The sequence below is a fragment of the Streptomyces sp. cg40 genome, from assembly GCF_050320165.1.
Lineage (GTDB): Bacteria > Actinomycetota > Actinomycetes > Streptomycetales > Streptomycetaceae > Streptomyces > Streptomyces hokutonensis.
Genome location: NZ_CP190128.1, coordinates 10,519,023 through 10,616,185 on the forward strand (window position 1 = coordinate 10,519,023; position 97,163 = coordinate 10,616,185).

Below are 97,163 nucleotides of genomic sequence, written 5' to 3' on the forward strand. Positions count from 1 at the left end.
AGATGGACACCGAGTAGAAGTTGCGGACCTTGTGCGCGATGAACCATTCCTGGATGTCGGCCATCATCCGCAGGCTGAACTCGGTCGAGAACAGACAGGTGTTCTGGCCCTGGTCCTCCTTGAGGATGTCGGCCTGGACGGTGCCGCGCACGTTCGCCAGCGCGTGCGCGCCCAGCTCCGCGGCCTCGTCGGCCGACGGGTCACGCCCCTCGGTGGCACGGAACTTGTCGATCTGCTGGTCGACGACGGTGTTGAGGAAGAACGCCAGGACGGTCGGGGCGGGTCCGTTGATCGTCATGGAGACCGAAGTGGTCGGAGCCACCAGGTCGAAGCCGTCGTACAGGGCCTTCATGTCGTCCAGCGTGGCCACCGAGACGCCGGAGGTGCCCACCTTGCCGTAGATGTCCGGGCGTTCGTCCGGGTCACGGCCGTAGAGGGTGACGGAGTCGAAGGCGGTGGACAGGCGGGTCGCCGGCTGGTCCTCGGAGAGCAGCTTGAAGCGCCGGTTGGTGCGGAACGGGTCGCCCTCGCCGGCGAACATCCGGGCCGGGTCCTCGCCGTCCCGTTTGAAGGGGAACACCCCTGCGGTGAAGGGGAATTGGCCGGGCAGGTTCTCCCGTCGCCAGAAACTCACGAGCTCCCCGTGGTCGGTGAAGCGCGGCAGCGCGACGCGCGGGATCCTGTTGCCGGAGAGGGACTCGCGGGTCAGCTCGGTGCGGATCTCCTTGTCCCGGACCTTCACGACCTGCTCGTCGCCGGAGTACGACGCCACCACCGCAGGCCAGTTGGCGATCTGGGCGACGATGTCGTGGGGGAGCAGCGTCCGTGCGTCGTCGAGCAACGACCGCACGTTCTCGGCGTCGGTGCCGGCGTCGACGAGTTCGGTCCTTACCGCCTCCAGTCGCTGCACCCGCCGTGCGGCATCGGCCAGTTGGGAGGTCTGCCCGTGGTAGGCGCGCACCGCGTTGGTGATCTCGGCGAGATAGCGCACCCGGTCGGCCGGCACGACTTGGCGGATGCCGGAGGAGTGGCGCACGTCGACCGGCACGAGTGTGCTTTCCGACAGCGGCAGGCCCTTCTCGGCCAGGATCGGCTTGAGATGCTGGTGGAGCGCGGTGACGCCGTCGTCGTTGAAGGTCGCGGCCGAGGTGCCGTAGACCGGCATGTCATCGGGGCGCATGGTGAACGCCTCGCGGTTGCGGACCAGTTGGCGGCCGACGTCGCGCAGTGCGTCCTTGGCGCCGCGCCGTTCGAACTTGTTGATCGCCACCACGTCGGCGAAGTCGAGCATGTCGATCTTCTCCAGCTGCGAGGCGGCACCGAACTCCGGTGTCATCACGTAGAGCGAGGTGTCGACGACCGGGACGATCGCCGCGTCGCCCTGACCGATGCCCGGTGTCTCCACGATCACCAGGTCGAAGCCCGCGGCCTTCACGACGTCGATGACCTCCGCCAGGTGCTCGGGCAGTTCGCGGCTGCCCCTGGTGGCCAGACTGCGGAAGAACACCCGGTTGCCGTCGAGGGAGTTCATCCGTATCCGGTCGCCGAGCAGTGCGCCGCCGCCACGACGCCGGGTCGGGTCGACCGCGATCACCGCGATCCGCAGCTTGTCCTGCTGGTCCACCCGGAACCGGCGTACCAACTCGTCGGTCAGCGACGACTTTCCCGAACCACCAGTGCCCGTGATGCCCAGCACCGGAACGGTCCGTGCCCGCGCCGCGGTGCGCACCTGAGCAATGAACTCCTCCGGCAGTTTGCCGAGTTCGGCCCCGGTGAGGGCGCGGGCCACCGCGAACCGGTCGCCGGCGAGCACGGCGGAGACATCGGACGGCCGGCTCTCCCACAGGTCGAAGTCGCAGTCCCGCACAACCGAGTTGACCATCCCGGCGAGCCCCATACGCTGCCCGTCCTCGGGAGAGAAGATGGTCACTCCGCTCCCGCGCAGCCGGGTGATCTCCTGGGGCACGATGACGCCGCCGCCCCCGCCCACCACGCGGACGTGCTCGGCACCCTGGGCGCGCAGGGACTCGACCAGGTACTCGAAGTACTCGACGTGTCCGCCCTGGTAGGAGGAGACGGCCACGCCCTGCACGTCTTCCTCCAGCGCGGCTTCCACCACTTCCCGCACCGACCGGTTGTGTCCCAGATGGATCACCTCGGCGCCCTGGGACTGGAAGATCCTCCGCATGATGTTGATCGATGCGTCGTGCCCGTCGAACAGGGCCGAAGCCGTGACCAGACGGACGGGGTGCACGGGGCGGTGCAGATCGCTCATGAAGTCTTCCCTACAACGGTCAGGAGAACTGACGAGCTAGATAGTAGGACGTCCTAGTAAATGACAGAAGGTGATAACCGTGTGACCAGAAGCACAGGTCGGGTGAGGTGGGCCGGCCCTTGAGGGGTCTGTCGACGCCTTCGTGCCCGGGCGCGACTTCTTGCGACCGGCGCCGGCGGGGGAACTACCGAGGCCGGGCCTGTCCTTCGGCCATCCGTTCCACGAAGTGCTCCAGGTCCTCGGGGCGGGGTCTGAGCACACCGTCGCGTACGGCGAGGGCCGTGGCCTCGGCGCGTGAGGCGCAGCCGGTCTTGCGGAGCACGTGCTCGACGTGGCTGTGCACCGTCCGCGGGGACAGGAACAGTGCCTGGGCGATGGCCTGGTTGGTCTGGCCCCTGGCGGCCCGGGTGAGTACTTCCAGTTCGCGGGGGCTCAGACCGTACGGCAGTCGTGCGGGTGTCTCGGACACCAGGACGGCCCTTCGGGTGAGGGGTGATCCCGTCGTGCACCGGCGCAGCACCACGCGGTTCCAGCGTTGGCCGACCGGCCACAGGAGTCGCAGTCGCAGGCCCTCCGAGGCGGCGAACGCCTCCACCAGGTGTCGGAACGCGTCGTCGTCCAGGACGTGCGCCGGGCCGTGGCCGGGGAGGTCGATGACACCGTCGGCCGTGACGAGGTTCGCCCGCGCGTCCGCCGGAAGGTCGTGCGGGTCGCCGGTGTGGGCCGTCGGGTCGGCCAGGGCGCCCAGCGCCGGCAGGATCGAGGCGAGCAGGCGCCGGGCCTCCGTGTCGTAGGTGTCCGGTCCCTCGACGGACACGTTGACCAGGCCGACCAGGCGGCCGTCGTGGCGCAGGGCGCCGGTGAGCGCGTCGCGGAACCCGGCGGGCCGGACCCGCTCGGCGTAGAACCAGCCGTTGCGGAAGCGCTGCGCGCCGGACGCCGCGTCCTCGGCGTCCTCGGTGATGGACGGCGGGAGTGGCTGCCGTACGACGTTCGCGTACCACGGGGTCGAGACGAACTCGGCGGCCAGCGCCTCGGACGTTGCGGCGGGGTAGCCGATACCCGCGACTTGGAGGTGTGTTCCGGTGATCGGATCGATCGTGAGGAGGGTGGCGGCGTCGAGGGGCAGGGCGCGGCGGAGTTCGTGCAGTGCCTGGACGCAGGCCGAAGCGGTGTCGCGTTCGCGGGTGAGCATGCCGATGCGGGTCGCTGCCGCGAGCTGCTGGTGGCTGACCATGCGGGCCTCCGGGAACCCCACGACCAAGATGTCGTTTGACTCCTAACGATATGGGCTTCCGGGCGGGCCGGACAAGCCGTTCACTGTTTCGTGACCGGGCACCGGCCCTCGCGGGCGGACACCCACCGCGCGCCGCCGGGTCGCTCGGAGAGTCGGTATTTCTACGGATGGCGGGGGCGGGGCGCCCGGGTCTTTTCTGTTCGGCACAGCCGGACGCCCGGTGCCAGCGCCATCGGGCCGTATCCCTCGGAGAGCCCCGCCATGCCCAGATCCTCCCGTCCCTCCTCGGCCTCGCGCCGCCAGTTCCTGACGCTCTCCGGAGGCGTTGCCGCCGCCACCGCGCTCGCCGTCTCGGGCTGTTCCGCGCCGGACGACGGCACGAGCACGGCAGCCGCCGCCGACCCGTCGGCGCGGTCGAAGTCCCTCACCAGGATCGGCCTGGACTATCCCTTCACCCAACTCCCGCTCTACGCGACCCTCGTGAAACTCTCCACGGCCGCGGCCAAGAAGCACGGCGTCTCCCTGCTGACCACGAGCGACGCGAGCAGCGCCGACACCCAGGCCACCAATCTCACGACGTGGGTGGCCCAGAAGACGCCGGCCATCGTGTCGTTCCCGATGGTCTTCGAGGCCACCGAGGCGATCGCCGAGAGGGCGCTGGACGCGGGCCTGATCTGGGTGACGTACGGCGGATCCCTGCACCACCAGAGCGCGGACATCCAGTTCAGCTTCCTCAAGGGCGGCACACTGCTCGGGGAGGCCGCCGCGAAGTGGGCCAACGAGAGGCTCGGCGGCAAGGGCAAGATCGCGTTCCTCACCGACAGCACGATCGAGCTCGGCCGTGAGCGGACCAAGGGCATGATCGACGCCTTCACCCAGCAGGCGCCCGGCGTCGACGTGGTCGCCCAGGAGCAGGCCATCGACCCCGACAGCGGGCTGTCCAAGTCCCGTGCCGTCCTGGCCAAGCACCCCGACCTCAACCTCATTCTCGGTGTCACGGACGCCGCCGCGTACGGCGGCTTCAAGGCACTCCAGCAGACGGGCCGCAAGTCGACCGACGCCAAGACCTTCGTCGGCGGCCAGGACGGCGCCGCCCCCTCCCTGCTCGCCATCAAGCAGGGCACCTTCTACCGGGCCTCGGCCGCCCTGGCGCCCAAGGACATCGCGAACGCGGTCGTCGACGTACCCCTGGCCGTCGCCGCCGGGAAGGCCGACCCCAGCGTCCAGGTGCCGATCACCCTCGTCGGGCACAGCGACATCGCACGGATCGACGACCTTCTCGCGCAGAACTCCTAGGCGCCCGCCATGACGGAACCGAACCTCCGCATCCGCGGGCTGAGCAAGTCCTTCGGCGGCGTCAGGGCCCTGGACGGTGTCGACCTCACCGTCCCGGCGGGCCAGGTCCACGCCCTGCTGGGGCACAACGGCGCCGGTAAATCCACCTTGATCAAGTGCCTCGGCGGTGCCTTTCCGCCGGACGCGGGCACGATCGAGATAGGCGGGACCGCCCACGCGCGCCTGACCCCACGCGAGTCGATCGCCGAGGGCGTGGCGATCATCTTCCAGACCCTCAGCGTCGTCGACTCCCTGACCGTGGCCGAGAACATCTTCCTCGGCCAGGAGTGGACGCGGTACGGCACCGTCCACCGCCGGGTCCAGGAGGACGTGGCGGCGGGGCTGCTGGAGCGGGTCGCGGCGAGCTGCTCGCCGCGCGACCGGGTGGGTGAACTGCCCATGGGGCAGCAGCAGTTGGTGGAGATCGCCAAGGCCCTGAGCCGCAGCGCCTCGGTGCTGGTCCTGGACGAACCGACCGCCGCGCTGTCCGGGGCCGAGAGCGACGCCCTGGCCGAACGCGTCGAGGACCTGCGCACCCAGGGCCTGGCCATCGTGTACGTCACTCACCTGCTGGCCGAGGTGGAGCGGCTGGCGGACGCGGTGACAGTGTTGCGCGACGGCCGGGTCGCCCACCACTCGACGGTCGCGGGTCACACCCGACGCGAGCTGGTCGAAGCCGTCGTCGGACGACCCGAACCCGGCCCGGACGACACCGCACCCACCGCCGGTCCCACCGTCGTCGCGCGGGGCGGCGCCTCCGCCCTTCCGCGTGCCCCCGGGCTCGTGGTCGACGGGCTCCGGGGCCCCGGGTTCGGTCCCGTGGAGTTCGGCGTCGGCGAGGGGGAGATCGTCGGACTGTACGGGCTCATGGGCTCGGGCCGTACCCGCATCCTGGAGACCCTCTTCGGCGGGCGCCGCGCCTGGGGCGGAACGGTGCGGGTGGGGGAGCGGGTCGTCGCGCCCGACCGTCCCGCGGACGCGCTGGCCGCGGCGATCGCCCTGGTGCCGGCGGACCGGCGCAGGCAGGGCCTGTTCCCTGCGCTGGGCGCGCAGGACAACGTGCTGCTGCCGTCGATCGGTCCGCTCGCCCGGCACGGGGTACGGGACCTGGCCGCCGAGCGGCGCGTCTTCCGCGCCCTGACCGAGGCGGTCGGGCTGCGGCCCGTCCGGCCGCGACTGCCGGCCGTCGCCTTCTCCGGCGGCAACCAGCAGAAACTCGTGCTGGGCCGGTGGATCAACGACGCGCGCAGCGTCGACGTCCTGCTCCTCGACGAGCCCACCCAGGGCGTCGACGTCGGCGCTCGGCAGGAGATCTACCAGGTCGTCTCCGCACTCGCCGCCCAGCGCGGAACGGCCGTGCTGTTCGCCTCCAGCGACCCGGAGGAGGTCGTCGCACTCGCCGACCGCTGCCTGATCGTCTCGGGCGGCCGGATCACCGGCGAGCTGAGTGGCGCCGAACTCACCGAAGCCGCCCTGCTGTCGGCCGTCCACGACGCCGACGACACCGCCCCCAAGACCTCCGAAGGAGCGGCATGACGACCGCGACCACCGCCCCCGTGAACCGCATGACCCCGGGCCCGCGCGCCCTGGCCGGAGGCGGGCTCAACGCCCTCCGGCGTCAACCCCTGCTGCTCGTCCTCGCCCTCATGGTGCTGGTCTTCCAGCTGACCACCGGCAGTTTCCTCGACCCCGGCAACCTGCGTGGGATCGCCACCGACGCGGCCACCCTCGCCATCGTGGCGGTGCCGCTGGCCCTGCTCGTCATCAGCGGCTACCTCGACCTCTCGGTCGGCTCCACGCTGGCGCTGGGCGGACTGGTGGCCGGCTGGCTCGCCGGGCAGCAACACCAGCAGCCCTTCGTCGCCGTGCTCGGCGCGCTCGTCGTCGGCGCGGCGGTGGGCGCCGTGAACGGCATCCTGTGCTGCTACCTCGGGCTGTCCGCGTTCATCGTGACCCTGGGCATGCTGACGGCGGTCCGCGGACTGGCACAGCAGCTCTTTCCCCTGCCGCTGAGCAGCTTCGGTTCCGGGTTCGCCTGGCTCGGCGGATCCCGCATCGCCGGGATCGACGCGCCGGTCGTCATCGCCGTACTCGTCCTCGTGGCGGGCGCGCTGTTCCTGGCGCTCACCCCGGCCGGACGCCACGTCTTCGCCATCGGCGTCAACCGGGAGGCCGCCTATCTCTCCGGCATCAACATCCGCCGGACGCCCTTCGCGCTGTTCGTCGTCACGGGTGTGGCCGCGGCCCTGGCCGGCGCGATCAAGGCGTCGGTCCTGGACAGCGTCGTGTCGGGGACCTCGGGGGCCGGGTTCGAACTGACCGTGCTTACCGCCGTACTGCTCGGTGGGGTCGCGCTTACAGGCGGTTCCGGTTCCGTCCTCGGCGTCCTGCTCGGCGTGCTCTTCCTCGGCTGTCTACAGAACGGGCTGACGCTGTTGAACGTGCCCACGTTCTGGCAGCAGATGGCGCAGGGGAGTGCCCTGGTGGCCGGCGCCGCGCTCGCCCGCTTCGGCCCACGGCTCACGCGATGACCGGCCTCCTGCCCCGAACCTCCCCTACAGAAGGGCCTCACGTGCGCGACAGCGCCCCCTCCCTCATTCTGACCGGCGGCCAGGTCCTGACTCTCGACCGCGACTTCACGGCCGCCGAAGGCGTGGCCGTGCATGGCCGGGACATCGTCGCCGTCGGCAGCGACGCCGACCTGCGCGCCCTGGCCGGCCCCGGCACCCGGATCGTGGAACTCGACGGCAGGACCGTCCTGCCAGGCATCAACGACTCGCACCTGCACGGGGCGGCGTACGGCATGACGAAGCCGCCGTTCGCCCTCGACGTCGGTCACCCGGCGGTCGGGTCGATCGCCGACATCGCCACCGCCGTGGAACGGGCGGCCGGCACGGCCCGGCCCGGCGAGTGGATCGTCGGGCTCGGCTGGGACACCGGTTACCTGGCGGAGTGCCTGGCCGACGCGCGACGGTTCCCGCACCGACGGGACCTGGACGCGATCGCACCGGACAACCCGGTCTGTCTGACCCACTTTTCCTCGCACCTTGTGTGGGTCAACAGCGCGGCGCTGCGCCGCTGCGGCATCGACACCACGAGCGTGCCGCCGTCCGGCGGAGTCGTCGACACCGACTCCGGCGGGGAGCCCACGGGCATCCTGCGCGAGGCCGCACAGCAGCTCGTCCTGGCCCACCTGCCCTCGCCCACCGTCGGCCGGCGCCGAGAGGCCATCCAGGGCATGGTGCGTGAACTGCACTCCCGCGGCATCACCAGCTACACCGAACCCGGCCTCGGCCCGGGCGGCGCCACGTCCCTCTTCGGCGGCCTGAGCACCGACAACTGGACGGCCTACGCCGACCTCGCTGCGAGCGGCGAACTCCAGGCCCGGGTCAGCGTCCTGCTGCTGCCCGCCCCCATGGGCGGCTCGGCCGACGACGTCCGCAAGGGCCTGGCCGAACTGCGGCGCCCCGAGTCCGCCGACCCACGCCTCCTGAACGCCATCGGCGTCAAGATCTTCGCCGACGGGGTGCCGCCCAACGGGACAGCCTGGATGCGGGAGCCGTACGCCGACGGCGGCCACGGCGCGCTGTGCGTGCACGGCGACACCCCCGCACTCCGCAGCGGCGAACTGGCCGAGATGATCCGCGTCGCCCACGAGGCGGGCTTCCAGCTCGGTGTGCACGTCACCGGCGACCTGGCCATCGACACGGTGGTCGACGCCTTCCTAGCGGCGAACGACGCCGTACCGCGCCCCGACGCCCGGCACTACGTCATCCACGGTGACTTCGTTGGCGCCGACAGTCTCGCCAAGCTGGCCGCGCACGGCTACGGCGTCAACATGAACCCCGCCATCAAGTGGACCATCTCCGACCTGATGGACGAGGTCGTCGGCCCCGGCCGCTCCGCGTACCAGTGGCCCGTACGGTCCGCCGTCGAGGCCGGGGTCACCGTCTGCGCCAGCTCCGACGCGCCGATCACCGAGCCCGACTGGCGTCAGGGGGTGTCCGCGATGATGCTGCGGGAGTCGAAGGCCAGCGGCCGCCAAAGCGGTCCCGAGCAGTGCGTGCCACTCGCCGAGGCCCTGCGCGCCTACACGATCAATCCCGCCCGGCAGGACTTCGCCGAGAGCTGGAAAGGGTCCGTCGAGGTCGGCAAGGTCGCAGATCTGTGCGTGCTGGACCGCCGGCTGCTGGACCTGGACCCGCACTCCATCACGGACGTCGAGGTGGACCTGACGGTGTTCGACGGGCGCATCGTCCACGAACGCTGACCGCGCCGACCCCCACTGCGAGACGATCTCCTCAATACGTTTGAGGCCAAATGAGCAACCGGCCCGCCACGGCCGCCGCAAGCGAAGGACGTCCCCGATGACCGACACACCCCGCATGCTGCTCGTCCTCAGCGAGAACTGGACCCTGACCGGCGGCCGGGCCGACCTGCCCGCCGCCATACGCTGGGCCCGCGAGGCCGAGGACGCCGGCTTCGACTCCGTCATGGTCAGCGAGCACATCGTCCTCGGCCCGGACGCGGCGGCCGACGGCATCATGGGCAACCCCCGCGACTACGCCCTCCCGGGCAACCAGGACCCCTACACCCCTTGGCCGAACTCGCTCCTCCTGCTGTCGGCCATCGCCTCCGTCACCGAACGCCTGCGCCTGGCCGCCGCCGCGGTCCTGGCGCCCCTGCGCCATCCGCTGCTCATGGCCCGGGAGTTGGGCACCCTTGACCTGATCAGCGAGGGCCGGCTGCTGGTGCAGCCGACGGTCAGCTGGAGCAAGGACGAGTACGACGCCCTCGGCGTCCCCTTCGGCCGGCGCGGGCGGCTGCTCGACGAACACCTCGCCGTCTGGGCCAAGGCCTGGGGACCGTCCCCGATCTCCCACGAGAGCGAGCACTACCCGTTCCGGGACGTGTACTTCGAACCCAAGGCACACCGCCCCGAAGGACCGAGGCTCTGGTTCGGCGGGCAGCGCCTGGGCGGCCCCGTCCTGCGCCGACTCGTGCGGTACGGCCACGGCTTTCATCCGCTGGGGCGGCCGACACCGCAGGAGATCCAGGTGCTCAAGGAGGCCATGACGGCGGCCGGCCGGGACATCGCCGAACTGGAGATGATCGGCGGCACCCGGGCGGTGTTCCCCGACGAGCACTCCCCGGCGGACCTCGGCGCGGCGCTCGCGGTCATCCCGGAACAACTGGAGCAGGGCTTCACCACGTTCTGCGTCAAGCCGAACCAGTTCATCGACGACCCGCACGCGATCGGCCGGTTCTGCCGTGACGTGATGCGTCGCGTGGAGGCGCTGTGTGCTTGACGGTCCGGTCGGCCCGCTCCTTCGTGCAATGTGGATCCGAACGGCATTCGCTCTCCATACAACTGTTGTTGAGGGAGTGCGCCCATGCTGGGGCGGGTCGGTGGCCGCACACGCCCCGGCGACGGCTGCTGACGGGGCTCGCGTTCGGCGGGCCACCCGGCCCCCCCCCCAGGGTCTCGGGTCTTCGAGGCGGGCCGGTGATGTGGGCTGCCTGTCGGTGCAGGCGATTACACCTGTCCGGTGGCCCCCGAGCGGTTGCTCACGGGCGACGTGTCCGAGGCGGTACGACGTGTGAGCCGAGCGGAACGACCTGGTTGAGGGTGAGCGTCTGGAGATCGACGGTGTCCTCCGTGACGCCGGGTCCGACCTGGGCGACGAGGCCGCCGCGTCGGACGGTCTCCACGGCGCCCGCGGTGGTGGTGCCGTACCCGGCGAATTCGACGACGACATCGAGTTCCTGGTCCGAGAATGCCTTGATGTCCGTTGCCAGGTCCTTCGCGCCGAGCTCACGGGCGTAGTCGTGCACTCGCTCGTTCTTCTCGGCCACGTAGATCACCGCACCGAGCGCGAGCGGCACCTGCGCGCTGATCGAGCCGAGCCTGCCGGTCCCGATGATGCCTGCCTTGCTGCCCGCGGCGAACTGCCCCTGGACGACGACGGCGTGGTACGAGGTCAGGCCCGCGTCGGTCGGATCACGCGACCGAGGGGGATGGGACGGTAGGGCAGCAGGGGCGTCGGTGCGCCATCGAGGAAACCGAAGTCGCGGTCAGTCGATCTTGCCCATCGGCTGGGCGTTCTCTCGGTTGCCGGCACAGTCACTCACGAAGCGGATGCCTTCGCCGTAAATGCGTCACCGGATCGCTCATCGGTGTCTGCCGTGCGATGGCTTGACTGCGTCTTTCACGATGTGCGCGGATGCGGCGAGCCGCCGCCACGGGCCGGGTGTCTCACAGTGAGACACCGCTCGACGAAGCTCTCGGGCACGCTCGCCGCAGAGCGGGGACGCGACGAGTGAGAGGTCGACATGGTGACATGGTCGTGGGGGCACCGCGAACGGCTTCTGTTCCTTGGCTGGTTGGGTGTCCTGCTGGCGGTGTGCGGCACGGTCGCCATGGCGGCGGGTGTTCCGTCCGGCTCCGGAGTCGCTCTCGCCGGGGCGGTTCTCGGCGGCTGGGAGGCGCTCGGCCTGTGGCTGTGGAAGCGCACCCGGACCGGGTGAACGAGAGGCCTCCGATGGTGACGGCGTCACCGTGACGATCGGGTGAACCTGCTGGACCGAGACCTGCGGGGTTTGGACAGTTGGGCCGCGACTCGCCCCTCCGGTGCGGCCGGCACCGCCCTTCCTCTCGGTGTCACCCCTTGGCTTCCTCCCGGCGTCACCCTTTGTCCGGCCCCATCCGGATCCCGTACGCCGTGATCTTGCGATAGATCGTTGCCCGGGAGATGCCCAGCGCCTTCGCGGCCTTCGCCTTGTCGCCGCCGTGGTCCAGCAGGGACTGGACGATCAGATCGCGTTCCGTGGACTCCCAGGCGGACAGCGGGTGTTGGGCCTGGGAGAGCAGGGACGGCGGGAGATCGGACTCCTCGATCAGGGGACCCGAGCGGTGTGCCTCGGCGTAGCGGAGTGAGCCTTCGAGCTGGCGGACGTTGCCCGGCCACTGCGCCCGGGAGAGGGCCCGCAGCGCGCCGTCCGTGCAGCGGACGCCGTCGTGGTCGCCGCCGTGTCCGCCCGTCAGACAGGCCACGAGGGAGGGGATGTCCGTGGTGCGGTGCCGCAGGGGAGGGACGGTGACCTCGGCCCCGAACCGCGCCCGCAGCGTGGTGGCGGGATCCGGATGACGGGGCGGGACGGTTTCGTCGGCGGCCGTCAACGCGGGCCGGTCACGGGTGAGCAGCGCGGCCACCCAGCCGGAGCGCCCTGCCGTGGTGCGCAGTATCCCGTCGAGTTGGCCGAGCACCTGGGCCGGCAGCAGATCGAGATGCCGTAGGACCACGGTGCCGCCGTCCTCGGCGAGGTCCCGGAAGACGGCCTGGAGCCAGGACGCCGCGCCGCCCCGTGCGTCCGCCGCGTCGTGCACGCCGATCGGCGCCCTGTGCGCCACATGCCGGTGCACGGCTCGGACCAGCGCGTGCTTGCCGGTGCCCGCTTCTCCGTCCACCAGCGTCCAGCGCCCCTGCTCGCAGTGCCGGATCAGCTGGTTGACCGCACTGCGGAACACGGGGCTCGACCCGCTGATGCCGGCCAGTCGCGGCATCCGGACAGCGGGCCGAGGCGGCGCGGAGTCGTCCCGCTCCGCGATCAGGCGCAGCTCGATCAGATACGCGGCCGGGGTCCCGCCGGGTTCGTCACCCTCCACGCGGCGGCCCCGCACCTGCACGGTGCGACCGTCGCTCAGCAGCATCCGCTGCTCACGCAGGCCGGTCGGATCGGCGGCCAGTTCCCGCAGCCGTCGGTGGTCGGCCGGCCCGAGCATCTCCGTCGCGGCCGCGTCGGCGAGCAGCAGACCGTCGGTGAGCGTGACGAGTGCCCGTCGCGAACTCTGACGGGACGTCAAGAAGGCGCGGAGCGCGGCGCGTTCACGCTCCGAGCCGATGTCGAGGAGACGCTCCTCGATGTCGGCGGCGGCTTCCTGGACCAGTGCCACCATCAAGGGAGAGGCGGTGTGCTGCCAGGACGTCAGATCGATCAGACCGAGCACCCGCCCGCTGACGGGATTGCGGATGGGCGCCGCGGCGCACGACACCCGCTGGAGTCGTTCGGAGAAGTGCTCCGAGCCGAAGACCTGCGCGGTACGGCCGTCCTCGGCCGCGGTGCCGATGCCGTTCGTGCCGACGTACTCCTCGGCGTAACTGAAGCCGGGCGCCAGGCAGATGTCGTCGAGGTGCCGGTGCAGGGCCCGGTCGCCGGTCCTGCGTTCCCGCACGCGCCCCTTGGAGTCGGTCAGGATCAGGCACATCGGGGTGCCCTGGAGCACGTCGGCGAGTCGGTCGAGGACCGGGCGGGCGGCCGTGGTGAGCCGGGAGTGGGGGTCGAAGTCGGAGTTGTAGGGGGCCTGGATGCGGTCGGCGTCCACCCCGAAGAAGCGTGAGCGCTGCCAGGAGTCGAGGATGGGCGGGCGCACCTCGGCGGGGGAGACGTTCTCGCCCTCCAGGAAGTGGGCCCGCGCACGGACGGGGTTGAGATGCGGGACGGCGCGGTCCAGGCGGAGCGGGGCGACGGCGGGCGACGGCCTCGTCGTCTCCAGGGGTTGCACGGATTCCACAGGTTCCATCGGCTCGGTGCCTTCTGCCGTGCGGGGACTCTCCGGGTTCGGGTGTGTCCTGCACGGTAGGACCCGGCGCCCGGTGTGGCCAGACCCGTGGTGTGCGCCCTGTCTCATCTTGAGACACGCGGCCGCCGCGGGCGCCCCGACGATGGGCAACGCCCCGGACGGAGACGGCAGTGCGCCGCCGCGAGCGCCGGGCCGATCGAGATTCCCGCCCCTGCCGCGTCTGTTCGGCGGTCGGGGCGGTCCCCTCGCCGCCGAGTCAGCCGGAGGAGCATCACCCGTGAGCCGACAGAGCCTGAGCAAGGCGCACAAGAAGATCACCGAGTTGTCGTGGGACCCGACGTTCGCGACGCCGGCCAACCGCTTCGCCACCGACTACCGCTTCGACAAAGCCCCCAAGAAGGACCCGCTCAAGCAGGTCCTGCGCTCCTACTTCCCGATGGAGGAGGAGAAGGACAACCGGGTCTACGGCGCGATGGACGGCGCGATCCGCGGCAACATGTTCCGTCAGGTCCAGGAGCGCTGGATGGAGTGGCAGAAGCTGTTCCTGTCCATCATCCCGTTCCCCGAGATCAGCGCGGCCCGCGCGATGCCGATGGCGATCGGCGCGGTGCCCAACCCGCAGCTGCACAACGGGCTCGCGGTCCAGATGATCGACGAGGTGCGCCACTCGACGATCCAGATGAACCTCAAGCGCCTCTACATGAACCACTACATCGACCCCGCCGGGTTCGACATCTCCGAGAAGGCGTTCGCCAACTGCTATGCCGGAACCATCGGCCGGCAGTTCGGCGAGGGGTTCATCACCGGTGACGCGATCACCGCCGCCAACGTCTACCTCACGCTGGTCGCGGAGACCGCCTTCACCAACACCCTGTTCGTCGCGATGCCCGCCGAGGCCGCCGCCAACGGCGACTACCTCCTGCCCACCGTCTTCCACTCGGTGCAGTCGGACGAGTCACGGCACATCTCCAACGGCTACTCGATCCTCCTCATGGCGCTGGCCGACGAGGACAACCGTCAGCTCCTGGAGCGTGACCTGCGCTATGCCTGGTGGAACAACCACTGCGTGGTGGACGCGGCCATCGGCACGTTCATCGAGTACGGCAGCAAGGACCGCCGCAAGGACCGCGACAGCTACGCCGAGATGTGGCGCCGCTGGATCTACGACGACTACTACCGGTCGTACCTGATCCCGCTGGAGAAGTACGGCCTGAAGATCCCGCACGACCTCGTCGAGGCGGCGTGGAAGCGGATCTGGAACGACGGCTACGTCCACAAGACCGCCCAGTTCTTCGCGACCGGCTGGCCGGTGAACTTCTGGCGCATCGACGGCATGAGCGACGACGACTTCGAGTGGTTCGAGTCCAAGTACCCCGGCTGGTACGCGGAGTACGGCGCGTGGTGGGAGGCGTACAACCGGCTCCGCCACCCGGGCGCGAACAAGCCGATCACCTTCGAGGACGTCGGCTACCAGTACCCGCACCGCTGCTGGAGCTGCATGGTGCCCTGCCTGGTCCGCAAGGACATGGTGGTCGACAAGGTGGACGGCCAGTGGCGCACCTACTGCTCCGAGACCTGCGCGTGGACCGACACCACCGCCTTCCGGCCCGAGTACGAGGGCCGCGCCACCCCGTCGATGGGGCGGCTGACCGGCAAGCGCGAGTGGGAGAGCTGCTACCACGGGCAGGACCTCGCCGACATCGTCACCGACCTCGGCTACGTACGGGACGACGGTAAGACGCTCGTTCCGCAGCCGCACCTGGACCTCGACGACCCGAAGAAGCTGTGGACGCTCGACGACATCCGCGGCAACACCCTCATCAGCCCCAACATCGCGCTCAACGAGATGTCGGACGAGGAGCGCGAGGCGCACGTCGCGGACTACCGCGGCCGTACCAACATCACGCCGTCGATGCTCTGACGGTCCCGTGCGTGGGGCGGCGACAACTCCGTCGCGGGGTCGCCGCCCCGGAAAGGCCTGGTCCCCGTGGGCGACAAGCACCGCATCCGATTCGAACCGGTCGGCATCGAGATCGAGGCCGACGAGGACGAGACCGTCCTGGACGCCGCGTTCCGTCAGGGCGTCATGCTCATGCACGGCTGCAAGGAGGGACAGTGCTCCTCCTGCAAATCCTTCCTGCTCGACGGCGACCAGCAGATGGAGCGCTACTCCACCTTCGCGCTCGCCGACTACGAGAGCGAGGAGGGCTACGTCCTGCTGTGCCGGGTGCACGCCTACGGCGACCTCAGCGTCGAACTCATCAACTACGACGAGGAGATGCTCCTCTCCGGCATCCCGCCGCGCGAGGCCCCTACGACGGTCGTCGCCGTCGAACCGGTCACCCACGACATCGTCCGGCTGGCACTGGAGGTCGATCCGGCCGCCGAACTTCCCTACCGCACCGGGCAGTACGTCGACATCAACGTCCCCGGCACCGAGCACTGGCGCTCCTTCTCGATGGCCGGTCTGCCCGGTGGCCGACTGGAGTTCCTCATCCGCCGCTACTCGGGCGGTCTGTTCTCCGGACTGCTCGACGGCACCGCCCTGACCCCCGGCGATCCACTCACGGTCAGAGGTCCCTACGGCACCTGCGTGATGCGGGACGCCCCCGACCGCGACCTGATCCTGCTCGCGGGCGGCGCCGGGATGGCGCCGATCCTGGCGCAGCTGCGCGGTCTGGCCGCCACCGGAAGCGCCCGGCGCACCCGCTTCTACTACGGGGCGCGGACCGAGCGGGACCTGTTCGCGCTCGACGAGATCGCCGAACTCGGGCGCGGGCTGGGCGACTTCGCCTTTGTGGCCGCGCTGTCCGAGGACGGAGCGAGCACGTACGAGCAGGGGCTGATCACGGAGGTCGTCGACCGGCACGAGGGCGACCTGTCGGGCGCCGACGCCTATCTGTGCGGGCCGCCGCCGATGTGCGACGCCGCGCTGGAACTGCTCACCGGCAAGGGCATGCCCGAGGAGCGGATCTTCCTGGACAAGTTCACCACCTCCACCGACACCTGACCCGCAGACCCTCAGTGTGAGGAGCCGTACGCATGACCACCCAAGCCGACAAGCCGGCCAAGGCCGAACGTAGCTTCCCCAAGCCGCAGTTCACCGACGCCGAGGCGGGAGCACTCGTCTTCCCGAGCTCCACCAGCCGCGCCTTCTCCTACTACAAGCCGCAGAAGATGCGGGCCACCATGTACGAGGACGTCACCTTCGACGTCCAGCCCGACCCCGAACGCCACCTGTTGCAGGGATGGATCTACGGCTTCGCCGACGGCTCCTCGGGCTACCCGCAGGAGTGGACCGCTCTCAAGTCCGCCGACTGGCACCGCTTCCTCGACCCCAACGAGGAGTGGGAGCAGACGATCTACCGCAACAACGCCAACGTCGTACGGCAGGTCCAGCAGAACCTCGCCAACGCCCGCAAGGCGGAGGCCTGTCAGCAGTGGTCCCGCTCCTGGACCACGTTCGTGGAGCGGCACGTCGGCGCGTGGATGCACGCCGAACAGGGCCTGGGCATGCATGTGTTCGTCGCCGTCCAGCGCTCCGCGCCCACCAACATGATCAACAACGCGCTCGCGGTGAACAGCGTCCACAAACTCCGTTTCGCGCAGGACCTCGCGCTGTACAACCTCGACATCGAGGAGCAGCTCGACGGCTTCGACGGCTCGGCGCACAAGGAGGTGTGGCAGTCCGACCCGGTCTGGCAGGGCGTGCGCGAGAACGTGGAGCGGCTCACCGCCGTCCAGGACTGGGCCGAGGCCCTGCTGGCCACGAACCTAGTCTTCGAGCCCCTGGTCGGGGAACTGTTCCGCAGCCACCTCGTCCTCCAGATCGCCGCCCGCAACGGCGACTACACCACGCCCGCCGTGATGGGCGCCGGCGAGAACGACTGCGACCGCGACCTGCGCTACACCCGCGCCCTGTTCACCCTCCTGCTCGGCGACGCCACCCACGGCGCCGGCAACAGGGCCGTCGTCCAGGAATGGCTGGAGCGCTGGGTGCCGGTGAGCCTCGACGCCGCCCGCCGGTTGCAGCCGCTGTGGTCGCAGCCCGCCGAGAAGACCGTCCGCTTCGAGGACAGCCTCGACCGCGCCAAGGAGCGCTTCGCCCGCATCGTCGAGGACCTCGGCCTTGAGCTGCCCGCCGACCGCACGAGCGAGAGGACCGCCAAGTGACCACCGTCCCGCAGTCGTTCAGCGCCGACCGCACCTCGTCGAACAAGTGTGGCGTGACGCTGATGAACAACCAGAACGGCCACGTCGTCGCCGATGTGATGCGCACCAAGGAGCACGTCGTCGTCACCGACTTCCCCTCGATGATCCGCGTCGACGGCGAGCGGGTCCTCACCTTCGACTTCGACGAGATCTCCAGGGCCCTCGGCTTCGACTTCGACCAGTCCGACTTCGAGGAGATCATGTCCACCCACTACGGGCGCATGGTCCACCTCGACGACCGCACGGTGCTCTTCGCCAACCCCGAGGACGCCGCCGAACACATCGACTTCGACCTCACTCCGGTCGACTGACGCCCGGAAGGAGCGCCCATGTACCGCAAGGACGGCATCGACTACTTCATCGTCGACGGACACATCCACTTCTGGGACGCGAGCGAGGCCAACACCGCCAACAAGTACGGTGAGGGCTTCATCCGCTGCTTCTACGACTACCAGCGCAACCTCAGCCCCCAGGAGTGGGTGTGGCCGCTGGAGAAGTTCCGCAAGTACAGCGAACAGGACCTGGTCCACGACCTGTTCGAGACCGGGTACGTCGACTGGGGCATCTTCCAGCCCACGTACCTCACCGAGTTCTACCGCAACGGCTTCAACACCACGGAGCGCAACGGGCAGTTGGCCCGCAAGCACCCCGACCGGCTCATCGTCAACGGAGCCTTCGACCCCCGCGAGGGCGAGACCGGCCTGGAACGCTTGCGCGCGCTGCACGCCGAGTGGAACCTGCGCGGCGTCAAGCTCTACACCGCCGAATGGCGCGGCTCCTCCAAGGGCTGGAAGCTGAGCGACCCCGAGGCGCAGGACTACCTGGCGCTCTGCCAGGAACTCGGCATCCGCAACATCCACGTCCACAAGGGCCCCACCATCTGGCCGCTGAACCGGGACGCCTTCGACGTCGCCGACGTCGACCACGCGGCCAGCGCCTTCCCCGCCCTGAACTTCGTCGTCGAGCACGCCGGGCTGCCCCGCCTCGAGGACTTCTGCTGGATCGCCACCCAGGAACCCAACGTGTACGCGGGCCTGTCCGTGGTCATGCCCTTCATCCACACCCGCCCCCGCTACTTCGCCAAGATCATCGGCGAGTTGCTGTACTGGCTGGACGAGGACCGGATCGTGTTCGGCAGCGACTACGCGATCTGGAGCCCGAAGTGGCTGATCGAGAAGTTCGTCGACTTCCAGATCCCCGAGGACCTCCAGTCCGAGTACGGCACCCTCACCACCGACGCCAAGCGCAAGATCCTCGGCCTCAACCACGCGCGCCTGTACGACCTGAAGGTCCCCGGGAGCGCCCAACTGCCCGCCTCCGCAGCGGTGGTGGAATGACCGCCGTCACCGAGGCGGTCGACCGGGCCACCGCCGTCAACGCGGCCCTGACGGCGGTGCTCGACCCCGAACTCGACCGCCCCATCACCGAGTTGGGCTTCGTGCGCTCCGTCAGCGTCGGCACCGACGATTCGGTCGAGGTCCGACTCCGGCTGCCCACCTACTTCTGCGCCCCTAACTTCGCCTGGCTGATGGTGGAGGACGCCCGCCGTGAACTGGCCCGCCTGCCGTGGGCGGGGGAATGCACGGTCGTCCTGGAGGACCACTTCGCCTCCGAGGAGATCAACCGGGGCGTGGACTGCGGGAGTTCGTTCGCCGACGCGTTCCCGGGGCTCGCCGACCCCGACCGCATGCAGGAGCTGCGCGCCGTCTTCCTGCGCAAAGGACACCTCGCGGCCCAGTCCCGCCTCGGCAGAAGGCTGCTGGAACGCGGCTGGACCCACCGCCAGCTGGCCGAGGCCGCCCTGGGCGACCTGCCCGAACGCCTGACGGTGACGCTACGGCGCCGGCGCGCCCTGCTCGGCCTCCCCGCGGACGCGTCGGCGCCCCTGTTCACCGACGACCAGGGACGCGCCGTATCCGCCCTCGGCCTGGAGCGGCACCTGCTCAAGGGCCGTACGGCCGGCGTCGGCATCGACAGCAACACCGAGTACTGCGAAGGCCTGCTGGCCACCCGCTACGGGACAGCGGCGGGGCACGGAAAGGAGGAGGCGTCGTGAAAGCCGTACGACTGCACCAGTACGACCACCAGCCCCAACTGGACGAGATCCCCGACCCGGTGATCTCCACACCGCTGGACGTGATCGTGCGGATCGGCGGGGCCGGCGTGTGCCGCACCGACCTGCACATCATCGAGGGCCAGTGGGAGGCCAAGAGCGGGGTAGGACTGCCGTACGTCCAGGGGCACGAGAACGCGGGCTGGGTCACGGAGGTCGGATCCGCCGTCACGGGGTTCGCGCCCGGCGACCCGGTGATCCTGCACCCGCTCGCCACCTGCGGACTGTGTGCCGCCTGCCGGCGCGGCGACGACGTGCACTGCGCGGCGAGCACGTTTCCCGGGATCGACGCGGACGGCGGGTTCGCCGAGTACCTGCGCACCAACGCCCGCGCGGTCGTCCCGCTCGACCCGGGCCTCGCCCCGGCCGACGTGGCCGCGCTCGCGGATGCCGGCCTGACTGCGTACCACGCCGCGAAGAAGGCGGCCCGCAGGCTCGCTCCGGGTGACAGGGCCGTGGTGATCGGCGCGGGCGGGCTCGGGCACATCGGCATCCAGGTGCTGCGGGCCCTGACGCCGGCCGAGCTGATCGTCGTGGACCGGTCGGGGGAGGCGCTGAAGCTCGCCGAGACACTCGGCGCGCACCACACCGTCGTCGCCGACGGGAGCCAGGTCGACCAGGTCGCGGCGCTCACCGGGGGACAGGGCGCCGAAGCCGTGCTCGACTTCGTCGGCGAGGGAGGCGCGCTGGAGGACGGCGTGCGGATGCTGCGGCGGGCCGGCGACTACTACGTCATCGGCTACGGCGGCCTCCTCTCCGTGCCGACCATCGACATCATCTCCACCGAGATCAACTTCATCGGGAACCTGGTCGGCTCCTACACCGACCTGGTGGAGCTGATGGACCTGGCCGCCCGCGACCTGGTCACCCTGCACACGGTCACCTATCCGCTGGACGACTTCGGACGGGCCCTGGACGACCTGAACCAGGGCCGGGTCCGCGGGCGCGCGGTGCTCGTGCCCTGAACCGCTCGCAGAACCGCGCCCTCCCCGCGCAGGTGGCGGCGGCTGTTCCGTGGACCCCCGAGCGTGGGGGTCGGCGCACCGCGGAAACCGCACACACGGCCGCCGCCACCGTTTCTCCCCCCGAACAGTCCTGCTGGAGCCGTACTCGAAGGGACGACACCGCCATGGCGAAGGACCTGCGCTTCAACTCCGAAGCGCGCGCACTGCTGGAGAGCGGGGTGAACGCACTGGCCGACGCCGTGCGCGTCACTCTCGGACCCAAGGGCCGCAACGCGGTCCTGGAGAAGCTGACCGGGCCGCCCACCATCACCAACGACGGCGTCACCATCGCCCGGGAGATACAGCTCAAGGACCCTTTCGCCAACATGGGCGCCCAGCTCGTGAAGGAGGTCGCCACGCGCACGAACGGCGACGTCGGCGACGGCACCACCACCGCCACCGTGCTCGCCCAGGCGATCGTCCGAGAGGGCCTGCGCGCGGTCAACGACGGCGCCAACCCCGTGTTGTTGAAGAACGGCATCGAGGCCGCGGTGGCGGCGGCCGTCACGTCGCTGACCGCTCAGTCGCGTCCGGTCCGCACCGACAGCGAACTCGTCCGGGTGGCCGCCCTGTCCGCCAACAACGACCCCGCCATCGGCGAGGCCATCGCCCAGGCCGTGGCCCGGGTCGGCCGCACCGGCGTCGTCACCGTCGAGGAGTCCACGGCCTTCGGCATCACCGTCGAGTACGCCGAAGGGCTGGAACTCGACAACGGCTGGCTCTCGCCGTACATGGTCACCGACCAGGGACGCATGGAAGCCGTCCTGGAGAACCCGTATCTCCTGTACTGCGACACCAAGATCACCAAGGTGCAGGAGCTGATGCCGGTCCTGGAGCAGGTGATGCGCACCGGCTCCCCGCTCGTCGTCATCGCCGAAAACGTCGACGGGCCCGCGCTCGGCATGCTCGTCACCAACGCGGCACACGGCACCTTCAGTTCGCTCGCGGTACGCGCCCCCGGGTTCGGCTTCCGGCGCATCGCCGAACTGGAGGACATGGCCGCGCTCACCGGCGGCCGGGTCATCACCGGCACCGCCGGCCGCACCCTGGAGGGCGTCACCCTCGACGACCTGGGACGTGCCGAGAAGGTCATCGCGACCGAGCGCTCCACCGCGGTCCTCGGCGGGGCCGGCGGCGAGGACCGGGTGGCCGAGCGCATCGAGAACCTCAAGACCGAACTGGAGCGGGCGACCAACGAGCACGACCGGGACAAGCTCGGCGAACGCATCGCGAAGCTCTCCGGAGGCGTCGCCGTCATACGGGTCGGCGCGGCGAGCGGTGTCGAACTCAAGGAGAAGCAGATGCGGTTGGAGGACTCGCTCGCGGCGACCCGGGCCGCGGCGGAAGAGGGGGTCGTGGCCGGAGGCGGAGCAGCACTGCTGCACGCGCGCGGTGACATCGCCGCCCTCCAACTCCCGCCAGGCGAGGTCGCGTTGGGAGCCGCCATCGTGGCCAAGGCGCTCGCCGAACCGCTGCGCTGGATCGCCATCAACGCCGGGCTCGACCCGGACGAGGCGGAGGCCCGGGTCACCGAACTGCCCGTCGGCAGTGGGCTGGACGCCCTGCGCGGCGACTACCCCGACCTGCACGAGCGCGGTGTCATCGACCCGGTCAAGGTCACCCGCAGCGCGCTGCTGAGCGCGGCGTCCATCGCCGCATTGCTGCTGACGACCGAGACGCTGATCGTCGAGGAGATCGTCGGGAATCCCGGGGCCATCCATTCCCCGGAGATCGGAGATCTGGCGGAGGGGTTGGCGAGGCCTTCCAACATTCCGTAGGAGCCGGTTTCCGCGCGGGACCGGCCGTGATGGTCGTGCGGTCCGTCCCGCAGTTCCCCGCGCGCCGCCCGACGAGGCGCTCATCGTTCCCGGTGACCGAAGGAGAACACGGCGTCATGGCGACCGAATCCACCCCTGCGCGGCCCGCGCGGCTCGATCCTCCCCTCGCAGTGCCTCCTGGTGGGCGCACCCCTGCCGAGCGGCGCCCCCGGCTGCGCTCCGGCCTCTCCTACTCCCTCCTCGGCCCGGCGTTCGTCGCCGCCATCGCCTATGTCGACCCCGGCAACTTCGCCACCAACGTCCAGGCGGGCGCCACCTACGGGCCGCTGCTGCTGTGGGTGCTGCTGACCGCGAACGTGGTGGCGATGCTGTTGCAGTACCTCTCGGCCAAGCTCGGGGTCGCCACCGGCAGGAGTCTGCCGGAGCTGTGCCGGGCCCGCTACCGCAGACCGGTGGTGTGGGGGCTGTGGGCGCAGGCGGAGGCGGTCGTCGTGATGACCGACCTCGCGGAGATCGTCGGCGGGGCCATCGCGCTGCACCTGCTGTTCGGGCTGCCGTTGTGGCTCGGCGGGGTGGTCGTCGGCGCGGTCTCGCTGCTGCTGATGCCGATGCGAGGGCGCGGCCGACGCCGGTTCGAAGTGCTGATGGGGGTGGGGCTGACCTGCCTGCTGGGACTGTTCCTCGGGCAGGTCCTCGGCGCGGGCGCCCCGTTGGCGACCGCCGCGGACGGACTGGTGCCGGGGCTGTCCGGCACCGGGAGCCTGGTGCTGGCCGGCGGGATCGTCGGCGCCACGGTCATGCCGCACGTGATCTATCTGCACTCGGCGCTCACCAGTGACCGCTACAGCCTGTCCCTCGACCCCGGGCCGGCCGACCCCGGGAAGGGGCCCGCGCACGACCCCGACCGGCCGCTGCGGCACCGGCTGCTGCGGCACATCCGCGCCGACGTGCTGATCGCGATGGTGCTCGCGGGCGCCGTGAACGTGGCTCTGCTGGTGTCGGCGGCAACCCTGTTCCACCCCGGTGCTCCTGAGGCCGCCGACTCGCTCGGCGCGGCACACGACGCGTACGGCAGGCTCGTCGGTCCCGCCGCCGCCCTCGGCTTCGCGCTGGCCCTGCTGGTGTCGGGCCTGGCGGGAACCAGTGTCGGGATGTACGCGGGCGAGGTGGTGATGGGCGGTTTCCTCGGACGTCGGATTCCGGTGCTGCTGCGCAGGCTGCTCACCATGACGCCCGCGATCGTGGTCCTCGCGGCCGGGGCCGGTCCGACGCAGAGCCTGGTCCTCAGCCAGATCATCCTCTCCTTCGGCATCCCCTTCGCCCTCGTCCCCCTCGTCCTGCTCACCCGCGACCCAGCCGTCATGGGCCGCTGGGTCAACCGGCGCGCGACCACGTCCTGCGCCTGGGCGGTCAGCATCGTCGTCGTCGCGCTCAATGTGGCTCTGCTGGCGAGCGTGTTCGCGGGCTGAGCGGTCAAGGAACAGGCAGTGTCCGAAACGGAGTTGGGAGCACCGAATGATCTTCATCGCGGTACGCTTCACCATCCGCCCGGAGTACGGGGACGAGTGGCTCGACCGAGTCGCCGACTTCACGGCCGCCACCCGGGCCGAACCCGGCAACCTCTTCTTCGAGTGGTCCGTCGACACCACGGACCCGCACCGCTTCGTCCTCCTGGAGGCCTTCGCGTCCCCCGAGGCGGGCGCCGACCACGTGGGCTCCGGCCACTTCAAGGCGGCGATGGCCTGGATGCCGGACGTGGTGGCCCGGACGCCCGACATCATCAACGTCGAGGCGAAGGGGCAGGGGTGGTCGCGGATGGCGGAGGTGACACCGAGAGGGTGACGGGCGGAATCGGAGCGGAACGGGCGGCCCTGCAATTCTTTCCCGTGGGACCCGGGGCAGCTCGTTCGCAGCGGGGCGCAGCTCATGAGGTGAAGCGGTCCACGGCCGCCCTGGCGGGCGGTTTCGTGATCGCCTCCGCGATCACCCGGGCCTCGTCCCCGCCGGTCTGCGCCCGTGAGGTCTGCCAGGAGGAACGCAGGAGGCGCTTGGCCTGGCCGAGTGCGAACGCGGGCCCTGCGGCGAGCTGTTCGCCGAGCTTGAGCGCTCGCTCGCCGCACAGGTCGTCGTCCACGACCTCGGCCACCAGGCCCCAGGCGCGGGCCTCGTCCGCGGTGAGCCGGCGATCCGTCAGGGCCAGTTCCAGAGCCCGTTGTTGGCCGACGGCGCGGGGCAGGAGGTAGGAGACACCGCAGTCCGGTGTCAGGCCCACCGAGGCGTAGGCCAGCAGGAACTTGGTCGAGGCCGCCGCCACGATCAGGTCGCAGCTCAGCATCAGGGCGATCCCGGCGCCCGCCACGGCTCCCTGGACGGCGGCGACGACCGGTTTGTCCAGGCGGGCGAGGCTGCGCAGCGCGCCGTCGAGGGTGCCGGCCAGCTCTTCGAGATACGCCTCCCGGTCCGGGGCCGCGGCCATCGCCGCCACGTCTCCACCCGCGCAGAACCGCTTGCCCTCGCCGCTGACGAGTACCGCCCGGGCGTCCGGATCGGCCGCCGCCCGGCCGAAGGCCGTGCCGAGGGCCCGCGCCGTCGGCAGGTCCACGGCGTTCGCCACCGCCGGCCTGGCCAGCACGATCCGGGCGACACCCGCCAGGCACGTGTAGTGGACGAGATCGTCTGTCATCTGATGCTCCCTCAGGGAGGGGGCGGTTCGGCGGACGGCCCGTCCGCCGAACCCGCCCTCAGCCCGCGGTGACGGTGGCGCGGACGTTGGGTACGACCTCCTTGGCGATCCGGTGCATGGATTCGATCCAGGGCTTGGGGTCCTCGATGTAGTCATGGGTGTTCATGACGATCTCGCCGAACCCGCCGGTGTCCTCGTGCATCTTCTCGATCTTGGCGATCACGGTCTCCGGGGAGCCGCAGATCCAGACGTGCTCGGCGATGAAGTCCATGTCGATGTCGGACGGGTCGAGGCCCGTGCCCGAGTCGTCGACGTAGCCGTTGAGGATGTTGAACGTCTTGTAGACGGGCACGAGGTACTTCTGCCAGCAGTGGCCCAGACCGCCGTTGAGCGCGATCTTCTTGGCCTCGGCGTCCGTGTCGGCCACGACGATGTCCCGGCAGATGCGGAATCGCCGGCGATCGCTCGGCAGCCCGCGGGACGCGGCGCCCGCCGCGTAGGTGTCCCAGTGCGAGCGCGCCACGTCGAGACCGCCGAAGAACGAGATGGGCGAGAAGCCCCGTTCACCGGCGTAGCGCATCGAGGAGGAGCTGTGCGAGAGGGCGGTCATCGCGATTTCGAGGTTCTCCGGCCCGTTCCACGGCGAGAAGTCGGGCATCACGTGGAACTCGGCGCCGTCCGCCGACGCCGGCTCCTCCTCGGGGAACCCGCCGTTGAAGAAGGTGCCCTCGTAGTGGAAGGGCTCCCGCTCCCAGATCCTGCGCATGATCTCCAGGGCCTCGTCGCGCCGGGGGCGGGCCTCGGACAGGTCGGCGGGCTGGCCGCGGAGGATCGCGTCCCGGGGGTAGGCGCCGGGTCCGACGCCGAGGAAGTAGCGGCCCTCCAGTACCTGCGACAGCCAGCCGACCTGAATGGCCAGCGACCCGGGCTGGTGCAGGCCGAGGAGATGGGCCATGGGCGCGAACCGCATGCGCTCGGTCTCCCGGGCGCAGGCGCCGATGACGATCTCGGGGTTGGGGACGCTCTCCCACCCCTGGGTGGCGTGCTCGCCGATCATGAAGTCGGCGAAGCCCGCCTGATCGGCCTCGCGGGCGATCAGCACGGAGTAGTCGAACACTTCGCGGGGTGTGCGCTCGGGGCGCATGTAGGGAACGTGGAAGATGCCGCTCTTCACAGTCTTGTTCTCCTTTGAACTCGGACGTGAGAAAACGAGGTGTTGTACGAACGCGGACAGGCTTCCGCCGCAGGCCGTCCGCGCGGGTTCACCGCACCGAGACGAGTCCTCCGTCGACGGGAATCAACTGTCCGGTGATGAACCGGGAGGCATCGCCGACGAGGAACACCACCACCGGTGCGACGTCCTCGGCGGGATCACCGAACTTGCCGCCCAGTGGAATCTGCTCTCTGGTGTCACGGTCGTGCGCTGCGAGCGCCTCGGGCGAGAGCTCCTCACGCCACTTCTCGTACATCGGGGTGACGACGTAGGGCAGCACCGCGTTGACCCGTACGTTGTCCGGTCCCCACTGCCGGGCGACGCTGCGGGTCCAGGTGTGAACGGCACCTTTGGTTGCGCCGTAGACCGCGTTGTCCGGTTCGGCGGTCAGGCCGGACTCGGAACCGAAGTTGACGATCACGCCTCCGCCCCCGTTCCGCATGACACCGTAGGCCGCGGAATTCGTGTAGACGGTGCCGAAGGTGTTGACCGTGAACAACTTCTCCAGCACGTCTTGAGGTACGTCGTCCGGCGCGGCGTGCCCAGCGATTCCGGCGACGTTGACCAGCACGTCGAGACCGTCCATCGCGGACGCGGCATGGGCGAACACGCGATGGACGTCATCGCGTACGCCCACGTCACATGGGTGGAAGGTGACCGTGCCGGGTCCTGCGGCCGTAGCTTCCGTGGCTACCGCACGGCCGCGCTCCTCATTGAGGTCGACGGAGGTGACGGTTGCACCCTCTGCCGCGAACGCGCGGACGATGGATTCTCCGATGCCCTGGGCGCCGCCGGTCACGATGCAGCGTTTTCCGGTGAGTGACTCTGTCACGGATACCTTCCTCGTCAGTGAGGGACTCAGCCGGCGGTGGACGAGGAGAACGGCAGCCGGATCTTCGGCGCGACTTCCTGAGCGATGAGCCGCAGGGACTGGAACCAGGGGGACGGGTCGTCCAGATAGTCGTGGGACTCGACCTGCAGGGTGCCCCACCCACCGGTGAACTCGTAGAGCGTGTTCAGCTTTTCGAGCACGGTCTGTGGAGAGCCGACGATCCAGACGTTGTCGCAGATCCACTCGAGATCGACGTCGGACTCATCCGCACCGGTGTCCTTGAGGTAGCCCTCAAGCATCCCGAAGCGTTTCCAGATCGGCCACAGATAGCGCTCGAAGCAGTAACCGATGCCCCCCTCCAGGGCCAGTTTCTTGGCCTCCTTGTCCGTCTCGGCCACGAACACGGTCTGGGACACGTGGTACTTCGACCGGTCAGGGGTGTGCCCGTTCTCCAGCGCCGCCTTCTCGTAGGTGTCCCAGTGCGTCTTGAGGATCGAGGAGCCGGAGTAGATCGACACCGGCATGAAGCCGTGCTCACCGGCGAACCGGATCGACGGCGAGTTGACGCTCAGACCGGTCACGGCGATGTCGAGCTTGCCGCCCCACGGGCTGAAATCGGCAAGCTTGTGGTCGTCGTTGCCCTGCCCGTCGTCGACCTCCTCCGGGTAGCCCGCGTTCCAGAACTCCCCCTCGTAGAAGAACGGTTCGCGTTTCCAGATCCGCTCCATGATGTGGAGCGACTCGCGCACCCGGGCCGGATTCGCCGACAGGTCCCTGATGCCGTGCAGGTACGAGGCCTGGGGGTAGGCGCCGGCCCCGACGCCGAGGAAGTAGCGGCCCTCCAGGATCTGCGAGAGCCAGCCGACCTGGATGGCCAGGTCCGCGGGGTGGTGGTGGGGGAGCAGGTGTGCCATCGGGGCGAACTTGATCCGCTCGGTCTGGGTAGCAGCAGCCGCGATGACCAACTCGGGGGTGGGGATGCACTCCCACTTCTGGGTCGCGTGCTCGGCCACCATGAACTCGGTGAACCCGGCTTTGTCTGCCTGACGCGCGTTCTCCAGCGCCCATTCGAAGGTCTGGCGACTGGTTCGCCCGGGGCGCATGTACGGAATGTGGATGAGTCCGGAATCCATGGTGTCGGCGCTCTCCTGACTGGGGTGGTTTCCGCCGTTCGGTACTCACGACGCGAAGAAGATGTCCTTCGCGTGCTGGGTGTCGAGGTACTCGTGGACGACGGCGATGCGGCCGTCCGGAGCCACCTGGAACAGGAAGTGGCAGCGCGGTTCGTACACGCGGCCGTCCTTGAGAGGGGCGTGGGACTGGGCCTCGACGGTGACCTTGTCGCCCTCGGCGACCATCGAGAGGGGGGCTATGCGCAGCGGCGCGGTGTAGACGTCGGCCACTCCCGCTATCAACGCGCCGAATGCCGGCTTGTCGTACGACCCGGACATGCCGTCGAGGCGGCCCGACACCCACCAGGTCACATCGTCGGTCAGGGCGTCGAGGATCTTCCCGATGTTCCCGGACGAGAAGATCTCAAGGAATTGCGTGACAGCTGCCTTGTTCGCTTCTGTGCTCGACATCGGCGTACTCCTTCTCGGGGTGGCGACCCATGAGCGATCACGTGAGCGTGCCCGACGCGTCCTTGACGGCGAACCGGGGTGCGACCTTCTCGGCGAAGCGGGCGAGTTCGTCGTTGTTCCGCCCGGGGTCGAGGTGTCCCTGGCCGAACATCAGGAAGCACTCGTTGAACCCGAGCCGCTCGTGGGCCTGTTCGATCTGGCGTGAGATGTCGTCGGCGCTGCCGATGAGCACGTTCGGGAACTGCTGGCCGTGCGGGATGAACCACTTGTCCCAGAACCAGCGGTGCTCGGCCCGCAGTCGCTCGGCCTCGTCCTTGTCGTCGGTGAGGATCAGGAACCCGCCCCAGGCGCCGATGTCCTCGCGCGGTACATCCCGCCCCGCCTTCTTCGCGGACTCGGCGTAGCGCTTCCACAGGGCTTCGCAGAAGTCGAGGTCGGTGGCGAAGACGATCTGCTTGCCGCCCTCGCGAGCCCACATGTCGACGGTGCGCATGCTGTAGGCGAAGGCGCCGTACACCTTCGGATACGGATTCTGGAACGGTCGCGGCGCGATGCCGATCTGGCGGACGATTCCGTTCTCGTCCATGCCCTTGCCGAACTCGGCGTAGCCGGGGTGTCCGGCCGAGCCGCCCTCCGGCGGGAACTCCCAGTACTTGCCCTTGTGGCTGAACACCGGGTTCTGCCATGCCTTCTTCACGATCTGGACCGACTCCTCGAAGATCTCGCGGTTGATCGCGTCCTGCCCGTCCTTGGCCTTGGCGTGGGCGACGTTGGTGGCGCCGACTCCGCGGACCGCCGCGTAGGAGTCGACCCAGCGGGCGTGGTACCCGCGGGTGAAGCCGACGATCAGCCGGCCCCGCAGCATGTGGTCGAGGGTGGCGATCTCCTCGGCGACCCGGACCGGGTTGTGGGTGGGCAGGACGTAGCCGAGGATCCCCGCGCTCATCCGCTTGGCGTGCGCGCCGACGAACAGCGCCCACATCCCCGGGTGGTTGGTGATCTCGAAGCCCTCGATCTGGAGGTGGTGTTCGGGCGAGCAGTAGCTGGCGTACCCGAGCTCGTCGGCGAGTTGGACATAGCCCTTCACCTCCTCCAGGTAGCGCTGGTAGAGGTCGGGACGCTGGCCTGCCATGCCCTGTTCGAGTTCGTGGCGTCGGCCGATCACGCCGGTCTGCATGAGATGGAACTTCACCGGGGTCGTCTCCTTGTTCGTGTCTGGGTCCCCTGACGCGGCGCTCGGGCGACCTGGCGTGGCGGGTTCCGGTCGGCTCAGACGGCGGCGAGCTGCCGGAAGCGGCTGGCGTGGAAGACGAGCGGTGCCCGCTCCGGCTCCGCCCGCAGGGCGTGCACGGCCAGCAGGACGATCGCGTGGTCGCCGGCCGCGACCTCGCTGTGAATGGAGCAGTCCAGCCAGGCGACCGCCCCCTGGACGAACACCGCGCCGTCGCCGCTGGCGCTCCAGTCGACGCCGGCGAAGCGGTCGCCGGCCTTCAACGCGAGCTGCCGGCAGGCCCGGTCCTGCTCCTCGGCCAGCACGCTGATCCCGAGGCGGCGCCTGCCGCGCAGCCGGGGCCAGGTCGTCGAGGAGTTCTGTACGCAGACCGACACCAGCCCGGGTTCCATCGACACCGAGGTGAACGAGCTGGCCGCGATGCCGACCGGTTCGTCACCCTCCAGCGCGCAGACCGCGGTCACACCGCTGGGGAAGCATCCGTAGACCTGCCGCAGCCGCCCCGCGTCCGCGGTGACGGGTTCGAGATCAACCATGTGCCCTCTCCTTCGACGTAGCGCTCGTGCTCTTGGCCGCTGCGGTCCGGAAGGGCGGTACGCACCCTCTTCCACCGTGCGGCAACGCATGCGCTCTGGGGGCTGTACCGGGAAGTTATCTACACCGACGTAAACTGTCAACGGTTCCGCAGGGAGGGCGATGGTTGATGATCTATGCAGTTCAGAGCTCTGCAAATCGAAAGTGCGAGAGGCATTGACTGTTTATGTCAGCGTAGATAGCTTCGCCGCCAGAGCCACCTCGTCATCCATGCGGAGGGACGCCGTGACGACCGTAGAGACCCCCATCGACATCCACGTCGCCGAGCTGGTGGAGACCGGGCGGATCCATCGCCTGCTGTTCGACTACGCCCATCACCTCGACATGAACCACCCCGAGGAGATCGCCGCACTGTTCACCGAGGACTGCTACGTGGCGTACGGTCCGGACTTCGGCGCCGAGGGCCGCGCGGCCTACCGGGAGACGCTCGGCGGAATCGGCAGCTTCTTCGCCGCCACCAGCCACCATGTGTCCAACATCGTGGTCGACTTCGGCCCGGACCTGGCCACGGCCCGGGTGCGGTCGGTGCTCTACGCGTGGCACCGGTACGTCAAGGACCGCCCGGACGGACACTTCTTCGGGCAATACCACGACGAACTGGTGCGCACCGACGAGGGGTGGCGCTTCGCCCGGCGCGAGCTGCGCGCGTCCGGCGTCGTGGACTTCCACGTGAAGAAGCAGATCCCGATCGGCCGCGCCGCGTCATGACCGTCGTCCCGGCGGACCAGGACCGGCGGGCCGGAGCGCCGCTGCCGGAGTACCAGGACATACGGATCGAGCACCGGGGACCGATCACCTGGATCGTGCTGAACCGACCGGACAAGGCCAACGCCCTGTCCAACGCGATGCTCGACGAGTTCTCCGACGCCCTGGCGCGCCTCGCGCACACCGGTGGGCCGGTGATCGGGATCCGCGGCGCGGGCAGGGGATTCAGCGCCGGATACGACATCGACCAGGTGGGCAGACCGGTCGCCGCACCCGACCCGGTGGCCGACCGGGACCGCCTGGCCCGCAATGTCGACCGCTGGCTGGCGATCTGGGACCACCCCAAGCCCGTGATCGCCGCCGTGCACGGTTACTGCATCGCGGGGGCCACCCAGATGTGCGTGTTCGCCGACCTCACGTTCGTCGCCGAGGACGCCCGCATCGGGGAGCCGGCGCTCCCGCTGGGCGGCGGCTACATCGCGCCGCTGTGGGCTCCGCTCGTCGGCCCCAAGCGTGCCAAGGAGCTGGCGTTCGTCCCGGCGGGCGCGATCGACGGGGCCACGGCAGTGCGGTGGGGGTGGGCCAACCACTCCGTTCCCGAGGCCGAACTCGTCGACAGGGTCGAGGAGTTGGCCGCCCGGATCGCCCGTATCCCGTCGGACGTCCTGCGGATCAAGAAGCTGTCCGTCAATCGCGCGATGGACGCCATGGGCGTACGGACGGCCGCCGCCGGCGTCCCGGAGATGGACGCCCTCCTGCATCTGTCCCCGTCGGTCGCCGAGATCCGCTCCTGGATCGGCGATGTCGGCCTCAAGGCAGCCATCGCCGACTTCAGGCGACCACCCGAACCCCGCCCGGACCGCGAGGAAGGAGACACGCCGTGAGTCTTGACGTCGAGTTCACCAAGGACGGCCACGTCGCCCGTGTGACGCTCAACCGCCACCAGTCCCTCAACGCCATCACCCCGCAGATGGACGACGCACTGTTCGCCGCCTGGAACGACATCAACGACGACCCCGACATCCGGGTCGCGATCCTGTCCGCGACCGGCGAGAAGGCGTTCTGCGCGGGTGCGGACGTGTCCGGCGCTACCGAGAACGCGGACCGCCGGATGGCGCTCGGCGGTGGCCTCACCGGGGTCGGCGGCCCGCTGCTCACCCTGCGCAAACCGCTCGTCGCGGCGGTCCAGGGGTATGTGATCGGCGGCGGCTGCGAACTCGCGATGTGCGCGGACATCGTCGTCGCGGCGGACACCGCCCAGTTCGGCATCCCCGAGACCAAGGTCGGGATCATCGGCGAGGCCGGCATCATGCACCGCGCCATGCGCCAGCTTCCCCACCACATCGCGCTGGCCATGATCCTCACCGGAGAGCGTGTTCCCGCCGCCAAGGCCGAGTTGTACGGTCTGGTCAACGAGGTCGTCCCGTACGCCGACCTGTCCGCGGCGGCGGAGCGGTGGGCGCAGAAGGTCGCCGCCGGTTCACCGCTGGCGGTCCAGGCCGCGAAGGACGCCGCGCTCTCCCGTCTGGGCTGGCCGCTCGACGTCGCCCTGGCCACTCGCTACGAGCCCATCGAGGCGTACGCGTCCAGCAAGGACCGCCTCGAAGGACGTGCCGCGTTCGCCGAGAAGCGCGCGCCGCAGTGGCAGGGGCGCTGAGCGCCCGCCATACCCCCTGGACGTTGCCCACATGAAGACCCGCCAGCTGCTCGCTGACGCTGAGAAAGGGTGTTTCGATGTCTGACCTGGAAGCGCGCATCCGCCGGCTCGAAGACCGTGCCGAGCTGGAGGACCTCGTCATCCGCTACTTCGTCGCCGCGGACGACGACGACATGGACACACTCGGTGCGGCCTTCGCCGAGGACGCCGAGTTCGTCATCGGCGGTGGGTTCTCGGGTGGTTCGAGCCGTGCGGCGATCGTGGAGTTCATCCGGGACGACCGCAAGAACATGGGTGTCACGGTGCACACACAGAACTTCACGCTGCTCACCTTCGGCGACGACGGCCATGCGAGCGGTGTGATCGGCGCCCATCTGGAGCTGGCCCGTGGTGGCACCACGGTCTACGGCGCCGTGCGCTACCTCGACGACTACGTGCGTACCGCCGAGGGCTGGAAGATCAAGCGGCGCGAGATGGCCACCGTCCATGTCGGCCCGTGGGACGACGTGGCGACGTCGTTGACCAGCGAACTCCGCTCGCGCTGGCCGGGCCAGGACCCCGCGCCGGCCGACCTTCCACGCTAGGGCGCCGCTCCTATGCCAAGGGGCGGTGCAAGCCGTCGAAGAGAATCGCCGAAAACGTTGCGATGGTCTGCTCGGCGGTGAACTTGCGGTCACTCGGGTTGAACCACCGGTGGGTCCAGTTCACCATTCCGAACAATGCTTTCATGACCAGCGGGACCGAAAGGTCGTCCCGGAATTCGCCGTCCCGGATTCCGCCGGTGATGACATCCGAGACGATCCCTTCGAAGCGACGGGTCTTGCGCACCATTTCTTTGGCCCAAGGGGTGTTCTGGAAGGCGACCTTCCCCATGTCTTCCTGAATGTAGACGAACACATAGGGATAGTTCGCCACATATGACTGAATCTGCAATTCGATGAGGAGGCGGAGTTTCTGATGGGCATCGGCGTCCAGCTTGGAGATCCGCGTGGCCTCGGCGAGGTTGTCTTCCAGGACCCGCTTGGCGGTGGCCTGGAAGACTTCCTGGAAGAGCTCCTGCTTGTTGGCGAAATAGTAGTAGATGGCGGCACGGTCCGTGCCGAATCGGGTGGCGATATCGTTGAGAGTCGCCGCCTCGAAACCCTTTTCCTTGAACACGTCGGCAGCGATCTGGAGCAATTCGTTGCGCTTCGCCCAATAGGCTTCACCGCCCTCCACCTGTGCGCTTTGCCTGCGCCGACTGAGACCGCTCCGCGAGGCTTCCGGAGGGCGATTCGCACGAGTTGCCATGCGGCAGAGTCTACCAGTCGAACCCGACGGTATTTCAGGTCGGTGGAGATTCGAGAAGTGCTGAGCACGCCTGTGTGGAATGTGCACCCGGATTGACCGCGACCGGTGGTGACGGAGGGACGGCATGAGGGAATACGGGCAATGGGCCGAGGTGTCGAGCATCGGTGATCTTCTGGTGCGTTCGGCCCACGAGCACCCCGAACGTGACGCGCTGGTCCTCCCCGAGGCGCGCTACACCTACAACGAACTTCACCGGCGGGCACGCCAGGTGGCGCGGAGCCTGATCGCGCTCGGCGTGGCACCCGGTGACCACGTCGGACTGCTGGCGACGAACAGCGTCGAGTACGTCGAGGCGTTCTTCGGTATCAGCCTGATCGGCGGCGTGGTGGTTCCGCTCAACGCCCGCCACCGGGCGGAGGAGTTGGGCTACATCATCGCCAACGGCGACCTGGTGGCCGTCCTCACGACATCCGGGCCGAACCAGTACGTCGACTTCGCGGAGGTCCTGCACACCGGGCTGCCCGGCCTCGGTACGGCGGCAGACCCGACGCGACTCTCCCTGCCCGAGGCGGGCGCACTGCGGGCCGCGGTCCTGCTCAGCGGTACGGCGCCGGGCTTCCTCGGCCGGGACCGGTTCGACGAGCTGGCCGACCGGGTCGATCCCGCAGCCGTGGACGAGCTGCGCCGGCGGGTCCGGGTCCGGGACGTCGCGACGATCCTCTACACCTCGGGCACGACGGCCGACCCGAAGGGCTGCATGCTCTCGCACGAGGCGATGACGCGTGGGCCCGTGGAGCGCGCCCGGTTCCGGCTCGGCACCGGTGAGCACGACGTCACCTGGTCGCCCGGCCCGCTGTTCCACATCGCCACACTCGCCCCCTTCCTCGGCTCGATCGGCAGCGGCGGCACCTTCGTGACCGACGCCCACTTCGAGCCGGGCAGGGCGCTCTCCCTGCTGGCCCAGGAGCGGGCCACGGTCGCCTTCCCCTGGTTCCCCGCCCTCACCCAGCCGCTTCTCGACCATCCCTCCTTCGATCCGGACCGGCTCGCCTCGCTCCGTTCCATGTTTCTCATCGGCCCCAGTGTGCTGCTGGAGCGCGTGCAGGACGCCCTGCCCAAGTGCGAGCTGGTCGCAGCCTGCGGGATGACCGAGACGGTCGGCATCTACGCGATGAGCGGGCGCACGGATCCGGTCGAGGTGCGCGCCACCGCCCAGGGCGTGCCCTGCCCCGGAGTCGAGGTGAGGATCGTCGACATCGAGACCGGAGAGGACGTCGGCCCGGGCGTCGTCGGGGAGATCCTCGTCCGCGGCTACTGCGTCATGGAGGGCTACTACAAGGATCCGGAGAAGACCGCGGAGAGCCTCGACGCCCACGGCTGGCTGCACACCGGTGACCTCTACCGCTGGACGCCGGAGGGGCAGGTCGCCTTCCACGGCCGACTCAAGGACATGCTCAAGGTCGGCGGCGAGAACGTGGCCGCGATCGAGATCGAGTCCTTCCTCGCCCGCCATCCCGCCGTCGCCTGTGCCGAGGTGGTCGGCGCACCCGATCCGCGCCTGGACGAAGTGCCCGTCGCCTTCGTCGAGGTCAAGGCCGGACACACGCTCGGCGAAGCTGAACTCATCGCGTTCTGCCGGGGGAGGATCGCCCGCTACAAGATCCCGCGCGCCGTGCGGTTCGTCGACGCCGGTGCCTGGCCGATGTCCACGACGAAGATCAACAAGCGGGCGTTGCGCGCGATGCTCGCCGACGGCTCCGGCGAGGACACGGCCGACAGCTCAGCCGAAAGCCCAGCCAACAGCCCAGCCGAAACCTCGGCCCACAGCCCTGCCCACAGCTCAGAGGAGCCGACCGCCCGATGACCGACCCGACCTCACCCCCCACCGCCGGCACCGGCACCTGTGTCTCCGACGGGACGGCCCCCGACCCCGTGGTCACGGTGGACGACGTCCGCGCGGAAGCACTCGCCCTGCTGGCGGGCGTCGCCGACGGCGACGGCCTCGACGCCCCGACATCCGCGCTGATCACACTCGCCGTCAACGCGTCGGTCTGCTCCCTGGGCGGCCCCCGGATCACACGGGAGATCCGGCACGCGCTGGACGCCGGTGCCACGGCGGCCCAGGTGCACGAGACCCTGGTCGTCGTCTCCGGCCTCGGCGTGCACACCCTGATGGAGGGGTCCGGGCGGCTCGCCGAGGTACTGCGCGAACGAGGCGACACCAGCCTCGACGTTCCGCTGGACGCGGACCGGGCGACGCTGCGTGGGACGAGGCAGGGCGACGACCCGTACTGGCGGGACTTCGAACGCGAGGTCCCCGGGTTCCTCGACGCGCTGCTGCGGCTCTCTCCCGAGTCGTACGAGGCGTTCTTCGACTACTGCGCGGTCCCCTGGCGCACGGGGGCGCTGCGCGGCCGGGTCAAGGAGCTGATCTCGATGGCCAGTGACGCCACTCCCGCTCATCGCTATCTGCCGGGCCTGCGGCTGCACCTCGCCAACGCCGTCCGGCTCGGCTGCGGGCGTACGGCAGTGCTGCACGCGCTCGACATCGCCGCCGCCGCACCACCGCACCACGGCGTACCCGCCGCCCCGTACGACCGGCCCTGACCCGCGCGACCGGTACCGAGCCGAACGACCAGCCCCTCAGGCGCCGCCGAATGCGCCTGCTCGTCATCGAAAACAATGAGGTGAACGGACATGGCAAACGAACTCGCCGACAAGGTAGCCGTCGTCACGGGCGGTGTCAGTGGCATCGGCCTGGGCATCGTCGAGCTCTTCGTGGAGGAGGGGGCCAGGGTCGTCGTCGGGGACATCGACGACGACGCCGGGCACACACTCCAGAAGACGTTCGGGACCGACGTCGTCTTCCAGCACACGGACGTCACGGTCGAGGCCGACATGGAAGCACTCGTCGCACACGCGGTGAGCGAGTACGGCGCGCTGGACGTCATGGTGAACAACGCCGGGGCACTCGGCGATCAGACCGGACTCCTCGACCTGGACGCCGCGGGGTTCACCCGCACCGTCGACCTTCTCCTGCGCTCCGTGGCCCTGGGCCACAAGTACGCGGCGCGCCGGATGAAGGCACAGGGCACCGGCGGCAGCATCGTGTCCATGTCCAGCATCGCGGGCATCCAGGCGGGGCTGTCCTCGGCCTCGTACGACTCCGCCAAGGCCGGAGTGATCCAGCTGGCCCGCACCGCGGCGTACGAACTGTCGCCGTACCGGATCCGCTCCAACGTGATCCTGCCCGGCCTGATCCTCACCCCGATCATGGCCAAGGGCACCGGTCTGGACCCCTCGCAGTACGGGAAGTTCGTCGACGCACTCGCGGAACCGCTCGGGCGGCTGCACCCGATCGGCCGCGCCGGTCTGCCCCGGGACCTGGCCGGCATGGCGCTGTTCTTCGCCAGCGACCGCTCGGAGTTCGTCACGGGCCAGAACATCGCGGTCGACGGCGGCATCACCGCGGTGTCCAACCGCGACATGGGAGCGGTGGTCGGCCAGGCGTTCGCGGCCATGGGGATCACCGACGTCGATCCCGAGTTCTCGGCGGCGGCCAAACACAAGGACTCCTGAACGGGATCGTCGAAATCCGGTGCGGTACCGCGTCCCCGCAAACGGGGCGCGGGGAACCGCGCACCCAGCCACCGCCTGCCCGCGGATTCCCGACCGGCCTTCCGGCGGAGCGTCCTCGGCGGGAGGGGGCGGGTGTCATCGTCCGATCCAAGGTAAGAGCACTTTCGGGACGGAATGCCATTAATGCGGTGGTGGCTGATGACACGCCACTCCGCCCACCCCAGCAGACCGGTTACCCGCCGGGAGACGTACGCACGAGGAGCCAACGATGCGCGCATGGCAGTTCACCGAAGTCGGAGCACCCCTCACCCTCAACGAGGTGCCCACACCCACGCCGGCCGCGGACGAGCTCGTCGTGCACATCCGCGCTGCCGGGCTCTGCCACAGCGACGTCGGGTTCCTCGACGGCACGCTGACGTCGCTCCTGCCGTTCCGGCCGATCACCCTGGGCCATGAAATCGCGGGGGTCGTCGCCGCCGTGGGAGCGGACGTCACCCAGTTCGCCGTCGGTCAGAGGGTCGTGATCCCCGCGGCCATCGAAGGGCCGGGCACGTCGAAGAACGGCGGTTTCGCGGACGAGGTCGTGGTCCTGGAACGGCTCGTCGTACCGCTGCCCGACGGGGTGCCGTTCGACCAGGCGGCAGCCGCCACGGACGCGGGCCTCACCTCCTACCACGCGGTCTCGGTGCAGGGCAGGGTCACCGCCGGCACCCGGGTCGGGATCATCGGCCTCGGCGGGCTCGGTTCGCTCGGCGCCCAGGTCGCGCTGGCACTCGGGGCGAGCCTGTTCGTCGCGGAGAAGAACGCGCTCGTGCACGACTTCGCACGCTCGCTCGGCGCCGCCAAGGTCGCGAGCGACATCACCGACTTCGCCGGGGAGGACCTCGACGTGGTCATCGACTTCGCCGGCTTCGGCACGACCACCGACGGCGCGATCCACTCCGTCCGCCGGGGCGGCCGCATCGTCCAGGTCGGCCTCGGCCGCGCCCGCGCCGAGATCGACCTGCAAGCACTCACTCTCAACGAGGTCGAACTCGTCGGCTCGCAGGCCGGCACGAAGGAGGACTGCGCGGCGGTGCTGGACCTCGTCGCCGAGCGCCGGCTCACCTCGCGCATCACCCCGATCACGTTCGAGGAGATCGGCGACGGCATCGGCCGGCTCGAACGCGGCGAGGTCATCGGGCGACTGGTCGCCGTGTTCGGCTGACCTCGGCTCGTTTGGAGCAGGGCAGAGAAAGCCAGTTCGCCGTCAGGGCGGACCGGTGTCCACCGTGTACCGGGCGGCACTTGCTCGTCTACAACAAGGTGCTCGAAGAGCGCAGACGGGCCCGGTACGGAGGGGAGAGCCGCGTTTACCTACGTCCAATCGTCGGCCGCGCTGACGGAGTGGAAGAAGCCCGAGGAACTCGCCTTCCTGGCCGAGGTGTTCTCCGTCCCGCACCAGCAGGCGCTGCGCCACCTCCAGGCGGCGTTCGGGTACTTCTTCGCCAAGCGCACGAAGTACCGGCGCTTCAAGTCCCCGCAGAAACCTGACACTTGGCGGGCAGCCTGCGTTGAAGCAGGAACCCCTATGGCGCGAGCCGTGGGAATCCCCTCCTCAAGGAGGGGGAGGAAGCCAAGTGGAGCGTCTTGGCGAGATCGTCACCGAGGCGGATACATGGGTGCTGTGTCCGCCTCGGTGACGTCGGGAGGACCGTCAGGAGGTGAACTGGTGTGTACCGGAGCCGACTTGGTAGACGGCGGCGCCGTCCTCCTGGCGCAGGTATGTCCCGTGAGTGTGTCTGACGGCCTCAGGACCGGTCGCGGGCACCCACACCTCCGCGGTGGTGTTGGGCGGTACCACGCAGGTCAGGGCGAAGCGGCCGGCCTGCAGGCGCCACCGCGTGGAGATCGGGCCGTAGACGGACGTGAAGTCGGCGCGGGCGGAAGTGAGGGCCCCGCCGGGGCGGGGGCGGATGACGATCTCGCGGTAACCGGGCCGGCCCGCCGAGATGCCGGCGATGTTCGTGTACATCCATTCCCCCACCGAGCCGTAGGCGTAGTGGTTGAAGGAGTTCATGCCGGCGTCCTGGAAGCTGCCGTCGGGCCGGATGGAGTCCCAGCGTTCCCACATCGTGGTGGAGCCCCGGTCGATCTGGTAACCCCAGCTGGGGAAGGAGCGCTGCTGGAGCAGGCGGTAGGCGACGTCGGTGTGGCCGGTGTCGGTCAGGACGGGCAGCAGGCGGGGTGTGCCGAGGAATCCGGTCGACAGGTGCCAGTCCCTGGCCTCGATCAGAGCGACGAGACGGTCGGCCGCGGCCTTTCGTGACGCGTCCGGCAGCAGGTTCATCGACAACGCCAGGACGTAGGCCGTCTGCGTGTCGCCCCTGACCCTTCCGTCGGAGGCGACGTAGGCCTGCTGGAAGGCCGTCCGTATCCGTTCGAAGAGGTCGAGGTAGGGCGCGGCGTCCTTGCCCAGTTCCGCGGCCATCCGGGCCGCGAGGTTGGTGCTGTGTGCGAAGTACGCGGTCGCGATGACGTCCTTGGGTGTCTCGTCCCCGACGTTCAGCCAGTCGCCGTATCCCTGGGCCGGGCGCAGCAGTCGGTCGCTGTTCTTCTCCAGGTACGCCAGCCAGGCCTGGACGGACGGCCAGGCGTCGTCCAGGACTTGGCGGTCACCGTATGCCTGGTAGAGGGACCAGGGGACCGTGACCCCCGCGTCGCCCCAGCCGGCCGTGCCGTTGCCGACCGTGCCGACCATCGGTGCCACGTCGGTGAACGCGCCCTCGGCGGTCCGGGAGTCCCGAAGGTCGACGAGCCACTTGGACAGGAAGCGGGCCGACTCCATCGTGTAGGCGGCGGTGGGTGCGAAGACGTTGATGTCGCCCGTCCATCCGAGGCGCTCGTCGCGCGCCGGTGTGTCGGTCGGAACGGAGAGGAAGTTGCCGCGCTGGCCCCAAGTGATGTTGTGGTGAAGCTGGTTGAGCATCGGTACGTCGGTCTCGAAGTCGAGGGTGAAGGGGGCGGAGGTATGCATGACGCGCCCGGTGACGGCCTTGGCGGTGGGAGTGCCCGGGAAACCGGTCACCTCGACATAGCGGAACCCGTGGAAGGTGAATCGAGGTTCGTAGATCTCCTCTCTCCCGCCGCCCTTGAGGGTGTACGTGTCGGTCGCCGCCGCGGTCCTCAGGTTCGCGGTGTAGACGGTGCCGTCGGGGTTGAGTACCTCGGCGTGTCTGAACCGGACGGTCGTCCCCGCGTCGCCCGACACGCGCAGCCGCACCGAGCCGACCATGTTCTGGCCCAGGTCGAACACGTAGACGCCGGGCCTGGGTTGGGTGATCGCCTTCGGTGTCAGCTCCCGTTCCACCCGCACCGGACCGTCCACCTGCGCGACGATCAGGCCGGGACCGATGTCGCCGACGCCGCCCAGGCCGCGTACGCCGAGCCAGCCGGTGTCGTCGAAGCCGGGGGAGGTCCAGCCGGGGGTCTCCTCGCGTGCGTCGTACGTCTCACCGTTCAGCAGGTCGGCGGCGAGGATCGGCCCCAGGGCGGCCCGCCAGTCGGTGGCCGAGGTGATGCGCTCGCTTGTGCCGTCCGCGTACTCGACGTCCAACTGGGCCAGGAGCGCCGGATGTTGGCCGTACTGGCCGGGCCCGAACATCCCGACGTTGCCGGCGTACCAGCCCGGTGCCAGGTAGACCCCGATGGCGTTGGCGCCGGGCCGTAGAAGCGTGGTGACGTCGTACGTCTGGTACTGGACGCGCGTTCTGTAGTCCGTCCACCCGGGAGCCAGGTGGTCTCGGCCCACCCGGCTGCCGTTGAGGTGGGCTTCGTACAGGCCGAGCGCCGTGGTGTACAGGCGCGCCCGTGACACCTTCCTGCGCGGGAGCCGGAATTCGCGCCGGACCTGGGTGACGGCGTACGACACCGGGACGACCCGTCCCCACGGTCCGCTGCCCCATGGGGCAGCCACCCTGGCATCCCGCCAGTCGGCGTCGTCGAAGCCCAACTCCCGCCAGCCGTCGGCCGGTTCCTGGTCCGTGGTCTTCCAGGAGGCGTCGGTGAACACCTTCCGCTCACCGGAGGCCGTGGCGACCACGAGGACAGCGACGAGTCCGGCCGGGCCCTCCGTCGCGTTGGTGGCAGACACGGCGATAACGTTGTCACCGGTCCGTACGCGGTCCAGCACGTTGATCACCGCCGGGCGCCGCCAGTCCTCGTTGTCCGTGTCGAGGTCGGTGTGGCCCACCTCGACTCCGTTCACGGAGACGGCGTACACGTTGTCCGCGGTGATGGCGAGCGTCGCCGCCGTGATCCCGGCGGGCAGTTGGGCGCCACCGCGGAACCAACGGGTGGCCGCCGGAACGCTGCTCGTCGCATCGCCCTCGGGGAACCAGATCCAGGAACCGCCCTCGAAGGACGGCGCGTCCGCGAGGCCCGCCGGTGCGGAGATCCAGTCGGCGCTCCACTGGCCGGCATCCATCAGTCCGGTCTCCCACCACGAGGGCGCGCTCCAGCCGGAGACCTGCCCGTCCCCGTCCCAGACGCGCACGGAGAAGTGGTAGCGCGTCCGGGGCTCGATTGCGGGACCTCCGTACGACACGAGGACGGACTCGCCGGACATGACCTTCCCGCTGTCCCAGACGTCCGGCCGGGACAGGCCCGACGCGGTGGTGGCAACGCGGATCTGGTACGCGCTCTGGCGCACAGCGATCCCGCCCGAGACCAACGGCCAGCTCAGCCGGGGGCGTTGCACATCGATGCCCAGCGGGTTCTGGACGTACTCCACGGTCGGCGTCGTGACGCGCAGGCCGTCGCGCCGGGTCTCCGCCCGCGCCTGTCCGGATGCCGGCGCGGCCGTCGCCGGTACGCCGTCGACCGTTGCCGCCGCGACCGTGACGACCGCGCCCGCGAGAATGTTCCTCCTGCTGATCACTACGACTCCTCACTCGTACGATGAATTGAATCGATTCAAATCGGAGGGGCGTGGGTAACGTAGAGCTCAGTGGGGCGGGGGTCAATCGTTCTGCGGGCGGTGGTCTTCGCCGTCCTGGAGAATGCGGCGTACTGGGTGTCAGATCTGGATGCCGCGTTACTGATCTCTTCGGGTTGTTGTCGGGTGCTGATCCCTGCGGTAGGCCGGTGGTACGCGGTACACGCAGGGCGGCGGATTGACCGCTTTGTCCCCTTCGGGGACGAGGCAGGGTTCTCGATGACGGTGCCACGAGCCCGTACCCGGGGCCGTCGTGGGTATCGCCTGTGGTGCGGGTGCGGGGCCGGTCCGGTCCGGGTGCCGCTGGTCGATCGCCGCCCTGCGCTGTTACCGGCCGGGCGAGGCATCCCGGCTGGTCTACCGGTCGCACCGCCACCGCAAGCACAGGGGCACAGGGCGAACAGAGCGGGCATCAGCGCGGTGCGCGTGGCGCGGCGAGTCGCCACCAGTCCCGGGTCATGGTCGCGCAATCAGGTGGGGATCCGCCCGGGCGGGACGCGCCAAGGAATCGCCATGCGCCGCGCACCTCCTGTCGGCGCAACACCCACGTACCCCATCGCTCACGAGTGTCCGGCATTCACGGTGCCCGCACGCCGCGCCGTCGCACCCGGCAGGGATGAAACCGAACCCGGTCGACAGATCTTGAGCTGCGACGGGTCGGTCACGGGTCGATAACGAAGGCCCGTGGAGTGTGCGCCGCGTGGGGGGCCCGGGCGTGGGGGTGGTGGAACGGCGGTCGGGCTCGCCCGGCGAGTGAGGCCCTCGGACCTTCTCTCCCCTACGAACGTGAGGATGGACCATGCAGCACCGCAAGTTGGGATTCGCCGCTGTCGGCGTCGCCGCCGCGGGCCTGTGCGCCGCGTTGGCCACGACGGCGCTCGCTTCGTCCGACCACGGAACCACAGCGCAGAACGTCAAGCACGCGCAGACCGTGGTCAAGGAGGCCGCGAACCCGAAGGCGGCCTCCGACGTAAAGATCAAGGGCCAGCCGTCCGCGTCCGAGCTCAACCGGCAACTCGTGAAGATCCAGTGGGAGATCAAGGTGACGACCGGCCGCCCGACCAGGGCCCAGGTCGCCGAAGCCGACAAGTTGGTCGGGCAGTTGAAGGCGCAGGGTAAGGCCACCGCCGCGCAACTGGCGTGGCTGGCGCTGACTCCCGCTGAGAAGCGCGTGGAGGCGGCACCGGTGAACGTGAACTGAGTGGAGCATGACAGTGACGGTGACGGAGGACAGCAGGGCGGTGTGAGGGACTTCGAGGAGTTCTACCAGTCGGCGTACGCGCGGCTGGTCGGTCAGCTGTTCTCGGTCACCGGCAGTCTCGAACAGGCCGAGGACGTCGTACAGGAGGCGTTCATCCGGGCCCTGGACCGCTGGCCCCGGATCCAGACCTACGACGTGCCCGAGCTGTGGGTGCGCCGGGTGGCGATCAACCTCGCGGTCAGCGAGATCCGCCGGTTGCGCCGGCGTGCCGCGGCTCTGCTGCGCCTGGGTGCCCAGCGCCCGCTGCCCCACCTCACGCCGCAGACCCTCGAGGTCGCCGAGATGCTGCGCCATGTTCCGATGAACCAGCGCCCGGTGCTGTTGCTGCACGACGTACTGGATCTGCCGATCGAGCAGGTCGCCGAGCAACTGGGCCTGCCGGTGAGCACCGTGCGCGGCAGACTCGCCCGAGCCCGCGCGAACCTGGCCCGCCGTTTCGCCGCCGATCCGGAAGGAGCTCTGTCCCACCATGGCCGACCCTGAGCACGGACTTCGCCGACTCGTCGAGGAGGGCACGCGGGCTGCCAGGCAGCCGCCCCTCGCGGACCTACGGCGCAGGGCCCGGCGCCGCCGCACATTCCGCGAGGTCGCGATGGTCACAGCCGTGGCCGCCGCGGTGCTTGCAGCCTTCCCCCTGGCCGCCCGGGAACGTTCCGGAACCAGCACACCCGGTCCGACGGCGCCCCACACCCCCCAGCCCACGGTGACCGGCCCCGCCACACCTCTGCTCGCCTCGCCGTCCGAGACCGTGCCGGGCGGCACGATCACGCTGACCGGTACGGACTGCGCCCCCGGGAAGCCGGTGACCGTCGGGATCCGCTGGGACCGCGGCGCCAAGCTGAACCTCTCCATGGAAGAACAGAAAACGTCACCGGGACAACCGCACCCAACCGCCACGGCCGCCGGGACATACGAGCTGTCCTCGGTCAGAGCACTCGCGACCGGGTCCTTCGAGGCCAGAGTCAAGATCCCGACCACCCTCGCGGTCAACAAGCCCATACTGTGGGCCCGTTGCCAGACTGCAGCCCCGTCCCACCAACTCACCCAGAACGTCTCGATCGTCGTCCGCAGCCGCTACCAGTAGGACTCCGTTACTGAGCCGCACTTCGAGCACTACGCCGAACTGCCGGTCGTCACGGCGCCGGGTCTGCGCGCCACGATCGTCCTCGGCGACGTCGACGGCGCGGCGTTACCCGGTACGACGTACACCCCGATCGTCGGCGCGGACCTGGCCCTCGCGGCCGGCGCGGACGTACGCCTCCCGCTGGAACCCGACTTCGAGTATGCCGTCCTCGCCATGTCCGGCGAGGCCCACGTCGACGGCGTCCCGGTCCTTCCCGGCTCGATGCTCTACCTCGGCTGCGGCCGCACCGAACTCCCGCTGCGCGCCGCGTCGGACGCGGGCCTGATGCTGCTGGGGGGCGAGCCGTTCGAGTCTCCTGTACCGAACGGCTCGACCGCAGCCTGACCGGGGCGCCCTGGCGCTCGCAGATGCGGACGATCGCGCCTACCAGGGAGGCGGCCCGTGGCTGACCACCGGCATCAACGCAGGCCCCTGCAGGAACTCACCCTACCGAGACGACCCTCAACCGGGCCCTGGCCGCGGCACGAGGGCCAGTCGAACGCGGCGTCGCGCGCTTGAAGTCCTAGCAGATCTTCCGCAGGTCCCGCTGCTGCCCCAACCGCATGACGTCATCCATGAAGGGGCGGGGCCGGTCAAGCGCGGTGTTTGTTCGGGTCTGGTTGCGTCCAGGGAAGTGGTGTACGGGTTCGACCTGATGCGGGGGTTTGCTCCGGCATCGGGACGGTGCCCGCATAGATGAACGGCCACCGGCTGATCTTCGAAGTGTCGAAGCCTCAAAGAAGAGATCACCGAGTGGCCGTCGATACACCACTCCCGCGGACGTGACCGAGGGAACCCTTCGTCGCCATGTACCGAGCCGCGGCCCGAACGTCTGGTCGCGAATCTCCTGTGTCGTCGCAGGCCCGACAGGCATAGGCCACGGCTACGGCCGGGGCCGCCCACAGACCTTGACCGAACAGATAGAAGCCCCCCCGCAAGACACAACCTGCGAAACAGCGGACGAAGAAGTCAACTACCCCGCGACCACGCCGCACTGGTTAAAGATCAAGCTAGGCCCGGGCAGTGTCTCCTGGCTCAGTGGCGCCGCAGGGCGTAGGTGTTCCAGAGTTCGCCAGCGAGGTAGCGGCCGAAGCGAGTGAGTGCTGCGGTGCCGTGGGGGCCCGTCGTGCGGAACGTGGTGAGCAGGCGGGCGAGATCGGTCACGCCGAGATTCGCTGTCCCCCTGCCCAGGAGTTTGGCGTCGGTCCTGCCCGATTCGTGGACGTGCTCGTTCAGGACGCGGAATGTCAGCCTGGTCGTGTCGGTCCACACGCGGGCCGGGGCGCCGGACGCCAGGTCCTTGCGGCCGGCGAAGGTGCGGGGGTGACCGTCGGCGTCGGTGAAGTAGAGCTGGTAGAGCATCGTGCGGCGGCCGTCCGCGAACAGGCGGACGCTTCCGCGCAGGACGGGGCGGCGCCCTCCGAACGAGGGGCTGTCGATCCAGCCGTCCGCGCGTGCCTCGTGGTCCGGTTCGTCCAGGAAGGCGTCCACGTCGTCTGCTGTGACAGTGAGCCGGAACGTGAACGGCTCGGTCCGGGCCCCATCGGCGCCCGGTGTGTAGCGTCCGCGCAGTTCCTCCGTGAACTGGAGAGAGGTGCGGCGCGGGTACGTGCGGTGCCCGACCGCCCGTGGGGTGGCGGGCCGGTGCTCCAGGAGACGGGTGCACATGCGGTCGGCCAGGGCCGCGATGGTGAGGGCCGGATTGGGGCCCACCGGGCCGGGCATCGCCGCTCCGTCCGCGACGTAAAGACCCGGGTGGCCGAAGACCTCGCCGTAGGGATCGCAGACCCCGGTGCCGGGGTGCCGGCCGATGGGGGCGCCGCCCAGCGGGTGCACCGTGAGGACGCGACCTCGGTGCCAGAGCGGATGGTCTGCGTACCCGCCGCCGAGCGCGTCGGCGATCTGCCGCATGCGTGTGCGCGTCCGTTCGAAATGGGCCGCGCTGCCGCCCCGTACTGTCCAAGTGCTCTCCAACCGGCCGCCACGCATGCGCAGTTCGCCGTCCGGCACATCTCGGCCCATCGCGAGCAACGGTAGGGACGTACCGGTGAACGCGCCGTCGCCGAGGAGCTCGGCGAACGCGCCCGAGAGGCTGGGGTCAGGGGCGCGGGAGATCCGGTCGAGCAGTCTTCCAGCGAGGAAGCGGGCCGCCCGGGAGGCTCCCTGCGGCACGTGAGCACCTTCGACGAGCCACTCGACGAAACCTGGGTATCCCGCGTCCTGGATGTAGCCTCCGCGCCCCGCGCCCGGTACACCGTCCAGTTCGTCGGGCAGCCGGATGGAACTGGTGATGACCGGACCGCGGCTGGGCCGCATCGGCCGGGGCCCGTCGCCCTGCGTGGCCCGGAGCACGAACGCGAGGTGGTCGCCGTTCGTCGAGAACCGGCTGCCGATCGCAGGGCTCAGGCCGGGCAGGTTCCGGCGGGAGCGGAGCAGCAGCGAGACCGTGTTGTAGGTGCCGGCGGCGAGGACCAGGCGGTCGCAGCTGATGGTGTGGAGCGTTGGGGAGGTACGGGGGGATCCGGAGGGGTGGAGTGATCCGGACACGCCTCCTGCGTCCGCGCGGTCGTCCCGATCACCCCCTTCACCTCCTTCTTCGCCATCCGGTCCGTGTCTGACGTAGTCCACCGCGTATCCGCCTTGCGTGAGTGCTCGCACCGCGCGCACTTCGTGTCCGGTGCGCAGTTCGGCTCCGTGCCGCCGGGCCGCCGACAGGTAGGTGTGGTCGAGGGTGTTCTTGGCGCCGTCGTTGCAGCCGAGGTTGCACTCACCGCACAGTCGGCAGGTACGGCGGCCGACGCCGTGGAGGTTGTCCCCGTCCGTGTCGGCCATCGGCAGTCCGGGCTCGGGGTCGGCGCCCGGTTCCGGGGCGAAGCTGATCGCGAGCGGCGTCCGTTCCACCGTCAGGCCCAGCCGTTCGGCTGCGTCGCGCATCGCGTGCGCCCGGGGGGTGTCCGTGTAGCCGGGGCGGTCGAGCGGGTACGGGACCGGGCGGAGCATCCGCTCGACCTCGTCGTAGTGTGGGTCGAGTTCGGCCCGGCCGACGGGCCAGGCCTCGTGTCCGCCGCCGGGCAGCGGCTGTTCGTCGACGAACCAGCGTTCGTCCTTGCGCAGCAGCACGTTTGCGTAGATGAGGGATCCGCCGCCCAGTCCGCTGGCGACGACGGAGTCGAAGGCGCGGAAGCTCCATACGTCGAACAGGCCGTGCAGGCCTGCTCGCGGATCCCAGAAGGCACGGCCGAGTTCGGCCGGGGAACGGGCGAAGCCGCCGGGCGGGTAGGCGCGTCCGCGTTCCAGCAGCACCACTTGCTGTCCGGCCGCGGCCAGCCGGTACGCGGCCACCGAGCCGCCGAATCCCGAGCCGACGACGACGGTGCCGACGTGTTCGGCGGGCGAGTGAGTCATCTCATGCCGCCTTTCGGCGGAGGAAGTCGATGAGGTGTGGGAACACGTCCCGGTGCGCGTCCCGGCCGATGATCATGTCCACGTAGCCGTAGCCGGGGGCCACGAAGAGGTCGTAGCGGTCGGAGTCGGTGGTCGTCCGCGACATCTCCTCGTATTCCTGTACGACGGAGTCCCCGAAGACGCGGTTGTGTTCGCCGGTCAGGAACAGTACCGGTGGGCCGCCCCCGGCCGCCGCCGCGAGATAGTCGTCCGGGAGGTGGGCGTGGCGCGGCTCGGCGTCGTCGTACTTCACGGCACGACCGGCTCGTACGATCCTGCCGATGTGTCGGTGGTAGCCCAGCCCGACAGGGCCGAGCAGGTCAGCGACGCGGTCGTGAGTGACCGGGTCGAGATTGTCGTGGTTGTAGAGTGCGGGCCAGCCCGTGCCCCACATGAAACTCACCATGTGGCAGGCCGGGTTGTCGCACTCCGGGTGCGCCAGTGACACCAGACGGGCAAACAATCCGCTCCGGGTGAACCAGGCCGCGTCGCCGCTGCGCGGGTCGAGCTGGGACAGCCCGAGCGCGCCCTCGACGAGCGCGGGACCGTACGCCAGCTTCCAGCGCGACCAGGTCGGTACGCGCATCAGCAGGCCGACCGCGTTGGCGACGACGCTGGTGACGTCCCGTACGGCGCCGGCGTACAGGCTCATGAGGAAGGTCATGGACCCGAGACAGTGCGCCACGACGTGCACCCGCCGTTCGCCGACATGCCGACGCAGCTCGGCGAACGCGGCCGGGTAGTCGTACAGGGCGACGTCGTCGAGGGTGTGTGCGTGCGGTTCCGTGTTGTACGGGAAGCGGTTGCTCATCCGCATGTCGAGCGTCCATACGTCCGTGAAACCGTTGTCGAGGAGGCAGGTCGCCAGATTCCGGTGCTCGGGCATGATGAACAGGTCGCTGGACGCGGTCAGTCCATGTACGAGGAGAACGACGTCGTCGCACTCCGCCCGGCGGAAACGGGTCAGTTGGAGGCCGAGTCCGTCGTCCGTGGTGACGGGGTGGACGGTGACCCGGGCGGCGGGAACGCCGGCTGTGGTGTGACGGGGAACAGCGGGGCCCATCTGGATCGGCATGATTTCCCCCTCGGTCGGTCGGCCGCCCCACGATGGCGCCGGTGGCCGGGCAGAGGCCATTGTGGCGCTCCCTGCTTCGGTGAACCTGCGGCAAGCCTGAAGTCGGCGGGTCACGGCACTGGTGCCAGGTCAGGCCCGGTCGCCTTCGCTCGTCCAGTCACGTCACCGCGGCTGCGTGTGTTCGCGTACGCCGTGGCTGTGTTGAGGAGCTCCGGCGGGATGGCGGGCCGGAGGCCGCGTACGTGCCGGTCACTTTCACCGGCTCGACGGCGCGATCGACCACCTGCTTGACGGAATCGGCAGTCTTGGGCAGCCGGAGTCATGACCGTCCGCGCCGTCGGTTCCGCAGCCAGCACGCCGCCCTCGCGCTCCGCCACGATCAACGTGCCCAGTTCAAGGGGCCTGTCGGTGAAGGCGACAGGCCCTGGCACGACCGAGGAGAGGTCTGGCTCGCAGGCCTGCACCCACCAGATGGGCGTTCAGTGGATGTATCCCGAAGCCCCAGAGCTGGCGACGCCCTAGGGGCTTTCATCGGATCGGAACCACCTCACCGCAGTTCCCGGCGTCTGATTGTTGAAGAACTCCCCGGGCCCGGAGAGACCGATGGGGGTACCTGACCCTGCACTTGTAGAAGTCGTACTGGTTGCCGCCCTGGTCGACGCCGCAGGTGTGCCCGTAGGCGCAGGCGATGGTCGCGGGCGCTGCTCAGGGCACCTGCGCCGTGCCGAGCACCGCACCTGCGGTCAGGGGAGTTGCACCGGGGGCGAGGTCGAGCTTCCTGCCGAGTCTCATGAGGTTCCTTTCCCGCAGATTCGTGATGCTTCGACAAGTGGCGTGTGCAGGGTAGGAATGCGCTCGGTAGGGGAGCAATCTTTTCGAACCCCGTCGAAATGGCTGTCAACGGTCGTTGAGAAGCCCAGGTGGGTGGTCGATGGGTGTCGGGGCTGGTGGCCATCAGAAATCCATGCCTGTGGACAGTGGTGTTCCTGGGGCGGGGTCAGTGCAAGGGGACCGCGCCCTGGCCGGCGAGGGCCTCGGAGAGGCGGTGCGAGCCTCCCGTGGTGGTGACGAGGTGAGCGTGGTGCATGAGTGGGTCGGTGCTGGTTCCGGTGCGGGTCCTGGGCATGATCGTGTCGAAGCCTGAAGGTTGAATGTTGCTGGTCACCGCGATCGAGCGATGTTCGTAGGCAGCGTCGATGATGCGGTGGAACGCTTCGGCGGCGTCCTCTCCGACGGGCAGTGGGCCGACGTCGTCCACGACGGTCAAGTCCGCGCGGCAGATCCGGGCGACGGTGCGGGCGGTGGACTCGTCGACCTTGGACTTGCCGATCGCGGCGGCGAGGGTCTCCAGGCCGAACCAGGCCACCGTGAGGTCCTTCTCGATCGCGGCCTGGGCAGGGCCCCGGTGAAGTGAGATGCGCCAGCCCCGACAGGCCGGCGATCACCAGGTTCTCGGCGCGGCCGATCCATTCCACGGTGGCCGGAGAGTTCTGGGCGGGTTCGGGGATGGTGGAGTCCTCGGCCCGCCAGGAGGCCAGGGTTTTGCCGGTGGGGAAGTTCGCGGTGGTGCGTCGCAGTCGCCGGGTGGCGGCGTCCCGGCCGGTGACCTCCTCGGTGATCAGAAGCCGCAAGACCTCGGCGGGGTACCGGCGTTGTGCGCGGGCGGCGGCCAGCATGTCGGGTGCGGCTTTGCGTGTGTAGGGCAGGCGCATGCGGCGCATCAGCCTGTCGAGCTCCTCGGGCAGTGCCGGGGCCTGGGGCACCCTCATGGTCGAAAACTCCTTCGCGGGTCGTGGAGGGCGCCGATAAGCTCGGCAGGTGATCAATTTGGTGGTGCGTGGAGACAGCGGTAAGGCCGTGGCCCGCGCCGAGGCCGGCCTGGAATGGACCGTCGGCTTCCCGGATTTGAGCGCGACGGAGTTCCCGATGCTCTGGGCCCTGACTCCGTATGGGGACGCGGTCTTCAACCAGCGGCAGATTCCGCTGCTGCTGGCCGAGCTCGACCGGCTTCCCGCTGCCTGTGGTGGCGAATGGGTCGGGCAGGCGCGCGAGTTGTGTCAGGTCGTCGAGCGCGGGACGCACCTGCATCTGTGGTTCGTCGGCGACTGACCGCGGTCAGTCCTCCGTCAACGTCCTTGTCGCCGTTGATTGTTGGCCCAGGGCCTGCCAGGCGGTGGTGCCGCTCTGGACGGAGTGTGCCTCGTTGGCGCGTACGACCTCTTCAGTCGGTTTGCTGACCGCGAGATGCTCCAGGACGGAGACCGGATCGTCGTCGGTGAGGCGTCCGACGGTAGCCGCCGGCCCGAGGGCCTGGTCGACCTGGTCGGAGCCGATGCCGGTGGCGAGCTCCACGGCGCGGGCCGTCTTGGCGCGGATGCGGACCGCGCCGGCGGGTCCGGCCTCCTTGAAGCAGCGACCGGCTCCCGGGCCGATGCCCACGAACGCACCAAGAGGCCGGGTCAGCGCACCACAGGAAAGACTCCCGCAGGTCACCGACCCGGCCCACCCGCCATGACCGCAGTCATGGTCCGCCGTCGTACCGGTAGGGCAGATCCCGCGTGGCGCGGCCCCCGAACTCCACCAGTCTCAGACTCCGCATCGAAGCAACAGCTGCCTCAGGCCTGAAGGAGCAAGCGCCTCAGGCCTGGACGAGGACGGTGCACCAGACCTCGTTGTTGTCGCCGATGCCGCAGTCGCCGATCTCACCGCTGCGGATCTTCGTCCAGACGCCCTTCGCCCGCCAGTGCCACGTGCCGACCCGCGAGAACCGCTCATGGTAGCCGTGCGTGGCGAAGGTGAAGGCGTCGACATCGACACCGGTCCCGTTACCGCCCCGCGTTCCGTTGCCGAACGACAGTTGCCGGCACTTGGCGTGCTTGAACTCGCTGCTGGTGCCCCCGCCCCAGTTCCACACGTCGCAGAAGTGCGGGCCCCGCGCCGAGGCTCGTCGTGTAGTGCATCGTCTCACCGGTCCGGTTCTTGACCGCGCCGCACAAGGGACCCACGCACCCGTCGGCGGAGGCGGTCGTGGCGCCGCCGATGACCGCTCCGGACGCTATGAGGGCGGTGGTGACGGCGGCCAGGACAGTGCGGTTCTTCACTCGGGACATCATCGTGCGCATGCACAGATCCATTCTCTTCAGCGTGTAGCGCCGGGGGCCCACGAGAGTCGGCTCGGGTGTGTGCTCCACGGCACGCGGCGTCCGCCGCGGTCCGCCTGACGGCGGGTCACCTGAGGATCTACTGTGAATCTTGCGAAAATCTTGCGACGGCTGTCCAGTGCGGCCCCGGAACGAATCACGGAGGGCCGCTTGGAGCCCCGGCCGCTGCACGGCGGACGCAGTCCCCGCCACCGGCTGCTGTTCCCGCCGCCCGTCCCGCGTGAGGCACAATGACTCTTCACCTCCTCGGACCCCTGGAACTACGCGTCGCGGGGCGGGTGGTCGACGTCGGACAGCCCCGCCGCCGAGCGGTACTCGCAGCACTGGCCGCCGACACCGGCAGACTCGTTGCCGTGAGCACGTTGATGGACCGCGTCTGGGACGGCGACGCACCCGAGGGCGCCCGGTCGGTCCTGTACGCGCACATCAGCCGCCTCCGGCGACTCCTCGACCGTGCGACACCCACGCGGGACAAGGCCGGGCCGGAGACACCCACCCCGCCGCTCGGCATCCGCCGGCGCTCCGGCGGATACGTCCTGGAGGCAGACGAGGACGCGGTCGACCTGCTCCGTTTCCGCGTACTCGTCAAACAGGCGGCCGAGCCCCACCTGTCCGACGCCCGCCGCGCACAACTCCTGGAACAGGCCCTGCGGTTGTGGCGCGGCACGCCGCTGGACGGGCTGCCGGGGGAGTGGGCGGACCGCACCCGCACCGCATGGACACAGGAACGCGTGCAGGCGGCCCTGGCCTGGTCCCGCACCGTGCTGCGACAGGGCGAGCCCGATCGAGTGCCCGCCCTTCTGCAGCCCTTGCTGGCCGAACAGCCGCTCTCCGAGCCACTCGCCGCAGAGACGATCCGGAGTCTGGCCGCCGCCGGAAGGACGGCCGAGGCGGTGGACACCTACACGAGCATCCGGAAACGGCTCCACTCCGAGCTGGGCGTGTCTCCGGGCCGTGAACTGCGGTCGGCCTACGAGGAGATGCTGCGTGGCACCGGGCCGGACGCGTCGCCGACAGCGGGCTCCGGCCCCGGCGCAGCCCGCGCCGCCACCCTGCCCTCTGCTGTGATTCCCGCCCAACTCCCCATGAAAGTAAGGAACTTCAGCGGTCGGGAGGAACAACTGGCCGAACTCACGCGGTGGCTGACGCCAGCGGACGGCCCACAGGCGGGCGAGACCGGATCGGCCGTGGTCGTCTCGGCCGTCTCCGGCACGGCGGGCGTCGGCAAGACCGCACTGGCCGTGCGCTGGGCACACCAGGCGAGGGAAGCGTTCCCCGACGGGCAGCTCTACGTCGACCTGCGAGGCTACGACGCGGACGAACCGGTCTCCGCAGCCCAGGCCCTCGTCGGCTTCCTCACCGCCCTGGGCGTGCCCGGCCAGGAGATACCGCTGCGGCTCGACGACCGCGCGGCCCGCTACCGCACGGCGGTCGACGGACGGCGCCTGCTCGTCCTCCTCGACAACGCCGCCTCCACAGCGCAGATACGCCCGCTGCTCCCGGGCAGCCCGACCTGCAAAGTCCTGATCACGAGCCGTGACGCGCTGTCTTCCCTGGTATCCGTGCACGGAGCCCACCGCGTGGTCCTCGACGTCCTCGCGCCCCACGAGGCGCTGGCTCTGCTGGGCGCCCTGATCGGGCCGCGCGTCGACGCGGACCACACGGCGGCCACCGCCCTCGTCGAGCAGTGCGGGGCACTGCCGCTGGCCCTGCGGATAGCTGCCGAACTCGTGCTGTCCCGCCCGCTGGACCCGCTGTCCCACCTGGTGGAGGAACTGCGAGACCACAAGAGACGTCTGGACCTCCTGGACTCGGCCGACGGAGACCCCCGAGGCGCCGTCCGGGCGGTCTTCTCCTGGTCCTACGACCGCCTGCCCGAGCAGGAGGCACACCTGTTCAGACTGCTGGGCCTGCACCCGGGCCCCGACGCGGACGTCTACGAGGCCGCCGCCCTCGCCGGCCAGAGCTTCGATCGCACACGACGATCCCTGGACGTCCTGTCCCGCGCGCACCTGGTCCACCGCAGTGGCCCGGGCCGCCACACCATGCACGACCTCCTGCGGGCCTACGCCGCCGAACTCGCGAACCGGCCAGACCGGACGGTGGAACGCGACGCCGCCCTGACCCGGCTGCTGGACCATTCCCTCGCGGCGGCGTCTGCCGCCATGGACGTGCTGTATCCCGCCGAACGGCACCTGCGTCCGGCGGTCGTGGCACCGCCCACCGGCCTGCCGCCGCTGCGTACGGCCGACGAGTCCCGCGCGTGGCTGCGCGCCGCGCAACCCACCCTTGTCGCCCTGTGTTCCCGGACCGAGGACCCCGGCCCGGCCCGCCACACCGTACGGATCGCCACCACGCTCCACCGCCACTACGAGCGCTCGGGCCACTTCGCCGACGCACTGACCGTGCACACCCACGCCCTGCGCGCGGCCCGCGCGGTGGCCGACACCCGGGGCGAGGTCGACGTCCTCGCCTGCATCGGCGCCGTCCACCGACGGCTCGGCGACTACGAGAGCGCCCACCGCCACCACACGGACGCGCTGTCGCTGAGCCGCCGGATCGGATACGAGGCCGGTGAGGCCCGCCACCTCACCAACGTCGGCGTACTCCACGAACTCCAGGGCCGCTACCGGGAGGCCGCGGAACAGCAGGAGAAGGCGGTGGAACTGTTCCGCGCCGTGGGTGACACCCATGGAGAGGCCGACGTGCTGAACAACCTCGGCATCGTGTGGGAACTGCTGGAGGACTACGAGTCCTCGGCCGACCGCTACCAGCAGGCACTGACTCTCTACCGGCAGACGGGCCACACGTTCGGCGAGGCCAGCGTCCTCGGCAACCTGGGTATCGTCCATATACGACTGGGCGACCACGAGGCCGCGGCCGGCCGTTTCGAGCAGGCACTCACCCTCTTCCGGCGCCTCGGACACACCGGCGGAGAGGCACACGCACTTTCCAATCTGGGCGACGCGATGTGCCGCCAGGGCAGATACGAAGAGGCCGCCGAACATCAGCACCAGGCCCTCGCCCACTTCCGGCGCACCGGCGAAGCCTACGGAGAGGCGGGAGCCCTGAACGGCCTGGGCGAGGCACTGCACGGCGCCGGCCGCCACACCGAGGCGCTGGACGCCCACGCGGCAGCGCTCGAAGTGGCCCGCGGAATCGAGGAGAAGGAGGAACAAGCCCGCGCCCACATCGGTTCGGCCCACACCCTGCAGCACACGGGGCATCGGGACGACGCGATCGACCACTACCAGCAGGCGTTGTCCTTGTACACAGCACTTGGCTCACCACGCGCGGAGGAAGTACGCGGGGCCCTCCTCGCCGTGACGGCCTGTTAGCGCGGCCTCTCGCGGGGGACGCAGGGGCGCCGGGGTGTGCGAGCGTACAGGCATGTGCCGCGGAGCCCGGTCGCCGCGGCACACGGCGTGTATGCCTTACGCGGTGACCGATCGTCTGCGTGCCGACAGGGCGTACGCCTCCCGCAAGAACCGGGCCTACCTGCGCAGACGAGGTATCCGTTGCACCATCCCGCACAAGGCCGACCAGGCGCGTCATCGCAAGCAGCGCTGGTCCGGCGGCGGTCGGCCGCCGAAGTTCGACCCGGTCGACTACCGCGAGCGCCACGCGGTCGAGTGCGGAATCAATCGCCTCAAGCGGCACCGCGCCGACGCCACGAGATACGACAAGTTAGCAGTCCGCTACGAGGCGACCGTCCTCATCGCAATCATCAACGAGTGGCTGTGATCGCAGCATTCGACATGCGCGCCGGGCACTACGATGCGGGCCATGGAGTGTTTTGACGCTTGGCGTTCACGTCACTGAGGAGTCGGCTCACCGCCAATCCCGTGGCCGGGAGCGGACCGACCGATGCCCTTGCTCCGCCCGGGTATCAAGCCCTCAGCCTGAGAGGCAACACTTCCATGCTCATCCGCGCGTTCACCCAGCACGACCTGGCACCACTCACCGAACTCACCATCGACACGTTCCGACCGTTCTACGAGGACTCCTTCCGCCCGTTGATGGGCGAGGCCGTCTTCACTGTTCAGCACGGCAACTGGCGCGACGACTACCGCAAACAGATCGCCGAACTCCACGCACCCGAACGACACACGTACATCGCCATCGCTGAAGCCGAAGACACCATCGCGGGCTACGTGGCGTGGAACGTCGACCAAGCCCGCAAGAAGGGTGAGGTCACGATCCTCGCCGTCTCGGCCGACCATCGACGCCACCACGTGGCTACCGCACTGTGCGAGCACGCCTTCGACCAGATGCGGGCCCTCGGCGCCGAGGTCGTCGAGATCGGCACCGGAGGAGACCAGTTCCACGCGCCGGCCCGAGCCCTCTACGAGGCCCTCGGCTGCATTCCCCTCCCGCTCACGGTCTACTTCCGACGGCTCTGACACCTCCCGGACGGGCGCCATCCTGGTGGCACCCGTCCGGATTCGTCAGTCCTATAGCCACTTCCGCAACACGGCCTGGTCTTCTGAGTCAGGAATTCTGTTCAGATGTATAGGCTTGTCGGGTGGCACGGACCGGGCGGCCGAAGGCCGAGTTGACGCTGTCGGATGAAGAACGGGCTGCCCTGTCCTCCGGAGTGCCAGCGGTCATGCAATTCGGCTCTGTCGGGGATCTTGTGAGGAAGGCCGTCTGCGGGCTTCGGAAGCTGACGGCCGCCTGAGGATGGCTGATACACCTTCTTGATCATCGATCCCGTAACCGCCCAGCCTTGCCCTTCACCGCCAGGCGGGATTGCGGCTCGGCAGCCATGGCCCGAACAGGGAATCATAGTCGTCGCCGGTCTTGACGGTGAGTACAAAATCAGGCGCGGTAGCGGAAACCGCAGCATGCAGGCGAGCCAGCAAGACCGGGACGGACCCGAGCTTCAGGTTCAGCGCCGACGCCAGGCGCACTCGGGCAGCGCCGATTTCTGGTTCATCCCTGAGCTCGTCGCGGCCGAGGTGGGCTGCGGTCGTCCGCATAACCTCCAGATCACCGGATCCGGAGAAGTTCAGGCAGTCCCGCCAGGGCGGCAGTCCAATCATGATCTCCAGGGCTTCGGCCAGGCTCTGGCCGATCAGACCGGCCTGTCCCTCGGAGCTTGCATACAGCACGGGCCGAGCTGTGCCGCGATCACCACAGAGGAAGAACGTCCCGCCGGTGAAGTCGCCGGCAACACCGTCCAGGGCAACCCCTGACGGCAGTCGGACAGGCTCACCGTGATCGCCACGCGAGAGATCGAACTCGCAAACCTGCCAGAGCAACTCAGCGAGCGCAGACTCCCGTCGGATCGAGTCCAGGATTTCATCGTCGCTCGTCACGCAGTGGACGATAACAGCACCTCGACTCACTCCTTCCATATTGGAGCATCACCCTGGTTCGGGCCGGATCACGCCCTGAGGAGGATGCGTCTACCTGTTGACTGAACTACCGGCAGTGTTTGCCCAGGTCAGTGACCTGATTGCGGATTCTTCGTTGGTCTGGCCGTGGAGACCTCGAGAGACCTGGCGTCCCTGGTCGTGCCGCTCGCTGGCGAGTTGGTAGCCAGGGAAGATCCGTGGGAGCCGTACCGGCTCCTCGATCCGTCCGGGGCGCCGGTCGGTGGCGTCGCCGATTATCTGCAGGATCTCCAAGGGGCCGGCAGGCCATCCGCGACAGCGCGCTCGTACGGGATGGACCTGCTGCGCTGGTTCCGGTTCCTGTGGGCCGTCGAGGTCCCGTGGGAGCGGGCGACGCGCCTTGAGGCCCGGGACTTCTCCTGGTGGCTGCTGGTTGCTGGGCAGCCGACGCGTCCGCACTGGCGCACGTCGTCCGCCGGGGTGTGGACCACTGGTGGAAATCCGTACGCGGCGTCGGTCCGTGCGCACAGCGAGACGGTCCTGCGGGCCTTCTACGACTTCCACCTCGAGGCGGGTACCGGGCCGATCCTCAACCCCTTCCCGCTGCACCGGTCTCGTCGCGGGAGCCGCGCCCATGCGCATCACAACCCGATAGAGCCGCACGCCAAGGAACGTGCCGGGCTCTATCGCCCGACGGTGCCCAAGCGGGTGCCCCGCAGCGTCCCGGACGAACAGTTCAACGAGATCTTCGCGAGGCTGCCCTCCCACCGGGACCGGGCTCTGGTCGCCTTCTACGTGTCCACCGGTGCTCGAGCCAGCGAGCTGTTGTCGGCCACGCAAGGCGGCGCCGACCCGGGCCGTCAGCTGATCGCGGTGGTCCGCAAGGGCACCCGGGAGGTGCAGGAGCTTCCGGCCTCGACGGACGCGTTCGTCTGGCTGCGGCTCTACCAGTTGGAAATGGAGGATGCGATCCCCCGCGGGCGGCGGCTGCCTCTGTGGTGGACGCTTCATGCCCCGTCCCGCCCGCTGACCTACCACGCGGCTCACCGGATGTTCGAGCGGGTCAATGCGCTCGCCGGAACCTCGGCGACGCTGCATGCGCTGCGGCATACCGCGGCCTACCGGATGGCCGAGGACCCCAGACTGCCGCTCACCGATGTCCAATTCGTCCTTGGACACGTCCAGTTGACCACCACGCAGATCTACCTCACGCCTCGGAAGGAGGGGGTGATCCGCCGGGTCCTGGCCCATCATGCCGAGCAGACCCGGCAGGCCGCAGCACGGATCGCTCCGGAACCCGCCGCAGGCTACCGAGCCGAGACCCTCAGCGTTCTGTTCGGCGGTCGGCCATGACCACCGCAACGCTGAAGGCAGTGAGCACGGCGGCGGCCCTGAAGCTGCCGCGCGACCAGTTCCCCGCGAGGACCGTCCCCGGCGACTGGGCCGCCACCCGGTTGGGGCGGGCGGCGGTTTGGCAGCACACGACCGGCACGCCGTTTGTCCTCGCGAACCCAGTGGTCCAAGCCAAGCGGGTTCGCGGCCTGGCCCACCTGCTGGACTGGCTGGAGGACTTCCCCGGCGCCTCCTGGCAACAGCGGTGGCTGGCCAGCGGCGCCGAGTCGCTGGGGGCCCAGTGGCGGCAGGCGCCGCTGCACTGGTTCGACCGCCGCGGTCGCCGCTCGAGCTGGCTGCCGTCCGAGCTGTCCAACGGCATGAAGGTCCTGATCTGCGCCGACGTCCTTCGCCCGTCGTTGGAGTGGCTGGTGTCGGTGCCCTCCCTGAAGGGGGACCTTGCACCTGGCCTCTCCCTGGTCCGCGACCGCGACGGGTTCGCCCGCCTCCAGGCGCATTGCGATGGCCGCGCCAACCTTGCGGCACCGTCCCGCCGCCTGGTCCCGCAGCGCGCCGCGGTGCTCCTGGCGGCGAAGGGCGGCACGGTCGGCGACATCACGCTGGGCGACGTCCTCGAACTCGCCGAGACCGAGACGGCCGTGCGCACGTCGTGGCCCAAGGACCTTCCCGTCTTCTACAGCACGCTGCGGGAGCTGGAAATCCTCGGCCCCGAAGCCCCCACGGGCTGGCGCGAGTTGCGCACGGGCGGGCAGCAGTCCCCGGAAGAGCTGATCGACCGCTACCAGATCGAGTGCCGCCCCATCCGGGACCTCCTCGTGGACTACCTGAGAGAACGTCAGCCCGCGCTGGACTACAACAGCCTGCGGGGCCTCGCCTACTTCCTCGGCTGCCGCTTCTGGAGGGATCTCGAACTCCACCATCCCGGCATCGACACGCTGCACCTGCCCGCCGACGTCGCTACCGCCTGGCGGCAGCGCCTGACGTCCCGGTCGGAGACGGTCACCGGGCGCGACGGCGCAACGTCCGTGGTCACGGTTCCCCGGATCAGCTTCCGCGAATGCCTGGCCAAGGTGCGCTCCTTCTACCTGGACCTATCCCAGTGGGCGATCGAGGACCCCGGGCGGTGGGCGCGCCGGGTCGCCCCATGTCCCGTCGGCAGGGAAGACATCGGACGACGCAAGCACAAGCGACAGCTCAAAGCCCGCATGGACGCCCGCACCCGCGAGCGACTCCCTGTCCTCCCTGTGCTCGTCCGCACAGTCGACCAGCGCCGCCGAACGGCCGAGACCCTCCTCCGGGCGGCCCGGCAAACCGAGCCCGGAACCGCCTTCACCGCCGATGGTCAGACGCTGATCCGCCCCCTCCTGCGGCCGGGCACCTCCGCGGACAAGATCTGGGCCGAGGACCCGACCAGCGGCAAGCGCCGGGATCTCGTGCAGGAAGAGGAGTACGCGTTCTGGGCCTGGGCCGTGGTGGAAGTCCTCCGCCTCACCGGCGTCCGCATCGAAGAACTCCTGGAGATCAGCCACCACAGTCTGGTGCAATACCGGCTGCCGACCACCGGCGAGATCGTGCCGCTGCTGCAGATCGCTCCCTCCAAGACCGACGTGGAACGACTCCTCGTGGTCAGCCCCGAACTGGCCGAGGTGCTGTCCACGATCATCAGCAGAATCCGGGAGCCCTCCGGCCCGGTCCCGATGGTCCCCGCCTACGACTGGCACGAGTGCATGTGGATGCCACCGGCCTCGCTGCTGTTCCAGCGCCGCTTCCGCACCGAACGTCGCGCCATCAGCCACGGCACCGTCCGCAAGATGCTCAAGGCCGCCCTCGCCGACACCGGTCTACTCGACCCCGCCGACGGCCGCCCACTCAACTACACGCCCCACGACTTCCGCAGGCTGTTCATCACCGACGCCGTCATGAACGGCCTGCCCCAGCACATCGCCCAAGTCATCGTCGGACACCAGGACATCAACGTCACCCTGGGCTACAAGGCCGTCTATCCGGACGAGGCCGTCCAAACGCATCTGGCCTTCCTCGCCAGGCGACGCAGCGAGCGCCCCACCGAGGAATACCGGGCGCCCACCGACGAGGAATGGGAGGAGTTCCTCGGACACTTCGAGCGCCGCAAGGTCTCCACCGGCCTCTGCGGCCGGGCCTACTCCACCCCCTGCATCCACGAACACGCTTGCCTACGTGGCCCGACCCCGCTCAACGCGCCCGGATCGAGGAGATCCGCGACAACCTCCTCGCCCGCATCGACGAGGCACAACGCGAGGGCTGGCTCGGTGAGGTCGAAGGACTCCAGGTCAGCCTCGCTGGCGCCAACGACAAGCTCACCCAGATCGACCGCCGGTCACGTCGCGCTGTCGACCTCGGAATCCCGTCCCCGCGAACCCGCTGAACAGACCAAGATCACGAGTTCAGAGAATGCGGGGGAGTTCGCATCCGGCTCGGCAGGACGAAGTGCGCGCGTGTGGACACAAGTTGCTCCTCAGCGGGTGGTCCGGAAGGTCGCCATCATGGCCATGTCCTCATGTTCGAGGTTGTGGCAGTGCAGGAGGTAGCGGCCGGCGTGGTCGTCGAAGCGGATCGCGATGTCGGCGTACTGCTTGGGGCGGAGGTCGATGGTGTCCTTCCACCCGTGGTCGCCCGGATCGAGCGGGCCGCCGTTGCGGGAGAGCACCTGGAACGGCGAGAGATGGATGTGCACGGGGTGGTAGGCGTCGGTGGCCAGGCGCCAGATCTCGACCTCGCCGAGGCGGGGAGCCGCGTCGATGCGCCGGGGGTCGAACTCACGGCCGTTGATGACCCAACCGGCCGTGTTCGCGCCCATGGTGGTGACCTTGCCCTTGCGGAACATCCACGGCCGGGTCGTCGCCGACGCCGTCGGCAGGGCCTCGACGGTGGACAGCCGGGCGGGGATCCGACTGTCGTCGGTCGCCTTGCGGGCGACGACGAACCGCATGACACGTGAAGTGCCGCCCCGGCCCTCCCCGTTGGTGAGGGTCACCCGGGTGCCGACCGGGTAGCGGGAGAAGTCGACGACCACGTCGAACCGCTCCGCCGGTGCGATGGGGACGACGGTGTGCTCCAGCGGCGCCGCCAACAGGCCCTGGTCCGAACCGATTTGGGTGAACGGGGGGCCGCTCGGCGGCGCCGGGTCGAGCGCGAGTTCGTAGCGGCGGGCGTTGGAGGCGTTGAGGAGACGGAACCGGTAGCGGGCCGCGTCGACCTCCAACTCCGGCCAGGGTGCCCCGTTCACGAGGACGACGTCACCGGCCGCGCCCGCCATGTGCGCGGCGTCGACACCGGCCATGCTGATCAGGTGGGGATCCATCGCGGGGTAGTGGAACGCGCCGTCCGCGTCGAAGGCGCGGTCCGTGATCATCAACGGGACGTCGCGGTCGCCGCTCGGCAGCGGCAGGGCCTGCTCCTCGTCGTCGGTCAGCAGCAGGAACCCGGCCAGCCCGCGCCAGACTTGGGGGCCGGTGAAGCCCATCCGGTGGTCGTGGTACCAGAGCGTCGCGGCCCGCTGGTCGAGCGGATAGGTGTAGTCGCGGGTGCCGGTGGTGGCCGTACCGCCGACGGCCTGGTCCGCGAAGCGCGCGCCGCCGGTGGCGGGCAGTACGAGGTCGGTCGGGAAACCGTCGCTCTGTGGCGGGGTGTGCCCGCCGTGCAGATGGACCACGGTCGGCACGCCGAGCTGGTTGCGGTAGCGCAGCACGGTCCTGCGTCCGCGGCGGGCCGCGATCGTCGGCCCGGGGAAGATCCCGTCGTAGCCCATGATCGTCGTGCGCAGACCGGGCAGGATCTCCACGCTCGCTTCCCGCGCGGTGATGTCGTAGTAGTCCGTGTCGGCGGTGCTCCGGGACGGATGCTTCACCGGGGGGATCGGGAGGGGGACGGTGAACGGTTTCGGTAACGCGGCGGCGGAGGTGAGCGTACGGCCGCCGAATTCGGCACCGGCCGCGCCGGAGGCGGCCGCGTCCGATCCCGGGGATTTGCAGCCGGCCGTCGTGCCGAGGGTCACGGCGCCGGTGAGCGCGGCCATCGTGCGGAGGAAGCGGCGGCGCTCGGGTTCAGGTGGTTCGGTCATGGCGCAGACGATGGGCGACAGGGTCCGTCGTCCACGTCGTCCGGACGCGGTGGATCCGGCATACCGCGGACGCGGTACACCGGTGCCGCAGCCCGTACCGCGTCCGGACGACGTGGGCGCGGACGGGCGTTCGATACCGTGCGGCCCATGGCTGACTACCGGTTGTCCCGCATCCGCGGCCGTGTCACGTCCCACCCGCAGGCCGTGGACGTCGCTTTCGGCCTCCTGGTCGTCACCGTGATCCTCCTCGCCGTCCGCGCAGGACGCCCGCTGCGCGCCGAGGACTTCCTCGCGGGGACGCTCGCGTTCGCGCTGATCGCCGCCCGGCGCAGATGGCCGCTGCCCGTCTTCGCGGCGGTCACCGTGGCCAGCGCGGCGTTCAATCTGCACGCGGCACTCGTCGGCCCGCTGCTCGCCGCGAACGTGATCTGCACCTACACGGTCGCCTCCCGCACCGACCGGCGGACCGCCGCGGTGACGGGCACCCTCACCGTCGTGACCGTGTACGTCGCGGTCGTCATCGGCGCCGGCCGCACCTGGCTGGACCCGCAGAACGCCGCGATCGTGGTGTGGGGCACGCTGGCCGTCGTCGTCGGCGACGCCACCCGCATCCGGCTGGTCAACCTGGAGGCCGTCGAGATACGCGCCCGGCAGGCCGAGCACAGCCGCGACGAGGAGGCCCGCCGCCGGGTGGTGGAGGAGCGGCTGCGGATCGCGCGGGACCTGCACGACGTCGTCGCGCACCACATCGCCGTCATCAACGTGCAGGTCGGCGTCGCCGCCCATCTGCTGCGCGAGCAGCCCGACGACGCCGAGGAGGCGCTGGCCCACGTCCGGCAGGCCGCCCGCACCGTACTGGCCGAACTCTCCACCGTGCTGGACGTGTTGCGCTCCGAGGACCGGGACGCCGAGGGCACGGACTCCACGACCGAACCGCCACCGGGCCTCAGCCGGCTGGCGTCGATGCTGGACTCGCTGGCCGCGGCCGGACTGCGGGTCGACCACCGGCAGGAGGGCGAGGCCCGCCCCCTGCCCTCCGTGGTCGACCTCGCCGCCTACCGCATCGTCCAGGAGTCCCTGACCAACGCCCACAAACACGGCAGCGAACCGGCGGCCCGGCTGCGGCTCGACTACACGCCGGCAGGCCTCAAGATCCTGGTCGAGAACGCCGCAGGCCGCCCGGCGCCGGACGCCGACGGCTGCGGCCACGGACTCATCGGCCTGCGCGAACGCGTCACTTCGGTCGGCGGGAGCGTACGCACCGGGCGCGACGACGGCCGCTTCACCGTCGACGCCTTCCTCCCCGCCGCACCCGACCGACAGGACACCCCCACGTGACGATCCGCGTGCTGCTCGCCGACGACCAGACACTCATCAGGGCCGGATTCCGCGTCCTGGTCGGCGGGGCGCCGGACCTGGAGGTGGTGGGGGAGGCGACGACCGGCCGCGAGGCGGTCGACCTCGCCGGCAGCACCCGCGCCGACGTGATCCTCATGGACATCCGGATGCCCGAACTCGACGGCATCGAGGCGACCCGGCTCATCACCGCCGACGAAGACCTCGCAGGCGTACGGGTGTTGATCCTCACCACCTTCGAACTCGACGAGAACGTCCTGCGCGCACTGCACGCCGGCGCGAGCGGATTCCTCAGCAAGAGCGTCGAACCGGCCGACCTCCAGGAAGCCATCCGGGTCGTCGCCCGCGGCGACGCCCTGCTGTCGCCGAAGGCCACCCGCGGTCTCATCGCCCGCTTCCAGTCGCAGCCCAACCCGGGCCCGCTGCCCAGCCCGGTCCAGCTCGACTGCCTCACCGAGCGGGAGCGCGAGATCATGGCCCTGGTCGCCGCCGGGCTCTCCAACGACGAGATAGGGGAGCGACTGTACGTCTCTCCGCTGACCGCGAAGACCCACATCAACCGGGCAATGATGAAACTGGGCGCACGCGACCGCGCCCAGCTCGTCGTCCTCGCCTTCCGGAGCGGCCTGGTCAATCCCGGCGATCTTCCCCTGCTGTGACCACGGGACAGGTCTGCGGTGCGAACCCAGGACTCTCCGCAGCGCCCTCCGCGCCGGCGGTCCGGTCCCGGCGGGGAGTCCAACGCCAAGGCCTGCGAGGGCAATTGACGTCGTGTCGCCCTGCGCCGGGCCAGACACTCGGGAGACCACGGTCTGCGGCCGGGGCTGCGGGTTACGGGCTTTCGCGAGCGGTGACCTGCCGTCTCCTGAAAACCGGTGTTGCTACGACTGGTTGAATCCGCCCTGCCTGCCCGCATCCGAAGGATGAACAAGCCCCGGTCCAGCGGGAATTCCGGCCCGGTCGCGACGCCACAGGGCCATGTCGAGGGCATCGAGGACGAGCTTGGCCCGCTTGCCCGTGGCCGCGGACCGGCCCACGATCGCCTAGGAGAACACGTCCACCACGAACGCGGCGTAGACGATCCCCGACCAGGTGGCGACAAAGGTGACGTCGGCCACCCACCGCTGGTTCGGACGCGACGCGCTGAAGTCGCGTTGCAGCAAGTCAGCCGCCCGTTCATGCTCGCGGTCGCGGGCCGTGGTGCGGATCTCCTGCCGCGCTGGGCACCCTCCAGGCCCAGGTCGCGCATCAGCCGGACGACCGTGCAGCGGGCTGCTCCGATGCCCTCACGGTGCAGCTGCCGCCAGACTTTGCGGACCCCGTAGACGCCGTAGTTGTCGGTGTGGACACGGCTGATCTGGGCTTTCAGCTCCGTGTCCCGCATCGCCCCGACGCTGGGGGCACGGTTCTTGGCGGCGTGGTAGGTGCTCGCTGCGATCTTGAGTCCGTGGTCGGAGAGGACACGGCAGATCGGCTCGACGCCGAACACCTTCTTGAACTCGTCGATGAACGCTCCGAGCGTTTCGACGGCCGGTCGAGCGAGGCCGCGATGAAAGCCGACGCCGCCTTCAAGATCGCGTTGGCCCGCCGCACTTCGGCGTTCTCGGCCCGCAGACGCTTGATCTACGAAGCCTCCTCCGAGGTGGTGCCGGGCCGCCGACCGGTGTCCACCTCGGCCTTGCGGACCCAGGTCCGCACCGTCTCGCCCGCACCGACGCCCAGCTTCGCAGCGACCGCCTTCATCGCGGCCCACTCCGTCGGGTAGTTCGGACGGGATCTCCGCGACCGTGCGCACCGCACGCTCGCGAAGCTCGGCACGGTAGGCAGACGGACGTGCCATGACTCGAACCTCTCAGGGAATCTAGCCCCCATCAGACCCGGAGCGGTTCATTTTGGGGTGGCCGGTGTAGGTGTCGGGTCGGCCGCGATTGTTGGCTCGGGGCTGGCAGCCGTAGTTGGTGATGCCTTGCGGTGTTTGGCGAACATGCCGCGGTTGCAGGCGTGCAGGAGCATGCCGCGTAGCACGAAGGTGCGGTTCGTCTGCGGATGGGTGTTGACGGTGTCCCCGGTCCGGGAGCCTTGGCTGGCTGGCTGGCTGGCTGGCTGGCTGGCGGGTTCTGGGTGAGGGCGTCGTACATCCACTTGGGGATCAGTGGTTCGTGTACTGGTTGGGGTGACCACACCCACAGGGCGGGGGCGTTGTAGGCGCCGCTTCGGGAGCGGCTGGCGTGCCGTGCGCGACGAACATCTCCGCACCGGCTCGATGCCGACGCCGTTCTCCACCCAGTGCACCGCATCCGGCGCGATGACGACCAGGTCTCCCGGAGAGCAGCGAGCGGGCGCGAGGGTCGGACGGGCGCGAGGAGCAGGACGAGGGTGGTGGCTCCGAACGCGGCCTGGGCGGTGACCACGGGCACGGACAGGTGGCACATCAAGGCCTCCTGACTTCCCAGAACGGGAGAACGCGCCGGAGGCGGCAACCACGCCCGGCCGGGGCGGGAGGCCCGCCCCTACATCGCATCAGGGATGAACAGCTGCCTGCCGGCCATCGTTTCGCAGGCCTGTCGGAAGGTCCGTCATGGGGTCCTGACAGCCGTCAGCCCGTCCCGTAAGCTTCCGGCTACCGTGTGCCACCGCAGGGGGACATTGGGGGGCTTTCGTGCTCGATGCGAAGCAGCATCAGGGCAAGTTCGGCGAAGACTACGTCCGTGTGCTGGCCTCTGCGGCAGGGCTGATCGTCCTGCAAGGCGATCTCGACGCGGACGGGGTCGACCTCGGGTTCCGCGCCACCGGCCGCTATGGACGGACGCTGTCACCCACTGTCGAGGCTCAGATCAAGACATGGTCGGCGCCGTCCGTGTCGTCCGGCCACCTGAACTACCGCGGGCTCAACGAGTGGCAGTTCAACAGGCTCGCCGGTCCCGACTTCACCGTGCCCCGCTTTCTGTTCGTCATCTGCGTCCCCGCCGACAACCAGGCGTACGCGGCTATGAGCACCGACGGTGTGCTGCTCCGTCACCTCGGCTACTTCGTCTCGCTTCGCGCCGAGGAGCCGATCAAGGACCCCGACCGGAACCGAAAGCGTCCGGTCAGAGTTCCGACAGCGAACGTGCTCACCGCCGCCTCACTGCGCCGGCTCGCCGAGACGCAGTCCGACTGGTAGGGGAACCGATGACGATTCCGCTGAAGGTCGACGACATCGCCAGCTATCTGTCGGAAACGGGCTGGGAGCGGGATCCACAAGGCTGGCGCGGAGCGAGTGTGTGGCAACACCCGGGCGACTACGAGGTGTTGGTACCCGCTCGCGACGGCATGGGCGACAGCGACCGCCGATTACGGGAGATCCTGCGCTGTCTGTGCGCGCTGGAAGACCGGCCGGCGAGCGACATCGCCCTGGAGATCGCCAGACCGCAACTGGACAAGCAGTCCTTCCGCACGTTTCCCACCGGCCACGACCCCGGCTACACCTCGCTGCTTCTGGGTACGCAGACGGTGCTGGGTGTCCGCAACCTCCTGACGGCGGCAGCGCGCACCGTCGTGCAGGGTCCGCACTTCACCTTCGCCGGCCGACAACCGGGCGTGGTGGGCGACCTCTTGCGCGCAGCCGAACTCGGCCCCTCCCGTGCCGGGAGCTACGTCGTCGAGATCCGGGTGGCGGCGGACGCGACGGTCCGAACCCCGAGCGGGGAGCAGGTCACCGGTCGGGCCGTGCTGGTCCAGATGCTCGAGGCGGTGAGCGCGGCCCAGGCAGCCGTAGCGGCGGACGCGCCCGCGGCTTTCGACGAGACCGTCACGGCCGGCGTCTCCGCGGATCTGTGCAAGGCGCTCAGTGAGCTCTCCGGCTACGACCGCAGCGAGCCCTTCGAGATCGGCTTCCGGTGGGCGCGCTCGCAGCCACTCGATGTGCCGTCACGCGTCGTCGCGTTCCCGGAGACCTCGGGATCGCTTCTGCACGCCGCGTCCCTGCGGCTTCGCGGCCTCAACGCCACCGGTGCCGCGACGCTCTCCGGTGTGGTCGAGGGGCTGCACGACGACTCCTCCGGCAACGACCGGTGGCGGATCAAGGTCCGCGGTGAGTTGCGCACCGAGCACGCCGAACTGGTCCGGCGGGCCGTCTGGGTGCGGCTCCCGGACCAGGCCTCATACGACCGTGCGATCACCGCGCATCGGGAACGGCAGGTGATCACCGTCATGGGCGAGTTGTCCAGCATGACCGGCCGGGTGGAATTGGTGCCCGGGCGGGGGTTCGACATCTGACCGGATTTCGGCTCATCGAGGAGGGGTACTGTGCCGACGGAGTTGACTGTACGGGATCATGCATCGCTGTTCGCCCTGATGGTGGTCGCACGGCCGGTGACCAACCGTGAACTGCGCGAACTCGCCGGCCTGGAGATCACCGCGGCGGTGCGACGGCGGGTGAACCAGGATGCCGAGCGGATCGTGACCAAGAAGCATGGTGCGGTCAACGCGCACGAGCTCACGTCCGCGGGCCGGACCTGGTGCGAGTCCGCTCTGGTGGCCGGACGCCCGGACGGAGCGAAGTTTCCGGCCGGGGTGCTCTATGCGGTGCTGGACAACGTCGGACAGTACCTGGCCCGCTCCGGCACCAAGTTCGGCGAGTTCTTCCAGCCCGACGTCGAGGACTGGATCCGCGCGGTCTACACGGAGCTCACCGTCCGCCGGAAACCGGGCAGCTGGGTCACACTGTCGGCGCTGCGCCCATGGCTCGAGAACCTGCCGCGAGGAGCCGTCGACGCCGAACTCGACCGGATGATCGAGCAGCCCGACGTACAGCTGATGGGCGAGCTCAACCGGCGCACGCTCAGCGACGAGGACCGCAGGGCCGCCGTCGACATCGGCGGCGAGCCCCGCCACCTGCTGCGGATCGGACCGGCGTGAACGGGGAACTCGCCGCCCTGGAGACGCTGTACATCAACACCGCGCTGACCCAGGAAGAGATCTGGACACCGGTGACCTCCTACCACGTCGACGGCCTTCATCCCGAGGTGTTCCGGCGGCTGGGGAGGGCGATCAGCGCCGTCGAGCGCGCCCACTCTCCGGTTGCGACCGTGGTGCGTGGCGAGAGCGGCTCGGGCAAGACGCATCTGCTCGGCTGGACCCGCCACGAGATCCAGCAGCGCGGCGGCTCCTTCTTCTACGTCAAGCTCGTCACCGGCCGGAACTTCTGGGAGAGCGCCGCCGACAGCCTCGTCGACAGTCTCTACCGGGAGGACGAGGGCGGCCAGGAACAACTGATTCGGCTGCTCGACGAGCTTTCGCGTCTGGCTCGCCTCGACACGGACACCCGTACCGCCGTGACCGGCCGGCGCGAGCTGACGCGCGTCCATGTCGATGCGTTCGTCCGGGGGATCCGGACCATCGACCGGCAGGTGGGCAACGAGGCCGCGGACACGGCCCGCGCGCTGGCGCTCATAGCCTCCGACGGCGATCCCGTGGAGATCGGCAGGGCCTACTTCGCGCTCAACGACGACGACGGGGACAAGCGCGCCGCCTGGGGGATGTCGCCGGGCGGGCGACCGGCTCAACTCGTCCTCCGCGATCTGACACGCCTGTTCGCCCTGGTCGGACCGCTGGTGTTCGCCTTCGACCAGCTCGACACCCTGGTGTCCGCCGCGGAGACGTCGTCGCTGACGTCGGCCCCTTCCGGCGAGGGCCGGGCCGCCAAGCGGCTGAGCAGTGAGATCGCCACCGGCCTGATGCAACTGCGGGAGGAAGCCCGCCGGACCCTGATGGTCGTGGCGTGCCACGAGGACACCTGGGAGCAGATCTCCCGGGCGGCGGTCCGGTCCGCCCTGGACCGGTTCGACGTTCTGCCGACGCTCGGCGCGATTCCCGACGAGGCCACCGCCGCCGCCATCGTCGGCAGCCGCTTTCGGCGCTACTACGAGTCGGTGGGGTTCACCCCGCGGTATCCCACCTGGCCGGTCACCTCGGCGGCGCTGGCCGAAGCCCCACACCGTTACACCGCACGGCGGCTGCTCGTCCGGGTCCAGAAGCACATCGAGGCGTGTCTGCAGACCGGCACGGTGGCCGAACTGCTCTCCCTGGCAGGCGCAGAGCCCACGGCAGCCGCACCGCCCGCACCGGCGAGGGCCGTCAACCCGAGCACCTTCACGGAGCCCTTCGACAAGCTCCGTGCCGAGGCGGACGACCTCGGGCCGCTCGACCCCACGACCGAGGACGGGTTGATGCCCGCTTTGCTGGGCGCGGGGCTGCGGAGTCTGGTCAGGGAACTGGGCGCCGACGAGACGCGGTTCTCCATCGAGACCGACTTCGGCCGCAAGGCGGCGTTGCACGCCCGGTTGCGCTATGTCGTGGACGAGGCCAGCGAGAACGAATTCCACTGGTCCTTCCGGGCGATCGCCGCGAACAACGCCATCGCCGCCCAGAACCGGATCCGGAACGCGGCCGTGGAGGCCGGCCTGATGCCCGACCTGGCGAGCCGCCGGCTGACCCTGCTGCGGAACATGCCGTACCCGAGCGGCCCCAAGACCAAGGGCATCAAGGACGACTTCGAGGCGCGGGGCGGCGTGTCGTTACCGATCGGCGCCGCCGACCTCCGGACCCTGGCCGCCCTCCGGGCCATGCTCGACGACCGTACGCCAGGCCTGGACGAATGGCTGCGACAGGAGCGCCCCGCTTCCCGCATCGAGGTCTTCGCGCCGGTGCTGGGGGACTTGCGGCAGCATCTCGGGATCGAGGCCACGGAAGTCGGCCCCGGGGTGGCGGCGGATGCGGTGGGCATATCGGAGGACGCCGAGCCCGCTCGTACCGAAATCGTCGTCGGAACCACGGTCCGGGGCAGCCGTCCGTTTGCGGTACCCATGGAACGGCTCCGGATGCACACCGCGGTGGTGGGCGCGGCGGGATCGGGCAAGACGGTCCTGATCAAGCGACTTGTGGAGCAGTGCGCTCTGCGCGGCGTCTCGGTGATCGTGCTGGATCCGAACGACGACCTCGCACGGCTCGGCGACCCCTGGCCGCGCCCGCCGAAGGGTTGGACGGACGACCATGAGCGCGAGGCCCGACGCTATTTCGCGGATGTCGAAGTGGTCGTGTGGACACCGGGTCTGAACCGGGGACGTCCGATCTCCTTCTACCCGCTTCCCGACTTCGGTCCCGTACTTGACGACGAGGACGACTTCCCCCGTCTGGTCAGGTCGACCGTGACCTCACTCGCGCCACATGCCGGTGTCCACGGCAGCAGTGCTCGCGCGACCCAGCAGCTGGGGGTCCTCAAACGTGCCCTCGAACGGTACGCGCGCGACGGCGGCAAGACCCTGGCCGGCTTCGTCGAGCTGCTCGCCGAGCCCCCGAGCGACATCGTGAACAGCAGGACCAGTCGCTTCGCGGTTCAGATGGCGGACACGCTGGAAGCCGCGATGGAGACCGACCCGCTGTTCGGGGAGTCCGGCGCGCCCGCCGATCCCGGCATGCTCCTGATCCCGTCGCCGGGAAAGACCGCTCGTATCTCGCTGATCAGCTTCATCGGCCTGTCCGGCGACGGACCGGCCCAATTCGTCAGCCGCCTCCAGGCGACCTTGTTCTCATGGTTCAGGGCACACCCGGTCGGCGACCGTGCCCTGGGCGGGCTGTTGGTGATGGACGAGGCGCAGAACTTCGTGCCCTCCGGTGCATCGAATCCGAGTACGGACAGCACGGTCGAACTCATCCGCCAGATACGCAAGTACGGACTCGGTATGGTCCTCGCCTCACAGCTCCCCAGGGGGATCCACAACCAGGCGCTGGGCAACACCGTGAACCAGTTCATCGGCCGACTCACCCAACCCGCGCACATCGAGGCCGCCGAGACCATGGCCCGGGCGCGGAACGCGGTCCTCGACAACCTCGGTGGTCTCAAGGCCGGCATGTTCAACGCCGCGAGCGAGGGGACCGGATTCAGCAAGATCGAGGTGCCGATCTGCCTCAGTCACCACGATGTGCCGCTCAAGGAGGACGAGATCGTCGAGCGAGCCCGCCGGGGTACCTGAGCGGTCGTGAGGTAGTGAGCGCGTCTGACCCGTTCCGAGATCCTGACCTGTCGATCCGCGCCTTCCGCCAACGCGTCGACCAGGAGGCTCAACAGCTCATCCAACGGCAGCTACCGCACCTGTACGCCGTCGGCGTTCAAACCGCTGGCGAAGCCTCCAAGGTGGCCTTCACCTGGACCACCTTCCACCGCGACGCCCTACAGTCCGTCACGACCGACTCCTACGCCGACTTTTCTGTGCCGCGCCCAGGAGGCCGAGCGAAGCGCACCGGTTCTATCGGGCGGCACGCGAGGCAGCGCGCCGCGAGGTTCCACTACGTGCTGCGGGCAACATGACGGCGAAGCAGGCCGTGACGAATCTGGCGGCCTGACTCGCCGCCGAGCACAAGCTGACTCACGTCGTCTACCGCAACGGCGCTCGCGTCCCGGTCCGCGCCTGGGCCGAAGCCGCCACCCTCGCCAAGTCGGCCGTCGCCTACAACGCCGGCACCCTCAACCGCACCCGCCAGGCGGGCGTCACGATGGCACCGGCGACAACTGCCGCCAGGTGCAGCCCGAGGTGGCGACGAAGATGATCGCGGCAAGTACCGCGCGGTCATCCCACCGCCGCCGGCCTCCGCCCTGGGCACTGATTGGCGGCTCCGATGCCACGTCCTGGACGATCTCCCACAGCCCGTCCGGCACCAGCCGCTCAACTATGTACATGCCCAAAGCGACGAGCGACAGCCAATCAAGACATTGTCCAAACCGCCGATGATGCGCAGCTGGGTGTCCGGGTGGCAGAACAGGCACGCAGGCACCGCGTCCGCGGTGAGGAGCCGGCGGGCTTCGCCGCGGTTGACCGCAGGCTGCCGTTTGCGTTTCATGCCGCACTCGCCGTCGTGGACCTGGAGCGGCTCGCCCCTGGCTCTGCTGAGTTTGACGACCCAGTCCGGGGGGCCGGGGCCGGTTGCGGCGCCCGCGTTCCTCTTCGGCCTGCCGCTTTCGGACGTAGGCGATCCTGCGGTCGATGCGCTCCAGCCGCATCGCGTGCCACACCCGCATTCTGTGGAATCAACACTGTCAAGACTGCGTGGGGTTGGACAACGACTGATGCATCAACGGATGTGGATCCCGGCAAGGTGCTGGGCAAACGCCAGCTCGAACACCTCGTCCACGCCGCCACCGATATTGCCGCCTTCTGCGCGACCCATGCCCCAGCCCCGGCCAGCGCGTCGACACTGCTGGTTCTCTCTGCCGACTGCAAAGGCATCGTGGTAGTCCGCGGCAGACTGAGGCTGGGAGCTACCCGCTGCGGACTCGGGTTCCTTGCGTATAGGCGGGATTGCGCCCTGGCGGGTTTTTCAGCCGTGGGGTGTGAGGTGTCCTGAGGGGTTGTCCGGTCCGTTGAACGGAACGGGACATGACAGGCGGTTAGGTGACCGGCCACCGTGTGGGGACCGTGCTTCGAATCGTCCGGGGCCCGGGTGTACGTCGGATCGGGCACGGAGGTGGTCGGAATCGGCGAGGGAACACGGGGGTCGTTCGGCGGCCCGTGGATGGATGGTTGCGCAGGACCTGCGGCTTCGCGGTGATGCCCGTGCGCCGGAACGTCAAGGACCGGGGAAATTCCGCATGCATTTACGCCCTTGCGCACAGACGGGTGAGTGCGCCCGCCGGAGCAGTCGGGACCGGCCGACGTGCGGCGTCGCGCTCAGGACAGGTGCGGCGCACACGGCCGAGGCGTCCGCTCGTCCCCACCGCCGGCATGGCGCTGAACCCCCACCTGTTCCTGCTCGGCCGGCAGGGCAGTGCCTCGGCAGCCGCCCCGCCAGAAGGCATGGCGCCGCTGATGGACGCCGGGGCAGCTCGCTCGCCCCCGGCCGGTGGGGGAGCTGCGCGTGCGCAGGTCATCGGCCATCGGTGTCACACGGCCAGCGGCTTTCGGCCGTCGCCCGCCATCTGCGGATGCCGTTCGGGAGGCGTGTGAAGGTCCCAGGTGCCGATGCACCTGTCCGGCGGTTCTCGCCGGCACGTTGGTCGACCGGGCAAGTGAAAGATCCCTCGATCTTACCGACGGCCCTACGAGTAATTGCACGCGGATCCGGATCTGGGACTGCGCCGATGGCAACACCAGCCAGATTTGGCAATTGACGTCATTGCGCCATTCACCGAAAGATTCTTGAGAGAAGAAGAGAGGCATGGAAAGTATGAAGGCGATCAGCAGACGCAACAGACTTCTCGGGCTTGCCTTCGCGGGCGCACTGTGTGGTGCGAGTGTGGTGGCGGCGCCGATGGTGGGTGCGGCCACCGACGGGACGCTGGCGGTCACCTACTACCAGGAGTCCAACTACAACAGTGGCAAGTGCTTGGACGACCCCGGCGGCAGCCAGGCCACCCAGGTCGCCATCCAGCAGTACACCTGCAACGGCACCGTCTCGCAGCAGTGGGCCCAGTATCCGACCGACAGCGGCTACTTCCAGTTGGTCGTCGCGGCCAGCGGGCAGTGTCTGGAGGTCGAGGGGTCGAGTCAGGAGAACGACCACACGATCCAGCAGAACATCTGCAACGGCGGCTACAACCAGCAGTGGACGTGGCGCTCGAGCCCTGTCAGCCCCTATCGGCTGCTCGTTGCCAGGCACAGTGGCAAGTGCATGGGTGTCCTCTTCGACAGTTTGCTGAACCAGGCCAAGGTGGTGCAGTACACCTGTGACGGCGGCCCCTCCGAGGACTGGTACACCAGCTGAGGGTCCGCGGGGCCACCGCCGCCGGGCCGTCGCAGTGGTCCGGTAGAAGCTGGCTGGGGCAGTCCGATCCGAGGGACGGTGTGTGGGGCGGGAAGCAGCCCCGACAACGACGAAACGTGCCGGTAGTGCCGGACGTGGCGAGTCCGGCAAGCGAGGCCGGAAGGTGTACGTGAGGAACCTGCGCTTAAGGTTCGGTAAGCGTTGTACCGCTCCAACCTCGTGGATCTGTGCCGGGAAGCAGTACGCGGCTGCCCTGCATGCAGGCCGCCGGCTCCGGAATCCGAGAACTCGTCGGGACCGGTGGCCGTGCCGCAGGACTTCGGCGTAGACGTGGCGAGGCTGTCGGCGCAGAGCAGGGCAGCCATCGTGGCGGACCGGCGCATGGAGAACGTGGGCACCATCCGAGTCCTTGCCCCGCCCCGGGCCTTCCAGGCCGGGGCGGGGGCAGGGGCTCGTCTGAAGTGATCTCTCGAAGCTGGAAGCGGGCGCCCGGGTCTACGTCTGCGGCGACGGGCGGCACATGGCATCCGGCGTTCGCGAGGCGTTCCGGGCCCTCTGCGCGCGGCACACACCTGGTGCCGGCGAGGCGGCCATCGAGGACTGGCTGCGGCACCTGATGGATCAGGGCCGCTACGTCGAGGACGTCTACGCAGGCTGAACCCCATTCCACCGTCACAGAAGGCTGATCCCCATGACCGATTCCTCGTTCGACCCCACGGCCGCGCTCGACGCACTGCTCGCCGAGGTGGGGCTCGACTCCTCCGCCGCGGGCGGCCGGGTGACGTTCGCCGGACAGGACCCGGTCGTCGCCGCCCGCCACCGGCTCGGCGCCGCCATCGGCATCCCCGTGATGGGCTGCGCGGTCGGCGCCGGGGCCCTGTGGAGGCATCGCACCGGGGCGGGCCAGGACCTCCACCTGGACTTGCGGCAGGCGGTGCACGGCATCACCCCGCACGCCTTCTGGCATCCCACGCTGAACGGTCAACTGCCTCCGCACCCGCTGGTGTTCGACAACCCGTTCCTGCTGGACTCCTACCGAACCCGGGACGGCCGTACGGTCATGGCCTCCGGGGTCTACCCGCATCTGGCCGCGAAGTGGCTGCGCTTCCTCGGCGTACCGCCGGACAAGGAGAAGGTCGCCGCCGCGTTCGCCACGTGGGACGCCTTCGAGTTGGAGGAGGCGGCGAACGCCGCCGGTCTGCCGCTGTGCGTGGCGCGTACCCCGGAGGAGTGGCTGGCGCACCCGCAGGGCCGGCTTCTCGCCTCCCGGCCGGTGATCGGCCTGGAACGCATCGGAGACGCACCACCGCGCCAACTTCCTCTGTCCGGAAGCCCGTTGGATGGAATCCGCGTGCTGTCCTTCACCCACGCCATCGCCGGACCGACCGTCGGCCGCACCCTCGCCGAGCAGGGCGCGGACGTGCTGTGTGCGACCCGGCCCAACGACTACGAACACGACTTCATCTACGACGAGGCCAACATCGGCTCCCGCAGCGCCTATGTCGATCTCACCACCGACGAGGGCCGAAAGGTCGCGGACGTACTGCTTGCGGACGCGGACGTCGTCGTCAACAACCACCGGGGCAGCAAGCTGGAGAAATTCGGCCTGGATCCACGGGAGTTGGCTGCTCGCCATCCGGGGCTCATCAGTGTCTCCGTCACCTGTTACGGCTCGACGGGCCCCTGGGCCGACCGCGGCGGCTTCGACATGAACGGCTCCGCCGCCTCCGGCCTGATGACGATCGAAGGCACCCCCGACAACCCACGACTGCCCGTCACCGGCATGATCAACGACTTCATCACCGGCTACATGGGCGCCCTCGGTGCCACCGCCGCGCTGTACAAGAGGGCTACGGAGGGCGGTAGTTGGCACGTGACGGTCAACCTCACCCGCACGGCCATGTGGTACCGGACGCTCGGCCTCGTCGATCCGGCCGAGGCCGGCCGGGACGCGGAACGCAGCCTGCGCGAACCGGTCGCGTACGACGCCGTCACCCCGCTCGGCGACCTGCACACCCTCGCTCCGCCGGTCCACTTCTCGGCCACCCCGGCCCGCTGGCAGGACCCGATTCTGGTGCCCCGGGGCTCCAGCCGAGCGGAATGGCTCCCGGCTTCCTGAGCTGGTTGCCGTCGCCCCCTCCCCATCAGGTCGCGGGCGATGGCCGACGTTGCGGGGCGTGGACCGTGCCGCCGCGCTGCCACTCCGCTTGGAGCGCGACGCGGTCGCCGTTCTCCCAACTGTCTCTGCCGCCCAGATCACGCGCCTCTATCAGGTCGTCAAAGGTTCCCGGCCGGCCCACTGCCTACCGCGCCGACGGAACCCGTGGAGGGTGGGCGCTGCGCGTCGGCAGTACGGCGGACAAGAGCCCGCCCCCGTTGTGTGAGCGGCGCGTGCCCAGCATCACGGGGAAGGTCATCCGTCCCGCTTTCCCTGCCATCCGTAGCGGCGTTCGGGTCTGCCCGCCGTGCCGTAGCGCAGGGAGACGTCGGCGGAGCCGGTGGTGTGGAAGTGCTCAAGGTAACGGCGGGCGCTCACCCGGGAGATACCGGTGGCCGTCGCGCATTCGGCGGCGGACAGTGTGCCGTCGGAGTCGCGCAGGGCACGTGCCACAAGATCGGCGGTCTCCACACTCAGGCCCTTCGGAAGGGTGGCGGCCGGAGCCGGGGCAGCCCCTCGCGACAACAGGCCGTCGATGTCTGCCTGGCCGCGGACCACGGTGGCGAGCAGTCGGCCGCGACGGGCGGCGTAGCGCTCCAGGCGGGGCTGGAGGTCTTCGAAGTCGAAGGGCTTGAGCAGGTAGTCGACCACGCCGTGCCGGATGGCGCCGCGTACGGTGTCGGCTTCGCGGGCGGCGCTGATGACGATGATGTCGCAGTCGTGGCCCGCGGTCCGGAGCCTCGGGATGACGTCCAGGCCGAAGAGGTCGGGGAGGTAGAGGTCGAGCAGGACGAGGTCGGGGCGCAGTTCGGCGACCGCGGCGATGGCCTGTTCGCCGGTGCCCGCCGTACCGACGACTCTGAAGGGCGGTACTCGTTCGACGAAGGTCCGGTGGACCCGGGCCACCATGAAGTCGTCGTCGACCACGAGTACGTCGATGGTGCTGTTCATCTCCCTGTTCCTTCCGCCACGGCTTCGAGGGGCCGGTGCACGGACAGGCGTGCCGTGAACCGGGCTCCTTCGGCGGTGTTGGTCACCGCGATCTCCCCGCCGCGCCGCTCGCAGACGAGCCGGGTGAGCGCGAGGCCGATGCCCCTCTCGCCCTCAGCCGCCGCTTTGGTCGTGAAGCCGTGGCGGAAGACCTCCTGGGCCAGCGCGGGGGCGATGCCCGGACCGGAGTCGCACACCACGATCTCGACGCTCGACGCGTCCTGCCGGATGTCGACCTCGACCCAGGGCTCGACATCACCGGAGTCGCCATGGAAGTCGCCACCGGAGGCGGCTGCGTCGATGGCGTTGTCGAGCAGGTTGCCGACGACGGTCGCCACGTCGGCGGAGTCCTCCGGTTCGAGTCGGCCGAGGGCCGTGGTGTCCGAGATCCTCAGCGTGATCCTCCGTTCGGCTGCGAGGGAGTACTTCGCCATGAGGAGGGCGGCGACCGTCGGTTCGTGGACGCGGCGGCCGAGTGTCATGTCCAAGGACTGTCGGCGGCGGGTGAGCGCGCGAACGTACCGCACGACCTCGTCCTGCTCTCCGATCTGGATCAGACCGGAGATGGTGTGCAACTGGTTCGCGAACTCGTGGGCCTGTGCCCTCAGCAACTCCGACGAGCTGCGGAAGGACCCGATCTCCCGCTCCAACTGGGCCAGTTCGGTGCGGTCCCGCAGGGTGGTCACGGAGCCGAGCGGTCGTTCGTTCTTCGTGACGGTCATTCGGTTCATCACGAGCACGCGGCCACGACGTATGACGACCTCGTCGTGTCTGTGCCGGCGATCGGCGCCCGCGCCGGTGAGTACGTCGCGCAGGCGGCCGTCGATGCCGAGGTCGTCCAGGGTCATGCCCACGCAGGTCTCGGGCAGGTCGAGCAGCTGTTTGCCCACCTCGTTCACGAGGGTGAGACGCTGCTGCGGGTCCAGAGCGACGACGCCTTCGGCGATTCCGTACAGCATCGCCTCGCGGTGCTCGGCGAGTCCGGTGATCTCACGCGGCTCCAGCCCCAGCGTCTGCCGCCTGACCCGGCGGGACAGGAGCCAGGAGCCGGCCAGGCCGAGGCCGCTGGCGATGCCGAGGTAGGCGAGGAGATAGGAGGACGCTCCGCCGAGCCTCTGCCATACCGTCGGGGACGCCTCACCGATCATCACCGTGCCCAGAGTCCGCCCCAGATCGGTGCTCGCCGCACCGAGCACCGGTACCTGGGCCACCAGCTCGTGACTGCCGTCCCAGGTGAGAGAACCGGACCAGCCGCGTCCACGGGACACACCCGGTCCGAGGGGCAGACGGTCGCCCACGACCGTGGGATTGGTGGAACTGACGATGCGTCCGGAGCCGTCGGCGACGGTCACGGAGCTGACTCCCGACTGCACCAGGACGGAATGGGTCAACGGAGCCAGCGCTTCTCCCGACTCCGGCCGGGGCAGTTCGGTGCGCACCAGCGGATTGGCGGCCAGCTGCTCGGCCAGCGCGCCTACGCGTCGGCCCTCGACGCGATTGAAGGTGGCTTCCGACTGGGCGAGCGAGACGGCCGCGACCGCCAGCAGCACCACCACGACGATGGCGAGCTGCAGCACGAGCATCTCGCCCGCGAGGGTATGGCGGCGAAAACTGGTGACCACAACGAACTCAATCTCTACTGCTGACACAAACTGTGCGGCTCGTACCACGGGCCGCACAATCATGACGTTCATCCCGACGCGGCGAAAGAGAGGTGCCATGAGAGGTCGCTCGCACGCCCTTCGTGACGCCCTCGTCGCCCTGCCGCTGGTCCTCGTCGTCGGATGCGGGGTGCTGCCCGGTACCGCGGGGCACGCTGACACCGGCCTGCGGATCATGGTTCCGAACACGCCGGGCGGCGGCTACGACACCACGGCCCGCACGGCGGCACGGGTCATGCAGGAGATCGGTGTCGCCCCCGACGTGCAGGTGTTCAATCTGCCGGGCGCGGGCGGCACGGTCGGTCTGCAACGCATCGTGAACGAGCGGGGCAACGGTCGGCTGGCCCTGCAGATGGGACTGGGCGTCCTCGGCGCCTCGCACGTGGCGCACGCCGGAGTCACCGTCACCCAGACGACTCCGCTCGCCCGGCTGGTGGACGAGCCGGGTGCGGTGGTCGTACGCGGGGACTCGCCCTACCGGTCGATCGAGGATCTGGTCACCACCTGGAAGAGGAGCCCGGCACGGCTGAGAGTCGGTGGCGGATCCTCGCCCGGTGGACCGGACAACCTGTTGTCTCTGGAACTGGCGAAGGCCGTCGGCATCGGCCCGCGGCAGGTCGACTACGCCGCCTACCAGGGCGGGGGAGGAGACCTGCTGCCGGCCCTGCTCGACGGCAAGGTCGACTTCGCCACCACCGGGGTCGGAGAGTTCCTCGACCAGATCGACGCCGGGCAGCTCAGGGTCCTCGCCGTGACCAGCGAGAAACCGGTCGACGCCCTGCCGGGAGTGCCGACGCTGAAGAGCGTCGGCATCGACCTGGCCTTCAGCAACTGGCGCGGAATCGTGGCCCCACCGGGTATCACCGCCGCCGACCGGAAGCGGTGGATCGACGCGCTGACCGCGATGCACGCGTCCAAGCAGTGGAAGGCGGCGGTCCGCAGACACGGCTGGGCCGACGCCTTCGCCGTCGGCGTCGCCTTCGGGACGTACCTCTCCGAACAGGACACCTCGGTCGCCCGCCTCACCAAGGAACTCGGGCTGAACCGACCGGTGCGCTGACCGGTCGCCCCCGATCACCCGGCGTGCGGCGCGCCGCCCCGCGATCCCTCCTGCCCAGCACCTCAACTCGCCGCGCCCATCACCCTGCCCGTCGAAAGGCACCCGCATGACCTCGCACACCTGGTGGCTGCTCGTCATCCTGACCGTGGCGATCGCCGCCCTGATCTACCTCATCAACTCCCGTTTGCGCGTCCACCCGTTCATCGCGCTGATCGTCGTCACCGTGGCGACCGGTCTCGCGGCTGGTGAGCCCGTCGACCGACTGGCGGGTTCCGTCGAGGACGGCGCCGGCGGCACCCTTGGTGACGTGGGGATCACTCTGGCTCTGGGTGCCATGCTCGGGCGTCTCCTGTCCGACTCGGGTGCCACCGATGCCGTCGCCCGCGCTCTGGTCGACCGCTCCAGCACCCGGAAGCTGCCCTGGCTGGTCGCGGTCGCCGCGTTCGTCATCGGCGTCCCGATGTTCTTCGAGGTCGGGCTCATCGTGCTGCTGCCGCTGATCTTCAGCGTGGCGCGGAGACTGGAGGCCCAGGGCGGCACGAAGGGCTCTCCGTACGTGCTGCTCGGCGTGCCGGCCATCGCCGCCCTGTCGACGCTGCACGGCATGCTCCCGCCGCACCCCGGACCGCTCACCGCCGTGACCGGTCTGCACGCGGACCTCGGTCTGACCATGCTCGTCGGCTTCGTCTGCGCCGTCCCGACCGTGATCCTGGCGGGCCCCGTCTACGCCCGCTGGATCGCGCCCCGTCTCCCCGACGTCCGCCCGGACGCCGCTCTCGTCGCGCAGTTCACCGGCGCCGGGCGCCGTACCGAGAAGGAATCGGCGGTTGCCGTCACGGCGGTCGGCGGTCCCGGCGCGCAACGGCGTACGGACGTCGAAGCGGGCTCATCCGTGCCGACCGCCCTGGCCGTCACCGCGGTGCTCGTCCCCGTGGTCCTCATGCTGCTGCGCACCCTCGCCGAGACGATGCTGGACGAGACCAACTCGGTGCGCTCCGTGCTGACGTTCACCGGCGAGCCGGTCGTGGCCATGCTCGCGGGACTCCTCTTCGCCCTCGCCCTGACCACCCTGCGCACCGGGCGGCCCGCCGAGGAGGTCCGCGAGTCCCTGACGGACAGCCTCAGGTCCATCGCCGTGATCCTGCTCATCATCGGTGGCGGTGGCGCGTTCAAACAGGTTCTCCAGGACTCCGGCATCGGCGACGCGATCGCCGCCGCGGCCAAGGGAGCTCATCTCGACGTCATCCTGCTCGGCTGGCTGGTCGCACTTCTGCTGTCGACGACCACCGGCTCCGCCACTGTCGGCATCGTCTCCGCGACCGGCATCGTCGCTCCTCTGATCCACGGAGGAGGCCTGGAGGCCTCACTGCTCGTGGTGGCCGTCGGGGCGGGCTCCCTCGGGCTCAACTACGTGAACCACGCCGGGTTCTGGCTGGTCAAGGAGTCCTTCGGCATGGATCTGGCCCAGGCCACGAAGACACAGACCGTGGTGCAGACACTGGTCAGCGTGCTCGGTCTGGGCATGGCACTCCTGCTGTCCGTGTTCGCGTGATGACCACGGCCCGGTCGATGGGTTGTGCGGCCGGGCCGAAAGGGAAGGGGTGCTCGGTCGGGCGGTGCATCCGAGGGCGGGCGTCCAGGTTGGCCGTCTGCGTGAGGGCAGCCGCTTGCACCGGTTGGTGAAACGTGTCGCTCCGGCAGGGACCGGGAGCGTCGCCACCTGCGCCTGTGGTGGGTGCCGCCGTGATTGCCGCCGTGGGCGGCCTGCTGGCGGTGGACCGTTGCGGCGTCGGTCAGCCCAGCGAGGCGGTTGCCGCGCGGAGGTCCTCCAGGGCTGCCAGTGCGTGTGGCGCGAGCCCTTCCGTGTCGTCGCGGTCGCTTTCGGACCACTGGGCGTAGCCGCGTTTGAATGCGAGGACTCCCAGTTCGCCGGCGAGGTGCGCGGTCGGGTCGGGGACGCCGCGGGCGATGAGTGCGGTTGTCATGGCGGCTGCGAGACCGACGCTCTTGAGGGTGTCGCGTTCCTGGAGTTCGGTGCTGGCTGCCACGGCGGCTTTGATGCGGGGGCCGAGTTCGCGGTTGGCCGGCCCCATGGCGCTCGATGCGCGCTCCAGGCCGGCTGCCACCGCCTGAAGCGGGCTGGCGTCCGCGGGGGCTTCGGTGATGCCGTCGGCGAGCAGCCTGCTGAGGGTCTCCTGGCCGGCGACCAGCAGCTCGCGCTTGTCGGAGAAGTGCCGGAAGAAGGTGCTCTTGGTGACGCCGGCGCGCTCGGCGATCTGCGCCACCGTGGTGGCGTCGTACCCCTGCTCGGTGAACAGGTCGACGGCGGCGACGACGAGTCGCTGGGCCGCGCCTGGTTGCCATCTGGCCATGGGACCAGGATAGGTGATGGGACTCCTGTCCCGTCACCGGTGTAGGGTCAGTGACGGGACAAGAGTCCCATCACTTGAGGGAGAGCTCATGCATGTCTTCGTCACCGGCGGCACCGGCACCATCGGCTCCGCCGTCGTCGCGGAACTGCTCGCAGGCGGCCACAGCGTTCTCGCACTGGCCCGCTCGGACGGCTCCGCACAGACCCTTGCGAGCGCCGGCGCCGAGGTGCTGCGAGGAGACCTGGCGGACCTCGACGTCCTGCGGTCCGGCGCCGCGCAGTGCGAGGGCGTGATCAGCCTGGCGTTCGGACGCGACTACAGCAGCCCGGACGCGCTCGCCCGGGCCATCACCGAGGAGAGCGCCGCCCTCGCCGCGCTGGGGCGGGAACTCATCGGAAGCGACCGCCCGATCGTCACGGTCTCGGGTACGCCCTGGGTACCGGGCCGTGCCTCCACCGAGGCCGATCCGCTGCCGACCGACGGGCCGGTGGGCGGTCGGGGCCGCTCCGTCACGGCGTTGCTGGATCTCGCCTCGCGCGGTCTGCGCAGCACGGCCGTCCGCATGCCGCGCACCGTCCACAACGAGGGGCAGGGCGGATTCGCCGGCCTGCTGGTCGAGGCGGCGCGCCGTACCGGAGTGGCCGGATACCCGGGGGAGGGCACCCAGCGCTGGCCGGCCGTGCACGCGCTCGACGCGGCGGTCCTCTTCCGCCGGGTCCTCGAGTCGGCTCCCGCCGGGACGTCCTGGCACGCCGTCGGCGACGAGGGCGACGCGGTGCGGGACATCGCGACCGTCATCGGCCGGCGACTGGGTCTGCCGGTCGAACAGGTCCCGGAAGAGAACTTCGGCCCGTTCGGCCCGATCTTCGCGATGGACCAGCCGGCCTCCAGCGCCCACACCCGCGAAGCCCTCGGGTGGCGGCCGGCGCACTCCGGCCTCCTGAAGGACCTGGAGAACATCCAGCCCTGAGGCACGCCCCTCGCCTTCGGCGTCCACCGGCTCGTGCGCGGGTTCCTGCGGGTCGGACGCCGGGGCATCGGATCCCGGTCATCGTGTCGTGTTCCGCCTGGGCGAACCCGCGACGGTGGACCTTGGCGGCATGCTCCTCGGCGTCACTGCCGTGACCACCGGCCGCGGCCGGGAGGAAGCCCCGCCCGCTCCTGGAAGCACACGGCCGCTTCGGCAGCCTTTCCCTGCGGCCCTTCTCCTGCGGCCTTTCCCTGCGGCCTTTGGACACCTTCCCCGCTCCCGGCCCCGCCACGAGCAAGGCCGACACGACGGGTCGAGGATCTGCGCTCCCCCGGCGGGGGCCTCAGCCGTTTGGGGCGACCGGTTCGGGACCGGCGTCGAGCGCGTCGAGCACTGCTTCGCCGTTCGCCCTGGCCCACTCGGTGAGCGTGTGGATCGGACCGATCAGGGTTGCGCCGAGCGGGGTGAGTTCGTATTCGACGCGGGGCGGCACCTCGGCGTAGGCGTGGCGGCGGACGAGTCCGTGCGCTTCGAGCCGTCGCAGTGTCTGGGTGAGCATCTTGCGGGAGATGCCGCCGATCAGATCGATCAGCTCGCCATGGCGGACCGGGCCCCGGCTGAGGCCGTAGAGCACGACCGCCGTCCACTTGTCGGCGATGAGTTCGACCGTCAGACGCGCCGGACAGTCGGCGAGAAAGCCGGCACCGGGAACGGGACCGCTCATGGCGTCAAAGGTACCGGCACCTGGGGTACCTGCGGGTTCCTGTCGGAAACCTAGCCTGGGGTTTCCCCCCTTCCCGAGCTTCCCGAGTTTCCCGAGCCAGGAGAGTCATGCCAGTCATGCGAGTCGTCACCCAGCAGACGCTCGGCGGTCCCGAGGTGCTCACGATCGTGGACGCGCCCGAGCCCCGGCCCCTCCCGACCGAGGTCCTCGTCCGTGTCAGGGCGATCGGGCTGAACCCGCTGGAGGCGCGCCTGCGCGCCGGGGAGTTCCCGCTGCTCGGCCGGCCGCCGTTCGTTCTCGGCTGGGACATCAGCGGCGTCGTCGAACAGGCGTCGACCTGGCGGTTCAGGCCCGGTGACGAAGTGTTCGGAATGCCCCTGTTCCCCCGGGCCGCGCACGCCTATGGCGAAGCGGTGTCCGCTCCGGCGCTGCACCTGGTGCGCAAGCCGGCGTCGCTCTCGCACGCGGAGGCGGCGGCGCTGCCGGTCGTCGGGCTGACGGCATGGCAGGGCCTGGTCGACCTGGCGGGTGTGGGTGAGGGCGACCGTGTCCTGGTCCACGGCGGTGGCGGCGGGGTCGGTCACGTCGCGATCCAGATCGCGAAGGCGCTCGGCGCGCAGGTGATCGCGACCGCCGGCGGGAGCAAGCGGGAGTTCGTCGAGGGGTTCGGCGCCGACGAGGTGATCGACTACACGGCGGTCGACTTCACCGAGGCGGTCCGCGGCATCGACGTCGTGCTCGACACGATCGGCGGCGACACCGCCGAGCGCTCGCTCCGCGTGCTGCGCCCGGGAGGCCACCTGGTGACGGCGGTCGCCGAGGAGGACGCGGAGCTCATCGCCCGCTACGAGGCGGCCGGGATGCGCTTCAGCGGCATCGCGGTCGACCCGGATCCGGTCGCCCTGCGCGGTCTCGTCGACCTCGTCGAACAGGGCAGGCTCCGGGTCCATGTGCAGCAGACGTTCCCCTTCGAGCGCGTTGCCGACGCGCACCGGCTGCTCGAGGCCGGCCACCTGCGGGGCAAGCTCGTCCTCACCGTCTGATCCCGATGATCCCGGCGCGAGGCCTCGCGCCGGGTCTGGGACCTGCGTGCCCGAAGCGCCGCCACGGGTCGATCGGGCCGATGACGCACAGGCACTCCCCGACGGGTCCGCACGGCCGTCGCCCAGGACGGCACGCCCGCCGATTCGACGGCACCGGCACCGCCGTCACGCCTGGCGGCACCGGACACGCGAGGTTGCGGTATTCGCATCAAAAGTGCGTATCCTGTATAATCCCTGCTGTGGGTATGGCCTTGGACGAGCGGGTGCGGTCGGCGGTCGCCGCGCTCCTGCATGCGACGGGCGAGTCGCAGGTCGATCTCGCGGCCGCGCTGGGAGTCAGCCAGGCGCAGGTGAGCCGCCGCCAGTCCGCAGCAGCCGCGTGGAGCCTGGCAGACTGCGACATCGTGGCCGCGCACTACGGAATCGACGTCCTCGCACTCCTTGCCGGCCCCACCCGGGCCATGGAATCCCTGCCCGCACACCGCCGCCGCACCCCCGGCCGCACCCCGGCCCAGTCCCGGTCCCGGTCCCGCCGGACCGCCGGCGCCGTACAGGACGGGGGAGCCTGATGGCGGACTTCGAGGCGATCGATGCCCTGCTCGCCCTCGCCAAGCAGGAAACCCCCTTGCCGCCCGTCGAAGAGCGCCGCCCTTTGCGGGAGGCACTGAACGTCTCACGCGCCCGGCTCGCGCAGGCTCTGGGGGTGGGCGTGTCCACGGTGGGGGGCTGGGAGTCGGGACGCGACCCGAGCGGCGACGTACGGGAGAAGTACGCGTACTTCCTCGAGGGAGCCCGCACCAGACTGGCCCCCACCGCAACCACCGCAACCACCGGCACAGAGCCCGCCGCCGAACTCCCGCAGGAGCCGGCGCAGGCCGAGCCGGACCCCGCGGCAGCCACGGACACGGACCCCGCCACGGAGCTCCCGCAGGAGCCGGCGGAAGCCGACGAGCCCGCCCACCCCGCCCACCCCGACGACCTCGTCGGCCTCGTCGGCCTGGACGACGTCGATGAGCTGGCGGTCCCGCGGCCGTGCGTGCTGTGCGGGCAGCCCGCCCGCCATCAGGTCGAAGGATTCCCCCAGCACCTGGACCCCGCCGACTGCAACCCCGCCCGGACCGTCCCCGCCGCCCAGCCCGTTCCCACCGCTCAGCCTGTTCCCGCCGCCGAACCCGCCCCCAAGCCGGCCGGTCGCACCGGAACAAGGCGTCCGCCGACCGTGCACCAGCCGGTGCGGCAGGCCGGACGCGGCGTGAAGGTCGTGCCGGTCGGGCGCCGTATGCAGACCGCCGACACCCCGGACCTGATCGCCTCCGCCGTCACCGCAGTCCTCGCCCAGCACGCCGGCGATGTCGAGGCAGCCACCGCGGCGTTGGTGAAGCGGGCCATCCCGGACGCCATGATTTTGCTGGACCACACCCGCAAGGGCGGCCGCTACGACGTCGTCGCGCACCCGTGGCTGCCCGACGTGCTGCGCAAACAGACCGCTCGCGGTGCCGACCAGGTCTGGGAGGCCCGCCCCAAGTGGGCCCGCCCCGAACTCCCGCCCGGCGTGCACGAGGTGACCGCCCTCGACATCAACGGCGCCTACCTGTCCGCACTCAAGACCCACCTCCCGCTCGGCCAGCTCGAACACTCCACCGGCGATCTCCACGACCGCCGCCGCGCCGGCATCCACCTGATCACCCCGCCCGCCTGGAACCACGACACGGTGCTGCCCAACCCGATCGGCAACCGCGACGAGGCCGGCCCCCTGTGGATCACGGAGCCGACCCTGCGCCTGCTGCTGCGGATCTCCAGCCCCACGTACGGACTGTGCGAGCCGCCCGTGATCCACGAATCGTGGACCTCGGGCGCCACCGAAGGCCTGCTGGAGAAATTCCGCATCACCCTCAAGGACGCCCGCGACACCGCGATCGCCGACGGCGACGACGTCACCCTCGAATACGTGAAGGCGATGTATTCGAAATTCGTTTCGACCATGGGGGAGTCGAATTACAACCGGGAGCTGTACCGCACGGACTGGATGCACCTCATCCGCTCCCAGGCGTTCGCGAACCTGTGGTGGAAGGCCCACCGTGCCTACGACGAGGGCCTGATGGTGGTGCGCGCGATGGGCACCGACGAGCTGCACGTGGCGGGCGACTGGCGCGCTATCTTCCCCGAAGGCCGCGGCGTCACCGAGGTGAAGGTCAAGGACGTCTACGCCGTCGGCCACGCTGACCCCGCGACCCCGGAAGAGGCCTGACATGCCCGAGCGGAACATCGACTTCGGCAAGTTCGGCGCGCGCGGCATCAAGGGCCACGAGGCCGTCGCCCGCCAGCTGGACGCCCTCGCCGGCTACATCGCCACCCCGATCACCGCCCGGCGAGGTCTGCTCGCCCGCCTGCACTACCTCACCCGCACCGACCACGCCCAGGCCGCCGCTCGTACCGCCGGACTGACCGTCACCGGCCGCACCCTGCGCGCCTGGCTGAACGGCACCCGCACCCCGTCGCGGAAGAACCTCGCGGCGATCGAGCAGGCGTACCGCACCGTGCGCCGCGAGAACGTCGCCAGCTACCTCCTGGCACGCCTCAACCGCGGTACCCGCGTGGAGATTCACCCGCTCAACCAGTCCCAGGTCGACCGCCCCTACCAGCGGGCGGTGGAGTACCGGGCGCTGACCGTCCGTCACTGGGACCGGATCGTCGCTGCGTGGGCCGCCGGCGACGACCAGGAGCTGGACGACGCGTGGGTCGACCAGGTTGTCGACCTCGGCTCCCAGTGGGGCCAGTACGAGTACGTCACCAACATCGGCTTCGCGGCATGAGTACGCTCGGCAACCACTTGTGATCCACACCAGCAGGGCCCCGCACACGGTGCGGGGCCCTGCTCCATGTCCGGCAACGACCGTGACGACCCGCCCCCGACGTGTCGAGATGCCCCTCTACGCGGCCATGCCCACGTCGGTGCTCTTGGGGCCGGACCCCTTGAGGGGGATGTCGGCCGTGGGCTTCTCCTTGGTCTTGCCGTGCATCTCCTGGAGGGCCTTGAGTCGCTTGGTCTCCGCGTCGGCGTGGGCCCGGTCCGCTGCGGCGAGCCACGGTTCGAGGGCTGCCGGGCTGGCGACGTAGCAGGCCTTGAGGAAGGCGATGGTCTGCCTGCGGTCGACGGGCAGCATCTCGCCCTTGATGACGCGGCGGGTGGTGCTGCTGGGCAGCACGCCGATCTCGGATATCCGTTCCATCTCGCCGGGGGTGGGATAGCCGGCCCACACATGCTGGCGGCGCAGGTCCCGGAGCAGGTCAGCCCGTGTGGAGATCAGATCCGGGTCGGGGGCGCTGGGAACGTAGTACGGGGCCCGGGTGTCCCGGCGGGCGCGGATCCACAGCTCCTGGCCGCGGTTGATGGCGGCACTGAGGGCCGCGACGGTCATCTCCTTGCTGGTGGAGGTCGTGGCGATGAAGGCCGAGACGGTCTCCCAGGAGGGCACGCAGTTGCCGGAGGCGGCCCGCTCGAACGTGGCCTTCGACGGAATGCCGTTGACCTCCAGGGCCATCTGCTCGTAGGTCTGGCCGGACCGGGCCTTGCGCTCACGCAGGAAGTCCGCGAGCTTCGCGCGTGCGGGAACGGTGCGGTTCACCGGCTTCTCGGGGCGTCCCATGCCGGTCACCTCAGTTCCCCGCGCTGAAGTAGGCGCGGATCATGCGGCTGATACGCCCGGCCCTGCTGCCGCCGACCACCGCCATCGCGACGACGGTGGCGCCGGTGGTACCGGCGCCCGCGAGGAGCAGCAGGACATCGCCGACGTTCATGCCCGAAGGGGCGAGGAAGGCCGCAGTGACGACGAACACGACGATGACGACCGCCTGCGGCATGCCGAACCGGTCGACAGAGGTCGTGGTGCTGGTGCCGGCCGACGCCGGCGCGGTGGCCGCGGCGCTCGCCGCGGCAGTGGGCTTCCCACCCATGTGCGTATCCCCTTACGTACCGTCCGGCGATCAGGAGATCGCCGGACGGTGCTACTTGCTCCAACCGGTGTCGATCTCCCGTGCGCCTGGCGAGAGTTGGCGCTCTCGACGCGTGGGAGACCTGCTGCCCACAGGGTCTCAGCCTCTAGGGCATGTGTGAGCGTCGGTAAATCGTTGGCTCACCAACGCTCCAAAGCTCCGCCTGTGACCTGAGTCACACGCTGACAGCCACGGACGAGTGGGTGTGGGTATGGCAAACAGGAAGATCGAAAGGCGTCGGTGCAGATCGTGGCGCTGCACCCTGCCCTAGCATGCGGCGGGTCCTGCGGTTCCCCTTGCCCCGCAATCTTTACTCGGAGAAACGTCCTATAAATGTACAAGGGCGTCATGACGGGACATGAGTGTGCTGACCTGCGTTGATTCAATTTCGCACCGCCCGTGATCTGAACGCCGTAGAAAGTCCAGGCACTATCGAAGTCAGCACACGGTGGGCCCAGGCAAACCGTGGCGCCCTGATTGCTACTGGCTCCAACCGGCACGCACCAGGGAAACAGGGACGGTGTTGGCGCACCTCCCCACGTGAAGCCGATCGCCTATGCCTCCACGGGCGGGCATCGGCTTCACCTGTATTGCGTACGTATCCGGACCAGTAAACGCCGACGGTGCGCGCTTCCGCTGCGCACCGCGATTTGCCCTACGCGGCGGGTCTGCGGGGCCGCTTTCGTACGCTGACGGGCGTGACGGATGAACTCCAGCGCCTGGCCGACGACCTGACCGCCGACTACCTGCACGGCCGCTGGCGGCCGGAAGCGGCCGAAGAACACCGCGCCCGCATCCTGTTCGCGCAGGCCGGCGTCGACGGCGGCCTGGACGGACTGGCCGCCGGCGGGATCCTCGCCGCGACATCCATCGAGCAGATGCTGCGCCCCCACCCGGAACTCGGCTCCTGGCGGCTGGCCCCGGTGCTGCGCGCCTACCCAGGCGGCAGTCCCGAGGCGCAGGCCCTGGTGCGCGATCTGCTGGACGCGATCGCGGTCGACGGCTTCCCGCTGCTGCCGCCCCGCGCCCTGCGCTACATCGAGGCCCCCGCGCACTACGACGGCGAGGCCGCCTCGCTCTTCCTCGCCGGCGGCATCACCGGATGCCCCGACTGGCAGCGGCGCGCCGTGCTGCAGCTGGACGCGATCGGCTCCCCGGCCGTCGTCCTCAACCCGCGCCGCGCCGCCTTTCCGGTCGGGCAGGCGCAGGCGGCACGGGAGCAGACCGTGTGGGAGTACGAGCACTTGTGCATCGCCGACGTGATCCTCTTCTGATTCTGCGCGGAGGCAGTCCAGCCCATCGCCCTGTACGAACTCGGGGCGCACGCCGCCCGCGGCACCCGGCTGGCGGTCGGCGCCCATCCCGCGTACCCGCGACGGCTGGACGTTCTTGAGCAACTGCGGCTCGCCCGCCCGGACGTGACCGTCCACGACACGCTCCAGGCCACCGTCCGGGCCGCCGCGGAACTCCTGCCGGCCACCCCCAGCACCCTCCGAGCTCTTGGCGCAGCGGGCCCTGCAAGACAAGCCAACCTCGGATCGCAGACGAGGTTGTTGAACTTGAGCGTCTCGACGGCGTGCTTCGCCTCGATGGACTTCACCGCGGAGGTGACGTCCTCGATCTCGCCCTTGACGCGGTTGGGCATGGCGACCATGTAGATGACCTCCTTGACGATGTTCGCCTCGGGTTCCTTCTCCTTGTGCTCCTTGTACTTGGTGAGCGAGGCGTTCGAGGACATGCCGGAGAAGGCCTCGACCTTGTTGGACGAGACGATCCCCGAGCTGTAGGACTCCTCGCCGTAGGACGCCGACGGCCCGGAGAACGAGGCGGTGCAGATCGTGCCCGTCGGCCGGGCGGGAACCACGCGTTGCTTTACGTATCGGTTCTGAATGTCCACAGGCTCGGTTGTTCCGCCCGTCGTCGCCGAAGGTGACGGACTTGCCCCGCCGACTCCTGCTTCCGCAGGGACAAGACGCTGGACGACAAGAGGGACCAGTGGCTCCTACTGGCATTCCGAAGGCGAGGTAAAAGCCTACATAATAGGTCAAGACGGCCCGCAAGTCCGCATACTCGGGCGGAAGCCTGCACTCCGGCGCTACGCTTTTCGGTCATGAACGCGAAACTGGTTTCTGCGAACCACGTGGACCGGTTCTTACGAGCCGCGTACAACCGAGGTGAATACCCCAACCCCATCGAGCACTCGATGGTAGACCTCATAATGGGTGACGCTGGGCTCCCGGTAGGTTATCGCTACGGAAACAGCACCACAGCCATGGTCAACACGGTGCTACGAGACGGCCTCTTCACTCCTGAGTGGAACCGAAAGCGCAATTACATTGGCAAGCTCATATGGACAGATTTTGGCTTGCGCCGCATCGAATGGCTACTGGAGCAAGGGCAGAGCAGAGTCGCGCTGCACGACCATCTGTACACCAGTCTGGTCACTTGGGCCTACATGCCCGCTTCCAAAAGGTACGTGAGTCCTTCCGACTTCTATTTCACCGACGATTGCTGGTTCGCAGGGATCAGGGTTCCCCAAAATGTCGTCGATCTAGCTGTGAGCTACCTTGCCGAGGAAGGTCTACTCGAACACGGCCCTAAGGTGATAGGCCGATTGACCGTCCGAACGACCAGCAAGGGGATCCGCTTTCTTCATTCCAACCAGACTGTGAGGGATTTCGTGACCGCTGCCTCTCAACCGCCGCCTCGCGACAGCGTTACGAACCACTTCAGCGGCATCTATGTCGGTGGGAGCGTGGACCATGCCAACCTGGCGAGCGGTAATCAGAACTCTCAGTCCATCAACCAAGGTGTGAACAGTGATGCCTTGGCGTCTCTCGTCAGTCAGCTCCGGCAGGTGGCGCCAGCCTTGGGGCTGCATGCGACCGAAGCCGAAGACCTGGCTGAGGAGGTTGACGCACTGGAACGTGAGGGAACCGAACCGAGCCGTGGCCGAAGGATCTGGCGTTCGATCATGCGCATCCTGACGCCTGCCGTCACCACGGTCATCACGGCAGACGCCGAGCACGCCGTCAATGCGGCAATCGAGGCGGGCACCGATCTGTTCAGCTGACTTGGTGGTGCCAGGACGACCTCGTCGTCCGCGACACGGGTCTGACGTCGATGAGTTCGTCGTCCTGGAGGTCGGCGGCCTTCGGCTGGTGACCGAGCGCGAGGACCAGCGCCTGGTGGTCCTGTTTGGCGAGATGCACGCGACTGCTCGCAGCAGCCGGATCAAGCTGGCAGACGGCGATCTGGAAGGGAGCAAAGACCTTCGCGACCGTAGCCACTGCGGGCCACGGCGTCCTGGCTCTGTACACCCACACATGACCACGAAGCCATGATGACGAGGGGGGAAACCGTGAACGGTTTCCCCCCTCGTCATCATGGCCCGCCCTCCAGCACCCATTCCAGGCCGAGCGCGGCCAGCTGCGCCCGCCGCTCCGGGCTCAACTTCGCGGCCCGGCGGCGGGTGTTGTCGAGGAACGCCCCGAGTTTGTACGGCTCGCCGTCCACGACTTCGACGTGCTTGCGCGCCGGCCGCAGATGCCCCTCACGGGCATGGAACTGCTGTGCCGCCGCGATGTTCGCGGCCCACCGGGCGTCCTGCGACCGGACCGCGCCCGCGATCGACTCGCCCTCACCCAGGTGCTCGACTCCGACCGTGGTCAGGAGGTACTGCTGCGCGGGCGTCAGCCGTTCCCATCCGGTCCGCTGCCCGGCGATCCACACCCCCAAGTCCTCGCCCTGCACGATCAGCTGACCAGGTCCAGCAGGGAGCGCGCCCCCGGTCTGGACGTGGGCGAGGGTGAGCCGGTAGCAGCGCTGCCAGCCGATCTCCCACGCCGGACACCACCCCGGATCCACATCCGCGAGCGCCTCCAGACGGCCCGCTGACAGCTCTCCAGCGGCCGGGACGCCCGTTTCCCCCGCCTCGCGCAGCTCGGCGTTCTCCGCCGCCTTCCTGGCCGCCGCCCGCTGGTTCTTGGCCCATACCCCGAGCGGGAAGTCGTCCCAGACGACGGAGGCCGCGGGGAGGAAGTGCCCGTGGACATCGGCGTACGAGCGGGCCACGGCGAGGCCGGCGTCCCACGCGGACGCCTGCACCGACCACACCATCCCGAGCGCCTCCAGCTCGATGACGCGGGAGGCCTCCAGGGTCCCGGCGGCGTAGTACCGGCGCTGATCCGCGATCCACGCCCCGAGCGGATGGCCGCCGATCGCGGGCCAGTCCTCCGGGGTGACGTACGTGTACGGCACCCGCAGCTCGCCGTTGCCGCTCTCGCGCCGCCACCGGGTCGCCGCCTCGATGCCCCGCCGCCAGTACGCAGCTTCCGGGTCGATGACCCGCAGTCGTACGAACTGCGTGAGCGCGGCGGGATCGCGTTCCTCGCTGAACCGGAGCACCCCGGCCGCCGCCGCGCCCACGCGCACGGCGTCCTGCTCCTGGCCGTCCTCGTCGTCCTGTTCCGGCTCGTCGTCCTGGTCGAGGTCGTCGTCCTCGCTCGCTGCGGCACGGCTGTTGCGGACGCGCGGATCGGCGAGGGCCTCGATCGTCTCGGAGTCGTGCGCCCGGAGCGCCCCGAGGATCTTCGCGAGGGTCCCGTAGGCATCCGAGGTCAGTAGTTCGTTCGCGTCCTCGTTTTCCCCGAGGAATACAGGAACGATCAGCGTGGCCAGTTTCCCGACTCCCGGACGCATCCGCAGAGCGCGCCCGACCATTTGCACGATGTCCACCATCGAGCCACGCGCGTCCGCGAAAAGAACCGCATCGCACTCAGCCGTATCGACACCTTCACCCAAAACCCGAACCGAGGAAAGAACCCTCAGCTCCGCGCGCACATCACGGCCCCCAAAATCAGGCCCACCAAGGAAATCGGAAGCGAATTCATCCAGCACGCTGCGGCGGTGCGCGGGCGCATGCTCGCCGTACAGCCACTCCGCCCACACCTGCTCGGCAGGCGGGAACGTCCCGGGGTCGTCCTCGGCGAGCCGGCGAGCCGTCACCGGCACCGAGGCCGCCATCGCCTCCGCCTCCCCGACCCGACTGTGGAAGCTGAGCACCCGCCGGAACCGCTCCTGGCTCGCCGCCCGCATCAACCCGGTCTGCACAGCCGCCAGCCGCGCCCCGCGCACGGCGTCGGAGCCGGTCGCCTCGGTCGTCAGCGCGGCGTACAGCTCGGGGTCGCGGATGTCCAAGCAGAGCACCTGATACGGCGCCACCAGACCCATACGGATCGCCTCGGACAACCGGAGCTTGTACGCGACCGGGCCGAAGACCGGCGAGTCCTCGTCCATCGACGCGACCATGCGCGGCCGGTCGCCCCCCGCCTCCCACACCCGCGCGGTGGCAGTCATGTACAGCCGACGCACGGCAGGAATCTGCGCCTGGTCGTGCACGGCGGCCCAGGGCTTGCCCGCGTCCCCGCTGACCCGGTGGGCCTCGTCGACGACGATCAGGTCCCACACAGGGAGGCCTGCGGCGTGCGCGCGCTGGAGGGTGCCCATGCCGACCGAGGCGTACGTCGCGAACACCGTCACCGTCTCGGGGCCGGCCGTCCACGCGACGAGCTCGTCGGGGTCGGTCGTGCACGGCACACCCTGGCTGTCCGCGCCCCGCAGGGAGCAGACGCCGATCATCGCGCCGTGACGGCCGCCCTTCCGCCAGGCAGCGGTCATCTGCAACAGCAGGTCCAGAGTCGGCACCAATACCAGCACCCGGCGAGCCGAAAGCCGATTCGCCGACTCCACACCGATCAGGGTCTTACCGGAGCCGGTAGCGGCGATTACCTGAGTCCGCAGACCTCCCGGATGAATACCCTTTCCGGGTTGTTCTGAGAGATTCTTCAGCACCGAATCAACGCCCTCGATCTGGTGCTGCCGAAGAATCATACGCGTCATTTCTGCTCCATTTCTCACGCCAATATCGATATGATTTTCAAATCCAACGAATCGGAATCACTCCGAACGCTACCCTGAAGAGCTACTGAGTCATCATCCCAGAATCTATCCACTCTCAAGGAGTGACGCACACCAGTGTTCAGTGTTGACGGGAAGTGGTCGATCCTGAGGAGCGACGCGCGGTCGGGACGGCATGGTTCGTGTTGTGATGCCCCGTGAACACCTCCATCGCGGGGAGCGGTCGGCGCTCCATGAGCTGTGACGCACGTTCCACGCGATACACACCGCCCCTCCAGGCAGCTACTTTTGCCGTACCGGGGCGCGGAGCGCACCGGTACGGCCCGGGGCCGGCCGGAGGCTGGTCCCGCTGCCGGATCGCGGAGCGAGCCGGTGACCGGAACGGAGTTCCGGTCTTCCGTGCGGAGCACGGTGAGTGCCGCGTAGCGGCACCGCGTCGTGTCTGCGG

Annotated in this window: 81 protein-coding genes and 7 pseudogenes (1 of these 88 only partly in view); 57 read left to right on the forward strand and 31 right to left on the reverse strand. The window is 69.6% G+C overall.

The window, feature by feature from the left end:
- Together icmF and ACQHII_RS47300 are read right to left on the reverse strand one after the other, a co-directional pair.
- A protein-coding gene (gene icmF, locus ACQHII_RS47295) for a fused isobutyryl-CoA mutase/GTPase IcmF (RefSeq protein ID WP_427925119.1) crosses the window boundary here: on the reverse strand, positions 1-2,275 show its 5' portion. Its footprint begins 956 nt before the window's first position; 2,275 of the gene's 3,231 nt are visible here — the first part of the coding sequence; its start codon is at positions 2,273-2,275; the stop codon falls past the left edge of the window.
- 184 nt (positions 2,276-2,459) lie between these two features.
- Complete coding sequence (locus ACQHII_RS47300) at positions 2,460-3,512, reverse strand: response regulator transcription factor (RefSeq protein ID WP_427925120.1); 1,053 nt, start codon at positions 3,510-3,512, stop codon at positions 2,460-2,462.
- Positions 3,513-3,773: 261 nt separating this feature from the next.
- Between ACQHII_RS47300 and ACQHII_RS47305 the strand changes: the two genes are divergently transcribed.
- The 5 genes from ACQHII_RS47305 (at position 3,774) to ACQHII_RS47325 (ending at position 10,156) form a co-directional block, all read left to right on the forward strand.
- Entirely contained in the window at positions 3,774-4,808 is a 1,035-nt protein-coding gene (locus ACQHII_RS47305; RefSeq protein WP_427925121.1) for a sugar ABC transporter substrate-binding protein, read from the forward strand.
- A gap of 9 nt (positions 4,809-4,817) precedes the next feature.
- Positions 4,818-6,383, forward strand: a complete 1,566-nt coding sequence (locus ACQHII_RS47310) for a sugar ABC transporter ATP-binding protein (protein ID WP_427925122.1) — start codon at positions 4,818-4,820, stop codon at positions 6,381-6,383.
- On the forward strand, positions 6,380-7,378 hold the full coding sequence (locus ACQHII_RS47315) for an ABC transporter permease (protein WP_427925123.1): 999 nt from the start codon (positions 6,380-6,382) through the stop codon (positions 7,376-7,378). The genes ACQHII_RS47310 and ACQHII_RS47315 overlap by 4 nt, the downstream gene beginning before the upstream one ends.
- Positions 7,375-9,117 carry an amidohydrolase gene (locus tag ACQHII_RS47320; protein ID WP_427925124.1) on the forward strand — a complete coding sequence of 581 codons (1,743 nt, stop codon included), beginning with the start codon at positions 7,375-7,377 and terminating at the stop codon, positions 9,115-9,117. Before ACQHII_RS47315 ends, ACQHII_RS47320 begins: the two co-directional genes overlap by 4 nt.
- A gap of 97 nt (positions 9,118-9,214) precedes the next feature.
- A complete protein-coding gene (locus tag ACQHII_RS47325) occupies positions 9,215-10,156 on the forward strand; it encodes an LLM class flavin-dependent oxidoreductase (protein WP_427925125.1) in 942 nt (313 codons plus the stop codon).
- A 259-nt stretch (positions 10,157-10,415) separates the two neighbouring features.
- On the opposite strand, the gene ACQHII_RS47330 is transcribed toward ACQHII_RS47325, so the two are convergent.
- The gene (locus tag ACQHII_RS47330; protein ID WP_427925562.1) at positions 10,416-10,832 is read right to left on the reverse strand and encodes a zinc-binding dehydrogenase; all 417 of its coding nucleotides are present in this window, start codon (positions 10,830-10,832) and stop codon (positions 10,416-10,418) included.
- Between the two features lie 348 nt (positions 10,833-11,180).
- Here ACQHII_RS47330 and ACQHII_RS47335 point away from each other — a divergent pair, with 348 nt between their 5' ends.
- Entirely contained in the window at positions 11,181-11,375 is a 195-nt protein-coding gene (locus ACQHII_RS47335) for a hypothetical protein (protein ID WP_427925126.1), read from the forward strand.
- A 157-nt stretch (positions 11,376-11,532) separates the two neighbouring features.
- Here ACQHII_RS47335 and ACQHII_RS47340 read toward each other — a convergent pair whose 3' ends face one another.
- Complete coding sequence (locus ACQHII_RS47340) at positions 11,533-13,428, reverse strand: sigma-54-dependent Fis family transcriptional regulator (protein ID WP_427925127.1); 1,896 nt, start codon at positions 13,426-13,428, stop codon at positions 11,533-11,535.
- A gap of 277 nt (positions 13,429-13,705) precedes the next feature.
- Here ACQHII_RS47340 and ACQHII_RS47345 point away from each other — a divergent pair, with 277 nt between their 5' ends.
- From ACQHII_RS47345 to ACQHII_RS47390, 10 genes are all read left to right on the forward strand, one after another.
- Positions 13,706-15,349 (forward strand): methane monooxygenase, encoded by a 1,644-nt coding sequence (locus tag ACQHII_RS47345; RefSeq protein ID WP_427925128.1) that lies wholly within the window; start codon positions 13,706-13,708, stop codon positions 15,347-15,349.
- Positions 15,350-15,415: 66 nt separating this feature from the next.
- The gene (locus tag ACQHII_RS47350; protein WP_427925129.1) at positions 15,416-16,438 is read left to right on the forward strand and encodes an FAD-binding oxidoreductase; all 1,023 of its coding nucleotides are present in this window, start codon (positions 15,416-15,418) and stop codon (positions 16,436-16,438) included.
- 32 nt (positions 16,439-16,470) lie between these two features.
- Positions 16,471-17,601 (forward strand): aromatic/alkene monooxygenase hydroxylase subunit beta, encoded by a 1,131-nt coding sequence (locus ACQHII_RS47355; protein WP_427925130.1) that lies wholly within the window; start codon positions 16,471-16,473, stop codon positions 17,599-17,601.
- Positions 17,598-17,951 carry a propane 2-monooxygenase effector subunit MimD gene (mimD, locus tag ACQHII_RS47360; RefSeq protein WP_427925131.1) on the forward strand — a complete coding sequence of 118 codons (354 nt, stop codon included), beginning with the start codon at positions 17,598-17,600 and terminating at the stop codon, positions 17,949-17,951. The genes ACQHII_RS47355 and mimD overlap by 4 nt, the downstream gene beginning before the upstream one ends.
- 18 nt (positions 17,952-17,969) lie before the next feature.
- Entirely contained in the window at positions 17,970-18,977 is a 1,008-nt protein-coding gene (locus ACQHII_RS47365; RefSeq protein ID WP_427925132.1) for an amidohydrolase family protein, read from the forward strand.
- Positions 18,974-19,696, forward strand: a complete 723-nt coding sequence (locus ACQHII_RS47370) for an iron-sulfur cluster assembly protein (RefSeq protein WP_427925133.1) — start codon at positions 18,974-18,976, stop codon at positions 19,694-19,696. The genes ACQHII_RS47365 and ACQHII_RS47370 overlap by 4 nt, the downstream gene beginning before the upstream one ends.
- The gene (locus ACQHII_RS47375) at positions 19,693-20,718 is read left to right on the forward strand and encodes an NAD(P)-dependent alcohol dehydrogenase (protein ID WP_427925134.1); all 1,026 of its coding nucleotides are present in this window, start codon (positions 19,693-19,695) and stop codon (positions 20,716-20,718) included. The genes ACQHII_RS47370 and ACQHII_RS47375 overlap by 4 nt, the downstream gene beginning before the upstream one ends.
- A 164-nt stretch (positions 20,719-20,882) precedes the next feature.
- Positions 20,883-22,535: a chaperonin GroEL gene (groL, locus tag ACQHII_RS47380; RefSeq protein ID WP_427925135.1), complete on the forward strand. Its 1,653-nt coding sequence runs from the start codon at positions 20,883-20,885 to the stop codon at positions 22,533-22,535.
- Between the two features lie 116 nt (positions 22,536-22,651).
- Positions 22,652-24,004, forward strand: coding sequence for an Nramp family divalent metal transporter (locus ACQHII_RS47385; RefSeq protein WP_427925136.1), 1,353 nt, complete (start codon positions 22,652-22,654; stop codon positions 24,002-24,004).
- Positions 24,005-24,050: 46 nt separating this feature from the next.
- Positions 24,051-24,377, forward strand: a complete 327-nt coding sequence (locus tag ACQHII_RS47390; RefSeq protein ID WP_427925137.1) for a putative quinol monooxygenase — start codon at positions 24,051-24,053, stop codon at positions 24,375-24,377.
- 82 nt (positions 24,378-24,459) lie between these two features.
- Here the strand turns inward: ACQHII_RS47390 and ACQHII_RS47395 are convergent, their stop codons facing one another.
- The 7 genes from ACQHII_RS47395 to ACQHII_RS47425 all read right to left on the reverse strand — a co-directional run bounded on the left by ACQHII_RS47395 (position 24,460) and on the right by ACQHII_RS47425 (position 30,613).
- The gene (locus tag ACQHII_RS47395) at positions 24,460-25,218 is read right to left on the reverse strand and encodes an enoyl-CoA hydratase/isomerase family protein (protein WP_427925138.1); all 759 of its coding nucleotides are present in this window, start codon (positions 25,216-25,218) and stop codon (positions 24,460-24,462) included.
- A gap of 58 nt (positions 25,219-25,276) precedes the next feature.
- Positions 25,277-26,392 carry an LLM class flavin-dependent oxidoreductase gene (locus ACQHII_RS47400; protein ID WP_427925139.1) on the reverse strand — a complete coding sequence of 372 codons (1,116 nt, stop codon included), beginning with the start codon at positions 26,390-26,392 and terminating at the stop codon, positions 25,277-25,279.
- An 88-nt stretch (positions 26,393-26,480) separates the two neighbouring features.
- Complete coding sequence (locus tag ACQHII_RS47405) at positions 26,481-27,263, reverse strand: SDR family NAD(P)-dependent oxidoreductase (RefSeq protein WP_427925140.1); 783 nt, start codon at positions 27,261-27,263, stop codon at positions 26,481-26,483.
- A 26-nt stretch (positions 27,264-27,289) separates the two neighbouring features.
- Entirely contained in the window at positions 27,290-28,396 is a 1,107-nt protein-coding gene (locus ACQHII_RS47410) for an LLM class flavin-dependent oxidoreductase (RefSeq protein ID WP_427925141.1), read from the reverse strand.
- Positions 28,397-28,441: 45 nt separating this feature from the next.
- Entirely contained in the window at positions 28,442-28,846 is a 405-nt protein-coding gene (locus ACQHII_RS47415; protein ID WP_427925142.1) for a nuclear transport factor 2 family protein, read from the reverse strand.
- A gap of 37 nt (positions 28,847-28,883) precedes the next feature.
- Positions 28,884-30,038 (reverse strand): LLM class flavin-dependent oxidoreductase, encoded by a 1,155-nt coding sequence (locus tag ACQHII_RS47420; RefSeq protein WP_427925143.1) that lies wholly within the window; start codon positions 30,036-30,038, stop codon positions 28,884-28,886.
- A gap of 77 nt (positions 30,039-30,115) precedes the next feature.
- Entirely contained in the window at positions 30,116-30,613 is a 498-nt protein-coding gene (locus tag ACQHII_RS47425) for a flavin reductase family protein (RefSeq protein WP_427925144.1), read from the reverse strand.
- Between the two features lie 283 nt (positions 30,614-30,896).
- Between ACQHII_RS47425 and ACQHII_RS47430 the strand changes: the two genes are divergently transcribed.
- The 4 genes from ACQHII_RS47430 to ACQHII_RS47445 all read left to right on the forward strand — a co-directional run bounded on the left by ACQHII_RS47430 (position 30,897) and on the right by ACQHII_RS47445 (position 33,617).
- Positions 30,897-31,379 carry a nuclear transport factor 2 family protein gene (locus tag ACQHII_RS47430; protein ID WP_427925145.1) on the forward strand — a complete coding sequence of 161 codons (483 nt, stop codon included), beginning with the start codon at positions 30,897-30,899 and terminating at the stop codon, positions 31,377-31,379.
- Positions 31,376-32,260 carry an enoyl-CoA hydratase-related protein gene (locus tag ACQHII_RS47435; protein ID WP_427925146.1) on the forward strand — a complete coding sequence of 295 codons (885 nt, stop codon included), beginning with the start codon at positions 31,376-31,378 and terminating at the stop codon, positions 32,258-32,260. The genes ACQHII_RS47430 and ACQHII_RS47435 overlap by 4 nt, the downstream gene beginning before the upstream one ends.
- Positions 32,257-33,033 (forward strand): enoyl-CoA hydratase-related protein, encoded by a 777-nt coding sequence (locus ACQHII_RS47440; RefSeq protein WP_427925147.1) that lies wholly within the window; start codon positions 32,257-32,259, stop codon positions 33,031-33,033. Before ACQHII_RS47435 ends, ACQHII_RS47440 begins: the two co-directional genes overlap by 4 nt.
- Positions 33,034-33,110: 77 nt before the next feature.
- Positions 33,111-33,617, forward strand: coding sequence for a nuclear transport factor 2 family protein (locus tag ACQHII_RS47445; protein ID WP_427925148.1), 507 nt, complete (start codon positions 33,111-33,113; stop codon positions 33,615-33,617).
- A 10-nt stretch (positions 33,618-33,627) separates the two neighbouring features.
- Here ACQHII_RS47445 and ACQHII_RS47450 read toward each other — a convergent pair whose 3' ends face one another.
- The gene (locus tag ACQHII_RS47450; protein ID WP_427925149.1) at positions 33,628-34,323 is read right to left on the reverse strand and encodes a TetR/AcrR family transcriptional regulator; all 696 of its coding nucleotides are present in this window, start codon (positions 34,321-34,323) and stop codon (positions 33,628-33,630) included.
- A 124-nt stretch (positions 34,324-34,447) separates the two neighbouring features.
- Between ACQHII_RS47450 and ACQHII_RS47455 the strand changes: the two genes are divergently transcribed.
- From ACQHII_RS47455 to ACQHII_RS47475, 5 genes and pseudogenes are all read left to right on the forward strand, one after another.
- A complete protein-coding gene (locus tag ACQHII_RS47455; protein ID WP_427925150.1) occupies positions 34,448-36,187 on the forward strand; it encodes a class I adenylate-forming enzyme family protein in 1,740 nt (579 codons plus the stop codon).
- Positions 36,184-36,930, forward strand: a complete 747-nt coding sequence (locus ACQHII_RS47460) for a carboxymuconolactone decarboxylase family protein (RefSeq protein ID WP_427925151.1) — start codon at positions 36,184-36,186, stop codon at positions 36,928-36,930. Before ACQHII_RS47455 ends, ACQHII_RS47460 begins: the two co-directional genes overlap by 4 nt.
- Before the next feature lie 90 nt (positions 36,931-37,020).
- Positions 37,021-37,902, forward strand: coding sequence for an SDR family NAD(P)-dependent oxidoreductase (locus ACQHII_RS47465; protein ID WP_427925152.1), 882 nt, complete (start codon positions 37,021-37,023; stop codon positions 37,900-37,902).
- 268 nt (positions 37,903-38,170) lie between these two features.
- Positions 38,171-39,109 (forward strand): zinc-binding dehydrogenase, encoded by a 939-nt coding sequence (locus tag ACQHII_RS47470; RefSeq protein WP_427925153.1) that lies wholly within the window; start codon positions 38,171-38,173, stop codon positions 39,107-39,109.
- Positions 39,110-39,192: 83 nt separating this feature from the next.
- Positions 39,193-39,430: pseudogene (locus ACQHII_RS47475) on the forward strand (RNA-guided endonuclease TnpB family protein); the annotation flags it as partial.
- A 168-nt stretch (positions 39,431-39,598) separates the two neighbouring features.
- Here the strand turns inward: ACQHII_RS47475 and ACQHII_RS47480 are convergent.
- Positions 39,599-42,820 (reverse strand): alpha-L-rhamnosidase, encoded by a 3,222-nt coding sequence (locus ACQHII_RS47480; RefSeq protein WP_427925154.1) that lies wholly within the window; start codon positions 42,818-42,820, stop codon positions 39,599-39,601.
- 243 nt (positions 42,821-43,063) lie between these two features.
- Here ACQHII_RS47480 and ACQHII_RS47485 point away from each other — a divergent pair.
- The 6 genes and pseudogenes from ACQHII_RS47485 to ACQHII_RS47510 form a co-directional block, all read left to right on the forward strand.
- Positions 43,064-43,277: pseudogene (locus tag ACQHII_RS47485) on the forward strand (IS630 family transposase); the annotation flags it as partial.
- A gap of 399 nt (positions 43,278-43,676) precedes the next feature.
- Complete coding sequence (locus ACQHII_RS47490; protein ID WP_427925155.1) at positions 43,677-44,078, forward strand: hypothetical protein; 402 nt, start codon at positions 43,677-43,679, stop codon at positions 44,076-44,078.
- The gene (locus ACQHII_RS47495; protein WP_427925156.1) at positions 44,079-44,621 is read left to right on the forward strand and encodes a sigma-70 family RNA polymerase sigma factor; all 543 of its coding nucleotides are present in this window, start codon (positions 44,079-44,081) and stop codon (positions 44,619-44,621) included.
- Positions 44,608-45,222, forward strand: a complete 615-nt coding sequence (locus ACQHII_RS47500; RefSeq protein ID WP_427925157.1) for a hypothetical protein — start codon at positions 44,608-44,610, stop codon at positions 45,220-45,222. The genes ACQHII_RS47495 and ACQHII_RS47500 overlap by 14 nt, the downstream gene beginning before the upstream one ends.
- A gap of 9 nt (positions 45,223-45,231) precedes the next feature.
- A pseudogene (locus ACQHII_RS47505) lies at positions 45,232-45,573 on the forward strand (pirin-like C-terminal cupin domain-containing protein); the annotation flags it as partial.
- A 64-nt stretch (positions 45,574-45,637) separates the two neighbouring features.
- Positions 45,638-45,785 (forward strand): annotated as a pseudogene (locus ACQHII_RS47510) (IS5/IS1182 family transposase); the annotation flags it as partial.
- A gap of 511 nt (positions 45,786-46,296) precedes the next feature.
- Here the strand turns inward: ACQHII_RS47510 and ACQHII_RS47515 are convergent.
- From ACQHII_RS47515 to ACQHII_RS47525, 3 genes are all read right to left on the reverse strand, one after another.
- Entirely contained in the window at positions 46,297-48,666 is a 2,370-nt protein-coding gene (locus ACQHII_RS47515; protein ID WP_427925158.1) for a GMC oxidoreductase, read from the reverse strand.
- A gap of 1 nt (position 48,667) precedes the next feature.
- Positions 48,668-49,780: an alpha/beta fold hydrolase gene (locus ACQHII_RS47520; protein ID WP_427925159.1), complete on the reverse strand. Its 1,113-nt coding sequence runs from the start codon at positions 49,778-49,780 to the stop codon at positions 48,668-48,670.
- Positions 49,781-50,777: 997 nt separating this feature from the next.
- The gene (locus tag ACQHII_RS47525) at positions 50,778-51,146 is read right to left on the reverse strand and encodes an ATP-binding protein (RefSeq protein WP_427925160.1); all 369 of its coding nucleotides are present in this window, start codon (positions 51,144-51,146) and stop codon (positions 50,778-50,780) included.
- Positions 51,147-51,598: 452 nt separating this feature from the next.
- On the opposite strand from ACQHII_RS47525, the gene ACQHII_RS47530 reads away from it, so the two are divergent.
- A complete protein-coding gene (locus tag ACQHII_RS47530; protein ID WP_427925161.1) occupies positions 51,599-51,889 on the forward strand; it encodes a hypothetical protein in 291 nt (96 codons plus the stop codon).
- Positions 51,890-51,895: 6 nt separating this feature from the next.
- On the opposite strand, the gene ACQHII_RS47535 is transcribed toward ACQHII_RS47530, so the two are convergent.
- On the reverse strand, positions 51,896-52,219 hold the full coding sequence (locus ACQHII_RS47535; protein WP_427925162.1) for a hypothetical protein: 324 nt from the start codon (positions 52,217-52,219) through the stop codon (positions 51,896-51,898).
- Positions 52,220-52,418: 199 nt separating this feature from the next.
- Positions 52,419-52,748 carry a hypothetical protein gene (locus ACQHII_RS47540; protein WP_427925163.1) on the reverse strand — a complete coding sequence of 110 codons (330 nt, stop codon included), beginning with the start codon at positions 52,746-52,748 and terminating at the stop codon, positions 52,419-52,421.
- A gap of 423 nt (positions 52,749-53,171) precedes the next feature.
- Here ACQHII_RS47540 and ACQHII_RS47545 point away from each other — a divergent pair, with 423 nt between their 5' ends.
- The 3 genes from ACQHII_RS47545 (at position 53,172) to ACQHII_RS47555 (ending at position 57,344) form a co-directional block, all read left to right on the forward strand.
- Positions 53,172-56,279 carry an AfsR/SARP family transcriptional regulator gene (locus tag ACQHII_RS47545; RefSeq protein WP_427925164.1) on the forward strand — a complete coding sequence of 1,036 codons (3,108 nt, stop codon included), beginning with the start codon at positions 53,172-53,174 and terminating at the stop codon, positions 56,277-56,279.
- 103 nt (positions 56,280-56,382) lie between these two features.
- A complete protein-coding gene (locus tag ACQHII_RS47550) occupies positions 56,383-56,685 on the forward strand; it encodes a transposase (protein WP_427925165.1) in 303 nt (100 codons plus the stop codon).
- Positions 56,686-56,861: 176 nt separating this feature from the next.
- On the forward strand, positions 56,862-57,344 hold the full coding sequence (locus ACQHII_RS47555; RefSeq protein WP_427925166.1) for a GNAT family N-acetyltransferase: 483 nt from the start codon (positions 56,862-56,864) through the stop codon (positions 57,342-57,344).
- Positions 57,345-57,677: 333 nt separating this feature from the next.
- Here ACQHII_RS47555 and ACQHII_RS47560 read toward each other — a convergent pair whose 3' ends face one another.
- Positions 57,678-58,262, reverse strand: coding sequence for a hypothetical protein (locus ACQHII_RS47560; protein WP_427925167.1), 585 nt, complete (start codon positions 58,260-58,262; stop codon positions 57,678-57,680).
- 198 nt (positions 58,263-58,460) lie between these two features.
- Between ACQHII_RS47560 and ACQHII_RS47565 the strand changes: the two genes are divergently transcribed.
- Entirely contained in the window at positions 58,461-59,633 is a 1,173-nt protein-coding gene (locus ACQHII_RS47565) for a tyrosine-type recombinase/integrase (protein WP_427925168.1), read from the forward strand.
- Positions 59,634-60,838: 1,205 nt separating this feature from the next.
- Positions 60,839-62,200: a tyrosine-type recombinase/integrase gene (locus ACQHII_RS47570; protein ID WP_427925563.1), complete on the forward strand. Its 1,362-nt coding sequence runs from the start codon at positions 60,839-60,841 to the stop codon at positions 62,198-62,200.
- On the opposite strand, the gene ACQHII_RS47575 is transcribed toward ACQHII_RS47570, so the two are convergent.
- Positions 62,128-63,732 (reverse strand): multicopper oxidase family protein, encoded by a 1,605-nt coding sequence (locus ACQHII_RS47575; protein WP_427925169.1) that lies wholly within the window; start codon positions 63,730-63,732, stop codon positions 62,128-62,130. The genes ACQHII_RS47570 and ACQHII_RS47575 overlap by 73 nt on opposite strands.
- 147 nt (positions 63,733-63,879) lie before the next feature.
- Here ACQHII_RS47575 and ACQHII_RS47580 point away from each other — a divergent pair, with 147 nt between their 5' ends.
- Together ACQHII_RS47580 and ACQHII_RS47585 are read left to right on the forward strand one after the other, a co-directional pair.
- Positions 63,880-65,070, forward strand: coding sequence for a sensor histidine kinase (locus ACQHII_RS47580; protein WP_427925170.1), 1,191 nt, complete (start codon positions 63,880-63,882; stop codon positions 65,068-65,070).
- Positions 65,067-65,747 (forward strand): response regulator, encoded by a 681-nt coding sequence (locus ACQHII_RS47585; protein ID WP_427925171.1) that lies wholly within the window; start codon positions 65,067-65,069, stop codon positions 65,745-65,747. Before ACQHII_RS47580 ends, ACQHII_RS47585 begins: the two co-directional genes overlap by 4 nt.
- A 560-nt stretch (positions 65,748-66,307) precedes the next feature.
- On the opposite strand, the pseudogene ACQHII_RS47590 reads toward ACQHII_RS47585, so the two are convergent.
- Positions 66,308-66,472, reverse strand: a pseudogene (locus ACQHII_RS47590) (IS3 family transposase); the annotation flags it as partial.
- 63 nt (positions 66,473-66,535) lie between these two features.
- Between ACQHII_RS47590 and ACQHII_RS47595 the strand changes: the two are divergent.
- The 5 genes from ACQHII_RS47595 to ACQHII_RS47615 all read left to right on the forward strand — a co-directional run bounded on the left by ACQHII_RS47595 (position 66,536) and on the right by ACQHII_RS47615 (position 73,100).
- On the forward strand, positions 66,536-66,853 hold the full coding sequence (locus ACQHII_RS47595) for a hypothetical protein (protein ID WP_427925172.1): 318 nt from the start codon (positions 66,536-66,538) through the stop codon (positions 66,851-66,853).
- Between the two features lie 894 nt (positions 66,854-67,747).
- Positions 67,748-68,251, forward strand: coding sequence for a DUF4365 domain-containing protein (locus ACQHII_RS47600; RefSeq protein WP_427925173.1), 504 nt, complete (start codon positions 67,748-67,750; stop codon positions 68,249-68,251).
- 8 nt (positions 68,252-68,259) lie between these two features.
- Positions 68,260-69,345, forward strand: coding sequence for a hypothetical protein (locus tag ACQHII_RS47605; protein WP_427925174.1), 1,086 nt, complete (start codon positions 68,260-68,262; stop codon positions 69,343-69,345).
- A gap of 42 nt (positions 69,346-69,387) precedes the next feature.
- Positions 69,388-69,987: a hypothetical protein gene (locus tag ACQHII_RS47610; protein WP_427925175.1), complete on the forward strand. Its 600-nt coding sequence runs from the start codon at positions 69,388-69,390 to the stop codon at positions 69,985-69,987.
- Positions 69,984-73,100, forward strand: coding sequence for a helicase HerA domain-containing protein (locus tag ACQHII_RS47615; protein ID WP_427925176.1), 3,117 nt, complete (start codon positions 69,984-69,986; stop codon positions 73,098-73,100). Before ACQHII_RS47610 ends, ACQHII_RS47615 begins: the two co-directional genes overlap by 4 nt.
- Positions 73,101-73,627: 527 nt before the next feature.
- Here the strand turns inward: ACQHII_RS47615 and ACQHII_RS47620 are convergent.
- A pseudogene (locus ACQHII_RS47620) lies at positions 73,628-73,804 on the reverse strand (transposase); the annotation flags it as partial.
- Entirely contained in the window at positions 73,795-74,193 is a 399-nt protein-coding gene (locus ACQHII_RS47625) for a DUF6233 domain-containing protein (protein ID WP_427925564.1), read from the reverse strand. The pseudogene ACQHII_RS47620 and the gene ACQHII_RS47625, both read right to left, overlap by 10 nt.
- Before the next feature lie 1,086 nt (positions 74,194-75,279).
- Here ACQHII_RS47625 and ACQHII_RS47630 point away from each other — a divergent pair.
- From ACQHII_RS47630 to ACQHII_RS47640, 3 genes and pseudogenes are all read left to right on the forward strand, one after another.
- Positions 75,280-75,825 (forward strand): RICIN domain-containing protein, encoded by a 546-nt coding sequence (locus ACQHII_RS47630; protein ID WP_427925177.1) that lies wholly within the window; start codon positions 75,280-75,282, stop codon positions 75,823-75,825.
- Between the two features lie 475 nt (positions 75,826-76,300).
- A pseudogene (locus ACQHII_RS47635) lies at positions 76,301-76,483 on the forward strand (hypothetical protein); the annotation flags it as partial.
- Between the two features lie 33 nt (positions 76,484-76,516).
- Positions 76,517-77,944: a CoA transferase gene (locus ACQHII_RS47640; RefSeq protein ID WP_427925178.1), complete on the forward strand. Its 1,428-nt coding sequence runs from the start codon at positions 76,517-76,519 to the stop codon at positions 77,942-77,944.
- Between the two features lie 294 nt (positions 77,945-78,238).
- On the opposite strand, the gene ACQHII_RS47645 is transcribed toward ACQHII_RS47640, so the two are convergent.
- Both ACQHII_RS47645 and ACQHII_RS47650 read right to left on the reverse strand, forming a co-directional pair.
- Positions 78,239-78,934 (reverse strand): response regulator, encoded by a 696-nt coding sequence (locus ACQHII_RS47645; protein ID WP_427925179.1) that lies wholly within the window; start codon positions 78,932-78,934, stop codon positions 78,239-78,241.
- Positions 78,931-80,595, reverse strand: a complete 1,665-nt coding sequence (locus ACQHII_RS47650; protein ID WP_427925180.1) for an ATP-binding protein — start codon at positions 80,593-80,595, stop codon at positions 78,931-78,933. The genes ACQHII_RS47645 and ACQHII_RS47650 overlap by 4 nt, the downstream gene beginning before the upstream one ends.
- Positions 80,596-80,692: 97 nt before the next feature.
- Between ACQHII_RS47650 and ACQHII_RS47655 the strand changes: the two genes are divergently transcribed.
- Together ACQHII_RS47655 and ACQHII_RS47660 are read left to right on the forward strand one after the other, a co-directional pair.
- A complete protein-coding gene (locus ACQHII_RS47655) occupies positions 80,693-81,694 on the forward strand; it encodes a tripartite tricarboxylate transporter substrate binding protein (RefSeq protein ID WP_427925181.1) in 1,002 nt (333 codons plus the stop codon).
- 106 nt (positions 81,695-81,800) lie between these two features.
- On the forward strand, positions 81,801-83,246 hold the full coding sequence (locus ACQHII_RS47660; RefSeq protein ID WP_427925182.1) for a GntP family permease: 1,446 nt from the start codon (positions 81,801-81,803) through the stop codon (positions 83,244-83,246).
- A gap of 241 nt (positions 83,247-83,487) precedes the next feature.
- On the opposite strand, the gene ACQHII_RS47665 is transcribed toward ACQHII_RS47660, so the two are convergent.
- On the reverse strand, positions 83,488-84,066 hold the full coding sequence (locus ACQHII_RS47665) for a TetR/AcrR family transcriptional regulator (protein WP_427917168.1): 579 nt from the start codon (positions 84,064-84,066) through the stop codon (positions 83,488-83,490).
- 88 nt (positions 84,067-84,154) lie between these two features.
- Here ACQHII_RS47665 and ACQHII_RS47670 point away from each other — a divergent pair, with 88 nt between their 5' ends.
- Positions 84,155-85,036: an SDR family oxidoreductase gene (locus tag ACQHII_RS47670; protein WP_427917167.1), complete on the forward strand. Its 882-nt coding sequence runs from the start codon at positions 84,155-84,157 to the stop codon at positions 85,034-85,036.
- Between the two features lie 343 nt (positions 85,037-85,379).
- On the opposite strand, the gene ACQHII_RS47675 is transcribed toward ACQHII_RS47670, so the two are convergent.
- Positions 85,380-85,760, reverse strand: coding sequence for a winged helix-turn-helix transcriptional regulator (locus ACQHII_RS47675; RefSeq protein ID WP_427917166.1), 381 nt, complete (start codon positions 85,758-85,760; stop codon positions 85,380-85,382).
- A gap of 116 nt (positions 85,761-85,876) precedes the next feature.
- On the opposite strand from ACQHII_RS47675, the gene ACQHII_RS47680 reads away from it, so the two are divergent.
- The 4 genes from ACQHII_RS47680 to ACQHII_RS47695 all read left to right on the forward strand — a co-directional run bounded on the left by ACQHII_RS47680 (position 85,877) and on the right by ACQHII_RS47695 (position 89,616).
- Positions 85,877-86,803 (forward strand): NADP-dependent oxidoreductase, encoded by a 927-nt coding sequence (locus ACQHII_RS47680; RefSeq protein ID WP_427925186.1) that lies wholly within the window; start codon positions 85,877-85,879, stop codon positions 86,801-86,803.
- 245 nt (positions 86,804-87,048) lie between these two features.
- The gene (locus tag ACQHII_RS47685) at positions 87,049-87,372 is read left to right on the forward strand and encodes an XRE family transcriptional regulator (RefSeq protein WP_427925185.1); all 324 of its coding nucleotides are present in this window, start codon (positions 87,049-87,051) and stop codon (positions 87,370-87,372) included.
- Positions 87,372-89,051: a helix-turn-helix domain-containing protein gene (locus tag ACQHII_RS47690; RefSeq protein ID WP_427917165.1), complete on the forward strand. Its 1,680-nt coding sequence runs from the start codon at positions 87,372-87,374 to the stop codon at positions 89,049-89,051. The genes ACQHII_RS47685 and ACQHII_RS47690 overlap by 1 nt, the downstream gene beginning before the upstream one ends.
- Before the next feature lies 1 nt (position 89,052).
- On the forward strand, positions 89,053-89,616 hold the full coding sequence (locus ACQHII_RS47695) for a transcriptional regulator (RefSeq protein WP_427917164.1): 564 nt from the start codon (positions 89,053-89,055) through the stop codon (positions 89,614-89,616).
- Positions 89,617-89,733: 117 nt separating this feature from the next.
- Here the strand turns inward: ACQHII_RS47695 and ACQHII_RS47700 are convergent, their stop codons facing one another.
- Positions 89,734-90,450: a hypothetical protein gene (locus ACQHII_RS47700; protein WP_427917163.1), complete on the reverse strand. Its 717-nt coding sequence runs from the start codon at positions 90,448-90,450 to the stop codon at positions 89,734-89,736.
- 10 nt (positions 90,451-90,460) lie between these two features.
- Entirely contained in the window at positions 90,461-90,757 is a 297-nt protein-coding gene (locus ACQHII_RS47705; RefSeq protein WP_427917162.1) for a hypothetical protein, read from the reverse strand.
- Between the two features lie 737 nt (positions 90,758-91,494).
- On the opposite strand from ACQHII_RS47705, the gene ACQHII_RS47710 reads away from it, so the two are divergent.
- The 3 genes from ACQHII_RS47710 to ACQHII_RS47720 all read left to right on the forward strand — a co-directional run bounded on the left by ACQHII_RS47710 (position 91,495) and on the right by ACQHII_RS47720 (position 93,869).
- Positions 91,495-92,070, forward strand: coding sequence for a nucleoside 2-deoxyribosyltransferase domain-containing protein (locus tag ACQHII_RS47710; protein ID WP_427917161.1), 576 nt, complete (start codon positions 91,495-91,497; stop codon positions 92,068-92,070).
- A 384-nt stretch (positions 92,071-92,454) separates the two neighbouring features.
- Positions 92,455-92,583: a hypothetical protein gene (locus ACQHII_RS47715; protein ID WP_427917160.1), complete on the forward strand. Its 129-nt coding sequence runs from the start codon at positions 92,455-92,457 to the stop codon at positions 92,581-92,583.
- Between the two features lie 323 nt (positions 92,584-92,906).
- Entirely contained in the window at positions 92,907-93,869 is a 963-nt protein-coding gene (locus ACQHII_RS47720) for a hypothetical protein (protein ID WP_427917159.1), read from the forward strand.
- On the opposite strand, the gene ACQHII_RS47725 is transcribed toward ACQHII_RS47720, so the two are convergent.
- Positions 93,862-94,008 (reverse strand): hypothetical protein, encoded by a 147-nt coding sequence (locus ACQHII_RS47725; RefSeq protein ID WP_427917158.1) that lies wholly within the window; start codon positions 94,006-94,008, stop codon positions 93,862-93,864. The two genes, ACQHII_RS47720 and ACQHII_RS47725, sit on opposite strands and share 8 nt — an antisense overlap.
- A 172-nt stretch (positions 94,009-94,180) precedes the next feature.
- Positions 94,181-96,697, reverse strand: coding sequence for a Helicase associated domain protein (locus ACQHII_RS47730; RefSeq protein WP_427925183.1), 2,517 nt, complete (start codon positions 96,695-96,697; stop codon positions 94,181-94,183).
- Positions 96,698-97,163: the final 466 nt, after the last annotated feature.

What these genes read in the sequence shown, in the direction of transcription:
- ACQHII_RS47300 (WP_427925120.1), bottom strand. Translation starts at nt 3,512, where the DNA reads ATGGTCAGCCACCAGCAGCTCGCGGCAGCGACCCGCATCGGCATGCTC.
- ACQHII_RS47305 (WP_427925121.1), top strand. Translation starts at nt 3,774, where the DNA reads ATGCCCAGATCCTCCCGTCCCTCCTCGGCCTCGCGCCGCCAGTTCCTG.
- ACQHII_RS47310 (WP_427925122.1), top strand. Translation starts at nt 4,818, where the DNA reads ATGACGGAACCGAACCTCCGCATCCGCGGGCTGAGCAAGTCCTTCGGC.
- ACQHII_RS47315 (WP_427925123.1), top strand. Translation starts at nt 6,380, where the DNA reads ATGACGACCGCGACCACCGCCCCCGTGAACCGCATGACCCCGGGCCCG.
- ACQHII_RS47320 (WP_427925124.1), top strand. Translation starts at nt 7,375, where the DNA reads ATGACCGGCCTCCTGCCCCGAACCTCCCCTACAGAAGGGCCTCACGTG.
- ACQHII_RS47325 (WP_427925125.1), top strand. Translation starts at nt 9,215, where the DNA reads ATGACCGACACACCCCGCATGCTGCTCGTCCTCAGCGAGAACTGGACC.
- ACQHII_RS47335 (WP_427925126.1), top strand. Translation starts at nt 11,181, where the DNA reads ATGGTGACATGGTCGTGGGGGCACCGCGAACGGCTTCTGTTCCTTGGC.
- ACQHII_RS47340 (WP_427925127.1), bottom strand. Translation starts at nt 13,428, where the DNA reads ATGGAACCTGTGGAATCCGTGCAACCCCTGGAGACGACGAGGCCGTCG.
- ACQHII_RS47355 (WP_427925130.1), top strand. Translation starts at nt 16,471, where the DNA reads ATGACCACCCAAGCCGACAAGCCGGCCAAGGCCGAACGTAGCTTCCCC.
- ACQHII_RS47365 (WP_427925132.1), top strand. Translation starts at nt 17,970, where the DNA reads ATGTACCGCAAGGACGGCATCGACTACTTCATCGTCGACGGACACATC.
- ACQHII_RS47370 (WP_427925133.1), top strand. Translation starts at nt 18,974, where the DNA reads ATGACCGCCGTCACCGAGGCGGTCGACCGGGCCACCGCCGTCAACGCG.
- groL (WP_427925135.1), top strand. Translation starts at nt 20,883, where the DNA reads ATGGCGAAGGACCTGCGCTTCAACTCCGAAGCGCGCGCACTGCTGGAG.
- ACQHII_RS47385 (WP_427925136.1), top strand. Translation starts at nt 22,652, where the DNA reads ATGGCGACCGAATCCACCCCTGCGCGGCCCGCGCGGCTCGATCCTCCC.
- ACQHII_RS47390 (WP_427925137.1), top strand. Translation starts at nt 24,051, where the DNA reads ATGATCTTCATCGCGGTACGCTTCACCATCCGCCCGGAGTACGGGGAC.
- ACQHII_RS47395 (WP_427925138.1), bottom strand. Translation starts at nt 25,218, where the DNA reads ATGACAGACGATCTCGTCCACTACACGTGCCTGGCGGGTGTCGCCCGG.
- ACQHII_RS47410 (WP_427925141.1), bottom strand. Translation starts at nt 28,396, where the DNA reads ATGGATTCCGGACTCATCCACATTCCGTACATGCGCCCCGGGCGAACC.
- ACQHII_RS47415 (WP_427925142.1), bottom strand. Translation starts at nt 28,846, where the DNA reads ATGTCGAGCACAGAAGCGAACAAGGCAGCTGTCACGCAATTCCTTGAG.
- ACQHII_RS47425 (WP_427925144.1), bottom strand. Translation starts at nt 30,613, where the DNA reads ATGGTTGATCTCGAACCCGTCACCGCGGACGCGGGGCGGCTGCGGCAG.
- ACQHII_RS47435 (WP_427925146.1), top strand. Translation starts at nt 31,376, where the DNA reads ATGACCGTCGTCCCGGCGGACCAGGACCGGCGGGCCGGAGCGCCGCTG.
- ACQHII_RS47445 (WP_427925148.1), top strand. Translation starts at nt 33,111, where the DNA reads ATGTCTGACCTGGAAGCGCGCATCCGCCGGCTCGAAGACCGTGCCGAG.
- ACQHII_RS47450 (WP_427925149.1), bottom strand. Translation starts at nt 34,323, where the DNA reads ATGGCAACTCGTGCGAATCGCCCTCCGGAAGCCTCGCGGAGCGGTCTC.
- ACQHII_RS47455 (WP_427925150.1), top strand. Translation starts at nt 34,448, where the DNA reads ATGAGGGAATACGGGCAATGGGCCGAGGTGTCGAGCATCGGTGATCTT.
- ACQHII_RS47460 (WP_427925151.1), top strand. Translation starts at nt 36,184, where the DNA reads ATGACCGACCCGACCTCACCCCCCACCGCCGGCACCGGCACCTGTGTC.
- ACQHII_RS47465 (WP_427925152.1), top strand. Translation starts at nt 37,021, where the DNA reads ATGGCAAACGAACTCGCCGACAAGGTAGCCGTCGTCACGGGCGGTGTC.
- ACQHII_RS47470 (WP_427925153.1), top strand. Translation starts at nt 38,171, where the DNA reads ATGCGCGCATGGCAGTTCACCGAAGTCGGAGCACCCCTCACCCTCAAC.
- ACQHII_RS47490 (WP_427925155.1), top strand. Translation starts at nt 43,677, where the DNA reads ATGCAGCACCGCAAGTTGGGATTCGCCGCTGTCGGCGTCGCCGCCGCG.
- ACQHII_RS47500 (WP_427925157.1), top strand. Translation starts at nt 44,608, where the DNA reads ATGGCCGACCCTGAGCACGGACTTCGCCGACTCGTCGAGGAGGGCACG.
- ACQHII_RS47515 (WP_427925158.1), bottom strand. Translation starts at nt 48,666, where the DNA reads ATGACTCACTCGCCCGCCGAACACGTCGGCACCGTCGTCGTCGGCTCG.
- ACQHII_RS47520 (WP_427925159.1), bottom strand. Translation starts at nt 49,780, where the DNA reads ATGCCGATCCAGATGGGCCCCGCTGTTCCCCGTCACACCACAGCCGGC.
- ACQHII_RS47545 (WP_427925164.1), top strand. Translation starts at nt 53,172, where the DNA reads ATGACTCTTCACCTCCTCGGACCCCTGGAACTACGCGTCGCGGGGCGG.
- ACQHII_RS47555 (WP_427925166.1), top strand. Translation starts at nt 56,862, where the DNA reads ATGCTCATCCGCGCGTTCACCCAGCACGACCTGGCACCACTCACCGAA.
- ACQHII_RS47570 (WP_427925563.1), top strand. Translation starts at nt 60,839, where the DNA reads ATGGACGCCCGCACCCGCGAGCGACTCCCTGTCCTCCCTGTGCTCGTC.
- ACQHII_RS47575 (WP_427925169.1), bottom strand. Translation starts at nt 63,732, where the DNA reads ATGACCGAACCACCTGAACCCGAGCGCCGCCGCTTCCTCCGCACGATG.
- ACQHII_RS47580 (WP_427925170.1), top strand. Translation starts at nt 63,880, where the DNA reads ATGGCTGACTACCGGTTGTCCCGCATCCGCGGCCGTGTCACGTCCCAC.
- ACQHII_RS47605 (WP_427925174.1), top strand. Translation starts at nt 68,260, where the DNA reads ATGACGATTCCGCTGAAGGTCGACGACATCGCCAGCTATCTGTCGGAA.
- ACQHII_RS47630 (WP_427925177.1), top strand. Translation starts at nt 75,280, where the DNA reads ATGGAAAGTATGAAGGCGATCAGCAGACGCAACAGACTTCTCGGGCTT.
- ACQHII_RS47640 (WP_427925178.1), top strand. Translation starts at nt 76,517, where the DNA reads ATGACCGATTCCTCGTTCGACCCCACGGCCGCGCTCGACGCACTGCTC.
- ACQHII_RS47645 (WP_427925179.1), bottom strand. Translation starts at nt 78,934, where the DNA reads ATGAACAGCACCATCGACGTACTCGTGGTCGACGACGACTTCATGGTG.
- ACQHII_RS47655 (WP_427925181.1), top strand. Translation starts at nt 80,693, where the DNA reads ATGAGAGGTCGCTCGCACGCCCTTCGTGACGCCCTCGTCGCCCTGCCG.
- ACQHII_RS47660 (WP_427925182.1), top strand. Translation starts at nt 81,801, where the DNA reads ATGACCTCGCACACCTGGTGGCTGCTCGTCATCCTGACCGTGGCGATC.
- ACQHII_RS47665 (WP_427917168.1), bottom strand. Translation starts at nt 84,066, where the DNA reads ATGGCCAGATGGCAACCAGGCGCGGCCCAGCGACTCGTCGTCGCCGCC.
- ACQHII_RS47670 (WP_427917167.1), top strand. Translation starts at nt 84,155, where the DNA reads ATGCATGTCTTCGTCACCGGCGGCACCGGCACCATCGGCTCCGCCGTC.
- ACQHII_RS47675 (WP_427917166.1), bottom strand. Translation starts at nt 85,760, where the DNA reads ATGAGCGGTCCCGTTCCCGGTGCCGGCTTTCTCGCCGACTGTCCGGCG.
- ACQHII_RS47680 (WP_427925186.1), top strand. Translation starts at nt 85,877, where the DNA reads ATGCGAGTCGTCACCCAGCAGACGCTCGGCGGTCCCGAGGTGCTCACG.
- ACQHII_RS47685 (WP_427925185.1), top strand. Translation starts at nt 87,049, where the DNA reads ATGGCCTTGGACGAGCGGGTGCGGTCGGCGGTCGCCGCGCTCCTGCAT.
- ACQHII_RS47690 (WP_427917165.1), top strand. Translation starts at nt 87,372, where the DNA reads ATGGCGGACTTCGAGGCGATCGATGCCCTGCTCGCCCTCGCCAAGCAG.
- ACQHII_RS47695 (WP_427917164.1), top strand. Translation starts at nt 89,053, where the DNA reads ATGCCCGAGCGGAACATCGACTTCGGCAAGTTCGGCGCGCGCGGCATC.
- ACQHII_RS47700 (WP_427917163.1), bottom strand. Translation starts at nt 90,450, where the DNA reads ATGGGACGCCCCGAGAAGCCGGTGAACCGCACCGTTCCCGCACGCGCG.
- ACQHII_RS47705 (WP_427917162.1), bottom strand. Translation starts at nt 90,757, where the DNA reads ATGGGTGGGAAGCCCACTGCCGCGGCGAGCGCCGCGGCCACCGCGCCG.
- ACQHII_RS47715 (WP_427917160.1), top strand. Translation starts at nt 92,455, where the DNA reads ATGACCTCCTTGACGATGTTCGCCTCGGGTTCCTTCTCCTTGTGCTCC.
- ACQHII_RS47720 (WP_427917159.1), top strand. Translation starts at nt 92,907, where the DNA reads ATGAACGCGAAACTGGTTTCTGCGAACCACGTGGACCGGTTCTTACGA.
- ACQHII_RS47730 (WP_427925183.1), bottom strand. Translation starts at nt 96,697, where the DNA reads ATGACGCGTATGATTCTTCGGCAGCACCAGATCGAGGGCGTTGATTCG.